Here is a 105,007-nt window from a genome sequence, read left to right on the forward strand (position 1 = left end):
ACGATCCGGATTCCATGCTGAACCACTACAAAGAGCTGTTGAGCTGGCGCAATGAGATCCGCGCGCTGAAAGACGGCGATGTGGCGGAATATGACACCGGCAATGATGGCGTAGCATCTTACATCCGTATGACGCAGGACGACAGCGTCCTGGTAGCAACGAACCTGACTGGAAACGAAATCACCGTGGAAGTAAAACCGGATGCAGAATTTGGTTCCTTCAGCAAGATCCTGAAGAAATTCAGCGTGGATACCGTTTCGAAGTTGGAAGATGGCATGTTGACGATTGCCCCGTATAGCACCGTGGTACTCTCCGGCGATGTAAAGCCTGGCCAGTACAGCGTGGCATACAGCAAAAATGTGAAGCTCTCTGTGGATGGAGAGGAGCAGAAACTCGCAAACCTGATCGGCCTGTATACGGCGGATGCAGAGGATGGAGTTGTGACGCTGGAATTTGTACCGGCAGTCGAAGGAAAAGAAATTGCCGGCGTCTTGGTCAATGGCGAAAGCGTTGATTTTGACGATAGCGCTGTGTTTACATATGAACTCAATCCCAGCGAACAGATGCATACAACCTTTGCCTTTACAGTTGTTGATAAGCGTGTTCTTCGTATGACCCTGGAGACGGCGCAGAAGGCACTGGATGAGGCGGATAAGGATGCAATGCTCCCTGCTGTACTCGAAGCAATGGAAAATGCAATTGCAGCAGCCCAGGAGATTATTGATAACCCGACCGCAACGCAGACGGAGATTGACCAGGCGTGGAGCGGACTGTTGGATGCGCTGCACTGCATCGACTTCGTCAAGGGAGACAAGACCTATCTGGAAGAATTGGTAGCAATTGCAGAGCAGATCGACCTCGATGAATTCACCTCGGCGTATAACGAGGAATTCAACACCGCTTTCGTAGACGCCCAGGATGTTTTGGCTGACGAAAATGCGATGGAAGACGAGATCAACGCGGCTGCGGATGCACTGGAGCAGGCACTTCTTGGCCTGGTCCGCAGAGCGGATACCTCCGAACTGGAAGCGGTGATTGCAAAGGCAAAGGGCCTGAATCTGGACGAATATATCGAAGCTGGAAAGGCTGAGATGGCTCAGGCGCTGGAAGCTGCAAATGTGATCGTAGAAGATCGGGACGCTACGCAGGAAGACGTGGATAACGCAGCGATTACCTTGACGGAAGCTTTGGCGGCCATGCGTAAGATCGCCGATAAAGATGCTCTGCGCGCACTGATTGCCTCTATGGAGACGGTCGACTTGAGTGGGTTTACAGCAAAGAGTGTAGCAGCATTCCAGCAAGTGCTCAACACGGCGAAGGCTATGGCAAATGACGCGGCCCTGAGCGAAGACGATCAGGACGAGGTTGACGCAATGAGCGATGCCTTGCAGGATGCATATAATAGCTTGGAGAAAAAGGAGACGACCACGCATAACAGTTCTTCTGGCAGCTCCAGCTCCTCCAGTAGCAACAAAACGGCGTTTACAACCGCTACAGCGGTGGCGATCACTGCGGGGCAGAGTGTGGGGACTTCCTCCGCTGTCCGTTCGGTGATCTCTGATACAACCCTTCCCTTTGCTTTGAAACGCGGCAGCGCCTATTGCTTCAAGATGACGGTGACCAATGGCAGTGCTGTGATGCCGAACTTTACAGTCGGCAATGGGGATGTGTTTAAGACCCAGTTTGTAGCGAAAATCGGCAATGACTATTACTTCCGCATTTGGGCGACTGGCGCGCCCGGACAGAGCGCTGGTATTTACACCCAGATGCCGGGTGAAGCGCCGCAGTGCCATTGTGTGGTAACGGTTGCGTGAGTATTGCCCGATTGGAAAGAAGCGGGAATGCTTCTTTCCGAACCCGATAAACAGACAACAAGTTTCATTTTCTCTTCATTTTCCTAATCTCTAAGGAAAACATACGATGTTTTTCTCCACCTGAGGAGAACCCCGCAGTTTACAGAGTCACTCCCTGTAAGCTGCGGGGGTTCTTTTTGTGATCGAAAACGATAAAAAAACAGCGCGATATTCCCAATTAGGATTTCGCGCTGTTATAGTCTATGAACCTACCCAATTAGGAACTCGGGCAGTATCAATCCTGAGAAAGGCTCGCGAGCTTTTTCAGACAGTTTTGACAGATGTTGTGTCCGCGGTAGGTTGTAATATTGACGAGGCTGTTGCAAAAGATACATGCCGGTTGATATTTCCGCAAAATGATGTCAGAGTCCTCAACAAAAATTTCCAGAGGGTCCTTTTCTTGAATATTTAAAGTACTGCGCAATTCCTTTGGCAGAACAATTCGTCCAAGCTCGTCAACTTTACGGACAATTCCTGTCGATTTCAAAATAGAATGTCCTCCTTTATGGATGATTTTGGAAGTTTTGTCACTTCCTGTAAAGATGGTAACATTATTTACCATTTTTGTCAATCTATTCAAGCTAAAAAATATACTATCCGTTATTGAAAATGAATACAGATTGGAATAGAACACAACAGGATGGAGGAACCCGAATGCTGAACAAGGTATGGGCGGCGATGATCGCAGTGAGTGTTTTTTGTGCTTTGGCGACCGGCCGCATGCAGCAGCTTTCGGAGGCTGTATTGGCGGGGGCCGGGAATGCGGTGCAATTAATTTTCGGGATGATGGGGATGATGTGCGCCTGGACAGGGCTGATGAAAATTGCAGACGCCGGAGGGCTCACCGCGATCCTTTCGCGCCTTCTGGCGCCGGTTTTGCGCCGTTTATTTCCCGCCTATCCGCCGGAAAGCCCTGCGGCAAAGGCCATCTGTATGAACATTACAGCGAATCTTTTGGGATTGGGGAATGCAGCGACCCCGATGGGGCTTGCCGCTATGAAAGAGATGGCCGCGCAGAATCGCGGTTCGCATGTGGCGGATAACTCCATGGTGATGTTCGTCGTGCTGAATACGGCATCGCTTCAACTGATTCCAACGTTTATGGGGACGCTCCGGGCGCAGTATGGATCCGCAGCGCCGTTCGACATTTTGCCCGCCGTGTGGATGGTTTCCGCCATCGCGCTGGTTGCCGGCCTTTTGGCGGCGAAATTATTGGAGGGCTGCTCCATTGGATAAACTGGGAATATATGTGGTTCCGGTTGCCGTGCTGTTGATGGTGGCATTTGGTGTGGTCCGGCGTGTGCCGGTGTTTGACACCTTTGTAGAAGGGGCAAAAGAGGGATTGCAGTCGTGCTTTTCCATCCTTCCCACATTGGTGGGGCTGATTATGGCTGTCACGATGCTGAACGCATCCGGCGCTTTGGATCTACTGGCTTCGTTCCTTGCTCCCGTGGCAACATTTTTGGGGATTCCAGCAGATGTACTGCCGCTTGCACTCATTAAACCGGTTTCAGGAAGCGGGGCGACTGCGCTGTTGACACAGATCTTTGCAAAGGACGGGCCGGACAGCTTTGCGGGCCGCGTCGCCTCCGTAATGGCTGGTTCGACCGAGACGACCTTTTATTGCATCGCCGTTTACTATGGGGCGGTACAGATCAAAAAAACGCGGCATACTATTCCTGCGGCGTTAATCGCAGATCTAACTGCATTTTTCGTCGCTGGGCTTGCAGTGCGGTTGTTTTTTGGAACTTAATCGGGGAGGAAGGACGCATGCAGGAAGGAGAAAAGAAACTCCGCGTTGTATTGGCAGGAAATCCAAATTGTGGAAAGACGACGTTGTTTAATCGGCTGACGGGGGATCACCAATATGTGGGGAACTGGCCTGGCGTGACCGTTGAGAAGAAGACAGGAGGACGACGGATTCATGGGGTACAACTCGAAATAACGGATTTGCCAGGGGTATATTCCTTAACGCCCAATTCTCCCGAGGAAATGATCGCGGACCGCCTTTTGCAGAGAGGGGAGATGGAGGTTGTCATCGATGTGGTTGACGCCACGAACCTGGAGCGGAACCTCTACCTCACCATGCAGCTTTTGGAGCGAAGGCTTCCAGTGGTGGTCGCCCTCAATCTGATAGATGAATTGCGGAGGCAGGGGGGGAGTATCAACCAGCCGGCTTTGGAAAAGGCATTGGGGGTTCCGATAATTCCCATTTCGGCAGCAACCGGGGAGGGGATGGAAGCGCTCCTTTTGGAGGTGGTACATAGAGGGGAAATGTCTTCCTCATGTGCGAGGCCATTGTATCCCATTCCAGCACCGGACATGCCTGACTATGAAGAACAATTAGCGAAACGGCGGTACGGTGCGGCGGAATATGCCGTGAAACAGGGACTTCTTTTTAAGAAGCATCCAGGAAAACGTTTGAGTGACCGGGTTGACGCGATTGTCATGCATCGGTTTTTTGCGATCCCCTTGTTCCTAGTGCTGATTTTCCTCGTCTTCTACCTTACCTTTGGCAGCGTAGGGGCCTTTTTCTCGGAAGGGCTGTCAGCCGGGTTTGTAGCGGTTTCGAAGCATGTGGAATGGCTGCTTACAATGGCAGGGGCATCGGAATGGGTGCGCAGTTTGGTCGTAGAGGGCATCCTCGCCGGACTGGGGGCGGTATCGGCGTTTTTTCCACAGATTGTCCTGCTGTTTTTCCTTCTCTCCCTGTTGGAAGACAGCGGCTATATGGCGCGGGCCGCCTTTATAATGGACGCGCCCATGCGAAAGCTCGGCTTATCCGGGAAAGCCTTTGTACCGCTGTTGATGGGGTTTGGATGCACGGTTCCAGCGGCAATGGGAACCCGAATTCTGGAAAACCAGAAGGATCGCCGCCTGACGCTCTTAACGCTTCCGTTTCTATCGTGCAGTGCGAAAATGCCCGTCTATTCGCTGTTTATCGCCACCTTTTTTTCCAGGTGGGGACCGGTTGTGATGTTTGGCGTTTATCTGCTGGGGATTCTGCTGGGAGCGCTGTCGGCATGGTTTTTCCAAAAGACCGTTTTAAAAGGGGAAGAGGCTCCCTTCGTGATGGAATTGCCTCCTTACCGGCTGCCCACCTGGAAGAGTTTGCGCATCCATGTTTGGGAGCGCGTCAAGGACTTTTTCAAAAGGGCAGGGACGGTTCTGCTGTGTGCAACCGTTTTCGTCTGGGTTCTGCGCTCGTTTTCTCCCCAACTGCAATATGTGACGGATAGCTCCCAGAGCATCCTCGCGGTAGTGGGTGGGTGGATTGCTCCCCTATTCCGACTGTGTGGGTTTGACGATTGGCGTGCCGCCGTGTCCCTGATGGCCGGATTGGTGGCGAAGGAGGGTGTCGTCAGCACAATGGGGGTGCTGTATGGCGGCGAGATGGGGCTTGCGGACGCCTTGTCCGGGGTGTTTACCCCGCTTTCGGCCGGTTCCTTTCTGCTGTTTGTACTGCTCTATACGCCGTGTGTAGCTGCCATTTCCGCGATTCATCGGGAGATGGGCAGCTTCAAATGGACGGCTGTATGCGTGGTTTGGCAGCTGTCCGTGGCGTGGTATGTTTCCGCGCTCTTTTACCAGACTGGTATGCTTCTCCTAAAACTATTTTCATAATAAACAAAGCAGCTTCGTGGAAAACTTCCGTGAAGCTGCTTTTTAATCGCTATTTTAGAATGCATAAGCGTTTTCCCTTGGGAAGGATTTGCGCACGTGCAAGACATAAGCGAGCGATAGGAGTCCCAAAAGGAGAAGCACGCCTTCACAAATCCATATGTTACTGTATTGTACCAAGAATGTAGCGGCCACATTGAACGCTGTATGGGCGAGCAAGGCGAACAGCCAGTAGCGGAACGAATGCCCGCGATTGACACCGTAGAAAATCAGCACAGAAGCAAAAACATGGAAGAGCACCGCAGAGATGCGCTCCACAATTCCCAAATAGATGCTAGCGGTGGACACGGAGGCCAATGCAGCTGTGATCTGCTGGAGCATCTCAGCGGAGCCTGATGCGGCCGCTCCCAAAGAGCCGCTGTTAATCATCACACAGTAGAGGAGGTTGCCGATGGAGCTAAGGCCCACCAGCAAAACCACCTCGCAGAGCCCATGCCCCAGGCCAAAAGAGACTGCGTCGCGGTAGCTGCGCCGCCCCTTGCAGAAACATTTTGCGCCCAACAGGCGGGCAGATTCTTCAAACAGCCCGGCGGAAGCACTGAGTAAAATGAGATACAAAAGCATCTGTTGTTGCGCAAAAGTAAGGAACCAGCCCTGTGTGGAGAGAATACTTAAAAGCGGGATACGCAGTAGAATCTGTGAAACAAAAAACGCGAGTACACCGATGAGCAAAGGGCGTAGCGAAATTGCCCGCCGGATCGCAAGGAGGACCAGAAGTAAAAGGGGGAATAGCACTGTAAAAAAAGAAGAAATTCCAAATGCAATAAGTATTTCTGTTGGAATCATGACGATTCATCTCCTTTGTGCCCCATTTTAGCATGGTTATTATAAAAATACTAGAGGGAATGCGATCGATTGGGCAATTTCCTTTTGATTAAGTTAGCAAACAATTCTCTACATGCGGCCAGCCGATGTAAATTTCCCAAAATCGGTTTCTGCAATCTGAAAAAATGGTGAACTTTTGTAAAAGAAGACAAGTTGGGCCTTGCGTTTTTGCGCAAAATACGATATAATATCCAGGTCAAGGGATGACCCTTGGAGAAGCAAGGCAGGAATTGCGTGTAACAGGATATGCAGGCGGGCGGGCTCTGTGCGACGGAGCGCCGTGAACCATGTCAGGCGGGGAACCGAGCAGCATTAAGCGGAAGAGCCCGTGCGATGCAGGTGGTCCGTTCGTCTGCATATCCCGGTACACGATACCGTCGCGAGGCGGCTGTCCTTGCTTTCCGTTTGTATACGGGCTGTCCGGAAGATACAGGAGGCGGTTGTGCGTCTTAGATTGGCGTATTCTTTTGTGACGAAGGTGTTTGTTTAAGAAGAGCACAGCGGGTTGATAGGCTTCTATTCGCGGAAATCTAGAGAGAGGTGCGCATATGTATAAGGTCTTGTACCGAAAGTGGCGGCCGCAGGTCTTTGCGGACGTAGTAGGGCAGCCACAGGTCACCGTAACGCTCAAAAATGAGCTGATGGCTGGCCGGATTGCGCACGCGTACCTCTTCACAGGATCGCGCGGAACAGGAAAGACCACCTGCGCGAAGATTCTGGCAAAGGCGGTCAACTGTCTCGAGCTGCACGGCGGCGACCCTTGTGGGTCGTGCGAAATCTGCCGCGGAATCGAAAATGGTTCCGTGATGGATATCGTGGAGATTGACGCTGCCAGCAACAACGGCGTGGATAACATCCGTATGTTGCGGGAAGAGGCGAATTTCACCCCGGCTGCCGCCAAATACCGTGTTTATATCATCGACGAAGTACACATGCTGTCCACAGGGGCGTTTAATGCGCTGTTGAAGACGCTGGAAGAGCCGCCAGAGCATGTGATTTTCATCCTTGCAACCACAGAGGTCCACAAGCTTCCCGCCACAATCCTGTCCCGATGCCAGCGGTTCGACTTCCGGCGGATTCCTCCGCAGGAAATCGCCGGGCGGTTGGCCTATGTAGCGGAGCAGGAAGGGGCTGTTTTGGAGGAGCAGGCAGGCTTGCTGCTTGCTCGATTGGCGGACGGCGCTCTTCGCGATGCGCTTTCCCTCTTAGATCAGTGCCTTGGGCGGAGCAAACAGGTTACGCTGGACGTTGTTCAGGAGACGGTTGGGCTTGTTGGGCGCGACCATCTATTTGCCTTATCCGAAGCCGTGCGCAAGCAGGATTCGTCTTCCGCATTGGAGACGATCGACCGCCTGCACAATGCGTCCAAGGACATGGCGCGCCTTTGTGAGGAGCTTTCCTCCCACTACCGCGGGTTGATGTTGATTAAAACGATGAAGGACGCGCGGGGTATTCTCGCTGTATCGGACGATGAATTTGAGCAGATGACCAAGCAGGCGCTTTCCACCCCTCTATCGGAGATCTTACACGGTCTCGATACGCTGCAAGGGGCTTTAGACAAGATGTATCGCGGCGGCGACCGCCGTGTCGAGCTGGAAATGGCGCTGATCAAGCTTTGCTCGCCGGAATTGGATGATTCGAATGCCGCTTTGATCCGGCGGATCGAGGCATTGGAGCGGGGCAATCCCCGCCTAGCGGCTTCGAAGGCAAAGCAGACGGAGCCTATTGTGCAAAGCCCTGAGGAACCAAAACAGGAAGGGCAGCCAAGCGTAGTTCCATTGCCGGACGAGCTTCCCCCAAAAAAAGAGGAAGCTGTTTTGCCTCCCCCTATAAGGCCATCGGTTGCGGCCAACCCCCAGAAGCCTCTTGAAGAAGGTGCAACCCGCTTGGCTGAATGGCCGGAGATTTTGCGTATCTTAAAAGAATATTCGGTTGCGATATCAGCGGCGTTCACCGGTTCTTCGGCATATGTCAACGGCGATTATGTGTTGATTGACGCCAAGGAAATGGCCTTTGAGCTGCTCCGCAAGTCTTCGCAGCGCGATAAGATGCGCGAGGCGATCCAGCAGGTCACCGGACGCGTCTATAAACTAGGCCCTTATCGTGCAAAGAAACAGGAAGAGGCCGAAGTTGACCCTCTATTGAAATTGGCTGGAGAAGCGGAAGAGGCGGGAATCCCTGTGACACGGACGTAACTGCGGCCGGACAAACGGGAAATGAAGATGTGTTCTCATCAATTTGATAAAATAGAACGCCCATTTGGGCAAAGAATCTTTTGAAAAGGAGTTTTGATTTATGAAGGCAAGATTACCCCAGGGATACGGCGGAGGCGGAGCAGCAAATATCCAGCAGCTCGCTCGTCAGGCCCAAAAAATTCAGGAGGAGATGGATGCGGCCAGCGCAGAGCTGGATCAGAAGTTATATACAGCGACTTCCGGCGGCGACGCTGTGAAGGCTACAGTCAGCGGCAGCTTGGAAGTACAGTCCATCGAGATTAAGCCTGAAGTGGTCGATCCCGAAGATGTAGAGATGCTGGCGGATCTGGTCCGTGCAGCTGTCAACGAGGCGCTGCGCGCGGCTTCCGAAGAGAAGGCGGAGAAGATGGAAAAGATCTCCGGCGGCTTCAACATGCCGGGCCTCCTGTAAAGAATGCCCTCATATAATGTTGCCCCGCTGTCGCGTCTGATTGAGCAATTTGAGAAATTGCCCGGTATTGGGCATAAAAGCGCTCAGCGGCTGGCCTACTATGTTTTGGGCCTATCCAAAGAAGGTGCAGAGGCATTTGCCAACGCCATTTTGGATGCGCATGAAAAAATCCATTATTGCAAAATTTGCTGCAACTTAACCGATCAGGAATTGTGCCCTGTGTGCCGCAACGAAGCGAGGGACAAGTCCATCATTTGTGTGGTGGAGGACCCGCGTGATGTGATTGCACTGGAGCGCACCAACGAATTCAATGCCACTTACCACGTCCTTCACGGCGTGATTTCCCCGCTCAGCGGGGTGGGGCCAGATCAGCTCTGCATCAAGGAGCTACTGGCGCGCGTTCATGCGGGTGGGGTCCAGGAGGTCATTATGGCCACCAATCCCACGGTGGAGGGGGAAGCGACCGCCATGTATATTTCCCGGCTGCTCAAGCCGCTGGGGGTAAAGGTGACACGCCTCGCATATGGGATCCCGGTGGGCGGCGATTTGGAATATGCGGATGAAGTAACCCTATCCCGCGCGATCGAAGGGCGCAGCGAGATTTGAACAGAATCACTAATCCCCGGCAGGGAAGGAGAAATCCTTCGTTGCCGGGGATTTTTCGATCATAGGACTGATTGCTCGAAACGAAATAATGATAAAGTATAGAAAAAATTGTAAGGGACTAACTTTTGCCAGTGTTCGCCGATCTAAAGAGTAGAAAAAGCAACAGGAAGGAGGGGCATTATGAAGGAGGAGTTACGCGAACAAATTGTTAGCTATTTGCTGGAAAATCAGGATAAATTTTACCGGCTTGCCTTTTCCTATGTCCATAATGCGGATGCAGCCCTCGATATTGTACAGAATGCGATTGTCAAGGCATTGGAGCATTATACCTCGATTCGCAACGCCGACTATGTGAAGACCTGGTTCTACCGGGTTTTGGTCAATGAATGCTTAACCGCGCTGCAGAAGGGAAAACGGGAATATTCCTATGAGCCAGGGGATTTGCAGCGCATTCAAGATACGCCGGTGGAGGAAGACCACCAGGCGATGGAAATTTATGAACAGGTGCAAAAGCTCCCGGAAAAGATGAAAACCGTAGTGGTCCTGCGTTTTTATGAGGATTTCTCCTTGGCAGAGATCGCCAAGGTAACGGGGGCGAAGCTTAGCACAGTGAAATACCGTCTCTATTCGGCGCTGAAACAAATCAAGATGACTTACGAGGAGGGATTGGCATGAACAAAGAAGATCGTATCCGTGATTCCAAAAAGATTTATGATGCGACAGAAATTCCCAGCGAACTTTCAGAGACGGTTCATCAAGCCATACAACAAACACAATTGAGAAAAGGAGGAAACGAAATGCATCTATTCAAACGGTATGGAAAACGAGTAGCGGCTACGGCAGCGTGTTTGGTGATCTGTTTCGTTGCAGCATTGAATGTCAGCGAACCCTTTGCAGCAGCAGTTGCCAAGGTTCCGGTGGTGGGAGGCATTGTCCAAGTCGTCACCTGGAGAAGCTACGTTCAGGAGGACGAGGATAAGACCATTCAGATGGAAGTCCCTCAGATTGAAGGAGAAGAAGACAGCGGCGTTGTAGCCGATGTAAATGCAGAAATCCAGAAGATTGTGGATGACTACAAAGCGCAGGCGGAACAGCAAATCGCGGAGTACAAAGAGGCGTTCATTGCAACAGGAGGCACGGAGGAAGAATTTGCACAGAAGGATATCAAGGTTGATGTTCAGTACGATGTGAAATACCAGTCGGATACGCGCCTTTCTCTGGAACTTACGGCAAACGAGAACTGGTGCAATGCGTATAACGTGCAATATTTCTACAACATCGACTTAAAAGACGACAAGGCGCTGACCTTGGAGGATATCCTGGGAGAGGATTATGTCTCTATTGCGAATGCGAGCATCCGAGAGCAGATGCAGCAGCGTATGGCAGAGGACGAGAATCTGGTTTACTGGGATGGCAGTGACGGAATCGAAGGATTTACCACGGTGGATGAAAATACCAAATTCTATTTGAATGAAAAAGGAAATCCGGTTGTGGTGTTCGCCGCTTATGAGATTGCCCCGGGCGCCTTCGGTGCACAGGAATTTGAAATTGTTCCGTAAAACAAAAATCTTCAGTAGGATTTCTTCCTACTGAAGATTTTTTGCACACTTCTTTCCCTTTCCTCTTTGGATTATGCTATACTGGGTATACAATGTTACGAGGAAAAGGGGAGTGCATATGGAACCGCTTGATCTGCGCTTTTTGGAAGAGACGTTCCCATTTTGGAAAGGGTTGACTCTGCGGGAACAGCAGAAACTTTTATCGCAAACGCGGTGCTATGTGTATCCAAAAGGCAGCCGAATTCACAGCGGTTTGGAGAGGTGTACAGGGGTGCTTGCTGTAAAACGCGGGCAGCTGCGGGCGTATCTGATGTCTGACGAAGGAAAAGAAATCACTTTATATCGCTTGCTCGATGGAGATGTCTGTTTCCTCTCTGCATCGTGCATCCTGAAAAATATTTCCTTTGACATCTATGTGGATACTGAAGAAGAGACGGAACTCTATCTCATCCAAGCTTCCGCCTACGATGCCCTTGGCAAGAGCAATCTGGCGGTGCAGACATTTTTGCAGGAGACCATTTCCGCACGCTTTTCAGACGTGATGTGGGTCGTCGAGCAGATTGTTTTTATGAAGTTCGACCGCCGGTTGGCGATTTTCCTATTGGAACAAGCCGCTCTGGAAGGGAACGACGCCGTCACGCTGACGCATGAACAGATCGCCCACCATATGGGCAGCGCACGGGAAGTGGTGTCGCGCATGTTGAAGTATTTTCAGAACGAAGGGTTGGTGGAGGTCTCCCGCAAGGGAATCCGGCTGTTGGACCGCAAAGCGTTGAATGCACTGGCGAGGGAATGACCATCAGACGGGGATCATCTGCTTGATTTGCTCTTTGGCTTTGAGGCCGACCGATTGGGCGACGATTTTTCCGTCCTGGATGACCAGGAGCGTGGGGATGCTCATGACGCCGAACGCGGAAGCCAGCTCGGGTTCCTCGTCTATATTGATTTTGCAGACCTTGGCAGTACCCTTCAATTCCTGCGCAAGTTGGTCGATCATGGGGGAGACCATGCGGCACGGGCCGCACCACGGGGCCCAGAAATCAATTAAGACCGGCAGGGAGGTATGCAGCACTTCATTGGCGAAGGTTTCTTTTGTAAGATGTAAAACAGACATGTGAATGTCTCCTTTCGTGTAGTTTGTGTTTTGTTGTTCTTAGTATATGGGAGATGCCCAAAAAGTTCTGTGACCAAATCACCGAAGCAAAACACCGCATACGTGCTCCGTATGCGGTGTTTTTGCGTTGACTCTATTCTTTTTTACGCCGGTTCCACCACTTGGAGCGTTTCCCATCGGCCAATCCCTTTTCATAGGCCTTTTGGGCAGCTTTTTCTGGATCGCGTACGGGACGGCTTTCCTCCAAATACTCTGCCAGCCATGCCTCGTCCTCCAAATCCAGGCCGTTTTCACCGGCCAAGGCTTCCACATGATGGCGGAATTCGTGCCGGAGGGTATCGCGCAGCTCACGGCGCAGTTCCAGCGGAGATAAATCTCCGAAGACGGGTTCAAAGGACCCGTAATAGATGACGATGCTTCTACCTAAATAGGGGTCCTGGCAGTATTCGCCCAAAATGTAGAGGTCCTCTCCGGGAAAGTCCGGGTCCGGCTTTGCATCGGGGAGCAGGCAGACGCCGCCGTTGAGCTCTTGGAAGAAGGCCTCCGGAAGTTCATCCAACAGCTCTGCCAACCATTCTTCTGCTTTTTCGATGGAGACCATACCATTTCTCCCCCCTTCTGTTTTACAGGTCTTTTACGATCAATAGGGAAAAGTATCCGGCGGTATCGCCCGCCTGGGAAAGCGTAGGATAGAGCGCTTCCCCAGGCATCCCACAGTTCTGTACGACGCTGGTATGTTCGGAGAGACCCTTTTCCGTTAAAAGCCGCTTCACATTTGCAAACTGCTTGCCGCTTTTCATCAGGATCTTGACGCCCGGGGCATCGAGCTCCGGTTCCGCACAAGGGTAAGAGGCGGGCAAGATCCGCAGGGGCTTATCCGCTTCGGTCAGGCTTTCGCCCAGCGCTGCCGCGGCCGCGCAGAAAGAGGGCACACCGGCGACCATTTGATAGGAAAAGCCCATTGCCTGTATTTGATTTTGTATGTATGTGCAGGTGGAGTAGATCGAAGGGTCGCCCAAGGTGAGCAGGGCGACGTCCTGGCCACTTTTCAGGGTTTCCGCCACCTGTTCCGCCGCAACCCGGTGGCTTTCCTTCAGAACCTGTTGGTCGCGCGTCATGGGAAGGTGCAGGGAAAGACAGGGCTTCTCCGCAATCTCTGGAATCGCCTGTACGGCAATGCGAAAGGACGTGCTGTCCCGGCCGCCAGGGGCCGCAAGGACCGGGCAACTGCGAATGAGACGTTCCGCCTTGCGTGTGAGAAGTTCCGGATCTCCGGGCCCAACGCCAATGCTATATAAAATTCCCGTCATGGTATGCATTCCTCCAATGTAGAACATTTGGAGTTTATGATACCATGACGGGCAAAAAATTGCAAAAGTTTAGGAATCCAGCGCTTTGCGCAGAGAAGCAGTGAAGTGCCCAACCGGTTCCACGCAGTCCTTGCCGGATTCGGCAACCAGTTTCACAATGGCACTGCCCACGATCACGCCGTCGCAGTAGGCGCTGATCGCTTTGGCCTGTTCCGGCCCGGAGAGGCCAAATCCCACAGCGCAGGGGATATGTGCAGATTGGCGGATGGTATGGAAAAATGCATCAAAATCCGTGGTAAACTCCTTGCGCATACCGGTGACGCCGGTGGAGGAAACACAGTACAGGAATCCCTTGGCGGCGCTGGCGATCATCGCAATGCGCTCTTGAGAGGTGGGGGCCACCATGCTGATGGAATACACACCCGCACGGTCCGCGGCCTCTTGGATTTCATCCTGTTCTTCATAGGGCAGATCGGGGACGATTACACCGTCCACGCCGCTCTCGGCGCATAGCTGGAAAAAACGCTCCGTACCGAAGCCGAAAATGCTGTTGATGTAAAGCATCAACAGAAGAGGAACCTGCGTCTTTTCCCGCAAGCGTTTGACCAAATCGAAAATATCAACCAGTTTCGTCCCATTCTCCAGGGAGCGGACGCTGGCTTCCTGGATGACCGGCCCTTCCGCGATGGGATCGGAAAAAGGGACGCCCAATTCGATGATATCCGCCCCGGAAGCCTCCAACTGCAAAACAAGCTGCTCTGTGGTGTCCAGGCCGGCGTCGCCCGCGGTCACAAACGGAATCAGCGCCTTGCGGCCCTGCTCTTGCAATTTCTGAAATGTCGCGTCAATCCTGTTCATTGAGCTTTACCCCCCTGTATCTTGCCACCTGATAAACGTCCTTGTCGCCGCGTCCGGACAGGCAGATGATCATGGTTTGATCCTTGCGCATGGTCGGAGCGATCTTGCAAGCCAGCGCAACAGCATGTGCGGATTCGATCGCCGGGATAATCCCCTCCATACGGGAGAGATATTCAAAGGCGCATACCGCCTCTTCGTCCGTGATGGCAAAGTATTCGCCGCGGCCGGTCTTGGCGAGCTGCGCGTGCTCCGGGCCAATTCCCGGATAGTCCAGCCCCGCGGAGAGCGAATAGACCGGCGCAATTTGGCCCTCTTCATTTTGCAGGAAGATGGACTTCATACCATGGAAGATCCCCGCGCGGCCCCTGGAAATCGTCGCTGCCGTCCGGTCGGTGTCCACACCTTCGCCCGCTGCCTCTGCGCCGAGCAGCCGGACCGATTCGTCGGGGATGAAGTCGTAGAACATCCCCATGGCGTTGGAGCCGCCGCCCACACAGGCACAGACGGCGTCGGGTAACCTGCCCTCGATTTCCATCAATTGGCGCTTGGCTTCCTGCCCAATGATTTTCTGAAAGTCACGCACCATCTGTGGATAGGGGTGGGGGCCCATCACGGAACCGATCAGATAATGGGTGGTTTCCACGTTGGTGGTCCAGTCGCGCATGGCCTCGTTGATGGCGTCCTTCAGCGTAGCGGTGCCGCTGTGGACCGGTATCACCTTTGCGCCCAACAGCTCCATGCGGTAGACGTTGAGCGATTGGCGTTCCACGTCTGTTGCCCCCATATAGACTTCGCATTCCATTCCGAACAGCGCAGCGGCGGTCGCTGTCGCCACGCCGTGCTGGCCAGCGCCAGTCTCCGCAATGATGCGCTTTTTGCCCATGCGTTTCGCCAACAAAATTTGGCCCAGGACATTGTTGATCTTGTGGGAGCCCGTGTGGTTGAGGTCCTCGCGCTTGATATAGATCTTTGCGCCGCCGAGATCCTTTGTCATTTTCTCCGCATAGTAGAGCATGGAGGGCCTTCCGGCATAGTTCTGATAGTACCAGGAGAGCTCCTTTTGAAAATCTGGGTCGTCTTTATATGTTGCGTAGGCGGCTTCCAGCTCGTGTACCGCGTTCATCACGGTTTCCGGCACATATTGGCCGCCGTATTCGCCGTATCTTCCGATTTTACTCATGTTGTCCTTCCTTCCTGCTTGATCCCCTAGGCGTCCTGCAACGCCTGAAATTGTGTAACCACTGCGCGAATTTTTTCCCTGTCCTTGCAGCCACCGGTTTCGATGCCTCCCGAAAGGTCCACCCCGGCGGGATGGACAGCTTCCACTGCTTCGAAAAGGTTTTCCGCCGTCAACCCGCCCGCGAGGAAAAAGGGCTTCTGCGGGTTTGCCTCCCGGATCGCAGGCCAATTGGCCACCTTGCCGCTTCCTCCATAGGCGGTGGGGGAAAAGCTGTCCAAGAGGAGAAGGTCTACGGGGAGCTGTTCCGACCGGCGGATGCTTTCTGCATCCGTGACGCGCACCGCCTTCCAAATGGGCCTTTTTGTACGCTGCCGGAGGGTTTCGATGTAAGCGGCGTCCTCATCCCCGTGAAGCTGCAACACATCCAGTCTAGCACGTTCTGCGATTTGTAGCAAGTGCTCAATTGGTTCATTGACAAATACACCGACGGTTTGAATCCCCGCGCGCAGTCCCTTGGAGAGCGCGGCCGCCTGCTCCGCCGATACCTGCCGTTTGCTTTTGGCAAAGACAAACCCGATGTAGTCCGGCGGGAAGGCGTTCACATAGGAAATATCCTCGGCACGCCGGATGCCGCAGAGCTTGAGCTTCATACGTCCCGCCTCAATTCTTGCAGGGAGCGCCCGATGTCGCCGCTTCGCATCAGCGTCTCCCCGATCAATACGGCGTCCGCGCCATGCTCTCGGACGGCTTTCATGTCGCCGTTATCCCGGATGCCGCTTTCCGAGACGAGTACATGCCCTTCCGGTACCAGAGGGGCCAGCCGTCCGGTGACGGTTAGGCTGACCACAAAGGTTTTCAAATTACGGTTGTTGATGCCAAGCAGGTCGCTGCCAGCGGCCAGGGCGGAGGCGAGTTCTTCCTCGTTGTGCACCTCTGTCAGGCAGGCGAGGCCCAGGCCGTGTGCAATTTCCGCAAACGCCCGGAGGGTTTTGGTATCCAATAGGGCGGCGATCAATAGAATGGCGTCCGCGCCCATGGCGCGCGCCTCATAGATTTGGTAGGGGTCGATGATAAAATCCTTGCGCAGAATGGGGAGTGAGACCGCCGCACGGATGGCGCGCAGATAATCGCTTTTTCCCTGGAAATAGTGTTCTTCCGTCAAAACCGAGAGCGCGTTTGCGCCGTTCTGCTCATAAGCCTTGGCGATCTCCACCGGATGAAAATCAGCGCGGATCAGCCCTTTGGAGGGGGAGGCCTTCTTTACCTCAGCGATCACGGCGAGCCGGTCCCCTTGCAAAGCCTTGGCAAAATCCCGCGTCGGTTCCCGCCGGTTCTGCGCCGCCTTCTGAACGGCTTCGAGCGGCACGGCGGCCATTTCCCGCGCAAGCTGTTCTTTTCGCTTACAAACAATATCGTCTAAAATCATGGAATGTTCTCCTTATTGGATGGAATGTGTGAAGGCTTTGAATTCGTTCAGCTTTTTCAATGCTTTTCCAGAATCGATGGAATCCTTGGCCAGGGCGATCCCCTCTTCGATGGACGCCGCTTTTTGGATGGTATACAGCGCACAGCCCGCGTTCAGGAGGACAATGTCCCGGCAAGGGCCGGGCTTTCCCTGGAGGATATCCATGGTGATCTGCGCATTTTCCTGTGCGGTGCCGCCGACCACAGAGGACAGCTCCGCCAATTCCATCCCATAGTCACGCGGGTCCAAATCGTATTTGATGAGCTTGCCATCGCGAATCTCACAGACGCGGGTGGTGTTGGAAATGGTGATCTCGTCCAGCCCGTCGTCCCCGTGGACAAGCATGGCGCCTTTGATGCCCAAATTCATCAGCACGCGCGCCATGGGCTCCATCAGGTCCTCGTCATAAACGCCGAGCAGGATATAATCCGCCTGTGCCGGATTTGCGAGCGGGCCGAGAATGTTGAACACAGAGCGCACGCCGATCTCCTTGCGGGGTGCGGCGGCAAAACGCATGGAACCGTGGAACGATTGGGCAAAAAGAAACGAAAGCCCGCAGGTGTTCAGACTTTGTGCAGCCTGGTCGGGCGTCATGGCAATCTTCATGCCGAGCGCTTCTAAAACGTCTGCGGCGCCGCTCCGGCTGGAAACGCTGCGGTTGCCGTGCTTGGCGACGCGCGCGCCAGCGCCCGCGGCGACAAATGCCGATGTGGTGGAGATGTTAAACGTGCCCACCATGTCGCCGCCTGTGCCGACGATGTCGATGGAATCCGAGCATCCCGGCATGGGCTGTGCCTTCTGGCGCATCACGCGGGCAAAGCCGGTGATCTCCGGGATGGTTTCTCCCTTCATGCGCAGCGCGGTTACAAAGGAACCGATCTGCGCGTTTGTCGCGCCGCCGGACATAATGCAGTCCATCGCCTCGACCGCTTCCGCTTCGGTCAAATCTTCGCCCTCGATGATTTTGAAGATATATGGCTTTAAGAGATTGCGCTGCGCCGGAGGGACGGCGGATTCCGTACGGCCGGTGATGGGCAGATGTGCGATGCGGTCACAGAAATTTTCCAGAATTTTCGGGCCACATTCGGTCAAAATCGATTCAGGGTGGAACTGCACGCCGTAGGTGGGGTGTTCTTTATGGGCGAACGCCATAATTTCGCCGTCTTCGTCCTCTGCAAGGATCTCTAAGCAGGCGGGAAGGGTGTCGCGGTCGGAAATCAGGGAGTGGTACCGGCCAACGGTTACCCTTTCCGGCAGGCCGGAGAAGAGCGGATTTTTGTTTTGGATGGTGATCTCACTGGCTTTGCCGTGCATCAGTGTTTTGGCATGCACCGTCTTGCCGCCGAACGCTTCTCCAATGGATTGGTGCCCTAGGCAAACGCCAAGAATCGGAATGGACCCGCTGAACTTCTGAATCGCAGCGACGGAAATACCGGCGCTTGCCGGATAACCGGGGCCGGGGGAGATAACGATCGCCTGCGGCGCAAGCATTTCGATTTCCTCCAATGTGATTTCATCGTTGCGTTTGACAAGGATGTCCTGGTAGAATTTGCCGATGTATTGATATAGGTTATACGTAAACGAATCGTAGTTATCGATGATTAAGATCATGGCTGTCTCCCTGCCTTTCTCAAAGGTTGCACGCCTGCTCGATGGCGTTGATGACTGCGCGTGCCTTGTTTTCGCTCTCTTCGAATTCCTTTTCCGGCACGGAATCGGCGACAATGCCGCCGCCCGCCTGTACATAAGCCCGGTTGTTTTTGAACAGCACGGTGCGGATGGCGATGCAGGTGTCAATGTTTCCGTCAAAGCCGAGATAACCGACCGTGCCGCCGTACAGTCCGCGTTTGGTGGGTTCCAGTTCGTCGATGATCTCCATTGCGCGCACTTTTGGCGCGCCGGAGAGCGTGCCCGCCGGGAGGACGGAAAGCAAGGCGTCCAACGCGGTCTTGTCGTCCCGCAGCATGCCCTTTACATCGCTGACAATGTGCATCACCTGGGAATAACGCTCCACCTTCATGAAGCTGGTCACTTCCACGGTGCCGAACTTGGAAACCTTTCCTACGTCATTGCGGCCCAGGTCCACCAGCATGGTATGTTCGGCCTTTTCCTTCGGGTCCTTGAGAAGGTCGCGTTCCAGCTCTTTGTCCTGCGCTTCGGTCAGGCCGCGTTTGGAGGTACCGGCAATCGGCTTGGTGGAGACGATGCCCTTTGTCACGTTGACGAGCATCTCCGGGGAGGCGCCGACGATTTCGTAATCTTTGAGCTTAAAATAATAGAGGTAGGGGGAGGGGTTGGCGGAACGCAGGCAACGGTACACGTCGAACGCATCCGGCGGGTTCGGGACCTCCAGCCGGCGGGAGAGGACCACTTGGAAAATATCGCCCTCTTTGATGTATTCCTGCGCCCTGCGGATGTTTTCCAGATGCTGCTCCTTGGTGATGTTCGTCTCTACGATGGGAGCTGGGTGGTTGTTCGGCACATGGGGGAGGGGCGTGAATTCTGTGAGATAGGCTCCCAGGCGCTCTGCTTCTGATTCGCAGGCGGCATACCGGTTTGTGAGGTCCTCATTTCGATGAATGTTTTGTATAATGACTGTCTTGTTAGAGAGGTGATCGAAGGCCACCAACTGGTCGTAAAGGAAGAGGTGGCAGTCCGGTAGGTCGAGGTCATCCTTGGGGGGATGGCTCAATTTTTTCTCCATGTAGCGGACAGTGTCATAACCAAAGTAGCCGACCAGCCCGCCGGTCAATTTGGGGCGGTTGGGAAAGCTGGGGGACTTATACCGGTTCAGGATCTCTGTCAGGAAGGAAATCGGGTTGTCGATCGGGGTGTGGGATTCCGAATTTCCTTCCGCAACGGTCGCCAAACCATTTTTGATGCGGATTTCCATCTTCGGATGGATGCCAATGAAGGAGTAGCGGCCCCACTGTGTGTTGTCGACACTTTCCAAAATGAAGCAGGTGTCGCTTTGCTCCTTGAGGGCATTGAAAATGTGGATCGGGGTCATGGAATCGGACAGGACCTCATAAAACACAGGGACAACGTCGTATTCTTCCAAAAGTTCCTGTACTTCCGTCAAAGTGGGGTACAACATATGCGCATCTCCTTTAGCAAGAATGTATTTTGGCAAACAAAAAGAGCCTACCGTCCGTATGGGACGATAGACTCGTGGTGCCACCCAAATTCCGGAACGAAACCGTTCCGCTTTTAACAGGTACATGGCAAAATCAACGAAGGTACGCAGCTTTTGCCTCAATACCCTTTCCCATAACGCGGGAACCACGGCGATGGTTACTCGGAAACCCTTTCTCCATGCTCCTCACAAACCCATTCGCCTGCATCGTATGCTCCGGCTTCCCACCAACCGCCGGTTCTCTGTGCCACCGTTTTACAGGGTACTCACTTTTGCTCGTTGGATTTCAAAATGTTTTATTTTGGTGCCATTATACGCCGGTCAACAGAAATCTGTCAAGTAGTTTTTAAAAATTAATTTTTGCGTGGTAAATCGTTACATCAGCGATTGGCCACATCGATGTGCAGGTTTTCCAGGATGTCGAATGCCTTTTCCTGCATGGCCGGGTCGTTGCTGGCCACGCACTGTGCGTCGACGATAATTTGTGCCTCCGGCTGTGCGGCCTTTGCCAAAATCGCATTGGAGATGACGCAGATATTGCTGACAACGCCGACCAGTTCGATCACATCGTAGCGTTTTTCCTCCAAATAGTGCAGAAGGTCGAGGCTACCGAAGGTGTTCTTTTCGAAGAAGGTGCAGTAAGCCAGCTGATAGCGTAGGCGACCGTGCAGCTGCCAGCCCTCGGAACCACACAGGCAATGCGGGATGGGAAGTTTTTTCCCCTCCTGCGTGTCGAGATAATTTTCCCCGTGGGTATCCATGGTGTAGACAACATCGTCCTTTGCGTCGAGATAGTCCTGCACTTTTTTGTGCAGCTTCGGTTCCAGTGCCTCCGCCTCTGGAAACCCGAGGGAACCGGACACAAAATCGTTCTGATAATCCACCACGATCAAAAGCTTTTTCATTTCTTGCCCTCCTTTTTTTCCGCAACAGGTGTTTCTTGTGCGTATTTACAGAATTCACGCATACAGCAAATTTCACATTTCGGCTTGCGTGCGTCGCAGACAGCGCGCCCATGAAGGACCAATCGGTGGCAGAAATCGTTTGCCTCGTCCATCGGCAGGACTGCGCGGAGCTGTTTCTCTACCTTCAAGGGCTCTTTCCCTTCGCTCAGTCCCAAACGCCCACAGATACGGATACAGTGGGTATCCGTTACAACCGCAGGTTTGTGATAAATGTCGCCCACCACGAGGTTGGCGGTTTTGCGGCCCACGCCGGGGAGTTTGGTCAATTCTTCCACCGTGTCCGGCACGACGCCGTTGTAATCGCTGCGCAGTTTGTTGCACATCGCATAAATATCGCGCGCCTTGGTCTTATACAATCCGCAGGAGCGGATGATCTCTTCAATGTCCTCCACAGGCCCGTCGCAAAAGGCATTTAGCGTGGGGAAGCGCTCAAAAAGCGCAGGGGTCACCATGTTGACACGTGCGTCCGTGCACTGCGCGGATAAGCGCGTGGCGATCAGCAATTGAAGCGGTTCTGTATAGGTCAACGAACAAATTGCATCGGGATATTCCTTCTTTAAAGCTTCCACCGCCAGGACCGCGCGTTGCTTTTCTGTCATTCTGCTGCATCTCCTTGTTCCAGATCCATTTCTACCGGTCGACGGAATTCGACTATGAGTTTATTGTATACGAAAACCGAAGAAAGCACAAGTTGACAAACCAAGGAAAAATCCCTATGATGAAGAAAATTTTGAAAATCGAGGAGGGTGGTTATGTCCGGGTTTTGGCTAAAAATTCTGGCAATGATTTCGATGTTGATCGATCACACCGGGATGGTCCTATTCCCTCAGATGCAGGGCTTGCGGGTGCTGGGGCGGCTGGCATTTCCTTTGTATTGCTTCCTTTTGGCGGAAGGGGCCGTCCACACCTCCAATAGCAAACGCTATTTGGGGAGGCTGTTGGGCTTTGCCCTGCTGTCGGAGATTCCGTTTGATCTGGCGTGTCACAATACCGCCCTCTGGATGCAATCCCAAAACGTCTTTTTTACATTATTTTTGGGATTGGCGGCCTGCGAACTTTTGAAGCGTTTCGCTCCAGAGAGGCCCTTTTGGAGCCTTGTGGGGGTGGCAGGGCTGGCGGGACTCGCAGAGATCTTGCAGACCGATTACGGGGCCTTTGGCGTGGGATTGGTGATTGTCTTTTATATTTGCCGGACGTCTCCCGCGAGGGGAACCATCCTCTTTACCATCCTCAATACCGGCTTTTCGCTGCTCAATCATATGACGCTCCAATTGGCGGCGCCGGTTGCTGTGCTTCCGATCCTGCTTTACAATGGGCAGCGGGGAAGAGCGCTCAACAAATACGTGTTCTATTGGGTGTATCCCATCCATTTGTTGCTTTTGTTTTTCCTGCGCCGGTTCCTGATGTAGTGGGCTTGGAAAGGGCGGCTGGGAAGTTTGTCCGTTTTCTGGATAAAATGGAAAGCTGCGGCGGAAGGTGTTGCGTTTTATCGGCAGAAAGGATATAATGGATAACAAGATACAGGCGGGAGTCGTGCCCAGGACCGGGACGGCTGGCGGCCAATACCAACCAAGGAGAGAGGAACGAAATGTACAAAGATATGATGGACACAATTGGATTTGTGTCTCAGGCGGACCCCGAAGTCGGCGCGGCCATGCAGGATGAACTCAAGCGCCAGCAGCGCAACCTGGAAATGATCGCTTCCGAGAACATGGTTTCCCCGGCGGTGCTTGCCGCAATGGGCAGCGTGCTCACCAATAAGTATGCAGAGGGCTACCCAGGCAAGCGCTACTACGGCGGCTGCGAGTATGTTGACGTTGTGGAAAACATCGCGCGCGACCGTGCTTGCAAGCTGTTCGGCGCCGAGCACGCCAATGTGCAGCCGCATGCGGGTGCACAGGCAAACCTGGGCGTTTATTTTGCCCTGCTCAAGCCCGGCGATACGGTCATGGGTATGAATCTGGCAGAGGGCGGCCATCTGACCCATGGTTCCCCGGTGAATATGTCCGGCAGCTATTTTAACTTTGTCGCCTATGGTGTCAGCCCGGAGACGGGCCGCATCGATTACAACCAGCTTTATGAGCAGGCCATGCAGGTCAAGCCGAAGCTGATTGTCGCGGGCGCCAGCGCTTATCCGCGCGTGATCGACTTTGCAAAGTTCCGTGAGATCTGCGACGCCTGTGGCGCTCTCTTTATGGTGGATATGGCGCACATTGCCGGCCTGGTGGCGGGCGGCGACCACCCCAACCCGGTGCCTTACGCAGACGTAGTGACTACCACCACGCATAAGACCCTGCGCGGTCCGCGCGGCGGCATGATCCTGTGCAAAGAGGAGTACGCCAAGGCGATCGACAAGGCGATCTTCCCCGGCACGCAGGGCGGCCCGCTGATGCACATCATCGCAGGCAAGGCGGTTTGCTTCGGTGAGGCATTGAAGCCGGAATTCAAGCAGTATTCGCACAACATCGTTGCCAACGCTTCCGCATTGGCGGATGGCCTTCTCAAGCGCGGCGTGAAGCTCGTCTCCGGCGGCACGGATAACCATCTGATGCTGGTGGATCTTACCGGCCAGGAATTGACCGGCAAGGAACTGGAGCACCGCCTGGATGAGGTGTACATCACCGCAAACAAGAATACGGTTCCGAACGAGCAGCGCAGCCCATTCACCACAAGCGGCCTGCGCCTTGGCACGGCGGCCATCACGACCCGCGGTTTGACCGTGGCCGATATGGACACCATTGCGGAGTGCATCGCATTGGCGATCAACGACTTCGACAACAGCAAGGAAAAGATTCGCGGCATGGTCACGGAGATTTGCACGCGTTATCCGCTCTATGCATAAGGAAGTCCAAACCTGAATTTATACATTGAAAAAGCCGCACTGTACGAATCAAGTACAGTGCGGCTTTCCGGTAAAGGAGGAACTTTTGATGCGCCCATTGGCGGACCGCATCCGTCCCCAAACGCTGGATGAGATGGTAGGCCAGCGCCATCTGCTGGGGGAAGGGAAACCCCTGCGCAGGATTCTTGCCTCTGGGGTGATCCCCAATCTGATCTTCTACGGCCCATCCGGCGTGGGAAAGACGACATTGGCTTCCATCATCGCAAAGCAGACCAACCGCAAACTCTGCAAATTGAACGGGACCACTGCTTCGACCGCGGACATCCGCGAAGTGGTTGCGGGCCTGGACCGTCTGGACGCAGTGAACGGCGTGCTGCTCTATTTGGACGAGATCCAGTACTTTAATAAAAAACAGCAACAGACGCTTTTGGAATTCATCGAAAACGGGCAGATTACTCTGATCGCTTCTACAACGGAGAATCCATATTTTTATGTCTATAATGCGATTTTGAGCCGGTCCACCGTGTTTGAATTTAAGGCGGTACAGCCGGAAGAAATCTGTCCTGCGGTGGAGCGGGCATTCCATGTGATGGAAGAGGACCTGCACAGCCCGCTGCGCTTGGAGGACGGCGTGGTGAAACACATCGCCACTGCCTGCGGCGGGGACGTGCGCAAAGCGATGAATGCAGTGGAACTCTGCGCCCTGTCCTCTCAGGAACAGGGCGATGTGCGGCTTGTTACGCTGGAAGGGGCAAGGGAGCTGACCCAGCGCAGCGCTATGAAATACGACCGGGAAGGGGACGAGCATTATGACATCCTGTCCGCCTATCAAAAGTCGATGCGCGGTTCCGATCCCGATGCGGCGATCCATTATCTGGCGCGCCTGTTGGAGGCGGGAGATCTGCCATCCGCCTGCCGCAGGCTGTTGGTGTGTGCCAGCGAGGATGTAGGGCTTGCTTATCCGCAGATCATCCCCATTGTCAAAGCTGCGGTGGATACAGCGCTCATGGTGGGCCTGCCGGAAGCGCAGTTTCCGCTGGCGGACGCGGTGCTTCTCGTATGCAATGCACCAAAGTCCAACAGCGGCCACAATGCGATTCTTGCAGCGAGGGAGGATGTGCGCGCGGGAAAAGCGGGGCCAATCCCACGGCAATTACAAAACAAGCATTTTGACGGCGCAGATAATCCTGTAAAAGGACAATTTTACAAATATCCTCATGATTATCCAAACCACTGGGTGGTGCAACAGTACCTGCCAGAGAATCTGCAAGGGACCCACTATTATGAATATGGGGAAAATAAAACGGAACAGGCTTATCGCGCCTATTGGGAACGTATTAAAAACTCTGGGAATCTTTAGTAGAATCCTGTCCAAAAAGTGGAGCAAATCGGATTTTCTGAAAATAATTTGTAGAAAACGGCAAATTTACCTTGTATCTGTCCGCTCTTCGTGGTAACATAGATAAGAATAGGGGCAATGAATGCCCATCGGAGGTGTTTGTTTTTCATGAAGGACGAGACACTTTTCAACCTGTCTTACGGGATGTATGCGATTGGTGTAAAAAATGACAAAAAGGTTTCTGCTTGTATCGTCAATACAGTTTTTCAAGTGACGAATACGCCGAATCAAATTGCCCTCAGCATGAACCGCGACAATTATAGCTATGAATGTATCAAAAAGGAAGGAATCTTCACGGTTTCTGTGCTCTCCGAGGATACCTCTGGTGCGGTGATTGGAGCGTTGGGCTTTAATTCCGGACGGGACACGGACAAGCTCAAGAATGTCCGCCATAAGATCTTGGTGGAAGGGCTGCCCGTTGTGAAGGAGAATATTTGTTGCTGGTTCCTTTGTAAGGTCGTAAACAGTGTAGATACGCCAACACATACGATTTTCATTGCAGAAGTGGTGGCGGGCAGCGACACGTCCAAGGGGAAACCGATGACCTACGATTATTACCACAAGGTCATCAAAGGGACGGCACCCAAAAATGCACCTACTTACCGCGCGACCGAGGCAGTGGACGACCACAACGATGGCGAGGAGTTTATTTGTACCATCTGCGGCTATGTGTATGACGATCCCGACCTTTCCTTTGAAGAGCTTCCGGATGATTGGGTCTGTCCGATTTGTGGTGCGCCAAAGAGCGCATTTAAGCGTCAATAGTTGTAATCTTTAGAGACCACCAGCGGCGTAGGGAAAACGGATAAAAAGTTGGATTTCCTAAGCTGGTTGCGGTTTCTAAGAGGCTCACTCCGAAGCGGATAAACTGCTTCGGGCGGGCCTTTTTTTTCGGTGAATGCGGTGGAGAAATGGCCTTTTAGGGACAGAAGTGCGCCGCAAAATGGGGGAAGAAGATTATAAAAGAAAGATCTATCTTCGGAGGAATTTTATACTAGAAGGACTTCCCATGTTTTTGAGTGCATTTTTTGAAAAGGGTTTCTCTGACCGATTCATAAATCATATGGTTTTTCCGTCGAAAAATGGTTTGTGCGGAGAAGCCGAAAGGAAATGAGGAGAGTACCATGTCAAGCAAAATTATCCAGGTCAACGAACGGCCGCCTCTCAGCCAGGCCATCCCCTTAAGTATCCAGCACATGTTTGCCATGTTCGGCGCTTCAGTGTTGGTGCCCTCGGTCTTTGGCATTGACCCGGCGATCGTTCTATTGATGAACGGCGTTGGAACCCTGTTGTTCATCCTGATTACCAAAGGCCGTGCGCCGGCATACCTCGGTTCCAGCTTCGCCTTCCTTGCGGCGGGAGGGGTTGTCATTCAGAAGTATGGCTTTGAATATGCCCAGGGCGGCTTTGTGGCCGTGGGCATTTGTGGCTGTATTTTGGCGCTGATTGTCTATAAGTTCGGAACCAATTGGATCGATTACGTATTGCCCCCAGCGGCTATGGGGCCGGTGGTGGCGTTGATTGGCCTGGAGTTGGCATCCAATGCTGCCAGCAATGCCGGCCTGCTGGACGAAACCATCGACATGAAAAACGTTGTCGTGTTCCTGATTACCCTCTGTGTAGCGGTATTCGGTTCAATCCTGTTCCGTAAATTCCTCGCCGTGATCCCGATTCTTATTGCGATCATTGCAGGATATGTTGCAGCATGCATCGCAGGGATTGTTGATTTTCAGACGGTTGCCGATGCGTCGTTCTTTTCGTTGCCGCATTTCCAACTGGCAAAGTTCAATATGGAGGCCATTGTCACGATGCTGCCAGTATTGTTGGTGATTGCCTCGGAGCATATTGGCCACCAGATTGTCACCAGCAAGGTGGTCGGTCGTGATTTGCTGAAAGATCCGGGCTTGCATCGCTCCCTGTTTGCAGATAACTTTTCTACGGCGCTTTCCGGCTTGATTGGCTCTGTCCCGACAACGACTTATGGCGAGAACATCGGCGTAATGGCGATGACCAAAGTGTATAGCGTTTGGGTTATCGGTGGGGCGGCTGTATTCTCTATGGTCTGCGCATTTATTGGCAAACTTTCTGCGCTTATCAGCAGCATCCCAGGGCCGGTTATCGGCGGCATTTCTTTCCTGCTGTATGGGATGATTGGTGCTTCTGGCCTACGTATCCTCGTAGACGCTAAGGTCGATTATGGTAAGGCGAGAAATCAGGCCCTGACTGCGGTTGTATTCGTTACCGGGCTTTCCGGTATTTCGCTGAATTTTGGCGGCGTCCAGCTTACGGGAATGGTTCTTGCCTGTGTCGTCGGCATGATTATGGGCCTGTTGTTCTATATTTTTGATAAGCTCCATTGGACCAATGACCGGGAAGAAGAAGAGGAAGTAGTCGAAGCTTCGGTGGCGTCCTCTCTCGAAAAGAAATAAGATTTTGCCTCTAGAGTAAAAAATGCCCATCGCTATAAAACGATGGGCATTTTTTAACGTCTGGATTTTAAGAAATTTTTTCGATTTTAGTTACCGTAACCCCTTCCGTATCGGTGCCATGAATGGTGCCATCGTAATAGACACGCAGCATGTCCCCAATAATTAGCCCGTCTGGCTCGTTGACTTCTGCACCTTCTTTATTAAAGAGAAGTTCTTTGCCATCTGCCGTTTGGATAGTGATGGTGTTCATCGTTCCATCCTGGAGGACTCCATCGACATAAGTGGGTTCTACACTGGAAGAGGAGGGATTAACAACGGTAAAACCTTCCTTTACTTCCTCCAAAGTAATGGCCATTTTGTCATAAAGCGCTGCTGTTTCCTCGTCGGTGACAGGATTTTCTGTTGGGATATCCGCAAGATAGACGGTGTTAGAAGTCTCTTGGAGCAGAGAAGGAAGCTCCGCGCCGATGGCACTCTGATCGTCCCACCATGCTTTGGGTGCAGCCCAAATAGAGAGCAAAGGCGTGTCGGCATTCCCTTTAAACAGAAAATCTACGTGGCTGTATTCGATATCCTGGGAACTCATCACATCGTCTTTGACTACCTTGACGGTGTAGTCATCCTTACTCCAGCGAGATGGTACAGTAAATGTAAAATCCATTCCATCAAAGCTAAGTGTTTGAGGGACGCTGGATTCGGAAGAGACGGGCGGTTCGCTAGAGGGCAGCATAGAAGATTCATTGCCACCATTGGTGCAGGCGCAGATGGAGATCGCCAAAAATGCGGCAAGGAATAGTACAAGTGTTTTTTTCATAGAAATACCTCCTTAAAAGAGGGGAAGCAGCAAATCTGTACACTTCCCAAGTGTATCGCTTGGCCTTATGACGCACCCATTTTACCGCGAAACGTTGGAAAAAGAAAGAAACAGTTTGTTAACTTTCATGACAATTCTGTTGGAACTTATTTGGCACAAAGGCGGTGCAGATCTTGGACGAATTCCCGAACCGCCTCCTCCGGAGTGGCCCAAGAGGTCACCAGACGGATCGCTTGATGTTCTGCGTCTACACGGCCCCAGGTTTCAAACGCATAATCTTGTGCGAGCGTTTCGATCAGGGAGTCGGAGAGAATGGGGAAAATCTGATTGGTGGGGGAATCGGAGAAGAAAGCGCAGTCTACAGCGCGCAGGCCTTCCCGTAACAGGTCTGCCATCCGATTGGCATGTTCAGCAAGTTTGTAATAGAGGCCGTCTTCAAAAAGCGCTTCAAACTGCGCGCCAAGCACCAGGCCTTTCGCCAGCATCCCACCGCGCTGCTTTAAAATATAGCGGAAGTCCGGCTTTAATGCGTCATTGCAGATGACCAGCGCCTCACCCAGAAGTGCGCCGTTTTTTGTGCCGCCCACATAGAATGCGTCGGTCAGGGCGCCGATGTCCTGCATAGTGAGATCGCTTGCGCACAGGGCGCTCCCCAGACGTGCGCCATCCATATAGAGATAGAGGCCGTTTTCCCGGCAGCAGCGGTTTAAGGCGGCCAGTTCTGCTTTCGAATAGACAGTTCCACACTCTGAAGAATTAGAGAGATAAGCCAGCTTGGGCTTCACCATATGTTCATCCGGATGTTCCGCCAATACGCGCAGGATTCCCTCCGGCGTAAGCTTGCCGTTTACTCCCGGGGTGGTGCAGACCTTATGGCCGGTAGCTTCGATGGAACCGCTCTCGTGCCCGGCAATATGGCCGGTTTCCGCTGCGATTGCCGCTTCATGCGGACGCAAAAAAGCGGTCAACGCTGTCAGGTTTACCTGTGTGCCGCCTTCCAGAAAATGGACATCCACATCCTCCCGGCCGATTTCTTTCCGGAGAAGATCAGCCGCATGCTTGCAGTGTACATCGTTTCCGTAGGCTGCGTTTTGTTTGCTTCCTGCTTGTTTGAGGGCCTCCAACAGTTTTGGATGGGCGCCTTCGCTATAATCGTTTTGAAAACTGTACTTCAATCGGATTCCCGCCTTTTCTATACAAATTATGTGCGGATATTCCCGCAGGACTTTTAGTATAACATATTTTGCACTGCAAGAGAATAGGCGAGCCGCTTTTCAAGTACTCCAGCTAGGTATATAATAGCGAGGAGTGAATAGTGCGGTGGAGGAGGCGCAAATGAAGATTTTAGTAGACGCGGACGCTTGTCCGGTAAAGGAGATCATTGTGCGGCAGGCGAAAAAGCGGGGCATTCCCGTTGTGATGCTGTTGGATACCAGCCATATTTTGAACGACGGGTATAGCAAGGTGATTACGGTGGATAAAGGGCGCGACAGTGTGGACATCCGTCTGGCGAACCTCCTGGAAGCGGGGGACATCGTCGTGACCCAGGATTTTGGCGTAGCAGCGCTGGCCCTGGGGAAGAGGGCAAAGGCGATGAACCAAAATGGGATGGTCTATGACGACCGCAATATGGATCAACTGTTGTTTGAACGCCATCTTGGACAGAAGATCCGGCGGGCTGGTGGAAGGACCGCTGGGGCGAAAAAGCGTACGCGCTCAGATGATGAATCCTTTGAAAGAGCTTTTATAGACATTTTGGAGAAAAACATCTGAAGCAGGACCAGAGACCTATGGATATAGGCTTGTTTTGATGGATTAGAAATAGCGTTAATTTAAAATGATACATGGCTGTTATGGATAATCTTCAAAATGCTTGACAGAATGAGAAAGACGTGCTTATAATGCCAATGTTTTGCCTATGCATAGACCAATCGGAATGAGGTTGATGATTTGATGTATGATTATGATTTATTGATTATCGGTGCCGGCCCTGCGGGGATTTTTACGGCATTGGAGATGAACCGGCTTGCACCCGAAAAGAAGGTGCTGGTGGTGGATTCTGGAAGCAGCATCGACCACCGGGCTTGCCCGGCCCGCACCAGTGGGCAATGCGCCCACTGCAAGACATGCAGCATCATGAATGGATGGGCAGGCGCCGGCGCGTTTTCCGATGGAAAGCTTTCCCTCTCGGAGGAAGTGGGCGGCAACCTGACCGACTATCTTCCGGTGGATACCGTCCGCCAGCTCATTCATTATGCGGATGAGATTTACCTGCAATTCGGTGCTCCAAAAAAGATTTACGGAAAGAGCGATAAGTTTGCGGAAGAACTCGCCTACGAAGCGCACAAGGAGAACATCCAGTTGATCCCTTGCCCAGTCCGTCATATGGGCACGGAATACTCGTTTGAAGTCCTGCGCGCGATGTATCAATATCTCGCCGCTTGCCCGAATTTTACCTTTTGGGAGCATACGACGGCGGAGACGCTGCTGGTCGAAGAGGGAACCGTGCAGGGAGCGTGGCTGACAAATTCCAAAGGGGAACGAAAGCTTGTGCGGGCGCCCTATGTGATTGCGGCCCCGGGACGCGGCGGTGCGGACTGGTTGCACGGCATCGCTCAGCAGAATGGACTTTCCACCAAAAACAATGCAGTAGACATCGGCGTGCGCGTGGAAGTGCCGAATGCGGTGATGGATCGCTTGACCACCCATTTATACGAGGCGAAGCTCGTTTATTACTCGGACACGTTTGAAAACAAAGTGCGCACCTTCTGCATGAATCCCGGCGGGATTGTCAGCGAGGAGCACTACGACGGAGAGGACGGCGGGATCGCGGTCGTCAATGGCCATTCCTATGCGGATGAGGATAAGCGGACGGAGAACACCAATTTTGCCATGTTGGTTTCCACCGAGTTTACCGAGCCGTTCCACCAGCCGATCGAATACGGCCGCTATATTGCCCAGCTTGGAAACATGCTGACGGGCGGGGGAATTATGGTGCAGCGTTTGGGAGACCTGCTGAAGGGCAGGCGGACGGACGTCTCGCGTTTGAAAAAATCCACGACCATACCCACCCTGAAAAATGCGGTGCCTGGCGACCTCTCCTTTGTCCTGCCGCACCGCCACCTGACCAGCATCGTGGAGGCGCTGCGTGCGTTTGATAAACTGGCGCCGGGATTGTATTCGAAAAACACGCTGCTTTATGGGGTGGAAGTCAAGTTTTATTCCTCCAAAATTGCAGTGCAGAGCAATTTTGAAACAGAAGTCAAGAACTTGTATGCGATTGGCGACGGGGCTGGAATCACCCGCGGCCTGATGCAGGCTTCTGTGACGGGAATAGTTGTGGCGCGCGACATCGCTGAAAAAGCCAAAGCGTAAAAGATGGATATTTCCTTTTTCCGGACCATACAATAGGAAGTGGGAAAGTTACCGTTGATGGAAGGAAAGGGGAATCTTTATGCAGAGGCAAGCAATCCACTATTTTGTGAATAGCAATAGTTCGCGCGGATATGTCAGTTTTTATGAATCCAATTTTGGCGCGCTGGAACGTGTGGTCCCGTTGCATGGCTATCCATTAAAACCCTTGGGAAATCTCTTGGAAGACATCTGCGATTGTGCGGCGGAACAGAAACGGCGAGTGGAATGGATTCACAATTGTCTGGACAATACGCCGGAGGGCATCATTTTGCCAGACCTCTCTGCGGGCGTCATCAATATCCCATTCTATGCAGAGCACAACGCTTTGAATTTGCTGGAGGATTACAATATCCGCCAGACACGAAAGGCGTTGGATGAGGCCCATGCATTGTTTGCAGCAGCGCTGCATATTCACGATGAATGGGAAAAGGTTTACATCGGGAAAATGGATTTTCGTGCGGCCGACGAACTGGCAAAGGAAACGGAAACCAGGTTGATCGGCGACCGCCATACAGAGAAAAAGGGGCGTGCCATTGACCGCTACTTTGGAGCGGCTACAGTCAACGGATCCTTTGATTATATCGCGAATATCACGCAGTGTTTAGGGAAACGGTATTTTATCAAGGGGCGGCCCGGAACAGGAAAATCCACCTTGCTCAAGAAGCTGGTAAAAAAAGCAGTGGACGCCGGATTCGAAGCGGAAGTGTACCACTGCGCGTTTGACCCACAGAGTTTGGATATGCTGGTTGTGCGGGAGTTGGATTTCTGCATCTTTGACAGCACATCCCCACACGAATATTTCCCCTCTTTGCCAACCGACGAGATCATCGATGTATACGAGGCGGCGGTCGAGCCAGGGACGGATGAAAAGAACGCCAAAAAATTGACGCAGTTCCAGCACGATTACAAAGAGCAGGTGGGAAAGGCGACGGAAAAGCTCCGTCTGGCAAAGGAGTCGTATGACCGGGCGCAGCAGACCCATCTTTCCCGATTGGATAAAGCCGCCTGCAAGGAATCCGCCGAGCAGATCAAATCGATTCTCTTTCGAACGTAATAGAGCGATACAGATGAAAAGCGGTATGTGCCGATCCAGTGGGCACATACCGCTTTTGCTTATTCAAGAATCGGAATGGAAATTTTGGTGAGATACTCTTGAGAATCCTGGTTTGTTATTTCGTCCAAGAGGTCGTCCTCATAGGAGTACGGGACTATCGATAACTGGTGATGCCGGATATACGCAGCCAAGCGCTCGTAAGCTTCCGTCATAGAATCATAATCCCCCTTGTGGTATGCAACCACGTACGTCCCAGCCGGCCGGCAATGGAGGAACGAAGGTGGCGTGTCCTCTGAGGCCTGTGAACAGAAATAGTAGGTACAATCTGTAACGTTGCCATCCAGAAGGGCTTTCCAACGAACCACCGTGCCTATGGAATAACTCTGCATCCGATTGTTTCGATTGCATATGCTGAGATATTCCGTCAGGATAGGAAGGTATTCCTGTTCCTCCCAGTTTTGCATCGGTCGGCTCAGGGCCAACCGTCTTTCCGGCTGCTTTTCCAAGAGAATTTTGGTTTCATCCACTTGTAAAGCGTCTTGTGTGGTGGCAATTTTGGATTCCATCATGCGGTGGATCCGTTCCATGTTTTGAAGCGTTTCTTCCAGCTCTCGCTTTTGCTGTGCAAAGAGGCGGATAAACTCCTCCGGGCTGCGGCGGTCGAGATAGGATTTGATTTCCTGGATAGGAGTTCCCATCTCGCGCAGAGTGGCAATCACATTGAATGTTTCAAACTGTAGGTAGGTATAGACACGGTAGCCGTTTTCCAGGACACGCTCCGGCTGAAAAATCCCCACCCGGTCGTAGTACAAAAGCGTTTGTTTGCTGACCCCACAAAGTTTTGCAAATTCTCCCGTTGTAAAGGTCCATTTCATATTTTTCTCAAGCATTGAAAAATCCTCTTGACTATATAGTTACTATATACTTTATCATGGATTTTATCGGGTTGCAATCTAAAAAGAGAGGAGAATTTTTTCGATGAATGCGTTGGCAAGGGAATTTCGCTTTTTCTCCTTGCTGCGGTTTGCAGTGCCTACGATTGTGATGATGCTGGTTTTATCCTTTTATACAGTTGTGGACGGTATCTTTGTATCGCGCTTTGTGGGTTCAAATGCACTGTCTGCGGTCAATATTGCGATGCCATTGGTGAATATTGTTTCTGGAATTGGTGTCATGTTTGCAACCGGCGGCAGTGCGATTGTGGCAAAGGAGATGGGGGAGAATCAAGAGGACCGCGCGAGGGGACATTTTACTTTGATTGTCATTTCGTCCATCGTGGTTGGAATTCTCTTTGCCTTGGTGGGCTTTTTGTTTACAGGGCCAATCGTGCGCGCACTGGGTGCTACGGAACTTTTATATGAGGATTGCTACATCTATTCCTATATCTGCCTGTTATTTGCACCGGCCAATATCGTCAAGTGCCTGTTTGACTACTTCATGGTGACTGCTGGAAAGCCGCAGATCGGCCTGGCGAACAGTGTGCTAGGGGGAGTCATCAACATCGTTTTGGACTATGTCTTTATTGTGCCGATGGGTATGGGTGTGGCAGGCGCGGCCATCGCGACCGGCTTGGGCCAGCTCCTTCCTGCCATTGTGGGAATCCTTTATTTTGTATTTGGCACAAATATCTTACATTTCCAAAAGCCAACCTTTGAGGGGAAGATGTTGGCGCATTGCTGCGTAAACGGCGCCTCGGAGATGGTGACAAACCTTTCGATGGGAATTACCACCTTTCTGTTTAACATGGCAATGCTGCACTACCTCGGCGAAAACGGCGTGGCTGCGATCACGATCGTCCTCTATGCGCAGTTCCTGATGGTTTCCATATTCTTGGGATTTACCTCGGGCGTGGCGCCGGTCATCAGCTTCCACTATGGGGCGCAAAACTGGGAGCAGGAGCGCCGGATCATCCGCTATTGTTACACCTTTCTCATCGCTTGTTCCATCATTACACTGGCGCTGTCCATTCTCTTTGCGCCATTCCTGATGGGCATCTTTTCACCGGAGGGCACGGAGGTATACGATTTGGCGCTGCATGGCTTCTATCTTTTCGTGGGAAGCTTTTTGCCGGTTGGGATCAACATCTTTGCCTCCGGCATGTTCACGGCGTTTTCCAACGGACTGATCTCCGGACTTTTATCCCTGCTGCGCACACTTGTGTTCGTTGTGTTGGGCATTGTACTCCTGCCCTCTTTCCTGGGGTTGGACGGTGTGTGGCTGACAATTCCCGCCGCGGAGCTTGGCGCGATCATTTTCTCCTTGTTTTTTACCTGGAAATACCGCAATCGGTATGGTTACGGGGCAGGGGCGGAACGCTTGAAGAAGGAAAAAGAGGATCTGCAATCGTTACAGGAGGCTTAACAGCCCATATAGGGCAACGAAACAAAGACAAAAAGCCGGATGGAACAACAGACATTCTGTTCTCCATCCGGCTTTTATCGCCGTCATTATTCCGCCAGCGCCCTGGTAAGCCATGCATCCGCAATGTCCATTGCGAGGTAGAGCCCTTCTTTTTCGCTGGTTTTTACAATTTGCTTGCGCGTGCGGATATTGGGGTCGGTATACATCAGCTGTACGGTCACGCGGTCGGCTACATCCATATCTTTGACTTTTTTCTTGCTCTTGATCTCAAGCTTGACTACGTATTTATCCTTCATGCTGCCGTAATAAATCACATCGCCGCACCGCACAAGCGGTTTTCCCTTATAGGTTGGAAATTTCGGCTGATCCTTCTTTTCACTCATAGCTGCAACCATCCTCTTCGATTCGTATTAATATCATTCGTACGGTGATTTATTCGCCCAGATAGGATTTCAGCAACACCTGAAGCAATTCGTCGCGGTCGATCCGGCGGATCAAGCTGCGTGCGTTGTTATGGGTTGTAATATACGTGGGATCCTCCGATAAGATATAGCCGACAAGCTGGCTGATCGGATTATATCCCTTCTCTTTAAGGGCGTCGTACACGATGGTGAGGATCTGTTTGATGTCGTCCTCCCGATTCTGGCCTAGAGAAAAGGTCATCGTCTTATCGTCAAACATGGAAACACCTCCAATGGTTCATACTTCATCCTTGCATAAAATGGGGATTTTATACAACGTGCACCGAAAACACAATGATATTTATAATATATAATACCGCATATAGACCATAATTTCAAGAAGAAATTTATGAACAATTGCCGAATCCAGGACGGACCGGTGTGAGGGGAAACATCCATATGCGTTTTCAGAAGAGGAAATAAAAAGCAAAGAGCCATGCAAAATTTGCATGGCCCTCTTCCAACGTATTTGCAACATTAGGAACGCAAAACCGCGCCGACCTTTTCCAACTCTTCCATGACTTTTTTCATCACACGGTTGGTCTGCTCGTCGGTCAGGGTGCTGTCGCTCGAACGCAGGACGATGTTAAACGCCACGCTCTTTTTGCCAGCTTCAATCTGCGCGCCCTTGTAGACATCGAACAGCTTGATCTTCTCCAGCAGGTTTCCTGCACCGCGCACGATGGCCTTTTCCAGATCCAATACCGGGATGGCGTCGTCGCACAGGAGGGCCAAGTCGCGTGTGACTGCCGGGAACTTCGGCAGGGGCGTGTAGGTTTTGTCCGTCTTGGCATTGGCAAACAGCATGTCCACATCCAGGGTGAAGCAATATACGCGCTCATCAATCCCATAGTTTTCCGCCACTTCGGGGTGGATTTCACCGATCACGCCCAGGCGCTGTCCGCCGATGGTGAGCACCGCGCAGCGGCCGGGATGGTAACTGTATTCCTCGGAAGAAGCGGCGATGTCATAATTCGTAACGGAGAGCTTTTCCAAAAGCTGTTCCGCCATGCCCTTGACGGTGAAGAAATCTGCGTTGTTGCCGTACATGCCAACCACCAGGGTCGCCTTTTCAACCGGCAATTTGTCCTCCGTTGTGGGGATGTATTCGCTGGCCAGCTCGAAGAGGCACGCGGCCTCGTTGCGGTTGTTGTAGTTGCGGGAGAGGACCTCCAACATGGACGGGAGCGCAACGGTGCGCATGATGCTGGTGTCTTCGCCGAGCGGGTTGGAAATCACAATGGATTTGCGCAGCGGGCTGTCCGCAGGCATCCGGATCTTATCGTAGTATTTGGGGCTGATGAACGAATACGTCATGATCTCGCTGGCACCCAAAGCAAACATGGTGTCGCTGATTTTGGAGAGGAACTTCTGACGCGGCGTATATTTACCCTGCGCACCGCCGTTCAGCGAGGTGCCGGGGACCTTATTATAGCCATAGAAGCGCACAATCTCTTCCGCAATATCCGCCTTGTGTTCCAAGTCGGGCCGGAAGGTGGGTACCAAAATGTCGTCGCCATCAAACTGGCAATCGAGCTTTGTCAATGTCGCCTTCATCTCGTCGGCGGAAAGGTTCGTGTCCAGGAAACGGTTGATCCAATCCACATCCAGATGGATTCTGTGGCGCTCTTTGGAGGAATGGTCATCGACGATCACGCCGTCCATGACGTCGCCGGCATCGAGCATCTCCACCAATTCGCAGGCGCGCTCCAATGCAGGCAGGCAGTTGTTGGGGTCCAGCCCCTTCTCGTAACGGGCGGATGCGTCTGTACGCATGCCCTGGTCGCGCGCCGTCGTGCGCACGGAAGAGCCGTTGAAGCAGGCGGATTCAAACACAATCGTAGTGGTGTCGTCCATGATGCCGCTGTATTCGCCGCCCATGACGCCCGCAATGGCAATCGGCTTATGCGCGTCTGCGATGACAAGCTGCTTCTCTGTGAGCTTGCGGTCCACGCCATCCAAGGTGGTGATCGTTTCGCCTGCTTTAGCGCGGCGTACGCGGATGGTCGCATCGTCTACATAGCGCAGGTCAAAGGCGTGCATCGGCTGGCCATATTCGAGCATCACATAGTTGGTGATGTCCACGATGTTGTTGATGGGACGGACACCCATGGCGCGCAGACGCTCGCGCATCCAGCGCGGCGAGGGCTTCACGCGCACATTTTTGACCACTTTCGCCGAATAGATATAGCACAGGTCCGGCTCTTCAATTTTGACGTCCAAAAGCGGCGTGCAATCGCCATGGCCGCCCTTGACAACGGGGGTGTGCAGGTGCAGCTCTTTATCAAAGGTGGCGGCAGCTTCGCGCGCCAGACCAATCACGGAGAAGCAGTCCGGGCGATTGGAGGTGATTTCGAATTCCACCTTGGTGTCGTCAAAGCCAATGGCCTCGCAGATCGGCTTGCCGAGCGTATGGTCGCAGTCATCGCCCAGCATAAAGATCCCGTCCTCGATGGCGTTGGGGAAGTCGTGCTGCGTCAGCCCCAGTTCGCCCAGGGAACAGAGCATTCCGTTGCTCTCCACGCCGCGCAGCTTGCCTTTTTTGATCTTCTTACCGCCCGGCAGCATGGAATTGTGCAGCGCCACCGGGACAAAGTCGTTCTCCTGCAAATTCTGTGCGCCGGTGACAATTTGCAGCGGTTCACCTGCGCCGACGTCGATCTGGCAGATCCAGAGGTGGTCGGAATCCGGATGCCTTTCCAGCTTGAGCACCTGCCCAACCACGACGTTTTCAATCTCGCTGCCTTCTTTTTCCCAGCCCTCTACTTTAGAGCCGCTCATGGTGATCGCTTCGGTGAATGCCCGCATCGGCATTTCATCGAGCGTTACAAATTCTTTCAGCCATCTCATTGAAAGATTCATCGTTCTTTACCACGCTTTCTATATCATCTCAAGTCATCAACCGAACTGTTTGAGGAACCGCACGTCGTTCTCATAGAACAGGCGCAGGTCGTCGATGTTGTAGCGCCGCATGACCACGCGCTCCAGGCCCATGCCGAGCGCGAAGCCGCTGTAGACTTCCGGATCGATGCCGCAGTTGGAGAGCACCTTCGGATGCACCATACCGCAGCCGAGGATCTCGATCCAGCCCTCGCCCTTGCACAGACGGCAGCCTTCGCCGTGGCAGTTGAAGCACTGCACGTCGACTTCGGCGCTCGGTTCCGTAAAGGGGAAGTGGTGCGGGCGGAAGCGGACGACGGAATCTTCGCCGTACAGACGCTTCACGAAGGTTTCCAGCGTGCCCTTCAGATCGGCAAAGGTGATCCCTTTGTCCACCACAAGGCCCTCGATCTGATGGAAGAGCGGGGAGTGGGTCGCGTCCACTGCATCGGAGCGGTAGACACGGCCGGGGGAGATGATGCGGATCGGCGGTTTCTGCTTTTCCATGACGCGCACCTGCACCGGGGAGGTCTGTGTGCGCAGGAGGATGTTTTCGTTGATATAGAAGGTATCCTGCGTATCGCGCGCCGGATGGTCCTTCGGGATATTCAATGCCTCAAAATTATAATAATCATATTCGACTTCCGGGCCTTCTACAATGTCAAAGCCCATGCCGACAAAGATTTCCTTGATCTCGTCCAAAACAATAGAGAGCGGATGCTTCACGCCCAGCTCGCGGTGTTTGCCCGGCAGGGTTACGTCGAGGCGCTCCTCTTCCAAACGTTTCTGGGTCGCCTGCGCCTTCAGCTCCGCGGCGCGCTTCGTCAGGTCGTCTTCGATAAACGCACGAACCTTGTTGGCCAGCTCGCCGATGACCGGGCGCTCTTCGGGAGAGAGCTTGCCCATCTGCTTGAGGATGGAGGTTACCTCACCTTTTTTCCCAAGATACTTGACGCGCAGGCTTTCCAGCGCTTGGGAGTCGCTTGCTTCCGCCAGCTCCCGCGCCGCATTCGCGCGGATTTCCTCCAGCTTCTGCTTCATTGCGTAATCATTCCTTTCAAAACGATAAAGTATTGGGACGATAAACAAAAAACGCCTTCGCCCCTTCTCAAACATAAGGGACGAAGGCGTAAAACGCTCCGCGGTACCACCCTGATTCACATCGTTTTGCGCGATGTGCAGCTTTCCGGCCGATAACGGCGCCACCCGTCGCAGCCTACCAGAACACCTTCAGCCGCGCCGCTCCAAAGGGAACTTCCCTTTTCCCATGCACAGGCCCGCTTACAGCCGGTGGCGCGCCCTCTCTGTCTGCTGGAAGAAAAGCTACTTTCCTTTTTCCTCGCGTTATTTTTTAATATAGCATCTTTTTTTTAAAAATACAAGCTTTTTTGCGGAATTTTCGGCGCTTCTTTCTCTGGGCACGGCCCGGTGGATTCCCGGATAATCAATTCGGGCCGCAAGAGCAATTTCCCAATGCTGACGCCGCCGATCAGCTCTTCCAGGAGCATAAAAGCGCTTTTGCCGAGTGAGACGCGGTCCTGCCGGACGGTGGTGAGGGCGGGGCACAGATGCTGGGCGATGGGGAGATCGTCAAACCCGATGACGCTGACGTCCTTCGGGACGCGCTTTCCCAGCCGCTTTAGCTCTGCGATCACGCCGGAGGCGATCAAGTCGCTGGCACAGACGATCGCGGTCGCACCGTGTTCGAGAAAGTGTGCAACGTGTTGTTTGGCGCAGTCCGCGACAAACCAGCCGTTTTGGACAAGGGCGGGGTCTACTGTGAGTTTATGGCGTTCCATCGATTCCAGGAAAGCGTCGTGCCGTTCCTTCGTGACCATGCTGTTCTTTGCGCCGTTTAAGAGCGCGATGCGCTTGTGGCCGCCGTCCGCCAGCAGGCGCACGGCCAGTTCAATCCCCTCGAAGCCGTCTGTGCCCACGCTTCCCACATGCCGGTTTTGGATGACATTGTCGAAGAGGACGGTTGGAACGCTTGTCTTATGGACTTGCGCTATGTAATCGTCATGCAAGGAAAATCCGAGCAAAAAAGCCCCGCAAAAGCCATTCTTGAGCATGAAGGAGTCATATTTTTCCTCCGCCTGCATATTGAGATTGGTGGGGAGCACTGTGACGTCAAAGTGACGGCGCGCGGCGGCCAACTTGAATCCAACGATGATTTCGTAGCCAAATTGGTCGATGCTGTTGTACTCCATATTTTCGATTAAAATGCAGACCTTGTGCGTCCCTTTGCGCTGGACACGTTTGACGGCATATCCCATCTCAACGGCAGTATCCAGAACAAGCTGGCGGGTTTCTTCGCTGATATCCTTGGCGCCGTTTAGCCCTTTGGAGACGGTGCTGGTCGCAATACCAAGTTTCTTTGCAATGTCTTTAATGGTTGCCACGACGGTACCTCCTGAAGAATGAAGCCAAATATCGGTTGCGCCGGCCTATGCAGCAGGAATTCCGAATAGGAGAGCGGCGCAATTATAAAAGATTCTGCAGCAAGGCAGATTGTGTGATGGAATCGGACACAAAAAACGCTTAGTTTTTAGTATATCCTGCCAAACGCCGGGTTGCAAGTGCTTTTTCCGGAGCACTATTTGACGGGTGAGGGGAACATTGTAAAATCGCTTCCGATGTTTCCAAGAGGAGTTGGTTCTGTTTCCGGTTGTTCCAGAACCGTAACGGAAGGCTTTTCAAATCACAAACATTCCGCAGCAAGTCCGAAAGAGAGAATCAAACAAAAACAGCCATAATTCACAACAAATTCTAACGAAATGCCTCTATGTTAGTTGACATTACCAAGAGGATTTGGTATCATATCATGCGGTGAGATTTCGAATATTTTCGTGATTTAGGTGATTTTATGCCAAATAAAAGGAAAGAATTGCCCCGCGGAGCGGGGATTTTGCTGCCGGTCAGCAGTTTGCCGTCCCCTTATGGGATCGGCGCATTGGGAAAGGCGGCCTTTGCGTTTATCGACTTCTTAAAGGAGGCCGGGCAGAAATACTGGCAGGTGCTCCCAGTGGGGCCGACCAGTTTTGGCGACAGCCCCTATCAGTCGTTTTCTGCGTTTGCGGGCAATCCCTATTTTATCGACTTAGACACCCTGCGGGAGGAAGGTCTGCTGGAACAGGCGGAGATCGACGCCTTTGACTGGGGGGACGCCCCGGACGATGTGGATTATGCGAAGCTTTATCAATCCCGGTTCCAGGTGCTGCGGTCGGCTTTTCAGAGAAGCCGCCACAGGGATACGCAGGAGTATCGGGCGTTTTGTGAAGCGCAAGCCCTATGGCTGGAGGATTATGCCCTATATATGGCGTTGAAGGATTCCTTTGAGGGCCATGAATGGCTCCGTTGGCCGGAGAAGATCCGTCTGCGCGATGCAGAAGAGGTGGAGATCTGGTCTGGATTGCTGGAAGAGGAGCGGGATTTCTGGAAATTCTGCCAGTATAAATTTTTTGAACAGTGGGACCGCGTCCGGGCATATGCTAAACAGAACGGCGTGCAGATCATCGGGGATATCCCGATCTACGTCGCGTTGGACAGCGCGGACGTGTGGGTCCACGGGGAGCTGTTCCAGTTGGATGAGCAGCACAGGCCCACCTGCGTGGCCGGCGTTCCGCCGGATGCGTTTTCCGAGACGGGCCAGCTGTGGGGCAATCCACTCTACGACTGGGAAGAGATGGAACGCACGGATTTTGCCTGGTGGAAAGCGCGCATGGCGCATTCCGCCCGCTTGTACGACGTGATCCGAATCGATCACTTCATCGGCACCGTGCGGTATTATGCCATCCCCTATGGAGCGACAACCGCTGCGGTGGGCGAGTGGCGGCAGGGGCCCGGCATGAAGCTTGTGAAGGCGATGGACTCCGCAGTCGGCAAGTCGAAGATCATTGCGGAAGACCTGGGGGCATTGGTCCCCGAGGTGCGCAAAGTGCTGAAACAGGCGGGATACCCCGGCATGAAGGTGATGCAGTTTGGATTCGATTCGGATGCGCAAAACGAACACCTTCCGCACAATTATTCGCAGAACTTGGCCATTTACGGCGGCACGCATGACAATGAGACGCTGGTGGGACATTATGTGGAGAACCCATCGAAGGATTCCCGCTATGCCATGCGCTATTTGCAGGTACATCGCCGCAAGGATATCCCCAAGGCGATGGTCGTGGCGGGCTATGCGAGCGTGGCCAATACGGTTCTCTATCAGATACAGGATCTTTTGTTCCTGCCGAACAGCGCGCGGATGAATTTCCCCTCCACGCTGGGGGGCAATTGGCGCTGGCGGTTGGTGGACGGCCAGTTGACCGTCGAGCTGGCGGACTGGCTGCGCGGGCTGACGGAGATTTATGGAAGATAACCAGGAGGATTTGAGGGATGAATACCTTTAAGTATGATATCTGTGAGGCGTTGGAGCTGGACTATGGAAAGACCATCCAAGAGGCCAGCACAGTGGAGCTGTACGACGCGGTTTCCAAAGCTATGATGAAGGCGGTCGCCGCCGATTGGAGGAAGCCTTATGAAGGCAAACAGGCGTGCTATTTTTCCGCAGAATTTCTGATTGGCCGCCTCATTTACAACAACCTGCTCAATTTGGGCTTGCTGGACCAGCTCGCGGAGCTGTTCAATGAGAATGGGATTGAGCTTTCAATCTTTGAGGACATCGAGGACCCGGCGTTGGGCAACGGTGGTTTGGGACGCTTGGCCGCCTGTTTCCTGGATTCAGCTGCCACACACAACATCCCGCTGAATGGCTACGGGATTCGCTACAAATACGGCCTGTTTAAGCAATATTTTAAGAACGGATTCCAGCGGGAGACGGCGGACGATTGGCAGCGGTTTGGCGACCCGTGGTCCATCCGGCGAGAGAGCGAAAAGGTGCTGGTCGAGTTTAAGAACCAGCAGGTATATGCGGTGCCGTACGATATGCCGGTCATTGGGTACGGCGGAAAGCGGATCAATACGCTGCGCCTCTGGCAGGCGGAACCCGTCAATGGATTCGATTTCCAGCTGTTTAACGAGCAGAAATACGACCGCGCGGTGCGGGATCGCGACGAGGCAGAAGCGATTTCCAGCGTGCTGTATCCAAACGACGACACGGACAAAGGGAAGCGCCTGCGTTTGAAACAGCAATATTTCTTCTCCAGCGCATCCCTCCAGGATATCCTGCGCCAATACAAACAGAAGCATGGGAATGATTTCGCAGCGTTCCCGGAGGAATATGCCATCCAGTTGAACGACACCCATCCGGTGGTCTCTATCGCAGAGCTGGTGCGGCTCTTGGCGGAGGAGGGCGTCCCGTTTGCCCGCGCTTTGAAGATTGCGCGGCAGACCTTTGCCTATACCAACCACACCATCATGGCGGAGGCCCTGGAGAAGTGGGATGTGCGCCTGTTTAAGTCGGTGATCCCGCAGGTGTACCGCTATGTGGTGATGATCGATAAAGCCCTGCAAAAGGAGCTCGACGGCAAGGGGATTCAAGGGGAAGCCCAGGCGCCCTATCGGATCATCGACGGAGGGATGATCCACATGGCGCGGATGGCGATCTTTGCCACGCATTCCACCAACGGTGTGGCGAAAATCCACACGGAGATCCTCAAGAACACGGCGCTCAACGAATGGTACCGCTTGTATCCGGAGCGCTTCAACAATAAGACCAACGGCATTACCCAGCGCCGTTGGCTGGCCCTGTGCAACCAGGAGCTTTCCGGGTTTATCACCGGCAAAATCGGCAGCGGCTGGATTACGGATCTCACAAAGCTGAAGGGACTGGAAGCGTTCCAGGAGGATGCGGAGTTCTTGCGGCAATTTGCAGAGATCAAACAGATGAAAAAACAGGAGCTGGCGGCGTATGTGGAGAAGCACGACGGCGTCCGCCTGGACCCCAATTTCCTCTTCGATATTCAGGCAAAGCGCCTGCACGAATATAAGCGCCAGCTTTTGAATGCGTTTTCCATCTTGGACATCTATTTTGGCCTGAAGGATGGACGGATCAAAGATTTTTATCCGACGGTCTTCCTCTTTGGAGCAAAGGCAGCGCCGGGGTATTTCCGCGCCAAGGGCGTGATCAAATACATCAATGAGATCGCCAAGCTGGTCAACCAGGATGAGGAGACCAAAGACCGCTTGCAGGTGCTGTTTGTGGCCAATTACAATGTTTCCTATGCGGAGAAATTGGTCCCTGCGGCGGATGTCTCCGAACAGATTTCCACTGCCGGGACCGAGGCTTCCGGTACGGGCAATATGAAATTTATGCTCAATGGCGCCGTGACGCTGGGGACGTATGACGGCGCGAATGTGGAGATCGTTGAACAGGCAGGCAAGGAGAACAACTATATCTTTGGCGCCAGGGTGGAGGAGCTCGGGCAGATAGAAGCGGTCTATGATCCGAAAATGGTCTATGAGGCCTATCCGCGGATCCGCAGGGTAGTGGACACCCTCGTGGACGGAACCTTCAGCGACGGCGGGACCGGCATGTTCCAGGAGCTTTACGATTCCCTGCTCAAGGGCGCAAGCTGGCATAAGCCGGACAATTACTATCTCCTGCTCGATTTCCTGCCGTATTGCGACGCAAAACTCCAGGCCAATGCCGACTATCGGGACGACCGCATGGGTTTTACCCGCAAATGTTTGATCAACACCGCAAATGCGGGGAAATTCTCCAGCGACCGTACCATCCTGGAATATGCCAAAGAGATTTGGCAGGTGGGCGAGTGACGTCTTTGGACAGCAAGGATGTTTTTCCGGCAAAATCGGACGAGATCAAAAACCAGGAATTGTAAAAAGCGCTGGAATATGGTACAATAATACAACTAGACTGTATTACCGGTGCAACCCCTGTGTTGCACCGGCTGTACGAAGATAGGCAGGGTACCGCGCATGCTCATGGTGGGAATCGATCTGATTGAGATCAAGCGAATCAAAAAATCGATGCAAAATCCGCGTTTTTGTAAAAGGGTATTTGGACCCAGCGAATGGGCCTTTTTGCAGGAGCGCGGATTTTCCGCGCAAAGTGCGGCGGCCTCTTTCTGCGCAAAAGAGGCGTTTGCAAAGGCGCTGGGAACGGGAGTGCGCGGCTTTTCCCTTGCGGAAGTGGAGTTGCTGCGCGGAAGCTTGGGGGAACCGAGCCTGCATTTAAGCGGGGCAGCACGGCGCATTGCACAAGAACGCGGCCTTACGTTTTCGGTGAGCGTGACGCACACCAAGGAGTATGCGGCGGCCGTCGTGATTGGCCAGCGCCAAGAGGATTCCTGCTGTTCATAGAGCAAAAATGCTTCTATTGTGCCCGGAGCAGTCCGGATAAAAAGGAGAGGTACATAGATGAAGGTATTGAATGCGGAACAGACCCGCAATCTGGAAAAGAACGCCGTCCGGTCGGGGATCGGCTATTTGCAGCTGATGGAAAACGCAGGCGCGGCCGCCGCGCGCTTTATCAAGAAGCGTTTCCCGGTTGACCAGAAGCACATTGTGGTGCTTTGCGGAAAGGGGAACAACGGCGGGGATGGCTTTGTCGCTGCGCGCCATCTTGCGGAACTGGGGGCAAAGGTGATTGTAGTCCTCACCGAGGGACAGCCCGGCACCGAGATCGCGCGGGAGATGTTTGAAAAGCTCTCCGGCACGACGGTCAAAACGGTCGATTATCTGGAAACCCCGGAGATCATTGCGCCGATGCTTTCTTCTGCGGACTATATTGTGGATGCGATCTATGGGATTGGCTTCCACGGTTCGGTTCCGGAATATTTGCATCCGCTGTTTATCGTGGTAAAGAGCTGCACGGCGACCGTGATCTCCCTGGATATTCCCAGCGGCGTGATCTGCGACACTGGCGGGATTGAGGGAAAATGCATCCGTGCAAATTACACGGTTTCGTTTACCACCTTGAAGAACGCGCACCTCTTACAGCCCGGAAAGACATACTGCGGGCAAGTGGCCGTGGTCCCGGTGGGCATCACGGCTGCGATGGTCAACCGCCAGCCGACCACCTTAGAGGTGACGGAGCAGAATGTGGCGCGCGCCATGGTGAAGCCGCGCAAGCCGGAGAGCAACAAGGGCAGTTATGGCCGCCTGCTTTGTGTATGCGGCAGCGTGGGCATGGCCGGCGCAGCGGTTTTGAGCGCGAAGGCAGCCATCCGCTGTGGAGCTGGGTTGGTAAACGTCGCATTGCCGTCGGCGATTTATCCCATTGTGGCGTCCCAGGTGGTCGAGCCGGTCTACACGCTCCTGAACCACTTGCCGAACGGTTCGCTCTCTGGGGAGAGTGAGCGCAACTTGCTGTCCTTCCTCTCGCGTTCGACGGCCTGCTTAATTGGCTGTGGGCTGGGGAAATCCGCTGCTTCGGTGGCGTTGGTGACCAAGCTGCTGGCGACGGCGAAATGCCCCTTGGTGATCGATGCGGATGGCATAAATATCATCGCGGAGCATATAGATATCTTGAAAACAGCAAAGGGGCCGGTCATCATGACGCCGCATCCCGGCGAGATGGCGCGCCTTCTCAAGACCAATGTCGCGGATGTGCAAGCGCACCGCTTGGAATATGCGCGGAGCTTTGCGGCGGAACACAATGTAACCATGGTGCTCAAAGGCGCCGGGACCATTGCGGTTTCTCCGGAGGGAAAGGCGTTCCTCAATATCACAGGAAACCCCGGCATGGCAAAGGCGGGCAGCGGCGATGTGCTGGCTGGCATGATCGCTTCGTTTGTCGCCCAGGGGGTGCAGCCGCTGACAGCAGCTGCTGGCTGCGTATACCTGCATGGCATGGCCGGAGACCGCTGTGCGCAGCGGCTTTCCAAGTGCGCGATGCTCCCGTCGGACATGATTGAAAAGCTTCCGGAGCTGTTTTTAGAAATCGAACGATAGACCGGAGGGATGCCCATGCGCAGGGCAGCGCTGTTCCTACTCCCATTGCTCGCTTGTTTGCTGTCCGCTTGTACGGCTGCGGCCCAGCCGCTGGAACCCGCGGACTTGGTGTTCCATTTTTCGTGTAAGGCGGAGATCACTTCGGGGGAAACGCAGGTTTCCTGTGAGGTGGACCGCACCGGGCCGGGAATCCTGCGCGTGTCCATTGTGAAACCGGACGATCTATCCGGCATGGATTACTATTGGAGCGGCGAGGGATTTAGCGTCGCCTATGCTGGGTTGGAAGCGCAGAGCGATGCTTGTACGCTTCCGCAGAACAATTTCGCTTTGATTTTGCAGCAGACCTTGGATTATGCTTGCCGCCCGGATGTGCTGACCGCAGGGCAGGACGGCGTATTCAGCGGGAGCTTTGATGGGTGTGACTTTTCTCTGACGGCAAACGCGGAGACGGGGCAGATCGAGTCGCTCTCCATCCCACAGAAGGAGTTTACAGCGCAGTTCCTTTACGACCCGCCAGCAGAACGGACGTTGCTTGTAAAATGAACATAGAAACATATGACCCGCTGTTCGGAGAAATCCGGGCAGCGGTTTTTGCTTTCGGCCGGCAGCTATTTTCTGCGTAAATCCCAAATTTGTTTTTGTGTCCATGGCCTTCCTCTCCTAATATTATGATAACGAGCTTGACAAGTTTTTTGGCAGAGATTTTTTGAATGCGAATAAACGTGGAACCCACGGTCAAAAATACGAATAAGCTCATGAGTGGTAATGATCCTTATATTTGGAGAGTGAAAAGCGTGAACATTAGAAGAGGCGATATTTATTATGCCGATTTGAGCCCTGTTGTCGGTTCGGAACAGGGTGGGGTGCGCCCGGTCCTAATTGTTCAAAACGATGTTGGAAACCGGTTTAGTCCGACCGTCATCGCGGCGGCCATCACCAGCCAGCGGGCAAAAGCAAACCTCCCCACGCATATTATGCTGCATTCGGAGGACACCGGGCTGGCGAAGGATTCGGTGGTCCTATTGGAGCAAGTGCGCACCATTGATAAGCATCGTTTGAAGGAGCGCATGGGACGCATCGACCGCCGTTCCATGGAACAGGTCGATCAGGCACTCAGCATCAGTTTTGGGCTGGGCGGCACCGAAACAGTTCGACGGGCTACATAGAATCTTGCGCATGGACGGCGCAAGGTAGCCCGATTAGAAAAATTTGAATCCATTCGATCGCGTATAATACCGGTACAAATATGGGAAAATAAAGGACACGCTACCGCTATTGCGAGTGGCGCCAAAAGAAGCAAGGTTCGGAAAAGAGCCGCAGAGATCGCGCTGCCAAATACTCGGCAACGCCATAAGAGAAGGGATGTGTTCCAAATGGCATTGACAGAAAAAGAACTTTCTGCCATTGAAGATCAGCTGAGTTGCGAGAAGCTGCTGATTGCGAAGTGCAAAGCCTATGCACAGCAGTGCACAGACCCGGAACTCAAGCAAAAGTGCAATGCAATTGCAGGAAAGCACCAGACCCATTATGAAAAGCTCTTGAGCTTTTTGAACTAGGGAGGGATCGACGATGGCCATGCAGGAAAAAGAAGTGTTCGACGATGTTTTGACATCGCAGAAGTTTATTACAGAAACGTACAACACGTACGCCAACGAATGTGCAACGCCGGATATCCGCGATGAATTCATGAACATCCTGAACGAAGAACACCAGATTCAGGCGGATGTGTTTGATGAGATGAAGAAGCGCGGTTGGTATCCGACGCCGCAGGCACAGCAGCAGAAAATTCAGCAGGCAAAGCAAAAATTTCGAAATGCAAATCCGCAGTCCTAAAAGATTGCAGCGGCAGGGCCGGTTCGAAGGGAGAACTTCGAGCCGGCCCTGCCCACGTTTCCGCCAAAGGAAATGGAAAAGCTCCCTCTGTTTTTGACAGAAATAGCAAAAACAAACCGCTATAATGAAAGAGCGCTGGAAATGACCGCCTTGGAAAGAAAAAAGGGGGGATGGGACACACGCAAACCGTTTATCTGGATGTATTGATTGGAGTAAACCTATTCATCAATTATTTTTTGCTGCTTGCGGTTGCACGCTTCTTACATATCCCGGCAAAGCGCGGACGGATGGTTGCAGGGGCTGCCTTGGGTGCCTTTTACGCTTTGAGCATCTTTCTGCCGGAGTTGCATCCGATTCTATCCCTCCTCGTCAAACTGCTGATGTCCGCGACCATCGTTTGGCTGGCTTTCCCCATACAGAGCTGGAAAATGTTCCTGCGGGCATTGGCGGGATTTTATCTGACGAGCTTTGCATTCGCTGGTTTTATGCTCTGCCTCTGGTATTTTGTGGCGCCGCAAGGCCTTCTGATCAAAAATTCCGTTGTTTACTTTGATGTTTCTCCACTGTTTTTGCTCTGTGCAACCGTGGCCTGCTATTTCGCCATCCGGCTAGTCCAGCGGATCACTGGAAGGCAGCGCCCAGAGGCGCTGTTTTGCCCGATCACGATCCAACGAGGCGGGCAGGAAAGCCGCTGCACCGCAAAAGTGGACACGGGAAATACCCTGACCGAACCGTTTTCCGGCTTTCCGGTGGTCGTGGTGCAGGAAGAGGCGGTCCAGGCGGTGGTTCCTCAGCAGCAGGAACAGACAGCTTTCCGCCTGGTGCCCTATGGAGCGGTCGGGGGTGGGGGCGTCCTTTCCGCATTCCGGCCGGAAAAGCTGGTGATCTCCGCAGGCAAACGGGTTATAGAGACGAGAGACGTCTATATCGCGGTGAGCCAAGAGCCGCTTTCCAATGGGGAGTTCCAGGCGTTGCTTCATCCGGACCTATTGTCCTGAATCCTCCTTTTGTCTAAATTTGGCCGTGGACAAAAGGATGCAGTGTTCTATGCCGAACGGCAGCGGCAAAAGGGGAGTATGTGTTTCTAAAAAAAGCAGGCAGCCTGATCCAATGGTTGCGCGAAAAAGGGTCGTTCTGGTTGCTCCGATTCCGCGTGCGGGGGGAAATCCACTATATCAACGGGCCGGAGACTTTACCGCCGCCCCTCACGGCGGAGCAGGAAGCGGCCGTGATGGAAAACATCCTTGCAGGGAAGAAAAATGCCCGTGAACCGCTGATTACCCACAACCTGCGCCTGGTGGTATATATTGCAAAGAAGTTCGAATCCAGCACGGCAAATGTGGAGGATCTGATTTCCATCGGGACCATCGGCCTCATCAAAGCGGTGAATACCTTTTGCCCGGAGCGCAAGATCAAGCTGGCGACGTATGCATCCCGTTGCATTGAAAATGAGATTTTGATGTATCTGCGCAAGAGTTCCCAGCAGAAAAATGAGATTTCGATCGACGATCCGCTGAATGTGGACTGGGATGGCAATGAATTGCTTCTCTCCGATATTTTGGGCAGCGAACAGGATACCGTGAACCATGGGCTGGAGCAGGAGGTGGAGCGCGATCTGCTGCTGAATGCGGTGGATCATCTGGCGCCGCGCGAAAAAAAGATCATGCAGCTCCGGTTCGGGCTAAACCACACCAAGGAGCACACCCAGAAAGAGGTAGCCGATAGCTTGGGAATCTCACAGTCCTACATCTCGCGGTTGGAAAAACGCATCATCGAACGGCTGCGCAAAGACCTGGAACGGGTCAGCTGACAAAAAATAGGTACATAAAAAACCACTCGCACCACATGAAAAATGGGTGCGAGTGGTTTTTATTTCATACCATCAATAGATTTCCCAGTATGCAGCGCTGTAGGGAGGAAGCTTGCTGCCGCCGCCGAAGTCGTGTGTTTGGCCGGTCAGCAGATCGCGGGCCCGGCCTGCGTTGGCATTGAAGTGTGCATCATAGGCCTCTCCGTCCGCATTGACCGCCACCAGCACACGCTGTCCCTCAAAGGAACGCTCAAAGATGAACTGCTTATTGGTCAGCATCAGAGATTTGAAATCGCCATAGCAAAGCGCTTTGCTTTCCTTATGCGCTTTTGCGCATGTGGCGATCCATTCGGTTAGTGCATTGCACTGCGGCGCTTCAAAGCAGGGGCGGAGGGAGTCGTCGCTGCCATGCTCTTTTTTTCCTTCAGCGCCCCATTCGCTGCCGTAGTAGATGCAGGGGATACCGGGCATGCCGAAGAGCAGCGCGTAAATGAGGGGAAGATGCTTTTCGTTGTTCAGGTTGCTTGCGATGCGGACGACGTCGTGGTTATCCACAAAGTTGAGCAAATGCTTTCCCTTGTAGAGCGTCCAGTTCTCCGGGCCGAATTGGCGCAGAAGGGAATGGCCGATCTCGAACAGGTTCATGGAATTTAAGCTCGAATAGAGCCCTTTATAGCATTCATAGTTTGTTGCGCTATGCAACATCTGGTCGTTCATAATCTGGTTGTAATCCCCGCCGAGAATTTCGCCGACCAGGAAGAAATCTGGCTTTAAGGTGTCGCAGAAGCTGCGCAGGCGGCGGAGAAAGTCGCGGTCCACGCAGTAGGCCACGTCCAACCGCAGGCCGTCGATGTCGAATTCTTCGACCCAGCTGCGAATACAGGAGAAGAGATGCTCAATCACCGCTTCATTGCGCAGATTCAATTTCACTAGCTCATAGTGGCCTTCCCAGCCCTCATACCAGAGGCCATCGTTATAACCGTCGTTCCCACCAAAGTTGATATGGAACCAATCCTTATAGGGGGAGTTTTCCCGATTCTTTAATACATCTTGGAAAGCCCAGAAACCACGCCCCACATGGTTGAATACACCGTCGATGACCACCTTGATTCCGTTTTGGTGGAGCGCCTTGCACACGGACGCAAAATCCTCGTTGGTACCGAGGCGGCAGTCGATTTTGCGGTAATCACGCGTATCATAGCCGTGCGCATCGGATTCAAAAATCGGAGAGAAATATATGGCATTTGCACCGCAGTCCAAAATATGAGGAATCCAGTCCTGCACTTTTTGAATGCGCGGTGTGAGGATCCCGTCGTTTTGTTTTGGCGCCCCGCAGAAACCAAGGGGATAGATTTGATAGAAAACACTTTCGTAAGCCCACATCTGAAAAAACTCCAATCTCCGCTGAGTAAGAATAAAATAAATAAGAAAAGGAAGAAGAGAGCCCGTTTTCAGCGGCAAACAAAGCTCATATTGCACAATAAAGTAGAAAATATTTTGAATTGAACTGTCATTATTATACAATAAAATGAAACAAATGTCACGCAAAATTTCGAAAATTTTTGTAGCAAAACGAATGAACCCCCTTCCGTTTCAAACCTGGAAGGGGGTTTATTCAATCCTTTGTTTCGGAACATAGACCCGGCAAAATGGAGTATGCCTCAACAAGCCGCGCGTATGTATAGTGGCGGCAATTCGCCGGGCTGGTGGATGGAAGCGAGACAGAGGGAAGCCTGGTAGAAGGCAGGCACAGACGTTTATAGAGAGCGGCGGCCTTTGTCCCCGTTGTACAGATGGTGTGGATATGGGTCTCCTGTAGGAGTGAGGATAAGTCGTTCGCAACCGGCTCCCGGATGCTTCCGTCGTCCGCTCCTTCTATGGCACAGCTCCGCAGAACATCCCACAGAGCAATGTGGTTGCGCAAGCAGAATGCTACTTTCTCTTCCTTAGAGACGGGGAGAGCTTGCTGAAATACATCGGCGAGCACGCGCCAAAAGCGATTTTGCGGGTGGGAATAGTAGAAGCCAATGGCGCGGCTTTTTGGGGAGGGCATGGTGCCAAGGATTAGCACACGCGACTCCCCGTCATACAAGGGCTCCAATGTATGTGTAACGTATTCGGCCACGGCGTTTATCCCTCCGTTCCCTTCCGAGAGAATGCCAGCTGTTTTGCCAAAGGAAGAAGGGATTCCAACCGGTTTTCGCAGCGGTTTTCCAAGACCGAATCCAGTAATTCCTGCAACAAGCGGCCCACCTCCGGTCCCTCTGGAACGCCTATTTGGAGCAAGTCCTTTCCGTGGATTGCAAGGTCCTTCAATTGAAAACAGGATTGCTCTGCGAGAATGTGATCGAGAACGGCAGCTTCCCGGTCGATCATATCCATGCGGAGGGCTGCGGCGGGGGAGTGTGCAGCTGTATCCGCGCGGTTGACCGCGAGCAGCATACGAAACAGCGGTTCACCAAGCCGGTTTAGCCAGCGTTTGACGCGGACCTCCTCGTCGGTGATCGATACATCGTGGTACTTGACCAGGGTTGCTACGGTGCGGATGGTTTCTTTGCTGAATCGCAGACGCGTCAATACGTTTTTTGCGATTTCTGCCCCGAGGTTCTGGTGCCCATAAAAATGGCCGATGCCTTTGGCATCCATGGAAAAACATCGCGGCTTTCCGATATCATGAAACAGGATGGCGAGGCGCAGCTCCAGCCTTGGCGCAATAGCGGAGATTGCATGAAGCGTATGTTCCCATACATCATATATGTGATACGGGCTGTGTTGTTCCAATCCGACCATGGGGGTAATTTCCGGAAGAAAGACGGCAATGACACTTTGGTACTTCCGCAAAATGCGCTCTGCGTCCTTGCCGCACAGCAGCTTGCCAAATTCAACTTGAATCCGTTCTTCGGAGATCTGATGCAGCAAGTTTTTTTGCTGGAACATTGCATAGGCCGTCTTCTTTTCGATGGTGAATCCCAAGGTAGAAGCAAAACGAAGCCCGCGGAGAATCCGCAGGGCGTCCTCCTGAAAACGCTGTTCCGGGATTCCGACACAGCGCAGAGTGCGGCTGTGCAAGTCGTGTAATCCGTTGTAGGGGTCCACGAGCCCTTTGTTGGGATGGTAGGCGATTGCGTTTACTGTAAAGTCACGGCGTGCCAAATCGTCCACCAAATTGCGGGAGAAGGTGACGGAGTCCGGATGCCGTCCATCGGAGTAGGTGCCGTCCACACGGTAGGTGGTGATCTCTACGGGCATACCGTCCGCGACTACGGTGACGGTCCCGTGCTGTAGGCCGGTGGCAAGGACCTGGTAGCCGGGCAGAGCTCGTATGGTTTCCTCCGGAAGGGCAGAGCAAGTGAGATCCCAGTCGTTTGGGGAAAGCCCCAGAAGGCTATCCCGTATACATCCGCCAACGGCATAGGCCTCATATCCTTGCCTTTGCAGCAATTCCATCAGGCGCAGCACCTGCTTCGGTGGATGGATGGGAGGGGAATCGTTCTTTTTTCGGGATGCGCAGCGCCTGGACGATGGCATATGGTTCACCTCTTTTCGTATTTTATTATAACTGAAAATTTACCAAAGGGATAGCCCTTCGCGGCACAAGGACAAAATTTTGTCGGTCTCTTAGGGAGAAAGATCCCTTTGGACGCGGTTATGTGATGCCTCCTGCCGTTACATTCCTAGCGCAATAGATGAAGAGGGAAATCGGCCAAGCTGCAATGAACGAAAATCAGCAAATGGAAACACAAGAGAAACAAAAAACAGCGCGGAGAAGCTTCCGCGCTGTTTATCTGCTGTTGGGAAAAGCTTATTTAATCATGTTGGCAACTTCGTCTGCAAAATTGTCCTCGCGCTTCTCAAGGCCTTCGCCCTTCTCAAAGCGGACAAATGCAACGATCTTGATGTCGCCGCCAAGCTCTTTTGCCGTGTTTGCAGTATACTGCTGAACGGACAGATCGCCGTCCTTCACATATGCCTGGTCGACCAAGCAAACTTCCTTGAAGAATTTGCCGAGTCTGCCAACAACGATCTTCTCAGCGATATTGGCCGGCTTGCCGGACTCAATCACCTGCTCGGTGAGAATTTTCTTTTCATGCTCCACAACGTCAGCCGGGACGGAAGCCTCGTCCAAATAGGACGGGTTGATTGCAGCAACCTGCATAGCGATGTTCTTTGCATACTCCTCGAAGCCCTCTTTTGCAGCAACTTCCGGAGAAGTCTCAAACTTCACCAAAACACCGATTCTGCCGCCGCCATGGATATAGGAAACAACCGTACCCTCATAGCGCTGGAAACGGCGGATCTTGATATTCTCGCCGATGGTCAGGATCTTTTCCTTCAGCAATGCATCGACGGTCATGTCGGTGCCTGCCGCCTTGCAAGCCAGAAGTGCTTCCACATCTGCCGGATTCTCGGAGATAACCGTATCCGCACAGGTCTTTACAAAGTTCTGGAAATCCGCATTCTTCGCAACAAAGTCGGTTTCCGCGTTTACTTCGATGGCAACGCCAACATTCTTCGCCTCATTGGTGCATGCAAACGCAACGCCCTCTGCGGCAATACGGCCAGCCTTCTTTGTAGCAGCGGCAAGGCCCTTTTCTCTCAGGAAATCGATAGCGGCGTCCATATCGCCGTTTGCTTCAGTCAGTGCCTTCTTGCAGTCCATCATTCCGCAGCCGGTCTTCTCACGAAGTGCTGCAACGTCTTTTGCTGTAAAAGCAGCCATTGATTGATCCCTCCGTTTTTTAAGTGCGCCGGAAAGTGGTCTCCCCGGCGCTATTTGATCAAAATTCTTTTCAAATAGATAGGGAACCCCCCATCCAATTAGCCTGCGACCTCGTCCGTCTCATTTTCCTTTTCCTGCGCTTCAGCAGAACCCATCTGGCCTTCTCTGCCTTCGATGATCGCGTTGGCCATTGTTGCGGAGATCAGCTTAACCGCACGGATTGCGTCGTCGTTGCCCGGAATGACATAGTCGATTTCGTCCGGATCGCAGTTGGTATCAACAATTGCAACAATCGGAATGCCGAGCTTCTTTGCCTCTGCAACCGCAATTCTCTCCTTGCGCGGGTCCACAATGAACAATGCGCCGGGGAGCTGCTTCATATCTTTAATGCCGCCCATGAATTTTTCCAGCTTTTGAATTTCGAGCTGGAGCTTCGTGACTTCCTTCTTCGGGAGCAGATCAAACGTGCCGTCCGCTTCCATCGCCTTGAGCTGGTTCAAACGGTCAATTCTGCGGCGAATAGTGCGGAAGTTGGTGAGCATACCGCCCAGCCATCTTGCATTTACAAAGTAAGCGCCAGCGCGTTCGGCTTCATCACGGACCGATTCCTGCGCCTGCTTCTTGGTGCCGACGAACAGGACGGACTTGCCTTCCATCGAAAGATCACGGACGAAATTGTACGCTTCTTCAAGCTTCTTAACGGTCTTCTGCAGGTCGATGATGTAGATGCCGTTGCGCTCGGTGAAGATGTAGGGAGCCATTTTCGGGTTCCATCTTCTGGTCTGGTGGCCGAAATGTACACCGGCCTCCAAAAGCTGTTTCATAGATACGACTGCCATAATAAAATCCTCCTTGGTTTTTCCGCCGCCGCGCTCTGTTTTGGACGCAGAACTTCAAGGAATCCCTTTCGAAGCACCGGTTCGTCCAGCGCTGGCGTGTGTTTTGCGCGCATTATTATACCACAATCCAACAGGGATTGCAATATTTTTTCGGAAGATCACAGATTCGCTCAGCTTCCGAAGAGATGCGGCTTCTTTTTTACGCGGTAAAAATCATTATAACATACCAGAATCGTTTCGTCACCAATTACTTCAATATCCTGCCATTTGATAATAATATCATCCTCACGGCCGAGCAGGCCAAAAAAGCGCAGCCGGCCATAGATGACCAAAGAGAGGACCCGCGCGGTAACGGTGTCGATCTCCACATCGCACACATACCCAATACGTGTGCCGTCTTTGGTGTTGATAACCTCTTTGTGCCGCATGTCCGCGATTCTGCAATTCATGGAACACTCCTCCTGCTCTACTGATCGTAGTATATCTATGCGGAGAGAATGCCGAACATGCGAGAGGTGTATGCAAACTTCTGGGAAGGTTGCTTTTTATGGATTTGTATAAAATTCCCTGGAAATACATTGATTCTTTTTATGCGCAATGATACAATATAAATAAACGGCGGCAGAATTTATAGACAGCCAAAAAAAGGAGGAATTTGGATGAATATCTGGCATGACATTTCCCCAAAACGAATCAAGACGGACGATTTTTGTGCAGTTATTGAAATAACTAAGGGAAGCAAAGCAAAATATGAGCTGGATAAGGAGACCGGTTTGCTGTTTTTGGACCGCATTTTGTATACATCCACGCACTATCCGGCCAATTACGGTTTTATCCCGCGCACCTATGCGGAAGATCACGATCCGCTCGACGTCCTCGTGCTTTGTTCCGAGAATATCCATCCGCTTTCCCTGGTGCGGTGTTACCCAATTGGTGTCATCAGCATGGAGGACAACGGTAGTAAAGATGAAAAAATTATTGCCATCCCATTCAATGACCCAACCTACAACGGTTATAAGGACATCAGCGAATTGCCTGCGCATATTTTCGACGAGATGTCCCACTTTTTCTCAGTCTATAAGGCGTTGGAGGGAAAGACGACCGCGATTGACAATGTTTTCGGCGTAGAGCGTGCGAAGGAGATCATACAAGAAAGCATTGAAAGTTATCTGGAGAACTATTGCCGTTGAGCATCAAACGGTGGGCAAGCGCTCGTTGAAAAATTTTTTCATTTGGATTTAAGCAAGGGAAAGCCGCGCCCCGCGCGGCTTTCCCTTGCTATTGGGCGGTGGAAACATGCTGTTCCACCGCCTTTTTCCTTTTTTACTGGTGCATGTTCCTATCCGATCATGGCAATAATGAATGCGAAAGCCGGATGGGAGGAATGCGCTGTGTACAATAAGGTGGATATCTGCGGGGTGAATACCGCAAAGCTCAAAGTTTTGACCGAAAAAGAAAAGACGGAATTGCTGCGCCGTGTCAGGGAAGGGGACAAGCAGGCGCGCGAAGAGCTAATCAATGGAAATTTGCGCTTGGTGCTCAGTGTCATCCAGCGTTTTACAAACCGCGGGGAGAATTTGGACGACCTCTTCCAGGTGGGCTGTATCGGACTCATCAAGGCGATCGATCACTTTGATATGAACCAGGGCGTACGGTTTTCTACTTACGGCGTTCCGATGATCATCGGGGAGATCCGCAGATACCTGCGGGACAACAACAGCATTCGTGTCAGCCGGTCCCTACGCGACACGGCGTATAAGGCGATGCAGGTCAAAGAAAAAATGACCGCGAAAAACAACAAGGAGCCGACCATCGAGGAAATCGCCGAGGAGCTGGATCTCCCAAGGGAGGATGTGGTCCTTGCGCTGGAGTCCATCGTGGAGCCGGTTTCCCTGTACGAGCCGGTTTTTTCCGATGGAGGGGACACCATCTATGTGATGGATCAGGTGGGGGACAACAACGACGACAATAACTGGCTGGATGAAATTGCCCTGAAAGAGGCGATCAGCGACCTGAGCGACCGGGAAAAACGCATTTTATCCATGCGGTTTTTCCAGGGGAAGACCCAGATGGAGGTCGCTTCGGAGATCGGCATCAGCCAGGCGCAGGTATCGCGTCTGGAAAAAGGAGCGCTCGGAAAAATCAAACGGGATATTTGACCGGAAAACAAAAGAGGTTCCGCAGTCCGAACCAAAAGGATCGTCCTGCGGAACCCCAAAGATGAAACATTATAGAAATAGAATGGAAAAATCGAGCACTTTTCAGCCCATCTGCTTTTCGATCGACTCCAGCGTCTGTTCAAAGTCGGCGGCTGTCACCAACATGGAGATTTCCACATCGGAAGTGCTGATGAGGCGAATGTCGGTATTTACCTCTGCGGCCGCTTGTAACACCTTTGCAGCTACGCCGGGCGTGTTCTTCATGCGTTCATCGTGTACTGCGATTTTATAATTGCCGCTGCTGACGATGGTTTTGATATCGTGGTTGTCATACAGGGCGGAGGTGAACTTTAAGATTTTGCCGAGATCCTCGTCGTCGATGGTGAAGGAAATGGTCGTATACGCTCCATGGGAGGGGGCGAGGGAGATCATATCCACATTCACACCCAGGTCGGAAATCTTCTGAAAGATCTTGGCGATGGAATTGAGCGCCACAGGGCAATTTTGCAGGTTGACCAGTGTGATGTCACCGAGGGTTGTAATAACCGTTTGTTCCATGATCGTATCCCCCTTTACTTTAATAGGTCGGACATATCATACAGTCCGGCAGGTTGCTTTGCCAGAAATACCGCTGCGTTGATCGAGCCGTTGGCAAAAATCTCTTTTGACTGTGCGGAATGGGAAAGGGTGATGACCTCATGCGGCCCGGCGAAAATCACTTCGTGCTCGCCGACGATGGTACCGCCGCGCACGGAATGCATCCCGATTTCATTCTTATCGCGCTTTTTGCGCTGGGAATGGCGGTCGTACATATACGTCATCTGGCGGTCTTCGACGGAAGAAATCGCGTCTGCGATCATGAGCGCGGTCCCGCTGGGGGCGTCAATTTTCTGGTTGTGATGCTTTTCGATAATCTCAATGTCAAAATCTTCGCCCAAAACCTGTGCCGCTTTCTTGGAGAGTCCAATCAGCAGGTTGATCCCCAAGCTCATATTGCCGGAATAAAACACCGGAATCTTGTGCGAGGCCTGCTTTAGCGCATTGACCTGATCGTGGTTATATCCCGTGGTACAGAGCACCAGGGGAAGCTTATGTTCTAAACCAAACTGCAATAGGGGAGAGAGCAGCGCCGGATGGGAGAAATCAATCACAACGTCCGCTTCCTCTTGCACCTCGGAAGGGGAGGCATGGACGGGAAAATCCCCAAAGGGATCGGTGTGAATGTCAATTCCAGCGACAATTTTGCAGTCTTCCCGTTCTTTCACACATGCGGCGATGACACGGCCCATTTTGCCGTTGCATCCGCAGAGAAGAATCCTTGTCATTTTACGTCCTCCGAATGGTAATGGTTTCTTAGATCAACTGATACTTTTTGAGAACTTCACGGAGCTGATTGAGCGCCGCCTCGCTCATGGTGGTCAGAGGCAAACGGCAGTCGCCCACATCAAAGCCCATCTCGTTCATAGCGGCTTTGACCGGGATCGGGTTGACGTCCATGAAGAGCGCGTTCATCAATTCCACATATTTGAGCGTCAGCTCGCGGCTCTTCGCCGCATCTCCGGAAAGGAACGATGCACAGAGGTCGTGCATCTCCTGCGGCAAAACATTGGCAAACACGGAGATCACACCTTTACCGCCCAATGCGAGCATCGGGAGGGTCTGATCATCGTTGCCGGAATAGACATAGAAATCGTCCCCGCAGAGCGCGATCGTCTTGGCCACCGAAGAAATGTCCCCGTTGGCCTCTTTGACCGCATTCAGATTTGGATGCTTGGAGAGTTCCAAATACGTCTCCGGTTTGATATTGCATCCGGTGCGGGAGGGCACGTTGTACACGATGATCGGCAGGTTCACACGGTCTGCGATGTATGTATAATGGCGAACGAGACCCGCCTGGGAAGTCTTGTTGTAATAGGGGGTTACCGAGAGAAGAGCGTCCGCGCCCATACGCTCCGCCTCCTGGGAGAGCTGTACGGCATAGGCGGTATCGTTGCTGCCCGTGCTGGCGATGACTGGGACGCGCTTATTTACCTTTTGGATCACGTATTCCAGCGCTTTGCAGTGTTCCTCGTGGTTCAGGACAGGGGATTCGCCGGTCGTTGCGCAGGCGATGATGGCGTCGGTGCCGTGGCTAATCTGGAATTCGATCAGCTCCCCAAATTTTTCATAATTGATGGAGCCGTCCTTGTGCATGGGCGTGACCAGCGCCACGCCGGAACCGGTATAGACGAGTTTCTTCATAATAGGGCCTCCAATTCATGATTCAGAAATGGGAATTGCATGTATCGGTGTTCCTTTGGATCAGTCCAAATATCCCTTTGCGCAGAGCAGCTCCGCCATCAGGACCGCGCCGCCCGCCGCGCCGCGCAGGGTATTGTGGGAGAGGCAGACAAACTTGATGTCATACTGCGTATCCGGACGCAGACGGCCGATGGAGACCGCCATGCCGTTCTCCAGGTTGCGGTCCAGGCGGGACTGCGGGCGGTCGTCCTCGCGGAAGTAGTGCAGGAACTGCTTGGGTGCGCTCGGCAGCTGGAGCTCCTGGGGAACGCCCTTGTACGTTTCCCAACGATGGATGATTTCCTCGAGTTCGATCTTCTTCTCATAGGAGACAAACACCGCTGCGGTGTGGCCGTCGGAGACCGGTACGCGCAGGCACTGCGAGGTGATGCACGGGGAGGTGGCGTTTACGATCTTGCCGTCCTCCACATGGCCCCAGATCTTGAGGGGTTCCTGCTCGGACTTTTCCTCTTCGCCGCCGATGTAGGGGATGACATTGTCGAGGCTTTCCGGCCAGGTCTTGAAGGTTTTTCCAGCGCCGGAGATGGCCTGGTAGGTGCAGGCGAGCACATTTGTAACGTTGAGGTCCATCAGCGGATGGATTGCCGGGACGTAGCTCTGCAGCGAGCAGTTGGATTTGACGGAAATAAAGCCGCGCTTTGTTCCAAGGCGCTTGCGCTGTGCGTCGATCACAGCGGCGTGGTCCGCATTGATTTCCGGGATGATCATCGGGACATCCGGCGTCCCGCGATGCGCGCTGTTGTTGGACATGACCGGGCATTCCGCCTTTGCATAGGCCTCTTCCAGCGCTTTAATTTCATCTTTCTTCATGTTGACCGCGCAGAAGACAAAGTCTACCATCGAAGCGATCTTTTCCACGTCGGCGGTGGCGTCGAGGATGACCATGTTTTTCATGGATTCCGGCATGGGCGTGCTCATGGCCCAGCGGTCTCCCACAGCCTCCTCATAGGTTTTGCCGGCGGACCGGCCGCTCGCAGCGAGCGCTTTGACGTGAAACCAGGGATGATTTTCCAAGAGCGTTGCAAACCGTTGGCCTACCATGCCGGTTGCTCCGATGATTCCAACCTGATATGTTTTCATGACACATTTCCTCCTATATGATGATATGGGAATAACGAAAGAGAAAGAACCTGACAGGGAGAAAAGACAAAATGGAGAGAATCGGAATGAAACAGATTTCTGTCTTCATAAGCCTGAAACAAGAATCTTTCTTTCCAAAACCGGCTTGGATATGCATCCAAACCTGTGGAAAGTTCTACATTTTTCAGAAGATGCTCCAAAGAGAGGCGGCTCCTGCAAAATACAATAAAAAAACCGGTTGAAAACCGGTCATCAAATCAATATAATAGAACTTGCTCGGTATTCCCAATGGGACATACTGCCGATAGCGCTCCACCATAAATCTTATGATGACAGTTGCAGCGTTTTTCACTGCTGCCCCCAGAAGAACGCCGGCCAAACGCCGTTCTCCTTCGGCGGTTTTCCCTTTCGCAGGCGTTCCCGGGTTTTGGCCCCCTCCCGCGTGCTACTCTTTAAAACCGCACCTCTATCTTCCTTACTATTCAAGTTATCACCATCATACCATGCACGTTCAGGGTTGTCAATTTATTCTTTGTTAAAGTTTTTCCCTCTTCTTTGTACGATTTACAGGAAAGAGAATTTATAAATTTTAGGAGCATTCAAAAATGGAAGAGACAAAACGCAATTGGAGTACCCACGATTTTTATTACGACCTGCCCAAGGAACTGATCGCCCAGACCCCGCTGGAGCCGAGGGATTCTTCGCGGCTACTTGTCTTACATAAAGAGACGGGAGAGATGGAGCACCGGCATTTTTACGATGTAATCGATTATTTGAACCCTGGGGATTGCCTGGTTTTGAACGACTCCCGCGTCCTTCCGGCACGGCTTTATGGGATCAAAGATGGGACAGGTGCCAAGGTGGAATTCCTTCTGCTGACCCATCGGGAAGGGGATACCTGGGAGGTACTCACCGGGCCCGGAAAGCGCGCAAAGCCGGGCACGCATTTTACATTCGGCGACGGTCTCCTACGCGCGGACGTCCTGGACGTCGTGGAGGACGGCAACCGGATTGTAGAATTCCACTATGAGGGGAATTTCTATGCGATTCTGGATCAAATTGGACAGATGCCGCTGCCGCATTACATCACAGAAGACCTCAAGGATAAGGAACGCTACCAGAATGTTTATTCAAAGGAAGTGGGTTCGGCCGCCGCGCCGACGGCAGGGCTTCACTTTACGCCCGAGCTTTTGGAGCGCATCCGGCAAAAGGGGATTAAAACCGCTTTTGTAACCCTCCATGTGGGGTTAGGAACGTTCCGCCCGGTGACGGTCGAGAATGTTTCCGACCACAAGATGCATTCCGAACACTATGCGATGAACAAAGAGACGGCGGACCTCATCAATGAGACAAAGCGCAACGGTGGACGTGTCATTGCAGTTGGGACAACCAGCTGCCGCACGCTGGAATCCATTGCCTTGAAGGAGGGCGGCATCCGGGAGAGCGCCGGATGGACCGATATCTTCATCTATCCCGGCTTCCAATTCCGGGTGCTGGACGGGCTGATTACCAATTTCCATTTGCCGGAGAGCACGCTGATCATGCTGGTTTCCGCTTTGGCCGGATACGACAATATCATGCGCGCCTATCGCACAGCGGTACAGGAGAAATACCGGTTTTTCAGCTTTGGAGATGCGATGTTTATTGGAAGCATGAAAGAACTGGACGATAAGAAGTAGCTGAAAAGCCCTGAAACCAAGCGGTTTCGGGGCTTTTTTCTCATTCTGTGGATTTGTAGGAAAATTGTATTTCGAGGCCGTTTTTGAAGAGAATTGAGGTGGTAAGTCCATCTTTTATACAAATGCTCCCAAGTGGGTTGTTACCGCAACTGAAGAGCCGCCTGAGCCAAAAGCATTTTACACAACCGGCAGCAAGCCCCATGAGCGAGTACGAAGAGGAAACGCTTGGTACAAAAGGAACACGCTTGGAGAAAACGACCCAAGAGGTATTCTCTGTAAGCCTTGTCCGGTCTGCGGTTATGAATACGGGAGCGGTTGGCAGAAGGTGGAGGTTCCACAGGAAGTCATTGATTGGCTCATGGCTCTGCCGGACACGGAAAATACACCCGCTTGGGTGTGAGGAGGCGGTCTGATGGACAAGGTTGTGGTGACGGCCGCAGACATAGAGCTGCTGCTGAAATGGAGAGATCAGCACCCTGATGAGGTAAGGAACCACCCGGCTCCGCTGAAGGCGGTAGAGATTGTTGTTGAAACCAACGGGTGGCATATCAAAACCTGCTCGACCTGAAAAAAGACGAAATCATCCTTGCTGGGATTTTGACGAGGGCAGAGGCCGCAGTCCCAGCTACGATATGGGAGTACCGTGTGGTCATCGTGGAACACCTGAAGAAGACAGTTCCCGTTGTGGCCGCAAGCTGGGCCGAGGCAACGATGAAGGTGCAGGAGGCTTGGGAGAACGGAGATCATGTCCTCGGAGCAGAGCACTTTGCAGGAGTGACCTTTACGCTTGGCAGCTGAGATGGAAACGGAGGAGCAGCATGGGGAAGAACGGCTACCTTGACCGGAGAAAAGTCCGGGATGATGTGATGCAGGACGCCATCAAGCAGACCTATATGCAGTACATGACCGATATGCTCATCCTGACCCTGAATGACCCAGAGGTTATGGGGAAAGATGTTTTCGGCTACAAGCGGCTGAAGAAGGTGTTGGATGCGTGGGGACGGTACTACGATCAGTTCTTTGACGCTCTGACCAAGAACCCGGAGGCCGACTACGCAAGAGAAAAGATGGACGCTGCGATGAAGCACATCGTTGGAACCAACGGCGACTTCATCCCGTTTGAACAGCGGTATGAATGGCTACCGCAAATCACATACGGAAAGAAACGGTAAACTTCTTATCGTTTCGCACCAAAAACTGATTGCAAAAAAGGAAGTAATCTGGTAGAATGATTATGGGGAATGATACATTCCTCGGAAGGATGTGCCGAATGGTAATCAGATACGCAAAAGAGGCCGTGAAATTTCTAAACAAGCTCGAAAAGAAATCGGTTGAGCGCATAAAGAAAGCCATAGAGGGATTAACCCAAACCCCTCCAGCGGGTGATATTAAGCCCATGCAGGGGAGCAAAGATGGCCGAATGAGGTTACGAGTCGGAGATTGGCGCATAATATACAAGTACGGTGCCGAGCAAGAGATTGAGATACTGTTCGTTCTCGAAATCGGAAACCGTGGCGACATCTATAAATAGGGAGGTAGCGATATGTCTAACATGGCTATGGAAGCTGCTCGCTTGATGGATATGCTACCTGAGAGCGACCAGAACTTTGCTTATGAGTTCATCAAGAAACTGGTTCGAGCGTGGGACCCGGACTTCACCAAGCTCACGCCGGAAGAGGCCCGTCGAGTAGACGAAGCTGAGAAAGGCGAGTTCATTGACGCAAGAGATATTGACTGGTCAAAGATCGGTCGGTAATCATCCAAGACAAAAGCCCCTATCCGGGGCTTTTTTGCTGATAGAATATAAAACCTCACAGTAGTCCCCATGGAGTAATCCAGAGGCTACCAGAGGGTTCTGGAGGAAGAATTTTGTTACATATTCAAGGTAATTACCGGTCTGGTATCATGACTCCCGTAAGCATCGGAGACGCCATGTTGATCGACTGAACAGCTCCTGCGCAGAAGAAACTCTGTGAAGCAGGAACCCCAAAATAGCATTCCATAGATCTTGCATTTAAATAGGCGGATACAAATAAAGCAGGGAGTGGCCCCCTTTCTTCGATAGGGGACGCTCCCTGCTTTTTGCGTTATTGTGAAGTTATCTGGCGGTATTGGTTGCGCGTTTATGGGCGTCTCTGCGGCGATGGATCCACTGAATCAGCGCGGTTGCGCCGCGTTCTATCAAGAAGCTGAGCAGAGCAAAACCAGCAAATAGGAGTAAGGTCTCTGTGGTGGGGAGGGAGACCTGGAGAAGCTTGTGGAACAGGAGAACCGCTGCATAAAATCCAACCGTCATAGTGGAGCAAAGGAACACCCGCAGCTTGTTCAAAGGCCAACTCGCCTTGAATACCGCCTGGATTCCAACGGTTCCGACTAGCAAATAAAGGAGTATACTGGACTGTTCCACAGAAATTTGCAACAGCGGCGATACTCCGAGAAAAACAAGGAAACAAACCAAAATTGAGATCGCATTTGGCAAGGCGCGCGCCATGACGGAGGGCAGGAACCGTCCGGATACTTTCCTGCTGTCCGGTTCAAAGGACATAAAGAAGGACGGATAGCCTTCAATAACCAAGTCGATCAGCGTGATTTGGATCGGGACAAAGGGGAACGGGATGTTTAGCAGGAGGCACACGATGGAGAGCAAAACGGAATAGATCGTTTTGACAAAGAATATCCCCGCCACCCGCGTGATGTTGTTGACCACCCGCCTGCCTTCGCTCAAAACAGAGGGGAGGGAGGAAAAATCGGAATTCAACAAAACCACTTGCGATACCTGCCGGGCGGCGTCGCTGCCCTCCGCAATGGCAATGCTGCAATCGGCCTCCCGCAGGGCGAGAAGGTCGTTTACCCCATCGCCGGTCATGGCTACCGAATGCCCGTGCTTTTGTAGGGACTGTACGATTTGCTTCTTTTGCAAGGGGGATACGCGCCCAAAGATCGAATACTCCTGGACCGCTTTTTCCAGATCAGCCTCTTCTGTCACACTGCTCATGTCGATAAAACGGCCGGCGTCGGGAAACCCTGCCTTCGCCGCTAAAGCGGATACGGTTACCGGGTTATCTCCCGAGATAAGCTTTAAGTCTACACCCTCCTGTTGGAAGTAAGCCAAGGTTTCCGCGGCATTGGGGCGGATAGGGTCAGAGATCACGATGGATGCAAGCACGTGTATTTCTGGCAGCGGCTTGTCCGGCGAAACGGGTTCCGACGTAATCCCGGCTAAGAGGATACGTTTCCCCGCGTTGAGTTCCTTTTCGAAATGGTCCCCCAGCTCAGGACCAGCTAGGCGTTCCGGAGCGCCGACAACAAAGGTGAACTCCTCGAATGCAATCGCGCTCCATTTCCGATCGGAAGAGAATGGAATCTTTTGTACGGGCGGAAAGCTTTCCTTTTGTGCGAAATGCGCTTGCAGGGCCTGGAACGTCGCGTTGTTGTCATCTGTATAGTGGAGAAAGGAGCCGATGATTTCATCAAACGGCATCGAACGCCCAATATCGGTCAGACGCACCTCTTCTACCTGCATTTTGCCCTCGGTCAGCGTACCGGTTTTGTCCAGGCATAAAGTGTCCACATGCGCCAACGTCTCCAGGGCAAACAGCTCCTGCACCAACACTTTCTTCTTGGAAAGCGCAATGATCCCTACGGCAAGGCTGATGCTGATGAGCAGCACCAGGCCCTTTGGCAGCATACCGAGAAGCCCAGCGGCAGTCGACACAACCGCATGGTTGATCGGGTCACCGCGCAAATAGAATGCCTCGAGGAACAGGAGAATCCCCAAAGGAGGAATCAAGTAGCCTGTAAATCGGGTGACTTTACGCATGGAAGAAAGCAGTTCGGAATGTACGCCACGCAGCTTTTTGGCCTCATGAGCGATCTTGGAAGCGTAATTTTCCATCCCCACATGTTCCACGCAGGCACGGCATTTTCCGCTGATAATGAAACTTCCGGATAAAAGATGGTCTCCGGCAGCTTTCCGTATGGGATCGGATTCGCCGGTTAAGAGGGATTCATTCACTTCGACCGCCCCGGACAGGATTACAGAATCGGAGCAAACCTGGTTCCCTCCGCTCAATTCCATGACGTCTTCCTCGACCAGCTCATACACCGGGATTTCCGAAAGCTTCCCATCCCGGACCACCTTTGCCATCGGCATGGATAAGAGGGAGAGTTTGTCCACAAGCCTTTTTGCGTGGATTTCCTGGGCAATGCCGATCAGCGTATTGAGGGCAATGATCAGAATAAAGAGCATGTTGGACCACGCGCCGACAAGCGCCAAGGCCACGGCGATCAGCACGTTAAACAAATTAAACAATGTGCAGATATTGTCCTTCAAAATTTGCCCGGTTGTTTTGGTTACTTTTTCCGGTTCGGTGTTCTGTCGTCCGTCGCGTCGTTTTTCTTCGACCTGTTCGGAAGTTAGTCCTAAGTTGCTGTCAGGAGAAAAATGTGTCATAGAGCGGCCTCATTTCCATTTATTTTGCACGGTTTACTCGAGCTATCATAACAGGGATTTTTAACGAAAGTATAAACAAAGTAGATATGCTCCAAATTTAATCCTTATAAAAGTCTAGTATTTCACGTATTGTGACGAAAGTCCTATTACAAGCCCATATACTTATAAACTTCATCCATGAAGCTTCTTATTGCCTTTTCTGCAAAGTGCTGCCGATCCATCATTGCGCTGGCAGAAGGGGATAAAACGCTTTTTCGTTTCATCTGAACCAAAGTGGTCCACCTGTCGGTTGTCATTTGACTGGAAACGAAAAGAACCTTTCTCTCTCTTTGTTTCATGGACGAGCCTATCATTATTGTTATATGGGGAAGGTTTGTATCGTGTAGATAACCATAAATCTTATATGGCCATTCCATTGGCTCTCAGCGCTTATTATAGTATAGGCATATACAGAAATCAACAGAGCAGAAATAGCTGCTAAAAATGAACCATTTGACGGAGTGTTTGGCTGAATGGAACGGGATGCAGAAAGAAAATTTGCAGTTCTCCTCAAAAAGGACTTGAAAATACCCTATGGGGGTATTATAATAGAGACAAATCCAAAATACCCTAAGGGGGTATTTGAAAGGAGATATTCGGATGAACCAGCAGCAAGAATCTTTACAACCGTCCAATGAAACCACTGCATGCGGTTGCCATTATAAAGCGACACCCCGCGGGGACCAGGAATTGCGCCAATTGCAAAACCGTTTGAAGCGGATGATTGGGCAGCTCAACGGCATTGGGAAGATGTTGGAAGACAACCGCTATTGCGGGGATATCCTGGTGCAGGTTGCTGCTGTGGAAAGCGCGCTGCAGGCATTTGGTTACCTGGTCCTTCAGGACCATCTGGAAACCTGCGTCGTGGAGCAGATTCGGCAGGGCAACACACAGGTGGTCGATGAAGCATTGGAACTGATTAAGAAATTGAAGTGATAGAGGAGGGAAGAGATTATGAAAACAGAAAAATACAATGTCACCGGCATGACCTGTGCGGCCTGTCAAGCGAATGTCACGCGGTGCGTGCAAAAGCTGGAGGGGGTCGAGGACGTCAATGTCAGCCTTTTGGCGAACCAGATGACAGTTTCCTACGATGAGGCGCAGGTCCACCCGGAGGAGATCATCGCAGCGGTCCAGAAGATCGGCTATGGCGCGGCCTTGCCGCAGCAAACGGAGACCAAGGAGAGCGGATTCCGCAGCGAATGGCAGGCGCGAAAAGACCGGGCGGAAGAAAGCCGGAAAAGTATGAAGCACCGGCTGGTAACGTCGGTCGTTTTATTGATCCCACTGATGTATGTCGCCATGGGGCCGATGATGGGGCTGCCAGCTCCAAGTTTTTTGGTCGGGACAGAAAATGCCTTGATTTCTGCTCTGACGCAGCTCTTGATTACGATTCCCATTCTGTTTATCAACCGGCACTTTTTCCAGAATGGGTTCAAGTCTCTATTTCATCGGGCGCCCAATATGGATTCCCTGGTTGCGATTGGATCGGGCGCTTCGCTCGTCTACGGGATTTTTGCCATGTTCCGAATGGCCTACGGGTTCGGCCATGGGGATATGGCGTTGGTGCATGAATACGCACATGCCCTCTATTTTGAATCCGCCGCAATGATCTTGACCCTGGTGACCGTCGGCAAGTATTTGGAGGCAAAGTCCAAATCCAAGACCTCGGATGCGCTGGGGAAACTGGTGGATCTGGCGCCGAAAAATGCGGTGGTTATCCGCGGCGGCGTGGAACAGACCATCCCGGCGGAGCAGGTCATCGCCGGGGATATAGTCGTCATCCGCCCAGGCGAAGGCATCCCGGTGGACGGTGTGGTCATAGAGGGTCACGGCTATGTGGATCAAGCGGCCATTACCGGGGAGAGCATCCCGGTAGAGAAAAATCCCGGCGATCCGGTGATCTCCGCCACCATCAATAAAAATGGAACATTTCGGTTCCAAGCATCCAAGGTTGGCGAGGATACAACGCTTTCCCAGATCATCCGGCTGGTGGACGAAGCGGGCAATTCCAAAGCGCCGATCGCGCGGCTGGCGGATAAGGTCAGCGGCGTATTCGTACCAACGGTGATCGGGATCGCCATTGTCACCGCCATTGTCTGGCTATTGGTGGGGCAAAGCTTTGAATTTGCCCTGTCGAACGCCATCTCCGTGCTGGTGATCTCCTGCCCGTGCGCACTGGGACTGGCCACGCCGGTGGCCATCATGGTCGGAACGGGGAAGGCCGCCGAGATGGGCATTTTGATCAAATCCGCTGAAAGCCTGGAGAATCTTCATGCGGTAGATACCATCGTGTTGGATAAAACCGGAACCATTACCTCCGGCCATCCGTCCGTGACCGACATTGTCGTGCTGGATGCTGCCATGACGGAGCAGACCTTCCTGGAAGAGGCTGCGGCGGTTGAGACCGGCAGCGAGCATCCCCTGGCGCAGGCCGTGGTAGAACGCGCCCAGCAATCCGGTATCTCGATTCCCAAAGCGGAGGCGTTTGAGGCGCAAGCAGGCCGCGGCGTCCGTGCAACGGTCCGCGGGCATGCATACCTGGCTGGCAATGTGGCGTTCATGGAGGAAAATAACCTTCTGGTAAAGGATGCCGCGGCGCAAAAAGCCCGCGATGCCGTTACCAAGTTGGCAGAGGAAGGAAAGACTCCGCTTCTGTTCGCGCGGGACGGCAAGATTGTCGGAATGATTGCCGTGGCCGATACGGTGCGTGCATCCAGCCGGGCGGCGATCCAGCAGTTTTCCAAGATGGGCCTGCACGTCGTGATGCTGACAGGCGATAACCGGGTGACCGCGGAGGCCATCCGCAAGGAGCTCGGCATCGAGAAGGCCATATCGGATGTACTGCCGACCGAAAAGGAGGCCAACATCCGGGCCTTGCAGGAACAGGGGCATAAGGTCGCCATGGTGGGCGACGGAATCAACGATGCACCCGCGTTGACCCGCGCGGATATCGGCATCGCGATCGGCGCTGGTACGGATATTGCCATCGAGTCGGCGGACGTAGTTTTGATGAAGGATTCCCTGGAGGATGTGGCGACAGCGATCGACTTGAGCCGCGCTGTAGTGCGAAACATCCACATGAACCTGTTTTGGGCCTTTTTCTATAACATCCTGGGTATCCCGGTTGCAGCGGGCGTCCTGTTCCCTGCATTTGGCCTGCGCTTGAGCCCGATGATCGGTTCAGCGGCCATGAGCTTGAGCTCGGTCTGTGTTGTAACCAACGCCCTGCGCCTCCGCTTCTTCAAACGGAAGGGGATGGAGCCACAGGTCGCAGAACCCCCGGCAGCCTCTCTGCCGGAGATAAACCATCCTTCAGTTCCTGTTGTGCAGGAATTGAACCAACAGAAAGGAACGATTGAAATGAAAAAAGTATTGGTTGTAGAAGGCATGATGTGTGCGCACTGCCAGATGCATGTACAAAAGGCGCTGGAGGGCGTGGACGGTGTGCAGGAAGCGGTGGTGGACCTGGAGAAGAAAACAGCCACGGTTTCCCTTGCGAAAGAGGTATCCGATCAGGTTCTGATGGATGCGGTAAAAGACGCGGGATACACCCCGGTCAGCTGTACAGAGGAATAAGAAACAATCAAGCAACGGAACCCCGAAGGACAGCCTCCGGGGTTCCGTTGTTTCAAGGAATGCAGAAAAACTTCTGAAATATACGGTGTTGTTTAATTATTATGTTTAAGGCGATAAACAGCTGCCAACCCAGACAAGAGGAAGGAAAACGGGTAGATAGGCGTTGCATTGCAGACACGACTACAGTATAATAAAAGTTCAAGATTGCCAAAAAGCTTCAAATGCGATAGAACGGGAGAAAAAAGAATGAAGCCTGAGCTTGAAAAGATATTGATGAAGGTGCAGAAGCCGGGGCGGTATACCGGCGGGGAATGGAACAGCGTGGTAAAGGATAAACATGCAGTCGATGTGCGGTTTGCCTTCTGCTTTCCAGATACGTATGAGGTCGGGATGTCCCATCTGGGCATGAAGATTTTATATAGCCTTTTCAATGAAAAGGACTATATCTGGTGTGAGCGTGTATTCGCCCCCTGGGTGGATATGGAAGAGCAGATGCGCAGGAATGGAATGGAACTCTTTGGGTTGGAGAGCGGGGATAGCATCCACGATTTCGATATACTGGGATTTACGCTGCAATATGAACTGAGCTACAGCAATGTCCTGAATATGCTGGATCTGGCGCATATCCCGCTGCGCAGTGCAGACCGGAAAGGGCTTTCGCCGCTGGTCGTGGCGGGCGGTCCCTGCACCTGCAATCCGGAGCCGCTGGCCGATTTTGTCGATCTCTTTTTCCTTGGAGAGGGGGAGGAGGTCGATCTGGAAGTGATCGACCTATACCGCGCTTATAAAAAGGAAGGGCGCTCCAAGGAGGAATTCCTGCGGGCCGCGGCGCAGATCGAGGGAGTCTATGTACCGTCCCTCTACACGGTTACGTACAACGAAGACCATACCATTGCTGCGGTAACGCCGGAGCCGGGAGTGCCCGCGACAGTCAAGAAGCGCCTGATGCTCGATATGGACCGCTCGTATTTCCCGGAGAAATTTGTTGTGCCGTACATTGAAATCGTACACGACCGGACGGTCGGAGAGGTGTTCCGCGGCTGCATCCGTGGCTGCCGCTTCTGCCAGGCCGGGTTTATTTACCGCCCAGTGCGGGAGAAGTCGGTGGAGGTGGTGGACCGTCAGTGCCACGCCCTCTGCGACAGCACGGGATACAACGAGATTTCGCTCTCGTCTTTGAGCACCAGCGACTATACCAAGATCGACGAGCTCCTCGATCAGCTCCTGAGCTGGGCACGCGACGAAAAGACCAGCGTGTCCCTGCCCTCCCTGCGGGTGGATGGGTTTTCCAATGAATTGATGACGAAGATTAAATCCGTGCGAAAGAGCGGCCTGACGTTTGCGCCGGAGGCCGGCACCCAGCGCCTGCGCGACGTGATCAACAAAAATGTCCAAGAGGACGAGCTGATGAAGACGGTGAATATGGCGTTTTCCGGCGGTTGGAACACCATCAAGCTCTACTTTATGATCGGACTGCCGACCGAAACCATGGACGACGTGGCGGGGATTGCGGAATTGGGCCAGAAGGTGGTCAATGCCTTTTATTCCAATCCCAATAAGCCGAAGGGACGCGGTGTGTCGGTCACGCTGAGCGCGTCCTCCTTTGTGCCGAAGCCCTTTACCCCGTTTCAGTGGGAGCCGCAGGACCCCATCCCGCTGCTGCACGAAAAGCAGCGCCATCTGGTGCAGTCGGTCAAGACGCGGAAAATCACCTGCAACTACCACGATGCGGACACCAGCTTTTTGGAGGCTGTGTTTGCACGCGGCGACCGCCGCCTTTGCGCTGTGTTGGAAGAAGCGCATCGGATGGGATGCAAGTTTGACGGGTGGAACGATTATTTTTCGCTTCCACGCTGGATGGAGGCGTTTGAAGCCTGCGGGGTGGACCCGGCGTTTTATGCCAACCGCCGCCGGAGTTTTGATGAGGTGCTTCCCTGGGACCATTTGGATTACGGCATCCGAAAGGAGTTCCTAATCCGGGAATGCCAGCGGGCCTATGCGGACACCACAACTCCGAATTGCCGCGAGGCGTGTTCCGCCTGCGGCGCAGCTTGCTTTAAGGGAGGGATCTGCTATGAGGACCGTTAGAATCTGGTTCCGGAAGATTGGGACCACGCGGTTTATCTCCCATTTGGACCTGACCCGCTGTATGTCGCGGGCGATTCATCGTGCGAAAATCCCGCTGTGGTATACGCAGGGCTTTAACCCGCGCGCGCTTTTGACCTTTGCGCTGCCGTTGTCCCTGGGCGTGGCGGGCGAGCGTGAAAGCGTGGACATCAAGTTGGAGGACGACAACTTGTCCAACGAAGAGCTGCTGGAGCGCTTAAACGCGGCGATGCCGGACGACTTGCCGGTGTTTGCTGTGACGGACCCCGTGATGAAACCGGGAAAGATCGCGTATGCCTCGTTTGTGATGACCGTGGACCCCGAGGGCCGGGACGCTGGCACATTGGCCCAGCAGTTGACAGAGCTGTTTCACCGGGATTCGCTTGTCGTCCCCAAGCACACCAAAAGTGGGTTTATCGACTTCGACATCCGCCCGTATCTGGACCGTGTGGAGGTGTGCCCTGTGGAGGGAAAGGTGGAGATTCGCGCCATGCTTCCCGCTGGAAGCGAGATGAATGTCAACCCCAGCCTGCTGTTGGAGGCGGTTCAAAAAGAATTGGGGCTGGATCTGTATACGCAGATCCGGCGGACGAACCTCTACGACGAACAGTTCCATGCGTTTCAATGAGGCAGCCATTCTGTTTTTTAGCGGCCTAATGGCCGCGCTGTGAGACGGGAGGATTTTTAAAGAAGATAGGAGGCAACCGCGATGCCGAACTTGCGAAAGATGCTTGGAAACGTTCAATCGGAAGAGTGCCGCTCCCTGATGCGGCTGATGGAGACGCAGAGTAAGAAGACGCTGGCGGATTGGGCGGTCGCCTATGCGAAAGCCCATTATCTGCCGGTTTTTGAAGCGGCGTGCCCGGGGGAACGGCGCTTGGCGGAAACGGTGGCTGCTTGTGAAGCATATGGGAAGGGGCAAACGTCACTGAATGAACTCAAGCCGCTGCTCCGGGAGGCGGCGCAGGTCGCCCGCGCTTTAGCGGACCATCCGGTCGCGCAGGCAGCGGCCCGCGCGGTTTCTGTGGCCTGTTCCACCGTTCAAACGCCGACCAATGCGCTGGGCTATCTGTTTTATGGGGCCGCGGCCGTCGCATACAGCCAGGCCGGTTTGGATAGGACCGCGAGGGAGTACGAAGAGCTGGCCGCTGTAGAGTTCCAAAGGGCCTACGCCTCTTTGCAAAAGGCCTGCATACCGGACGAACCCCATCCGGCGAAACTGCACTGGAACTGCTGATAGGGACGCTTTGGCCGCCGGTTAATTTTCGCATTTCTGCATCCCGAAAAAAGAATTTTGGGGATGGGACGAGAAAGATGCGAAAAAGCGGAAAAAATCCTTGCACGTTTTGGCGGATTGTGGTATGATATATAGGCATTTGGAAACCGCCGCACTCTTTCGGTGGGGTTCAGTGCCCGGATGATTCCGCGACATTGAAGCGGACAGTCCTCTGCCGGATCACACCGGTATGAATGTCTGAAAAATTTAGGAGGATACACATGGACGCATTGAAATTGATTGCTCAGGATTCCGTAAAGACGGAAATTCCCCAGTTCGAGGTTGGCGACACCATCCGCATTGATGTTAACATCCGCGAAGGTGATCGCGAGAGAATTCAGGTGTTTGAGGGCACTGTGATCGCCCGCAAGGGTTCCGGCATCTCCGAAACGTTTACGGTTCGCCGCGTTTCCTATGGCGTCGGCGTGGAGAGAGTGTTCCCGCTGCATTCCCCGAACGTCAAGGGTATTAAGATCGTTCGTAAGGGCCGTGTACGCCGTGCAAAGCTGTACTTCCTGCGCGACAGAGTCGGCAAGGCCGCGAAGGTCAAGGAACAAATCAGATAAGCATTCGATGGAAAAAGGGACATGTGATGTCCCTTTTTTGTTTATCGCACGGGGAGGAATGTCTTCCGTGCAGTTGAGAAAGCAGGTGGATTTGGCTATGGAGCAACAGAATCTTTCCCCCAGAGAGGATGACGCTGCGGTTGCACAAGACCCGCAAAAAGGCGTTGTCAAAAGCTGTTATGAGTGGATGGAGGCGATTATCCCTGCGCTCATCCTCATTATGGTGTTTTTCACATTTGTAATCCGTAGCATTACGGTCTCTGGGCCGTCGATGGAGCCGACCTTGATGGACCAATATAAGGTATGGGTATCCTGCATCGGCTATACCCCCCAGGCGGGCGACGTTGTCGTTGTGGATGGTTCTGGTACGCAGTTAGACGAGGTGATCGTCAAGCGCATCATCGCCACAGAGGGCCAGACCGTGGACATCGATTTCGACAACGGCTATGTCTATGTGGATGGCCAACAGCTCGATGAGAGCGCATACATCGAGAACGGCATCACACGGGATCAGTATGACGTGGAGTTTCCCCAGACCGTTCCGGAAGGCCATGTCTTTGTGTTGGGGGACAACCGCACGGTCTCCAAAGACAGCCGCGATTCCGAGGTCGGGATGATCGACCAGCGCTGTATCATCGGAAAGGTACAGATGATCTATCAGCCGTTCTCCGAATTCGGATGGGTTTCGTGATGAAAAAAGGAGCTCTGGTCCCTGTTGAATGAGAGGGAAAAGATGGAATATACCGGCGGGCCGCGCCATGCAGTCCAGCCGGTGAAACGTTTTGTGGCGCACTGCTATGAATGGCTGGAGGCGTTGATCTCTTCGCTGATCGTAGTGGTGCTTCTGTTCACCCTGCTGTTTCGCATCGTCAATGTGAGCGGGCCTTCCATGCTGCCGACCTTGCAGAGCAACGACCGCGTCTTGTTGACGAGCTATTTCTACCAGCCAAAGCAGGGGGATGTGGTGGTAATCACCCATACGGCAAAGCTCCAGGGACCGATCATCAAGCGTGTGATCGCCTTGGAAAACCAGACGGTGGACATCGACTTTGAAACCGGAACGGTCTATGTGGATGGACAAGCTCTGGATGAAAGCGCATATATTGAGAACGGCATCACCACGCAGCCGTCCGACTATACCTATCCGCTGACGGTCCCGCCGGGGCATCTCTTTGTGCTGGGGGATAACCGGGCGGTGTCCAACGACAGCCGCAGCAGTGCGGTGGGGATGATCGACGAGCGGTATGTGCTGGGCAAGGCGGAATTCGTGGTATTTCCCTTTAGCCGTTTTGGAAAGATTCTATAGAAACACGACAGGAGGGATCGTATGAGCGAAGCACAGTCCATTCAATGGTTTCCGGGCCATATGACGCGGACCAAGCGGCAGATTGAAAAGAGCCTAAAGCTGGTGGACGCGGTGGCCGAGATCATCGATGCGCGTATTCCGGTCAGCAGCCGGAACCCGGTCCTCGACAAGCTGATTCAATCGAAGCCGCGCGTCATTTTGATGAACAAGTGCGACATGGCGGACCCGGCGCAGACCGCCCGCTGGATCGCGTATTATAAGGCGCAGGGGATCCCCGCGATCGCCATCGACTGCAAAACCAACAAAGGATTGAACGGATTCATCCCGCTGGTGAAAGAGGTCTTGAAGGACCGCATCGCCGCATGGCAAGCAAAGGGCATGGTGTGCCGCCAGATCCGCGTGATGGTGGTGGGCATCCCGAACGTGGGGAAGAGCTCGTTGATCAACCGCCTTTCCAAGGGCGGCAAGGCGAACGTCGAGGACCGCCCGGGCGTTACACGCTCCAATCAGTGGTTCTCGATTGCAAAGGGCTTTGAGCTCTTGGACACCCCCGGCGTACTCTGGCCGAAATTCGAGGACAAGGAGGTCGGGGAACACCTGGCTTTTACCGGCGCCGTCAAGGACGAGGTGGTCGACACCGAGCATTTGGCTTCGCGGCTGTTGGAGGTCCTGCGGGACCGCTATGCGGATGCGGTCAAGCAGCGGTATAAGCTCGGGGACATTGACCTTTCCGAATTAAAAGGATATGAGATTTTGGAATGGATCGGAAAAAAGCGCGGAATGCTGATTTCCGGCGGCGAGATTGACACAGAGCGCGCCTCCATTGCGGTGTTGGATGAATTCCGCGGCGCAAAGATGGGGCGTATTACGCTGGAGGCAGCCCCTGCCCCGGCGGGAAAATGAGGTGCGTATGGAACAGATCGACTGGTTTGCACACGAGTCGGCGGCGCGCCAACGGGGATTTGTACAGGTATGCGGCATCGACGAAGCGGGACGCGGCCCTTTGGCTGGCCCGGTGTTCGCTGCCGCTGTTCTTTTGCCCGTGGGCGTGCAGATCGAAGGACTCAACGATTCCAAAAAATTGAGCGAGAAAAAGAGGGAGCAGCTCTTTGACGTCATCCAGGAAACGGCGATCAGCACCTCCATCGCATTTGCCACAGAGCAGGAGATCGATGAGATCAACATCCTCCAAGCGACCTTTTTGGCAATGCGCCGTGCCTGCGAGGGGCTTTCTGTCCGCCCGGATTATGCTTTGATCGATGGCAACCGCATGCCGCCCCTGGATATCCCGGGGGAGACGATCGTGAAAGGGGATGCCTGTTCCGCCAACATTGCGGCCGCATCCATCTTGGCGAAAGTGAGCAGGGACCGTCTGATGCTGGAGCTGGACAAACTCTATCCGGAGTATCAATTTGCCAAACACAAAGGGTATGGGACGAAGCTTCACCGGGAGCTCTTACAGCAATATGGGCCGTGCCCCATCCACCGGCGTTCCTTTTTGAAAAAGATTCTGGGGGAATCCCTTTGAACAGTGGTGCGTTTGGCGAAGAATGGGTCGCCAGGTATCTGCAAAAGAAGGGCTGGGAGATCCTGGAGCGGAACTACCACAGCCGGTATGGGGAAATAGACATGATTGCCGTGGACGGTCCGTATATTGTCTTTGTAGAGGTCAAAACCCGCTCGGCGGATTCGATCGCCGGCCCGCTGGAAGCCGTGACACCGGGCAAGAGGAAACGGCTCATACGCACGGCGCTGGATTATTTGCAGGCGCATGAACTGGATCTGCAACCGCGCTTCGATGTGGCGGCGGTTGTTGTCGGGCAGGGGGAACCGTCCGTGGAATACCTCGAAGATGCATTTGATGGAGGCGGCTATGAACTATTTTGACCTGCACTGCGACACCATTGCGGAGTGTTGGAAACAGAAAAAGGACCTCTGGGACAACGACCTGCACCTTTGCTTAAAGCGCGGTGCAGCATACCACCCTTGGCTTCAGTGTTTTGCCGCATGGATTCCCGACGAGCTGCGCGGGGAGGCGGCTTACCGCTACTTTGAAGCGGTGTATGGGGAACTCTTGCGCCAAGAGACTCTGCACGGCGATAAGCTCAAGATCTGCCGGGATGAGGAGGATTTCCAGGAGGCGGCGCGGACGGAAAAGTGCGGCGCAATTTTTACCGTGGAGGGCGGCGCGGCGCTCGGCGGCCGGCTCGAGCGTGTGGACCGGCTCAAGGAGTGCGGCGTCAAAGCGGTCACGCTCACCTGGAACGCCTCCTGCGAGATCGGGGACGGCGCGGAAGTGGCCCATCCCAAGGGGCTGACGCCGTTCGGCCGGGAGGTTGTGCGGGAGCTGGAACGGAACCGCATCGCGGTGGATGTATCCCATGCGGGCGAACCGCTCTTTTGGGAGGTGGCAGAAAGGGCCCAAAGGCCGTTCCTGGCCACGCATTCCAATGCCCGCGCGCTCTGTAACAATCCGCGCAACCTGACGGACAGCCAATTTTGCGCGGTCCGGGACCGGGGCGGCGTGGTCGGTGTGACCTTTGTGCGCCGCTTTCTGGACGACTCTTGGGAAGCCGGTGTGGACGACCTCTTGCGGCACATCGAGCACTTTCTTTCTTTGGGCGGCGAAAAGACGGTTGCTCTCGGAGGGGATTTTGATGGAACGGACCTTCCGGACGGCATGACGGGGGTCGAGTCCGTGGAGGCACTGGGGGACTGTATGTTGCGGCATAATTACCCGGAATCGCTCGTCCAGGCAATTTTTTTTGACAATGCATACCGTTTTTTCACTTCTCTTTGACAACTGTACATTTCTATTATAAAATAGAACGGCGACAAAAGCGCGGCTGAAAATCTTCAAGCGTTCCCGCATCCGCTGGGGGCTTTCAAACGCGCTTTGGGACGGCGGAAAACAGAAGGAGGAAACAACATGAACTATCAATGCACAAGGAATAGCGCCGAGCATGTCTCCGCGGCGCAGGCCATTGCGCAGGGAATCAGCGAGGATGGGGGCCTTTTTGTGCCAGAAAGCCTGCCGCAGTACGATTCCTCCGTGCTGGAGGGGATGAAGGACGGCACATACCTCGACCGTGCAGAGCGGATTCTCGGAGATTTCCTGACGGATTTTACCCCGGAGGAAATTCGCGAATGTGTGAAGAAGGCCTATGGTGGAGAGAAATTTTCCGGAGGGCATCCTGCGCCCCTGGTGGAGCTGCCGAATTGTCCGGCCCCCGTGCATCTCTTGGAGCTTTGGCACGGGCCGACTTGTGCGTTTAAGGACATGGCGCTCCAACTTCTGCCGCACCTGTTGACGAAATCCCTGCAAAAAATCCACTCGGATAAGACAGCGGTGATCCTGGTGGCGACCTCCGGCGATACCGGCAAGGCGGCTTTGGAGGGCTTCCGCGATGTGGCGGGGACAAAGATCATGGTGTTCTACCCGCAGAACGGTGTGAGCGCGATGCAGAAGACCCAGATGACCACCCAGGAGGGCGAAAACGTCGCTGTGTGCGCCATCGAGGGCAATTTCGACGATGCACAGACCGGCGTGAAGCGCATCTTTACCGATCCGGCGATGAAGGAAACCCTAGCGGAAAATGGCATGATGTTTTCCAGTGCGAATTCCATCAACTGGGGACGCCTTCTTCCGCAGATTGTCTACTATTTCTCCGCGTACAGCGATCTCCTGAAAGTGGGAAAGGTGCAGCTGGGGCAGGAAATCAATATTGTCGTGCCGACGGGCAACTTTGGCAATATTTTGGCCGCATATTATGCGAAGAAGATGGGACTGCCGGTCCATAAGTTGATCTGTGCCTCCAACGCGAACAATGTGCTGACGGAGTTCCTGCGCACCGGCGTGTATGACCGCAACCGCCAGTTCTTCACGACGATTTCGCCGTCCATGGATATCCTGGTATCCAGCAATCTGGAGCGCCTGCTGTATGACCTCACGGGGCGCGACAGCGAGCGCGTGGCGGGCTGGATGCAGCAGCTCTCCGAGACTGGACGGTATGAAGTAGAGCCGGAGATTCTGAAACAGTTGCAGGAGATCTTTTACGCGGGCTTCTGCGACGATGCACAGACATGCGGGGCCATTCATGAAATCTACAATATGTCCCACTATGTTTGCGACACGCATACAGCGGTGGCGATACAGGTGTACCGGCATTATCTGGCGGAAACCCAGGATACGAAAACGCCTACGGTTGTTGCTTCTACCGCAAATCCCTATAAATTCGCGACCAGCGTCCTGCTGTCGGTTGACCAAACGAAAGCAAGTGGCGACGACCTTGCCAATGTGCGCGCTTTGGAGGCGCTCACCGGAGCGCCCATCCCGCAGCCCATCGCCGCGCTGGAAGGAAAGCCGGTTCGCTTCACCCAATGCTGTACGCCGGACGGCATGAGCGATATGGTGCTCAGCGGGCTGGGCATCGCAAAGGAATAAAAGCTTCCGGCCTTCCATTTTTAGAAAGGACGATTACAATAGCCGTATTTGCAATTGCGGACCTGCATCTTTCCTTGGGCACGGATAAACCGATGGACGTCTTTGAAGGATGGCAGGACTACGTACAAAAACTGGAAAAGAATTGGCGCGCTGTCGTTTCTGAAGAGGACACCGTGGTGATCGCCGGGGACATCTCCTGGGCGATGCGCCTGGAAGAGACGGAGAAGGATTTTGCGTTTATCCACTCGCTGCCGGGAAAGAAATGGCTTTTGAAGGGGAACCACGATTATTGGTGGTCCACCCGGAAAAAGATCGATGCTTTCCTTGCGGAGAAGGGGTTTGACAGTATCGGCGTGATCCATAATTCAGCGGTGCTCGCGGACGGGATGGCGCTCTGCGGTACGCGCGGATGGCTTTATAACGCAGAGAGCGACGAGGACGTCAAGATCGTCAATCGCGAGGTTGGGCGGCTAAACGCCTCCATCGACGATGGGATCCGGCAGGGCGGCGACCCGGTGGTGTTCCTGCATTACCCTCCCGTATACGATGGGGCGGAATGCCGGGAGATTCTCGACGTCCTGGTCAAGCGGGGGATTAAGACCTGCTATTTTGGGCATATCCACGGAAGCCAAGCGGCGCGGCGTGCCATCACCGGCGAATATGCCGGGATTAAGATGGTGCTGATTTCCTGCGACCATCTGAAGTTTTTGCCTCTGCTGGTCCGAGGAGAATAAAAATTTTACACGGCAGGCCGAGAGAAAAGCGGAGAGGGGGAAGGAAAGCCCTTCCGCTCCGCGCAAGCGAGGCTTTTCCTTGCAAAAACCCGGAGCGATGGCCATCTCAGAGGCTGTTCGCAGGCTGGTGTTCGAGTGAAAAGGCAGGAGCGGTACTGGAAGAAAGGCTCTTCCGTCTCGCTGCGCGGCTTCTCTTTTCAGAAGGCCTTCGGGCGGTCCAGTGGCTGCCTTCGGCGTAGCCGTGAACATTTTTTGAATATTTTTACAATGGGTAGAATATCCTGAACTGTTGTGCTATAATAACTAAGATAATTTGCAATTTTGCAGGAGGAATAAAAATGGCTCTGAAATCAAGCAATAAGGTTGACACCAATCGCTATCAGCTGGAAGTTGAAATCGACGGCGAAACTTTTGAAAAAGCGGTGGATCAGGCATACCATAAGCAGAACAAGAAAATTGTGATCCCTGGCTTCCGCAAGGGAAAGGCTCCGCGCGCTTTTGTCGAGAAATATTATGGCCAAGAGGTTTTCTATGAGGATGCGATCAATGCGCTCTATCCGGACGCATTGGAAGAGGCTGTCAACGAAGCGAAGCTTGACATGATTGAAGATAAAATTGATTTTGACCTCGTTTCCGCCGGCAAGGACGGTCTTGTTTTCAAAGCGACCATCACCACCAAGCCGGAAGTGCAGATCGAGGGATATAAGGGCATTGAAGCGAAGAAGGCGAAAGTTGCCGTGACCGACGAAGCGGTTGACGCAGAAATCGCCAAGGTGCAGGACCGCAACTCCCGCATGGTGACGGTGGAAGACCGCGCTGCGCAGAACGGCGACATCGCTGTGATCGACTTTGAAGGATTTGTCGACGATGTCGCTTTCGAAGGCGGCAAGGCGGAAAACTTCAGCTTGACGCTCGGTTCCGGCCAGTTTATTCCGGGCTTTGAGGAGCAGATCGTTGACCATAAGACGGGCGAAGAGTTTGACATCAAGGTGACCTTCCCGGAGGATTACCAGGCCAAGGAACTCGCAGGAAAAGAAGCGGTGTTCAAGATCAAGCTGCATGAGATCAAGATGAAGGAACTGCCGGAAGTGGACGACGACTTTGTAAAAGACGTCAGCGATTTCGATACGCTCGACGAGTACAAGGCCGATGTGCGCAAGAAGTTGGAAGACGCAGCGGAAGCCCAGGCCAAGGACGGCGTGGAGAACCAGCTGATCGACAAGCTCGTGGAATTGGTCCAGGCGGAGATCCCGGAGGCAATGTATACGAACCGTATGAACGACGACGTCCGCGATTTCGCTTATCGTTTGCAGTCCCAGGGCCTGAACTTGAATACATACCTGCAGTACACGGGTATGAATATGGACGGACTGCGCCAGTCCTTCCGCCCGCAGGCAGAGCGCCAGGTCAAGGTTCGCCTTGCACTTGAAAAGATTGCACAGCTTGAGAACATCCAGCCGACCGACGAGGAGATCGAGGCGGAGTATGAGAAGCTGGCGAAGAACTATGAGCTCGACGTGGAGAAGGTCAAGTCCTTTATTCCGAAGGAGGAGCTTGTCAAGGACATCGCCGTGGAAAAGGCCATCCAGGTTGTGCGCGACAATGCAGTTGTGACCGAGGCCGACGAGGCGGAGGACGCCAAGGCAGAAGACGCGAAGGACGCGGAATAAGTTTGTTGTATAATCAGCGGAAAAGCGGCCAAAGCTCTGTACGTGTTTGTCACCGAGGGGGCGCAGGTCTCCGCTGCTGAAGCCGCCGTGCTTCCCACGCGGAACACGGCGGCAAGCCCTTTATAGATTTTCGCGTGGAGAATCGAGGATTCTACGATGATTTTTGGAAATAGCTATACCGATATGAGCTTGGTCCCCTACGTGGTGGAACAGACGAGCCGCGGAGAGCGCTCTTATGACATTTTCTCCCGCCTGCTCAACGACCGCATCATTATGCTGACGGAAGAAGTGAACGACACGACTTCCAGTTTGGTAGTTGCGCAGCTGCTCTACCTGGAAGGACAGGACCCAAGTAAGGATATTTCCCTCTATATCAACAGCCCCGGCGGTTCCGTGACTGCGGGCCTGGCCATCTATGACACCATGCAGTATATCAAATGCGATGTATCCACGATTTGCATGGGGATGGCGGCCAGCATGGGTGCATTTTTGCTGGCGGCGGGCGCCAAAGGCAAGCGCCTTGCGCTGCCCAACAGCGATATTATGATCCATCAGCCGAGCGGTGGCGCCCAGGGGCAAGCGACCGATATTCAGATTCATACGAACCATATCCTACAGACCAAAAAGCGCCTGAACCGCATCCTTTCTGAGCGCACTGGCCAGCCGCTGGAGGTAATCGAGCGCGATACGGAGCGCGATAATTTCATGACCGCGGAGCAGGCGATGGAATACGGCCTCATTGATAAGGTGATTGAACATCGTTGAGGGAAAGCGCTTCCTGTAGGAAACCTTTTGTGATTGAGATAGGTTGGTGATACGAATGCCCAATAACGACGACATCAAAGAGAGAGGCATTTGCTGCTCCTTTTGTGGAAAGCCGCAGAGCGAGGCGCGCCGGCTGATCGCCGGCCCCGGCGTTTATATCTGCGACGAATGCATCGAGCTGTGTATGTCCATCTTGGAGGACGAAAACAGTCTGAACACCCGTAAGAGCAGCTACAGCGAGACCTCTGCCGTGCTGCCAAAGCCGCAGGAAGTCAAAAAACAGCTTGACGAATATGTGATTGGGCAGGACGAGGCCAAGATTGCGCTGTCCGTGGCAGTCTATAACCACTATAAGCGCATTTACTACGGAAAAGACGATGTGGAGCTCACAAAGAGCAATGTGCTTTTGCTGGGACCCACGGGCGTTGGAAAGACACTTCTTGCACAGACACTGGCCAAGATTCTGGATGTGCCGTTTGCCATCGCGGATGCCACCACACTGACAGAGGCCGGTTACGTGGGCGAGGACGTGGAAAATATTCTGCTGCGTTTAATTCAGGCGGCGGACTACGACATTGAGCGCGCCGAACGCGGGATCATCTATATCGACGAGATCGATAAGATTGCCCGCAAGTCGGAGAACCCGTCGATCACCCGCGACGTGAGCGGCGAGGGTGTGCAGCAGGCTTTGCTGAAGATTTTGGAGGGAACGATCTCGAACGTGCCTCCGCAGGGCGGGCGCAAACATCCCCAGCAGGAGTTTTTGCAGATCGATACTTCCAACATCCTGTTTATCTGCGGCGGAGCCTTTGACGGATTGGAGAAGGTCGTGGAAAAGCGCACGGCTTCCTCTTCGATGGGATTTGGTGCGGATGTCCGCAGCAAGAAGGATTTGGATACCACAGCTTGGATGCAGGATGTCATTCCGCACGATCTGGTCAAATTTGGTTTGATCCCGGAGCTGGTGGGCCGTTTGCCGGTCATCGCTGCGCTGAATGGGCTGGATGAGGATTCGTTGGTGCGCATCCTCACAGAACCGCGGAATAGCCTGCTGAACCAGTATAAGAAGCTGTTCCAGCTCGACAAGGTGGAATTGGTATTCCAGCCGGAAGCACTGCGGGCAGTTGCACGCAAGACCATAGAGCGCAAGACCGGCGCACGCGGTCTGCGGAGCATTATGGAAGAGATCTTGACGCCGCTGATGTACGAGGTACCCACAGACTACACGGTGGAACAGGTAACCATTACGCCGGAAACGGTGGAGAAGGGCGAACCGCCTTTGCTCACCTATAATCCGGATCGCAAGCCTGTTAAGATCAAGATTACAACGTCGAGAAAACGCGGGAGAAAAGATACCGCGTGATGCGTATCCGCGAACGGCGGGGCGCAATCGATTTGAAGAACGATGGCTGTTGCAGCGGGGCGGCTGAAAAGCCCTCCGCCTTGCGGCAGCCATTTCTACTAGGAGCGTCCCCACTTGGATTTCAGGATTTTTGAAGCAAAAGGAGGGCGCCGCAGAAGAGCCAAAGGATCCCCGGATGCTTTTCCGGATGTCTTTGGGCACTTGGAGGGATTCACATGAGTACGATTGAATTGGCCAATAGGCGAGATGAGAATATGGTACTGCCCGTGTTGGCCCTGCGTGGACTGGTGGTCTTCCCAGGGATGATGCTGCAATTCGACGTAGGCAGAAAGAAGTCGATTCTGGCGCTATCCAAGGCCATGGACGAGAATCAATTGATTTTTCTCGTGGCGCAGAAGGATCTCGGAGAAAATGAGCCGAAGTTCCAGGACTTGTACCGCATCGGTGTGGTGGCGAAGATCAAACAGGTGGTGCGCCATCCGGAAGAGGGCGTGCGGGTCTTTGTAGAGGGCCTGTACCGGGCGGAATTGGAGAGCCTCCAGGAGAGCGAACCGTTCCTGCTGGGAGAGGTCCTGCCGGTTCGAACCCGTGCTTACCGCCGGACCCAGCGCAGTGAGGCGTTAATCCGCTTTACACAGACCCTTTTTGAGCAGTACCTGCAAAACTACAGCCGCGTCCCGCCGGATATTGTCGTCGGTGTGGTGCAAAAGAAGGATTGTGGGGAGCTTGCGGACTTTATCGCTGCCAATATCATGTTCGATTATGAACAGAAACAGCGCATTTTGGAGGAGCTCTCCCCGGTCAAACGCTTGAACAAGCTCGTGGAGATCTTGCAGCGTGAAGTGCAGGTCCTTGAGATCGAAAGCCAGATCAGCGAGAAGGCCAAGGAGCAGATCGATCAGAATCAGCGGGAATATTTCCTGCGCGAGCAGATGAAGGCGATTTCCTATGAGTTGGGAGAGGACGACAATCCGCAGGAGGAGGCTGACGAATTCCGCGACCGCATCGCAAAGCTCCAGCTTCCGGAATTGCAGGAGAAAAAGCTCCTGAAGGAGTGCGACCGCTTGGCAAAACTGCCGTATGGCTCGCATGAGGCAGGGGTGATCGTGGGCTATTTGGAGAATTGCCTGGAACTGCCTTGGAACACCACCAGCAAGGAGCACATTGACTTAGAAAAGGCGCGTAAAATTCTCGATCGCGACCATTATGGTTTGAAGAAAGTCAAGGAGCGCATCCTGGAGGTCTTAGCGGTTAAAAAGCTATCGCCGGATATCAGGGGGCAAATCATCTGCTTGGTTGGGCCTCCGGGCGTTGGCAAGACCTCCATTGCGCGTTCGATTGCAGAGGCTATTGGGCGCAAATATGTGCGCGTCTCCCTCGGCGGCGTGCGGGATGAATCCGACATCGTGGGCCACCGTAAGACGTATGTGGGCGCCATGCCGGGACGTATCATTTCGGCCATCAAGCAGGCGGGGACAAAGAACCCGCTGCTTTTGCTGGACGAGATTGACAAGCTCAGCCACGATTTCCGCGGTGACCCGGCCTCCGCGCTTTTGGAGGTTCTGGATTCCGAGCAAAACGCCACCTTTTACGATCATTATATCGATATGCCGTTTGATTTGAGCGATGTCATGTTTATCACAACGGCAAACGATTATAGCGCAATCCCAGAACCGCTGGCGGACCGTATGGACGTGATCACATTGGGAAGCTATATCCATGAGGAGAAATTCCAGATCGCGACTAAGCACTTGATTCCCAAGCAGTTTAAAAAGCACGGCATTTCCTCTAAGCAGGTTCGCATTCAGCCAGCCGCTGTACATGCGCTGATCGACGGTTATACCCGCGAAGCAGGCGTGCGCAATCTGGAAAGGCAGGTCGCCGCGCTGTGCCGCAAATGTGCGGTCAAGCTGGTGGAGGACGGCGAGGCGAAAATCACCATCGCTGCGAAGGATTTGGAGGGCCTTCTGGGACCTGCGAAGTTTAAGAACGACGATTTACACAAGACGGATGAAGTGGGCCTTGTCAACGGATTGGCCTGGACAAGCGTTGGCGGCGAGCTTTTGCCGATCGAGGTGGCGGTGATGGAGGGCACTGGGAAAATCGAATTGACGGGTTCCCTCGGCGATGTCATGAAAGAATCTGCGCGTACGGCCATCAGTTGCATCCGTACGCGTGCCTCCATGCTGGGAATCGACCACAATTTCCATGCAAAGTATGATATTCATATTCATGCGCCGGAGGGAGCGATCCCGAAGGATGGACCTTCCGCAGGCACCGCGATGGCGACGGCGATCACTTCGGCGCTATGCAATATTCCGATCCGCCACGATGTGGCGATGACAGGGGAGATTACCCTATTGGGCCGCGTATTGCCGATTGGAGGCCTCAAAGAGAAGACCATGGCGGCGTACCGCGCGGGTATTAAGACGGTCATCATTCCGTCGGACAACGTGCCGGACCTTGCTGAGGTGGACGACGTGGTCAAAAACAGCGTGCACTTCCTGCCGGTGCAGAAGGTGGACCAGGTTTTGGAGGCCGCGCTGGTGCGTATGCCGGAGCCGAAGCCGGAATCTGCACACACGCCCTCCGGCATCCTGCCCACTGCGGCGGGCCAAGCGGCGGCGACGGCGCCGCAGCTCCCGCAATAGGCGGGGGCGCCCTGGGAAACAGACCAGTAGAAAGGGGAAATCCCAATGAATTTCCAAAATGCCGCGTTTGAGTCCGCATCGGGCCGCGTGGAACAGCTCCCCCCCTCCAGCGTGCCGGAGATTGTGTTCTCCGGCCGCTCCAATGTGGGGAAAAGCTCGTTGATCAATAAATTGCTGAACCGCAAATCGCTGGCACGTGTCAGCGCGAAGCCGGGGAAGACAGGGACGGTCAATTTTTACCGCCTTCCAGAGTGCCGCCTGGTGGATCTGCCGGGTTACGGGTATGCGAAGGTTTCCGCCTCGGAAAAGCTGCGTTGGGCGGAGCTGGTGGAAGGATACCTAAATGCGGGCCGGAATATCCGGCTGGTGGTGCAGATTGTGGATTTTCGCCACATGCCGACCCAGGACGACCTGCATATGATCGACTTTTTGGTGCAGGCAGGCTTGCCGTTTTTGATCGCTGCAACAAAAAGTGACAAGCTCAACAAGACGCAGCGTACACAGCAGCTTGACGCCTATTGCACGCTGTTTGAAGAGTTGCCGGACACGCTCCTCATCCCCTTTTCCGCGGTAAACGGGGAGGGTGTTGAGGAGATGCGCAGGCAAATCGAGTTGGCCTGCATGGATTCTGTGCAGAATTCCTAAAAAATAGATTATTTTAATTGCTTCTCTAGGAAATATGTCGTTTGCCCCTTTACTTTTTTACTTTTATGTGCTAAAATTTTATCTTACTATAGTAGTTTCATAAATCGGAATTTACATCGCTTTTGTGAAAATGGGAGCGGCTTATTTTCGATGGGGTCCCTTGTCCGTGGGATTGCTATAAATATAATAGGGAAGTGATCTTTTTGAACTCCAAGATCAAAGATGAGAGTGTTGATTTCCTGTTTCAGGCGATTCTTTCCTTGAAAACAGTGGATGAATGCTACAATTTTTTTGAGGACCTTTGCACAGTGCCGGAGATCAAGGCAATGTCCCAGCGCCTGTTGGTGGCTCATATGTTGAGCACCAAGCGCGTCTACAGCGATATAGTGGCGGAAACGGGCGCTTCGACAGCGACCATCAGCCGCGTCAACCGCTCCCTCAACTACGGTTGCGACGGCTATGCCTTAGTCTTTGGACGTTTGGACGTAAAAGATGGGGAACATAAGGAAGAGGACAAATGAGTTACGCTTCCTTTGCACAGTACTACGACAGTTTGACACATAATGTGGAGTATGCGCGGCGGGCAGATTATCTCTGTACATTGCTTGCGCATCTGGGCCATGCGCCCGGTTTAACGCTCGACCTCGCTTGCGGGACCGGCAGTCTGACGGTGGAATTGGCAAAGCGGGGGATGGACATTTATGGAATCGACGGGTCTGCGGATATGCTCTCGGTTGCACGCCAAAAGGCGGCGGAGAGCGGCCTGGACCTGTTGTTTCTATGTCAAAAAATGCAAAAGCTCGATCTTTACGGCACAGTGGACACGGTGATCTGCGCCTTGGACAGCATCAACCATTTGACGCTGGAAAAGGATGTACAGACCGCCTTTGACCGTGTGTCCCTGTTTATGAATCCCGGCGGCTGGTTTCTCTTCGACGTCAATACGGTGTATAAGCACCGTCATGTATTGGCCGATAACATCTTTTTGTATGATACCGACGAGGTTTACTGTATTTGGCAAAACCATTACGAGGAAAAGAACGATCGGGTCAGCATCCAGCTGGATTTCTTCGGCCGGGAGGGGAACCTGTACCATAGAAGTGGGGAACACTTCTATGAGCGCGCCTATCCGCAGGAACAGCTTCTTCACATGCTGAATCAAGCGGGGTTTGACGTGGTGTACCGCTTTGCGGATCTCAGCTTGGAAGAGCCGGGCGAACAGGAAGAGCGTGTGGTGTTTGCCGCGCGCAAAAAGAAATAGGATGGTTTCGATTGTATGGATAGACTGATCAGATGTATCACATCGAATGGGGCAATTATGGCCTCGGCGGTGGACTCCACCGTTTTAGTTGCAACGGCACAGCAGGTGCATAACACCAGCCCTGTGGCGACTGCCGCACTTGGCCGCCTGTTGACGGGCGCATCCATCATGGGGGCGATGCTCAAAAAGGAGGACGCCTCCCTGACCTTAAAGATCAATGGTGGCGGCCCGCTGGGGTCGGTTGTGGCAATTGCGGATAGCCACGGAAATTGCCGTGGATGGGTGGAGCATCCTGAGGTGGACCTTCCACTCAAGCCGAATGGAAAGCTGGATGTGGGCGCTGCTGTGGGGCAGGATGGACTGCTGGGCGTGCTGCGCGATTTTGGTTCCGGGCAGCCTTATATCGGCCAGGTGGAGATCGTCTCCGGCGAGATTGCGGAGGATATTACGAACTACTATGCGACCAGCGAACAGATCCCGACTGTGTGTGCTCTGGGGGTGCTGGTGGACAAGGCCGATCACAAGCTATTGCTGGCGGGCGGTATGCTGGTGCAGGTGCTCCCGGGTGCGACGGATGCGGATATCACCCAATTGGAGCAGAATGTGGCGGTGTTGGAACCGGTGACCACCATGCTCGCGAAGGGGATGACCATCGAAGACATGTGCAGGGCGGTCCTCCAGGGCTTTGAGATGGAGATCCTTGACGAATCTCCCGTGGCCTATGCCTGTAATTGCAGCAAGGAACGCGTGGAGAACGCGCTGGCGACGCTCCGCCCAGAGGAGATCCGCACCTTGGCCTTGGAAGACGGATTTATGGAGGCCAAGTGCCAATACTGCAACCGCGCCTATCGCTTTTCTCAAGAGGAATTGGATAAACTTGCGGACAGTGTGGCGAAGAAATAAGGGATTCTGTAATTGCGTTTTATGGGAAAATAGCCGCCTTGCGGAGGCTTATAGCGGCATGGCGGCATCCCGAAAAAAACTAGAAAAAATTTGAAAAAAGGTATTGACTTTTGCAGGCTCTTATAGTATTATATAACACGTCGCTGATGAACAGCAGCGAACGAGAAGGGGGTATAGCTCAGCTGGTTAGAGCACCTGCCTTACAAGCAGGGGGTCATAGGTTCGAGTCCTATTGTCCCCACCAATATCCGGCTCGGTAGTTCAGCTGGTTAGAACGCTAGCCTGTCACGCTAGAGGTCGACGGTTCGATCCCGTTCCGAGTCGCCATATTTGCCTCTGTAGCTCAGTTGGTAGAGCAGGGGACTGAAAATCCCCGTGTCGATGGTTCGATTCCGTCCGGAGGCACCATTTATGCGAACGTAGCTCATCTGGTAGAGCGCCACCTTGCCAAGGTGGAGGTAGCGAGTTCGAGCCTCGTCGTTCGCTCCAACTTTTTGGCGTCATAGCCAAGTGGTAAGGCATGGGTCTGCAAAACCCTGATTCCCCAGTTCAAATCTGGGTGACGCCTCCAAAAATTTTATCCCTGCACCAGATCGGTTGCAGGGATTTTTTTGTTTATTTTTAATTGTTTCTATGTCATGCAATACAGAAGAACTATCGCTATTTTACAAAAAAATTAAAAATAATTGCGGAAAATGATTGACAAAGCGGTTGAAATACAGTATAATAATTTTCGTTGCAAACGAGACTCGGAGAGGTGTCCGAGTGGTTTAAGGAGCTGGTCTTGAAAACCAGTGACCTCGCAAGGGGCCAAGAGTTCGAATCTCTTCCTCTCCGCCACATTTCTCTCAAGTCACATATTTTTTGAAATTCACCAACATGGAGAAGTACCCAAGTGGTGAAGGGGCTCCCCTGCTAAGGGAGTAGGTCGGGTAACCGGCGCGAGGGTTCAAATCCCTCCTTCTCCGCCAGACTGAGTCTGGACGCAATTCGCGTTCCGGACTCAGTTTTTTTGTTAAGCTTTCTTCTCGCGCTTTGGGTGGGAATCTATTTTGTAACAGACAGCCAGACCTACGGTCAGAATTCGCGACCGCGTTTTTTTAAACTTTAAAGCTTTATGCCCGTGCTTGTAGCGGATATCTATTTCGTAATGGTCAGATAGAATCGATTACCGCATGAATGCTGAAAATCCAGTGTCCATGCGGTTTTTCTTTGTTTTGCGGTGTTGAAATTAGGCAATTAAGTTTGTTATCCATAGGTAAAGAACATGAGATTTCAAATAAAATGGAACACGGAATTTACTTTTTAAGAAGGCGATCAAAATCGTTGTTGGCCTCTTTTTTCGCTTTTGAGGATGACGGCCTTAATTTGTTGCAGTTTGCTACAGCTTCAGGATATAGATTGGGACATATGGTTCTTAGAAAATCAGAAGGGCTATTTCCCTTATCTACTCATTTATGCTATAATAAAACTCAATCCAGCCCTGTCTATTCCATACCGGCTAATAACAATGAGGTTTGTATGACCAACCTGCATAAATATGGCTCTAGCAAGTGCCTGAGCTACGATAGGCAAGGACTACAGAATTGCGAGACCACAGCCGTAAGGGTGTGCTACTTTTTTGCGGCCTTTTTCTAGCCCTGCGTCTCTCCGTCATAAAGACAGACAGGCGCAGGGTGCTTTTTTGTCCGGAGGTAACGCCATGTCACAGAATGATATTTCCCTGAGCTCCGGGAGATGTTGGAGACAGGTTCGTGGAGAACCGGTTGGATACGAATGATCCAAGCGGGGCCAGTCATTGGCTATGCAGGGAGATGATAAGGTTCTGGAACCCCCTGCTGACGTTAGAGAGAAATCCCGACAGTGATGGAAAACTATATGTGAACCGGTCGGTTTATTCCCAATCGGTTGGAACGTTGATAAAGAAGGTCGCTGCATACAACATTTAGAAGGCTACAGTGATAGACGGCATGGAAGGTACCCTTATAGACGATAAGGTTCTAGGGGACGAATGCTAAACCAGACGGTGAGCCTCTTCTATGGAAAATGGATAGGACGAGAGATGGAGGCCGTAGATATTGAGAATAAGAGCACCAGGACCCGTGCCCAGAATGTGGCCAAAGAACGGTTGCCGACTGCGAGACCTAGGAAGAGATAATGCGGAAATTTGCGGCGAAGGAACTCACTGGTCAGGAAGAGGATCGCGCACAGCTGCTGGGCTGGCTGATGGTTCAGGGTAGCATGTTCGGTGAATGCGACCTGGTGACCCAGAGCTATTATTGGCGCAGCGGTTGGGCCAAGATCCGGAAAAGTCCGCCCGCGGACCAAAGTGGAACTTGTGAAGCGCAGGCGTTGAAACTGGAAGGGCTGTGCAGAAGAAGCGTGTAGGATCTCATAGATAAACTTGGAGGATTAACCATGAAAAAACCTGTATTGGATCTCACTAGGATCAGCAAATATATGAGTTTAATTTTACGGCATAAACCGGAGGCCATCGGGATTGAATTGGATGCACACGGCTGGGCAAATGTAGACGCACTTCTAGCGGGCATCGGCAGGAAGTACGCCATTGACCGGGGCGTTCTAGAGGAAATCGTGAGGACGGATGGAAAGCAGCGGTATTCCTTTAATGCAGACAGGACAATGATCCGTGCGAATCAGGGCCATTCTATCCCGGTGGATGTGGAGCTTCCCACAGCCGAACCGCCGGAAACACTGTTCCACGGGACTGCTGAACGGTTTGCTGCTTCCATCGAGGCACAGGGGCTGCGCCCAAAGAGCCGCTTGTATGTGCATCTCTCCAGCAATGCGGAAACAGCGGAAGCGGTGGGCCGCCGGCATGGGGAGCCGGTCATCTACCAGGTGGAGGCCGGAAAAATGCACCGGGATGGGTATATCTTTTACTTGTCTGCCAATGGCGTGTGGCTGACGAAAACGGTTCCAGTTCCATATCTGAGAAGATTAGAGAGGTGAACACCCTATGCATAGCTTATGGCAATGGGATGCAACCGTTGGAATGCACGCCCTTTTTTCGCCAGATTTTCCGCATCGCTATGATGATATGGCTCGCAACAGGGTGATAAATCACGCCTACAATTTGGCCTCCTATATTCTGGAGAATAACAACCCCATCCAGGACAGGGCAAAACGGGAGATGGTGTAATAAACGGACGGATGGGCCGAGACATTCAATGGAAATGCCCGTACGAAAACGCCTTGGTCTAGTTGCCCCGTGAGGTGCTGGATGTTTGCATGGGCGAATATGCGTCCGGGGAAAGATCTTAAAATCATGTTAAGGATGTAGATATCGCGAAAGACGGGGATAGTCCAGTATCCCAGTAGGCGGATCATTCCATTGTACAATAACCGGCGCCACGGTTTCCTGGTGGAGGCAGGTGCCCACCTTTCTTTTATTGTTCAAAAAAGGCTGCAAGGGACGGAACCTGGTGAACAAGGCGTAATGGAAAAGAGGCGAGAGTTTGGATTTCCTATCCATCTATCTGGACATATGAGGATCAGCGTAGAGGAGAAAATGGCCATCGTCCGGTGGCAGCGATTACTGTGCCACAAAGGCGCTGGTTTATTTGATGGATTCCCTAGGCAAAAAGTTGCTGGATGGCGTTCCGGCGAAGTCTAGACGATCGCGTACGATTGTGAGGAAGAATGGAGCGCTAGACGCGCGCCTTGACATGCCCCGGAGAAGGAATGCTTTTGGCCATATCCTGTTGGGCGGGAAGATAGCGGCAGAACTGTGGACAGCTTTTCAGGAAAAGGCCCTTTCGCCCCTGGATCTAGGCAGGGGAGCGGCCCACGAAGATGGTAGGGAGAAGTTTGGCGGCTGTTCTCTTCCATTTGAAATAAATGCAGAGTGATATAAATTGCTGTATGAGAATATGATGAGTTATTGACCCAGAGGAAAACAATAGAGAGGAAATTATGATTCAAATTAAAGGGAAATACAACGAGGCAAAAATTTTTACAGATATAGTGGACAGCACATCTATCGCTCAAGTGCAAGAGTTGTGCAACCAGGAATTCACAGCGGGCAGCCGTATCCGTCTGATGCCAGATATTCACGCAGGGGCAGGCTGTACGATTGGCACCACGATGACTATTGCCGACAAGGTCGTTCCAAATCTGGTGGGAGTGGACATCGGATGCGGTATGGAGACCACCCGGATTCGGGAGGATCACATCGAGCTACAAAAGCTGGACAAGTTGATCTATGAGAAAATCCCCTCCGGCTTCTCCATCCGAGACAAGGCGCACCGCTACCTTAGCCAGATCGATTTGGGTGAGTTATACTGTATCCAGCATGTGGACCGCCTTCGGGCAGAAAAAAGCATCGGTACTTTAGGGGGCGGCAACCATTTTATTGAGGTGGATAAGGATGATGCAGGGAACCTCTATCTGGTGGTTCATTCTGGTAGCCGCCACTTGGGGGTGGAGGTGGCTAGTTACTATCAGGAAGCGGGCTACAAGATCCTCAACCGCACCGACGACGCCTCCATCGAGGCTCTCATCGCGCAGATGAAGGCGGAAGGCCGGGGAAAAGAGATCCAAAAAGAGCTGAAGAAGCGAAAAAATCTTAAACAGACCAATATCCCCAAAGCACTGGCGTATGTATCGGGAGAACTCTTTGACCAGTATATCCATGACATGAAGATCGTCCAACAGTTCGCCATGCTCAACCGACAGGCTATGGTGGACGAGATTGTAAAAGGCATGAAGCTCCATGTGGAGGAACAATTCACCACCATCCACAATTACATCGACACCGAGAACATGATTCTGCGGAAAGGGGCTGTTTCCGCCAAAGCGGGCGAACAGCTGCTAATCCCTATCAACATGCGGGACGGGAGCCTCCTTTGCGTGGGAAAGGGGAACGAGGACTGGAACTGCTCGGCCCCCCACGGTGCAGGACGGCTCATGAGCCGGGCGATGGCCAAGCAGTCTTTTACCGTGTCTGCATTCAAAAAGCAGATGGCAGAGATCTATACCACCTCGGTGAGTAAAGCCACTTTAGATGAATGCCCTATGGCCTATAAGGGAATGGAGGATATTCTGGGAAACATCGGCCCCACAGCGGAGGTGACGAAAATCATCCGGCCTATTTATAACTTTAAGGCCGGGGATGAGGATTAATGGATAAAGCAGGAGGAAGGGAAGATATCATAGGACTTGACATCTGTGCGGGTACCCTAACTCGGTGTTACGCACACAACTGGAAAACCGTTACTAAGCAGTGGGCAGAGGGAAATGGATATACCTTTCACAAGATCACACCAAATGGGGAATAGATTGACAATAAAGAAAAGGCGTCTCTGGCAGAGATTCAGAAAGGAGTGACGGACTGGAGCAAACAGCTCCTGGTTGCCCTTGCGCAACCGGTGCAAGCGCCCTACGTCCACTGGAAAGAGAGGCAATCAACCACCCGACTATACCGACAAACCGGGCTGGACGCCTCTGGCGCTATGTTAGAAGAGCACCAAGTCCCATCCTGTTGAACGATTCGTTGTTTCCCTGTGTTTTAAGCAGACCGCTATTTTGTGTGATAGCCTGGGGGAAATGCTGTTTTTTGCCTAACAAAAAGGAACAGGCGCCCCAGCCTTCTAACTGGGGTGCCTGTTTTGTCAGTTGTGAATAAATTTTATGAAGTTAGGGATTCCACCCACGCTTTGCCGTTCTCTGTGCCTATTTTGCCTTGTTCCAAAAACAGCATATCGCAAAGAAAGATGTTCATTGACCACTTTGCCCGCTATAGAGTGACAGCTTATACATCAACAGCTAAGTCGAGCTTGCTGAGTTTTTCCAATAGGATATCTTCTTCGGTCGGTGCGTCTGCTATCTCTTCAATCTGATGCCGGATATCCAACATTTTTTCATCTGTAGCATTGATTATTTCAGCGCACTCCTTGAGCTGCGATATGATTTCTGGTTGGTTCGGGATTTCTTGTTTGTATTTCAGCTGATGTTCTAGGCTGGCCCAAAAATCCATAGCAATGGTCCGGATCTGGACCTCTACTTTCATGTCTTTCTTTCGATCTGCAAAAAAGACGGGGATGCTAATAATAAGATGTAAGCTGCGGTAACCGTTGGGTTTTGGATGGGCAATATAATCCTTTTGGGCAATGAGCGTTACATCATCCTGGCGTAAAAATGCCTCTGCAATGGTATAAATATCATCGATATACGAACAGATCACCCGAATACCAGCGACATCGTTTACATTCTTTTCGATGCTCTCTAAAGAAAACGGGAAATTTTGCCGCTCCAACTTGTCCGTAATACTGGCGGTCCTCTTCAAGCGGGTGCTGATGGAGCTGATGGGGTTGCGTTGGTAACGGATTTTAAATTCTGTGTTTAGAACATCGAATTTTGTCCGTACCTCCTTGATGGCACAGGCATACATCATCATCAACTCTTTGTATTCCACAACGGTACCCATAAGCATTTTGGTTTGGGCCATCATTTGGCTGACGGTTGCATCCGCCCATGGTACCAAATCGGTGGATAGTACACCGCCCATTGCATCCTGTAGCAGGTGGTCCAAATCCTCGGGATGAAAAGTGGATACATCCTTCTTTTCCATGGATTTCACTCCTCACGTGCGAATTTCATGTATATAAAGATTATAATACAATTCCCCGCTGTATTTATAAATTCTTTGTGAAATATGGGACGCTTTTTAGAAAGGCATGTCGGGGAACAACTTATAACGGTCTATTTCCTGTATGTGTTGTCTGGCCACTGAGTCTCCAGAGAGTGGTTCAAAAGCGATTGTCCGTATCCTTTTGAGGATGGAAGCGGTGCTGGGGCCGGGAAAGTGCCCATATGAAAAGAGGCTGGACGGAGGGAACATCTCTCATCCAGCCTGTTTTTAGGATTCCAGAGTTGAAAGCTCTTCTACCAGCTTAAGAACCTGCGGGGCAAGCTTTTCCCGCTCTTTTTTGGTAACATGGATATACAGCGGATAGGCAAACGCAATAGCCGCAATTCCTAGAATTCCGATCAGGATGCCTGGGAAAAATAAGATATCCATCCAGACCATGCTACAACACATCCCTAATCCCAGAAACAGGCAGCCTACGATACCAAGGATGATGGAGAGCACTGTGCCTTTTTTTGTGGCACTTTGGTCTAGCCGGCGAAGCTGTGCCATTTTGTCCTCCCCTTGTTCCGGAGGAAGATATTTTTTTCGGATATTCTGGATTTCCTCCTGTTGTTTTGCCGAGTAGGTATAGTGAAAAGTATCTCTTTGATTTTCCATGTCAAACCGTCCTTTCAATTTGCAGAATGATACGCTCCTATCCGTTAAAAAGGAGCGGTAATGTATTTTTATTATGGGAGGAACCTATGAAAGGACCCGATTAGAAGGTTCCTGTTTCTTTTTCAGCTTCACTGTGAATATACTGCCTTTTCCTACCTCGCTGCTGACGGAAATATCCCCGCCGATGATCTCTATGACGCGCTTTACCAATGCAAGCCCCAAGCCGTTTCCTTGGGTTGCATGGGAAGTGTCCCCCTGATAGAATTTCTCGAAGATATGTTTTCCAATTTCCGGGGGAATACCACAGCCGGTGTCTGATACCTGGACAACCGCATAGCCATCTTCGGCTTTCAAAGAAAGGGATACCTTGCCATGAGGTTCTGTAAATTTAATCGCATTGGAAAATAGGTTATTCCAAACCAGGGCAAGCAACTCAGCGTCATTGTCCACCAGAATGTCTTCTTCTACATCCGCATGGATTTCTAAATCCTTTGCTTCCCACGCGCCCTCAAAAGAAAGCAGGCATTCACAAAGTTGTTCCCCTAGATCATACGTCTTTACGGATGGATAAATCTGTTGGTTTTCTAACTTGTTCAGTTTCAGAATATTCGTAATCAGGTTGGCAAGGCGGCGGGATGCATCGGTGATGGCCCTGGCGTATTCCATCCGCTTTTCTTCCGTCAGATTTGGCTGTTGGAGCATGGTACCATAGTTCTGTATGACAGCTAAGGGGGTCTTCAGCTCATGGGATACGTTGGCGATAAAATCGGTTCGCAAGGTTTCTGTTCCAGACAATTCCTTTGCCATTTGATTTAAGTAATCTGCAACAACGTCAAAACCATTTGTATAGCCAAACGTGTGAAAGGGTGGAATTCGTACAGAAAAGTCCCCTTTCATAATCTGTTCAGCTGCTTTCACAATTTTCTGTACCGGTTGGTCTACCATGAATTTTCGCCGGATGCCGTCGATCACCGTGCAGAGCAGGCTCAATCCAATCACATTTAGAAATGTTACTTTGGCAGCCTGTTCAATATGTTCCTTTGTAAAGGATAGACCAGTTGATCTTGTCATCATATTCAGGAACAGGGTCATGCAGCAGCTGATGACAAAAGCCATCAAGAGGAAGAACGTGATATAACGCCGGATAGCAAATAGCCAGCGGACGTTCCTGTTTTGCTTTCCTTTTTCGTTCATTTTAATACCGCCTTATATCCCAGCCCGTGGACTGTCACAATCTCAAAGTCGTTGCAGGCAGAAAATTTATCCCGCAGCTTAGTCATATACACATCCACTGTACGGGGACCGGAGGAAGAAGAACGATCCCAAAATTCGTCCATAAGCTGGGAGCGCGTAAAAGTCTTTTTGGGGTAGGATAACAGCTTATAAATAAGGTTGAATTCCCGGACTGTCAATGGAACCTCTTCGTCGTTCAGATAGGCGGTATGCTCCTCCGCATCTAAGGTAAGGTTGCCCACAATTAACTTTTTGCTGGTAGCGATTTTAGCCCGGCGTAAAAGGGCTTCTATCCGTAGGAGCAGCTCGTCTAGATCGATGGGTTTGACCATATAGTCGTCGATCCCCGCCTTGAAGCCCCGCTGCTTGGATGCAAAGTCATCCCTTGCTGTCATAAATAAGATCGGGATTTCCTGGTCAATCTCCCGTACGGTTTTGGCAAATTCAAACCCGTCTACTTCCGGCATCATGATGTCCGAGATAATCAGATCAAATAAAGTACCTCCATACATGGCGTCATAAGCTTCGTTGGCGCTCAAGCAACCCTCCGCTTTATAGCCATTTTGATTCAAATAAGAACAGACAGCCTTATTCAATTCCCGGTCGTCTTCCACAACCAATAGTTTAAACATCCATCAGACCTCCCCATGTTTTTTATGATAACATAGAGATGTTAAAGTTTTGTTTGCGTTTTGGGCTTTTTATAAAAATACAAAAAATTAAGGCCTGAACGCAGGGTGCGCTCAGGCCCGGAGTTTGGGGCGTCCTGTTTTAATGATGGGCAGACAAGGGGCTGTCAGAGAGCGCCCATCCTTCTACCACGCGGACGCCGATGGGGTCTGGATTGTCTTTAAAATGGACAAACTCCATGGTGTTCTGTAGGATTTCTTCTCCGGAGTCCAAATTCTTGACTTTGACCGTATAGCGGATAGCCGCCCAGTCATCGCGGATAATCATATTATCGAAGGCCCCAAGCTCCATGGTGTAGTGCTGGAAAAGTTGCCCCATCATGTCCTTGTATTGCTGCAGGGGCATGCGGTGGCCATATACATTGTAATGGGCGTCCGGCTCGTACAGGGTGTCGCACCATTGCAGCCACCCGCCATAGCCGCCATTCCAGGTTTTAAAGCCGTTTTCAAGACGGTCACGGATTGCATCTTCCATATTTCTGGATGGAGTGGATTGCTTCTTCACTTTTGGAGAGTGTTCCCTGGCTTCCTGTTCCTGGGCAAGGCGCTTTTTGGCATCTTCCACGGACTCTCCGTCTTTCGTAAGGAACTCATCGACAAATTTATCCGTGATCTTATTGAATCCGTTTACGACTCCCTCTTCCATCTTCATAAAACCGCCCACAACGCCGTTTTCAATTTTTTTGTATCCGCCGACTACGCCTTCGGCAATTTTTTCGTTAGCCTGAACCAGCTTGGATTTTGCCATAATGAATGCCTCCTTAATAGAATTATTTGTTATGTTTGCGAACAAAATACTTCCCTGCGATTGCTAGTCCTGCCAATGCTGTGACGCCAGCTGTGATCGAAAAAATCCATCTTGTCATAAGACTTCCTCCTTATTTCAAGCCCTTGACCACGGGAATGAGGCAGAGCAGTGCTATGATGCCGATTATACCAACGATGATACCGGGAATCATCATGCTCCAAACCATGGTCATGCACATGCCCACGCCAAGGACAATGGCCCCGAACACACCCAACAGGGTGGTGCCAATAGCCTTCCCATTGAAAACAATGGCGGGTTTGCCATCCATCTTCCGGCGGACAAGAATCATGACCAGCAGGATTACAGCGCCGATGATGCCGATGACAACGCCCGGTACCATTGCGCCCCATTCGGGTAATAGCGCCATACACATTCCCAGAGCAAATAGGATACCGCCTACCGTACTCATGATCAGGGTAATAAAATCTTTTTTCTTCATTTCAAACAGCCTCCACGAATCTTTATTTTGTGCTCCCGCACTTGATGTCTTTATAATAAAAGCGCTATGTTTGGGAATTGATTACGAATTGTTTTTGAGTTATTAAAAACTTTTTCTTCTAAAAGAAAAGGAGGCTTTTTCATAAAAAATGCGCCATATGATGGGCCGCGGGACCAAACTAAAGTAGCGATTGGTTTGCCCCAGGGTAACTGTAGCCCAGCACGGCAAGCGGAAGCAGCTGGCGCCGTAAGAATTAAAGAAAGCGGTGGAGGTCTACAGAAACGGCACGGTCCCAAAAAGAGATGGCTGGATCAACGGCCTCTGCCATTTTCCACCTGTTTACACGGGATTGGGTTCATATAAACAACGGGGCTTCAAACTGAAGCCCCGTTGTTCGTTCGGTACACGCCCGAAGGTTATATGCAGTTCTCATAAATCTTTGATTGCCTCTTAAAGGATAAGATATTTTTCGACTGGTCAAACGCCACGAACGCCGGGGGCTATTTCGGCAATTTTAGGATCTGCCCCGGATAGATCGTGGCGCTTGTCAGACCGTTCAGTTCCATAATTTCGGGATACCGGCTTCCAGAACCGAGCTGTGCCCGTGCGATCTTCCACAATGAGTCCCCTCGCTTCACCGTATAATTTACATAGGAGTCCCCTGGTTGGCTTCCTTCGGAACTTCCTGGGATTTGCAATTGCATCCCTTGAAAGATGGTGGTAGAGGTCAGACCGTTCAGTTCCATGATTTCCGGATACCGGCTCCCGTCCCCCAGATACCGTTCCGCAAGTTTCCAGAGCGAATCGCCAGCTTTTACTTCATAGAGAAACGTTTCCGAGGAGGGAACGGATGGGGTGGAAGAATCTGGAATTTGTTCTGGTGTAGGTTCTTGTTTTTCAAATGTGACATAGGACGAAGAGATATAACCAACTTGATCGTCAGAAAGCTGCACTTGATAAGCCCCATTGCCGGCCTCTTTCAGAACGGTAACCGCAGTACCACCGGAGAGCGTTGCGACGATTTTTCCCTTCAAGTTTTCATTTTTATAAATTGGCACGTTGATTTGATCTGCTTTGATCCAAGCATTTGAGTACGTCTCTTCCGAAGGAGAATCTGTAGAATCGCCAGTTGGCGGCGCAGGTAGCTCCACTATTGGAGGATCGGCCCCCAGCTCTTCGTCTGCCACATCTCCGTTTACCCAGTCTTCATAATGATCCCAAATGGAGATGTCTTCCTGTCCCAACGACCAAGCCCCGGCGCCCTTGAGGTTATATTTTTCAATCAGGTTTAACTTTTCCTGATAGGATTGGTCGGTTTCAAACCAAGCGACGTACCGGCCGGGCTGTAGCACAAAATCCCCGCCAACGGTATATTGGCCGCTGGATTCCGTAATGGTGAATTCTACTTTAGCTGATTGGCTGGCCTCATCGTAGGTTACGGTTGCATCGCAATTTTGAATGATCTCCTGGATGGTTTTTGTGCTGGCTCCTTTGCCGACAATCCGGTTGTCATCCAAACTCCAAACGCGGCCATAAAAGGGGACGCCCACAACAATTTTGTCTGGGGCCGTTTTACTGAGCGCATATTTGATAGAATTTTCCACAAAGTTAATGCTTGCAACGGGTCCTGCCTCACTGCCTTCATAGTGTTCGTCATAAGCCATAATCAAAAGATGGTCAGCATATTCAGCAAGTGCAGAATAATCGTAGGACCCATGCCAACCAACCTGCCAGTTGTTAGGATTGGCTGCAACTGCGACGGAAATCTCCTTATGGGCAGGGACTTTTTCCCGCAAAAGCCGGACAAATTCCGTGTATTGATCCCGTTGTTCGTGGGTGACATTTTCAATATCCACATTTACGCCATCTAGATTGTACTCTTCGATGTAATCCGCGATTTGCGTGGAAAGCGATTCTACGTTCTGTAGGGCGTTGATTCCTGCGGTACGGTTCCAGTGGTTGCTCAGAAATGGCACTACCTTGATCCCGCGATCGTGCATACTTTTAATGAAATAGGAACTCAAATAATTTAACTTTAAGCTTCCGTCCTCACGAATATTGAAGTAACTTGGAGAAACCGTGTCCAGTGCATTGTTAGTTTGATTAACATATTCAATCTGCTGGATGTCATTTCCTCGGTATAGATACCCCATGATATACCGGTCCGTTGTTGCAAGGGCCGATAAAAAAGAGGAAAAAGCTACTGTAGCTACCAGTACGCCGGAAACCAATACCTTTACACTTTTGATTTTTACCTTTTTGGCCTGTGATAAGATGGATTTTGTAATGGTTTTGGAATGGGATTTAATGCTCTTCTGTACATCTAATTCTTCTGCGAATTCGACATCGATTCCATTGTATTCAAGAATCAGGTCGTATGTCTCATCACTATTGGGTACGAGCTTGATACTTGGAGTCAACACAGCATTCACCTTGCCTTCCTGCTGGAAAATCGTTTCTACTAGTATGGATACATTCCTCAGAAATATCCAGGAAGCGCCACAGCATCGGCTGGAATTTTAGAGTTTTTACGTGGATCGGAGGCGGGCGTTGTTCCTATTTGAAGTACCTAAGAAAAAACCGGGGCTTCCAATTTTTTGAAGTGACCCCGAAAAGTTAGACAATATTTTTGAAGAAATTGCTCAAGCAACCGAAAGGGCTTGTTGTCTGTGAAG

At 52.5% G+C, this 105,007-nt stretch carries 103 protein-coding genes, 7 tRNA genes, 1 other RNA gene, 1 pseudogene, 1 riboswitch and 2 other annotated features; of the genes and pseudogenes, 73 read left to right on the plus strand and 39 right to left on the minus strand.

Features of this window, described 5'->3' with window-relative positions; all coding sequences use genetic code 11:
- Window positions 1-1,814: pseudogene (locus tag I2E77_RS05670) on the plus strand (FIVAR domain-containing protein); the annotation flags it as partial.
- Window positions 1,815-2,088: 274 nt separating this feature from the next.
- Here the strand turns inward: I2E77_RS05670 and I2E77_RS05675 are convergent.
- On the minus strand, window positions 2,089-2,340 hold the full coding sequence (locus I2E77_RS05675) for an AbrB/MazE/SpoVT family DNA-binding domain-containing protein (protein ID WP_054323025.1): 252 nt from the start codon (window positions 2,338-2,340) through the stop codon (window positions 2,089-2,091).
- A 167-nt stretch (window positions 2,341-2,507) separates the two neighbouring features.
- Between I2E77_RS05675 and I2E77_RS05680 the strand changes: the two genes are divergently transcribed.
- The 3 genes from I2E77_RS05680 to feoB are packed head-to-tail and all read left to right on the plus strand — an operon-like array spanning window position 2,508 to window position 5,477.
- Complete coding sequence (locus tag I2E77_RS05680) at window positions 2,508-3,089, plus strand: nucleoside recognition domain-containing protein (RefSeq protein ID WP_087233172.1); 582 nt, start codon at window positions 2,508-2,510, stop codon at window positions 3,087-3,089.
- Entirely contained in the window at window positions 3,082-3,606 is a 525-nt protein-coding gene (locus tag I2E77_RS05685) for a spore maturation protein (protein ID WP_195450791.1), read from the plus strand. Before I2E77_RS05680 ends, I2E77_RS05685 begins: the two co-directional genes overlap by 8 nt.
- A gap of 17 nt (window positions 3,607-3,623) precedes the next feature.
- On the plus strand, window positions 3,624-5,477 hold the full coding sequence (gene feoB, locus I2E77_RS05690; RefSeq protein WP_195450792.1) for a ferrous iron transport protein B: 1,854 nt from the start codon (window positions 3,624-3,626) through the stop codon (window positions 5,475-5,477).
- 54 nt (window positions 5,478-5,531) lie between these two features.
- On the opposite strand, the gene I2E77_RS05695 is transcribed toward feoB, so the two are convergent.
- Window positions 5,532-6,320, minus strand: coding sequence for a YhfC family intramembrane metalloprotease (locus I2E77_RS05695; RefSeq protein WP_195450793.1), 789 nt, complete (start codon window positions 6,318-6,320; stop codon window positions 5,532-5,534).
- A gap of 293 nt (window positions 6,321-6,613) precedes the next feature.
- On the opposite strand from I2E77_RS05695, the gene ffs reads away from it, so the two are divergent.
- The 7 genes from ffs (at window position 6,614) to I2E77_RS05730 (ending at window position 11,966) form a co-directional block, all read left to right on the plus strand.
- Window positions 6,614-6,712, plus strand: an RNA gene (gene ffs / locus I2E77_RS05700) — signal recognition particle sRNA small type.
- 195 nt (window positions 6,713-6,907) lie between these two features.
- Window positions 6,908-8,554, plus strand: coding sequence for a DNA polymerase III subunit gamma/tau (gene dnaX / locus I2E77_RS05705; protein WP_087233181.1), 1,647 nt, complete (start codon window positions 6,908-6,910; stop codon window positions 8,552-8,554).
- A gap of 100 nt (window positions 8,555-8,654) precedes the next feature.
- The gene (locus I2E77_RS05710) at window positions 8,655-9,005 is read left to right on the plus strand and encodes a YbaB/EbfC family nucleoid-associated protein (RefSeq protein ID WP_087233184.1); all 351 of its coding nucleotides are present in this window, start codon (window positions 8,655-8,657) and stop codon (window positions 9,003-9,005) included.
- A 3-nt stretch (window positions 9,006-9,008) separates the two neighbouring features.
- Entirely contained in the window at window positions 9,009-9,611 is a 603-nt protein-coding gene (recR, locus tag I2E77_RS05715; RefSeq protein WP_087233187.1) for a recombination mediator RecR, read from the plus strand.
- A 180-nt stretch (window positions 9,612-9,791) separates the two neighbouring features.
- Window positions 9,792-10,286: an RNA polymerase sigma factor gene (locus I2E77_RS05720; protein ID WP_191362775.1), complete on the plus strand. Its 495-nt coding sequence runs from the start codon at window positions 9,792-9,794 to the stop codon at window positions 10,284-10,286.
- Window positions 10,283-11,170: an RsiV family protein gene (locus I2E77_RS05725; RefSeq protein WP_191362776.1), complete on the plus strand. Its 888-nt coding sequence runs from the start codon at window positions 10,283-10,285 to the stop codon at window positions 11,168-11,170. The genes I2E77_RS05720 and I2E77_RS05725 overlap by 4 nt, the downstream gene beginning before the upstream one ends.
- Before the next feature lie 118 nt (window positions 11,171-11,288).
- Window positions 11,289-11,966, plus strand: coding sequence for a Crp/Fnr family transcriptional regulator (locus tag I2E77_RS05730; protein WP_191395489.1), 678 nt, complete (start codon window positions 11,289-11,291; stop codon window positions 11,964-11,966).
- A gap of 3 nt (window positions 11,967-11,969) precedes the next feature.
- Here the strand turns inward: I2E77_RS05730 and trxA are convergent, their stop codons facing one another.
- From trxA to nth, 11 genes are all read right to left on the minus strand, one after another.
- Window positions 11,970-12,284, minus strand: coding sequence for a thioredoxin (gene trxA, locus I2E77_RS05735; RefSeq protein WP_087233198.1), 315 nt, complete (start codon window positions 12,282-12,284; stop codon window positions 11,970-11,972).
- Window positions 12,285-12,417: 133 nt separating this feature from the next.
- Complete coding sequence (locus I2E77_RS05740) at window positions 12,418-12,885, minus strand: metallopeptidase family protein (RefSeq protein WP_195450794.1); 468 nt, start codon at window positions 12,883-12,885, stop codon at window positions 12,418-12,420.
- A 22-nt stretch (window positions 12,886-12,907) separates the two neighbouring features.
- On the minus strand, window positions 12,908-13,594 hold the full coding sequence (gene cobI / locus I2E77_RS05745; protein ID WP_195450795.1) for a precorrin-2 C(20)-methyltransferase: 687 nt from the start codon (window positions 13,592-13,594) through the stop codon (window positions 12,908-12,910).
- A gap of 69 nt (window positions 13,595-13,663) precedes the next feature.
- Complete coding sequence (gene trpA / locus I2E77_RS05750; protein WP_195450796.1) at window positions 13,664-14,452, minus strand: tryptophan synthase subunit alpha; 789 nt, start codon at window positions 14,450-14,452, stop codon at window positions 13,664-13,666.
- Entirely contained in the window at window positions 14,439-15,632 is a 1,194-nt protein-coding gene (gene trpB / locus I2E77_RS05755) for a tryptophan synthase subunit beta (protein WP_087233207.1), read from the minus strand. The genes trpA and trpB overlap by 14 nt, the downstream gene beginning before the upstream one ends.
- 26 nt (window positions 15,633-15,658) lie before the next feature.
- Entirely contained in the window at window positions 15,659-16,282 is a 624-nt protein-coding gene (locus tag I2E77_RS05760; protein WP_195450797.1) for a phosphoribosylanthranilate isomerase, read from the minus strand.
- Window positions 16,279-17,058, minus strand: a complete 780-nt coding sequence (gene trpC / locus I2E77_RS05765; RefSeq protein ID WP_087233213.1) for an indole-3-glycerol phosphate synthase TrpC — start codon at window positions 17,056-17,058, stop codon at window positions 16,279-16,281. Before trpC ends, I2E77_RS05760 begins: the two co-directional genes overlap by 4 nt.
- 12 nt (window positions 17,059-17,070) lie before the next feature.
- On the minus strand, window positions 17,071-18,843 hold the full coding sequence (locus I2E77_RS05770) for a bifunctional anthranilate synthase component II/anthranilate phosphoribosyltransferase (protein ID WP_330608913.1): 1,773 nt from the start codon (window positions 18,841-18,843) through the stop codon (window positions 17,071-17,073).
- Window positions 18,728-20,194, minus strand: a complete 1,467-nt coding sequence (gene trpE / locus I2E77_RS05775) for an anthranilate synthase component I (RefSeq protein WP_195450799.1) — start codon at window positions 20,192-20,194, stop codon at window positions 18,728-18,730. Before trpE ends, I2E77_RS05770 begins: the two co-directional genes overlap by 116 nt.
- Before the next feature lie 56 nt (window positions 20,195-20,250).
- Window positions 20,251-20,522 (minus strand) — a binding site (T-box leader).
- A 91-nt stretch (window positions 20,523-20,613) separates the two neighbouring features.
- The gene (locus I2E77_RS05780) at window positions 20,614-21,138 is read right to left on the minus strand and encodes a cysteine hydrolase family protein (protein ID WP_195450800.1); all 525 of its coding nucleotides are present in this window, start codon (window positions 21,136-21,138) and stop codon (window positions 20,614-20,616) included.
- Window positions 21,135-21,797 (minus strand): endonuclease III, encoded by a 663-nt coding sequence (gene nth, locus I2E77_RS05785; RefSeq protein WP_191362784.1) that lies wholly within the window; start codon window positions 21,795-21,797, stop codon window positions 21,135-21,137. Before nth ends, I2E77_RS05780 begins: the two co-directional genes overlap by 4 nt.
- A 153-nt stretch (window positions 21,798-21,950) precedes the next feature.
- Between nth and I2E77_RS05790 the strand changes: the two genes are divergently transcribed.
- The 5 genes from I2E77_RS05790 (at window position 21,951) to uraA (ending at window position 27,868) form a co-directional block, all read left to right on the plus strand.
- A complete protein-coding gene (locus I2E77_RS05790) occupies window positions 21,951-22,607 on the plus strand; it encodes a TraX family protein (RefSeq protein ID WP_191362785.1) in 657 nt (218 codons plus the stop codon).
- Window positions 22,608-22,786: 179 nt separating this feature from the next.
- The gene (gene glyA / locus I2E77_RS05795; RefSeq protein WP_087233230.1) at window positions 22,787-24,040 is read left to right on the plus strand and encodes a serine hydroxymethyltransferase; all 1,254 of its coding nucleotides are present in this window, start codon (window positions 22,787-22,789) and stop codon (window positions 24,038-24,040) included.
- 88 nt (window positions 24,041-24,128) lie between these two features.
- Entirely contained in the window at window positions 24,129-25,400 is a 1,272-nt protein-coding gene (locus tag I2E77_RS05800; protein ID WP_087233233.1) for a replication-associated recombination protein A, read from the plus strand.
- Between the two features lie 147 nt (window positions 25,401-25,547).
- The gene (locus I2E77_RS05805; RefSeq protein WP_087233236.1) at window positions 25,548-26,204 is read left to right on the plus strand and encodes a flavin reductase; all 657 of its coding nucleotides are present in this window, start codon (window positions 25,548-25,550) and stop codon (window positions 26,202-26,204) included.
- 359 nt (window positions 26,205-26,563) lie between these two features.
- The gene (gene uraA, locus I2E77_RS05810; RefSeq protein ID WP_191405596.1) at window positions 26,564-27,868 is read left to right on the plus strand and encodes a uracil permease; all 1,305 of its coding nucleotides are present in this window, start codon (window positions 26,564-26,566) and stop codon (window positions 27,866-27,868) included.
- Between the two features lie 67 nt (window positions 27,869-27,935).
- Here uraA and I2E77_RS05815 read toward each other — a convergent pair whose 3' ends face one another.
- Together I2E77_RS05815 and I2E77_RS05820 are read right to left on the minus strand one after the other, a co-directional pair.
- A complete protein-coding gene (locus I2E77_RS05815; protein ID WP_087233242.1) occupies window positions 27,936-28,682 on the minus strand; it encodes a hypothetical protein in 747 nt (248 codons plus the stop codon).
- Window positions 28,683-28,828: 146 nt separating this feature from the next.
- Window positions 28,829-29,857 carry a threonine aldolase family protein gene (locus tag I2E77_RS05820; protein ID WP_195450801.1) on the minus strand — a complete coding sequence of 343 codons (1,029 nt, stop codon included), beginning with the start codon at window positions 29,855-29,857 and terminating at the stop codon, window positions 28,829-28,831.
- A gap of 160 nt (window positions 29,858-30,017) precedes the next feature.
- Between I2E77_RS05820 and I2E77_RS05825 the strand changes: the two genes are divergently transcribed.
- The 3 genes from I2E77_RS05825 (at window position 30,018) to I2E77_RS05835 (ending at window position 33,150) form a co-directional block, all read left to right on the plus strand.
- The gene (locus tag I2E77_RS05825) at window positions 30,018-30,455 is read left to right on the plus strand and encodes a YaiI/YqxD family protein (RefSeq protein ID WP_191362788.1); all 438 of its coding nucleotides are present in this window, start codon (window positions 30,018-30,020) and stop codon (window positions 30,453-30,455) included.
- 180 nt (window positions 30,456-30,635) lie between these two features.
- A complete protein-coding gene (locus I2E77_RS05830; protein ID WP_087233251.1) occupies window positions 30,636-32,057 on the plus strand; it encodes an NAD(P)/FAD-dependent oxidoreductase in 1,422 nt (473 codons plus the stop codon).
- Window positions 32,058-32,136: 79 nt separating this feature from the next.
- Window positions 32,137-33,150, plus strand: a complete 1,014-nt coding sequence (locus I2E77_RS05835; protein ID WP_195450802.1) for a hypothetical protein — start codon at window positions 32,137-32,139, stop codon at window positions 33,148-33,150.
- A 59-nt stretch (window positions 33,151-33,209) separates the two neighbouring features.
- On the opposite strand, the gene I2E77_RS05840 is transcribed toward I2E77_RS05835, so the two are convergent.
- Window positions 33,210-34,040 (minus strand): MerR family transcriptional regulator, encoded by an 831-nt coding sequence (locus I2E77_RS05840; RefSeq protein ID WP_087233256.1) that lies wholly within the window; start codon window positions 34,038-34,040, stop codon window positions 33,210-33,212.
- An 88-nt stretch (window positions 34,041-34,128) separates the two neighbouring features.
- Here I2E77_RS05840 and I2E77_RS05845 point away from each other — a divergent pair, with 88 nt between their 5' ends.
- On the plus strand, window positions 34,129-35,511 hold the full coding sequence (locus I2E77_RS05845) for an MATE family efflux transporter (RefSeq protein ID WP_191405600.1): 1,383 nt from the start codon (window positions 34,129-34,131) through the stop codon (window positions 35,509-35,511).
- Between the two features lie 86 nt (window positions 35,512-35,597).
- On the opposite strand, the gene I2E77_RS05850 is transcribed toward I2E77_RS05845, so the two are convergent.
- The 5 genes from I2E77_RS05850 to I2E77_RS05870 all read right to left on the minus strand — a co-directional run bounded on the left by I2E77_RS05850 (window position 35,598) and on the right by I2E77_RS05870 (window position 41,254).
- Window positions 35,598-35,894 carry a hypothetical protein gene (locus tag I2E77_RS05850; protein ID WP_191362792.1) on the minus strand — a complete coding sequence of 99 codons (297 nt, stop codon included), beginning with the start codon at window positions 35,892-35,894 and terminating at the stop codon, window positions 35,598-35,600.
- A gap of 49 nt (window positions 35,895-35,943) precedes the next feature.
- Window positions 35,944-36,192 carry an IreB family regulatory phosphoprotein gene (locus I2E77_RS05855; protein WP_054322992.1) on the minus strand — a complete coding sequence of 83 codons (249 nt, stop codon included), beginning with the start codon at window positions 36,190-36,192 and terminating at the stop codon, window positions 35,944-35,946.
- Window positions 36,193-36,449: 257 nt separating this feature from the next.
- Window positions 36,450-38,834: a phenylalanine--tRNA ligase subunit beta gene (pheT, locus tag I2E77_RS05860; RefSeq protein ID WP_195450803.1), complete on the minus strand. Its 2,385-nt coding sequence runs from the start codon at window positions 38,832-38,834 to the stop codon at window positions 36,450-36,452.
- 36 nt (window positions 38,835-38,870) lie between these two features.
- Window positions 38,871-39,893 (minus strand): phenylalanine--tRNA ligase subunit alpha, encoded by a 1,023-nt coding sequence (gene pheS / locus I2E77_RS05865; protein WP_087233264.1) that lies wholly within the window; start codon window positions 39,891-39,893, stop codon window positions 38,871-38,873.
- Between the two features lie 73 nt (window positions 39,894-39,966).
- Window positions 39,967-40,201, minus strand: a binding site (T-box leader).
- Between the two features lie 21 nt (window positions 40,202-40,222).
- Window positions 40,223-41,254 (minus strand): LacI family DNA-binding transcriptional regulator, encoded by a 1,032-nt coding sequence (locus tag I2E77_RS05870; RefSeq protein WP_195450804.1) that lies wholly within the window; start codon window positions 41,252-41,254, stop codon window positions 40,223-40,225.
- Between the two features lie 464 nt (window positions 41,255-41,718).
- On the opposite strand from I2E77_RS05870, the gene malQ reads away from it, so the two are divergent.
- The 10 genes from malQ to sigE all read left to right on the plus strand — a co-directional run bounded on the left by malQ (window position 41,719) and on the right by sigE (window position 51,354).
- A complete protein-coding gene (gene malQ / locus I2E77_RS05875; protein ID WP_195450805.1) occupies window positions 41,719-43,215 on the plus strand; it encodes a 4-alpha-glucanotransferase in 1,497 nt (498 codons plus the stop codon).
- A gap of 17 nt (window positions 43,216-43,232) precedes the next feature.
- Window positions 43,233-45,572 carry a glycogen/starch/alpha-glucan phosphorylase gene (locus tag I2E77_RS05880; protein ID WP_195450806.1) on the plus strand — a complete coding sequence of 780 codons (2,340 nt, stop codon included), beginning with the start codon at window positions 43,233-43,235 and terminating at the stop codon, window positions 45,570-45,572.
- 162 nt (window positions 45,573-45,734) lie between these two features.
- Entirely contained in the window at window positions 45,735-46,118 is a 384-nt protein-coding gene (gene acpS, locus I2E77_RS05885) for a holo-ACP synthase (RefSeq protein ID WP_087233276.1), read from the plus strand.
- Between the two features lie 57 nt (window positions 46,119-46,175).
- Window positions 46,176-47,711 (plus strand): NAD(P)H-hydrate dehydratase, encoded by a 1,536-nt coding sequence (locus tag I2E77_RS05890; RefSeq protein ID WP_195450807.1) that lies wholly within the window; start codon window positions 46,176-46,178, stop codon window positions 47,709-47,711.
- A 15-nt stretch (window positions 47,712-47,726) separates the two neighbouring features.
- The gene (locus I2E77_RS05895) at window positions 47,727-48,254 is read left to right on the plus strand and encodes a hypothetical protein (RefSeq protein ID WP_191362797.1); all 528 of its coding nucleotides are present in this window, start codon (window positions 47,727-47,729) and stop codon (window positions 48,252-48,254) included.
- A gap of 212 nt (window positions 48,255-48,466) precedes the next feature.
- A complete protein-coding gene (locus I2E77_RS05900; protein WP_207738202.1) occupies window positions 48,467-48,877 on the plus strand; it encodes a type II toxin-antitoxin system PemK/MazF family toxin in 411 nt (136 codons plus the stop codon).
- 207 nt (window positions 48,878-49,084) lie between these two features.
- Complete coding sequence (locus I2E77_RS05905) at window positions 49,085-49,267, plus strand: spore coat protein (protein WP_191395473.1); 183 nt, start codon at window positions 49,085-49,087, stop codon at window positions 49,265-49,267.
- Between the two features lie 13 nt (window positions 49,268-49,280).
- Complete coding sequence (locus I2E77_RS05910) at window positions 49,281-49,544, plus strand: spore coat protein (RefSeq protein ID WP_191362799.1); 264 nt, start codon at window positions 49,281-49,283, stop codon at window positions 49,542-49,544.
- 170 nt (window positions 49,545-49,714) lie between these two features.
- Window positions 49,715-50,542 (plus strand): sigma-E processing peptidase SpoIIGA, encoded by an 828-nt coding sequence (locus I2E77_RS05915; RefSeq protein ID WP_195450808.1) that lies wholly within the window; start codon window positions 49,715-49,717, stop codon window positions 50,540-50,542.
- 107 nt (window positions 50,543-50,649) lie between these two features.
- Window positions 50,650-51,354, plus strand: a complete 705-nt coding sequence (sigE, locus tag I2E77_RS05920) for an RNA polymerase sporulation sigma factor SigE (RefSeq protein WP_442856116.1) — start codon at window positions 50,650-50,652, stop codon at window positions 51,352-51,354.
- A 72-nt stretch (window positions 51,355-51,426) separates the two neighbouring features.
- Here sigE and I2E77_RS05925 read toward each other — a convergent pair whose 3' ends face one another.
- The 6 genes from I2E77_RS05925 to I2E77_RS05950 all read right to left on the minus strand — a co-directional run bounded on the left by I2E77_RS05925 (window position 51,427) and on the right by I2E77_RS05950 (window position 57,362).
- Entirely contained in the window at window positions 51,427-52,737 is a 1,311-nt protein-coding gene (locus I2E77_RS05925; RefSeq protein ID WP_191448225.1) for an alpha-amylase family glycosyl hydrolase, read from the minus strand.
- A gap of 232 nt (window positions 52,738-52,969) precedes the next feature.
- Window positions 52,970-53,479, minus strand: coding sequence for a DNA-deoxyinosine glycosylase (locus I2E77_RS05930; RefSeq protein ID WP_195450809.1), 510 nt, complete (start codon window positions 53,477-53,479; stop codon window positions 52,970-52,972).
- A 5-nt stretch (window positions 53,480-53,484) separates the two neighbouring features.
- Window positions 53,485-54,882: a CCA tRNA nucleotidyltransferase gene (locus tag I2E77_RS05935; RefSeq protein ID WP_195450810.1), complete on the minus strand. Its 1,398-nt coding sequence runs from the start codon at window positions 54,880-54,882 to the stop codon at window positions 53,485-53,487.
- A gap of 274 nt (window positions 54,883-55,156) precedes the next feature.
- Entirely contained in the window at window positions 55,157-56,074 is a 918-nt protein-coding gene (gene tsf, locus I2E77_RS05940) for a translation elongation factor Ts (protein WP_087233343.1), read from the minus strand.
- Between the two features lie 98 nt (window positions 56,075-56,172).
- A complete protein-coding gene (gene rpsB / locus I2E77_RS05945) occupies window positions 56,173-56,913 on the minus strand; it encodes a 30S ribosomal protein S2 (protein WP_087233346.1) in 741 nt (246 codons plus the stop codon).
- Window positions 56,914-57,083: 170 nt separating this feature from the next.
- Window positions 57,084-57,362, minus strand: a complete 279-nt coding sequence (locus I2E77_RS05950) for a YlmC/YmxH family sporulation protein (RefSeq protein WP_087233349.1) — start codon at window positions 57,360-57,362, stop codon at window positions 57,084-57,086.
- 210 nt (window positions 57,363-57,572) lie between these two features.
- Here I2E77_RS05950 and I2E77_RS05955 point away from each other — a divergent pair, with 210 nt between their 5' ends.
- A complete protein-coding gene (locus I2E77_RS05955; protein WP_087233351.1) occupies window positions 57,573-58,103 on the plus strand; it encodes an inorganic diphosphatase in 531 nt (176 codons plus the stop codon).
- Between the two features lie 201 nt (window positions 58,104-58,304).
- Window positions 58,305-59,072: an RNA polymerase sporulation sigma factor SigG gene (sigG, locus tag I2E77_RS05960; protein WP_172749656.1), complete on the plus strand. Its 768-nt coding sequence runs from the start codon at window positions 58,305-58,307 to the stop codon at window positions 59,070-59,072.
- A 102-nt stretch (window positions 59,073-59,174) separates the two neighbouring features.
- Here the strand turns inward: sigG and I2E77_RS05965 are convergent, their stop codons facing one another.
- From I2E77_RS05965 to asd, 4 genes are read right to left on the minus strand one after another with little or no spacing between them, the layout of a single operon-like run.
- On the minus strand, window positions 59,175-59,630 hold the full coding sequence (locus I2E77_RS05965; protein WP_195450811.1) for an ACT domain-containing protein: 456 nt from the start codon (window positions 59,628-59,630) through the stop codon (window positions 59,175-59,177).
- A 14-nt stretch (window positions 59,631-59,644) separates the two neighbouring features.
- Entirely contained in the window at window positions 59,645-60,397 is a 753-nt protein-coding gene (gene dapB / locus I2E77_RS05970) for a 4-hydroxy-tetrahydrodipicolinate reductase (RefSeq protein WP_195450812.1), read from the minus strand.
- 28 nt (window positions 60,398-60,425) lie between these two features.
- A complete protein-coding gene (gene dapA / locus I2E77_RS05975) occupies window positions 60,426-61,313 on the minus strand; it encodes a 4-hydroxy-tetrahydrodipicolinate synthase (protein WP_087233360.1) in 888 nt (295 codons plus the stop codon).
- A 60-nt stretch (window positions 61,314-61,373) separates the two neighbouring features.
- Window positions 61,374-62,453, minus strand: coding sequence for an aspartate-semialdehyde dehydrogenase (gene asd, locus I2E77_RS05980; protein ID WP_191362805.1), 1,080 nt, complete (start codon window positions 62,451-62,453; stop codon window positions 61,374-61,376).
- An 86-nt stretch (window positions 62,454-62,539) separates the two neighbouring features.
- On the opposite strand from asd, the gene I2E77_RS13900 reads away from it, so the two are divergent.
- From I2E77_RS13900 to I2E77_RS06015, 7 genes are all read left to right on the plus strand, one after another.
- Window positions 62,540-62,695 carry a hypothetical protein gene (locus I2E77_RS13900; protein WP_237966552.1) on the plus strand — a complete coding sequence of 52 codons (156 nt, stop codon included), beginning with the start codon at window positions 62,540-62,542 and terminating at the stop codon, window positions 62,693-62,695.
- A gap of 55 nt (window positions 62,696-62,750) precedes the next feature.
- Window positions 62,751-62,930, minus strand: a riboswitch (Lysine riboswitch).
- A 128-nt stretch (window positions 62,931-63,058) separates the two neighbouring features.
- On the plus strand, window positions 63,059-64,132 hold the full coding sequence (gene queA / locus I2E77_RS05990) for a tRNA preQ1(34) S-adenosylmethionine ribosyltransferase-isomerase QueA (protein ID WP_195450813.1): 1,074 nt from the start codon (window positions 63,059-63,061) through the stop codon (window positions 64,130-64,132).
- 412 nt (window positions 64,133-64,544) lie between these two features.
- Window positions 64,545-64,700: a hypothetical protein gene (locus I2E77_RS05995; RefSeq protein WP_195450814.1), complete on the plus strand. Its 156-nt coding sequence runs from the start codon at window positions 64,545-64,547 to the stop codon at window positions 64,698-64,700.
- Window positions 64,673-64,930 carry a DpnD/PcfM family protein gene (locus tag I2E77_RS06000; RefSeq protein ID WP_195450815.1) on the plus strand — a complete coding sequence of 86 codons (258 nt, stop codon included), beginning with the start codon at window positions 64,673-64,675 and terminating at the stop codon, window positions 64,928-64,930. Before I2E77_RS05995 ends, I2E77_RS06000 begins: the two co-directional genes overlap by 28 nt.
- Window positions 64,931-64,950: 20 nt before the next feature.
- A complete protein-coding gene (locus I2E77_RS06005) occupies window positions 64,951-65,304 on the plus strand; it encodes a hypothetical protein (RefSeq protein WP_191395466.1) in 354 nt (117 codons plus the stop codon).
- Between the two features lie 98 nt (window positions 65,305-65,402).
- On the plus strand, window positions 65,403-65,663 hold the full coding sequence (locus tag I2E77_RS06010) for a type II toxin-antitoxin system RelE family toxin (protein ID WP_191395465.1): 261 nt from the start codon (window positions 65,403-65,405) through the stop codon (window positions 65,661-65,663).
- A 45-nt stretch (window positions 65,664-65,708) separates the two neighbouring features.
- The gene (locus I2E77_RS06015) at window positions 65,709-65,888 is read left to right on the plus strand and encodes a hypothetical protein (RefSeq protein ID WP_330396773.1); all 180 of its coding nucleotides are present in this window, start codon (window positions 65,709-65,711) and stop codon (window positions 65,886-65,888) included.
- A 342-nt stretch (window positions 65,889-66,230) separates the two neighbouring features.
- On the opposite strand, the gene I2E77_RS06020 is transcribed toward I2E77_RS06015, so the two are convergent.
- Window positions 66,231-68,585 (minus strand): cation-translocating P-type ATPase, encoded by a 2,355-nt coding sequence (locus I2E77_RS06020; RefSeq protein WP_195450816.1) that lies wholly within the window; start codon window positions 68,583-68,585, stop codon window positions 66,231-66,233.
- 512 nt (window positions 68,586-69,097) lie between these two features.
- On the opposite strand from I2E77_RS06020, the gene I2E77_RS06025 reads away from it, so the two are divergent.
- From I2E77_RS06025 to I2E77_RS06190, 34 genes are all read left to right on the plus strand, one after another.
- Complete coding sequence (locus tag I2E77_RS06025) at window positions 69,098-69,262, plus strand: hypothetical protein (protein WP_195450817.1); 165 nt, start codon at window positions 69,098-69,100, stop codon at window positions 69,260-69,262.
- Entirely contained in the window at window positions 69,225-69,560 is a 336-nt protein-coding gene (locus I2E77_RS06030) for a metal-sensing transcriptional repressor (RefSeq protein ID WP_191448219.1), read from the plus strand. Before I2E77_RS06025 ends, I2E77_RS06030 begins: the two co-directional genes overlap by 38 nt.
- An 18-nt stretch (window positions 69,561-69,578) precedes the next feature.
- Window positions 69,579-72,203, plus strand: a complete 2,625-nt coding sequence (locus tag I2E77_RS06035; RefSeq protein WP_191395957.1) for a heavy metal translocating P-type ATPase — start codon at window positions 69,579-69,581, stop codon at window positions 72,201-72,203.
- A gap of 246 nt (window positions 72,204-72,449) precedes the next feature.
- Entirely contained in the window at window positions 72,450-74,291 is a 1,842-nt protein-coding gene (locus I2E77_RS06040) for a TIGR03960 family B12-binding radical SAM protein (RefSeq protein WP_191441856.1), read from the plus strand.
- Window positions 74,278-74,937, plus strand: a complete 660-nt coding sequence (locus I2E77_RS06045; RefSeq protein ID WP_191405466.1) for a TIGR03936 family radical SAM-associated protein — start codon at window positions 74,278-74,280, stop codon at window positions 74,935-74,937. Before I2E77_RS06040 ends, I2E77_RS06045 begins: the two co-directional genes overlap by 14 nt.
- A gap of 81 nt (window positions 74,938-75,018) precedes the next feature.
- On the plus strand, window positions 75,019-75,546 hold the full coding sequence (locus I2E77_RS06050; RefSeq protein WP_195450818.1) for a putative immunity protein: 528 nt from the start codon (window positions 75,019-75,021) through the stop codon (window positions 75,544-75,546).
- A 260-nt stretch (window positions 75,547-75,806) separates the two neighbouring features.
- Window positions 75,807-76,151, plus strand: coding sequence for a 50S ribosomal protein L19 (rplS, locus tag I2E77_RS06055; protein WP_087233396.1), 345 nt, complete (start codon window positions 75,807-75,809; stop codon window positions 76,149-76,151).
- A 67-nt stretch (window positions 76,152-76,218) separates the two neighbouring features.
- Window positions 76,219-76,842: a signal peptidase I gene (gene lepB / locus I2E77_RS06060; RefSeq protein WP_330608914.1), complete on the plus strand. Its 624-nt coding sequence runs from the start codon at window positions 76,219-76,221 to the stop codon at window positions 76,840-76,842.
- 24 nt (window positions 76,843-76,866) lie between these two features.
- Window positions 76,867-77,457 (plus strand): signal peptidase I, encoded by a 591-nt coding sequence (gene lepB, locus I2E77_RS06065; RefSeq protein WP_243252540.1) that lies wholly within the window; start codon window positions 76,867-76,869, stop codon window positions 77,455-77,457.
- A 21-nt stretch (window positions 77,458-77,478) separates the two neighbouring features.
- A complete protein-coding gene (gene ylqF / locus I2E77_RS06070; RefSeq protein WP_087233399.1) occupies window positions 77,479-78,360 on the plus strand; it encodes a ribosome biogenesis GTPase YlqF in 882 nt (293 codons plus the stop codon).
- A 7-nt stretch (window positions 78,361-78,367) separates the two neighbouring features.
- Entirely contained in the window at window positions 78,368-78,985 is a 618-nt protein-coding gene (locus tag I2E77_RS06075) for a ribonuclease HII (protein WP_191362813.1), read from the plus strand.
- Entirely contained in the window at window positions 78,982-79,344 is a 363-nt protein-coding gene (locus tag I2E77_RS06080; protein WP_207738200.1) for a YraN family protein, read from the plus strand. Before I2E77_RS06075 ends, I2E77_RS06080 begins: the two co-directional genes overlap by 4 nt.
- The gene (locus I2E77_RS06085) at window positions 79,331-80,257 is read left to right on the plus strand and encodes a dipeptidase (RefSeq protein ID WP_195450819.1); all 927 of its coding nucleotides are present in this window, start codon (window positions 79,331-79,333) and stop codon (window positions 80,255-80,257) included. Before I2E77_RS06080 ends, I2E77_RS06085 begins: the two co-directional genes overlap by 14 nt.
- 129 nt (window positions 80,258-80,386) lie before the next feature.
- Window positions 80,387-81,901 carry a threonine synthase gene (thrC, locus tag I2E77_RS06090; RefSeq protein ID WP_087233408.1) on the plus strand — a complete coding sequence of 505 codons (1,515 nt, stop codon included), beginning with the start codon at window positions 80,387-80,389 and terminating at the stop codon, window positions 81,899-81,901.
- A 38-nt stretch (window positions 81,902-81,939) separates the two neighbouring features.
- Window positions 81,940-82,635 (plus strand): metallophosphoesterase, encoded by a 696-nt coding sequence (locus tag I2E77_RS06095; protein ID WP_087233496.1) that lies wholly within the window; start codon window positions 81,940-81,942, stop codon window positions 82,633-82,635.
- A gap of 338 nt (window positions 82,636-82,973) precedes the next feature.
- Window positions 82,974-84,305, plus strand: a complete 1,332-nt coding sequence (gene tig, locus I2E77_RS06100; RefSeq protein WP_087233411.1) for a trigger factor — start codon at window positions 82,974-82,976, stop codon at window positions 84,303-84,305.
- A gap of 183 nt (window positions 84,306-84,488) precedes the next feature.
- On the plus strand, window positions 84,489-85,070 hold the full coding sequence (gene clpP, locus I2E77_RS06105) for an ATP-dependent Clp endopeptidase proteolytic subunit ClpP (RefSeq protein WP_087233499.1): 582 nt from the start codon (window positions 84,489-84,491) through the stop codon (window positions 85,068-85,070).
- 55 nt (window positions 85,071-85,125) lie between these two features.
- A complete protein-coding gene (gene clpX / locus I2E77_RS06110; RefSeq protein ID WP_087233414.1) occupies window positions 85,126-86,433 on the plus strand; it encodes an ATP-dependent Clp protease ATP-binding subunit ClpX in 1,308 nt (435 codons plus the stop codon).
- 215 nt (window positions 86,434-86,648) lie between these two features.
- Window positions 86,649-89,084: an endopeptidase La gene (lon, locus tag I2E77_RS06115; RefSeq protein WP_195450820.1), complete on the plus strand. Its 2,436-nt coding sequence runs from the start codon at window positions 86,649-86,651 to the stop codon at window positions 89,082-89,084.
- Between the two features lie 45 nt (window positions 89,085-89,129).
- Complete coding sequence (yihA, locus tag I2E77_RS06120) at window positions 89,130-89,729, plus strand: ribosome biogenesis GTP-binding protein YihA/YsxC (RefSeq protein ID WP_191362817.1); 600 nt, start codon at window positions 89,130-89,132, stop codon at window positions 89,727-89,729.
- 203 nt (window positions 89,730-89,932) lie between these two features.
- A complete protein-coding gene (locus tag I2E77_RS06125) occupies window positions 89,933-90,250 on the plus strand; it encodes a YerC/YecD family TrpR-related protein (RefSeq protein ID WP_191362818.1) in 318 nt (105 codons plus the stop codon).
- Entirely contained in the window at window positions 90,247-90,990 is a 744-nt protein-coding gene (locus I2E77_RS06130; protein WP_191395963.1) for a class I SAM-dependent DNA methyltransferase, read from the plus strand. The genes I2E77_RS06125 and I2E77_RS06130 overlap by 4 nt, the downstream gene beginning before the upstream one ends.
- Window positions 90,991-91,005: 15 nt before the next feature.
- The gene (hslO, locus tag I2E77_RS06135) at window positions 91,006-91,893 is read left to right on the plus strand and encodes an Hsp33 family molecular chaperone HslO (RefSeq protein WP_087233429.1); all 888 of its coding nucleotides are present in this window, start codon (window positions 91,006-91,008) and stop codon (window positions 91,891-91,893) included.
- A 167-nt stretch (window positions 91,894-92,060) separates the two neighbouring features.
- Window positions 92,061-92,137, plus strand: a tRNA-Val gene (locus tag I2E77_RS06140).
- Window positions 92,138-92,143: 6 nt separating this feature from the next.
- Window positions 92,144-92,220: transfer RNA gene (locus I2E77_RS06145), tRNA-Asp, on the plus strand.
- Between the two features lie 5 nt (window positions 92,221-92,225).
- Window positions 92,226-92,301, plus strand: a tRNA-Phe gene (locus I2E77_RS06150).
- Between the two features lie 5 nt (window positions 92,302-92,306).
- Window positions 92,307-92,382, plus strand: a tRNA-Gly gene (locus I2E77_RS06155).
- 7 nt (window positions 92,383-92,389) lie between these two features.
- Window positions 92,390-92,464, plus strand: a tRNA-Cys gene (locus I2E77_RS06160).
- A 180-nt stretch (window positions 92,465-92,644) separates the two neighbouring features.
- Window positions 92,645-92,733 (plus strand) — tRNA-Ser (locus tag I2E77_RS06165).
- A gap of 41 nt (window positions 92,734-92,774) precedes the next feature.
- Window positions 92,775-92,864: transfer RNA gene (locus I2E77_RS06170), tRNA-Ser, on the plus strand.
- Window positions 92,865-94,050: 1,186 nt separating this feature from the next.
- Window positions 94,051-94,281, plus strand: a complete 231-nt coding sequence (locus I2E77_RS06175; RefSeq protein ID WP_087233432.1) for a hypothetical protein — start codon at window positions 94,051-94,053, stop codon at window positions 94,279-94,281.
- Window positions 94,282-94,311: 30 nt separating this feature from the next.
- Entirely contained in the window at window positions 94,312-94,866 is a 555-nt protein-coding gene (locus tag I2E77_RS06180) for an RNA 2'-phosphotransferase (RefSeq protein ID WP_191448210.1), read from the plus strand.
- Between the two features lie 88 nt (window positions 94,867-94,954).
- Complete coding sequence (locus I2E77_RS14260; RefSeq protein WP_242969676.1) at window positions 94,955-95,056, plus strand: hypothetical protein; 102 nt, start codon at window positions 94,955-94,957, stop codon at window positions 95,054-95,056.
- 773 nt (window positions 95,057-95,829) lie between these two features.
- Window positions 95,830-97,038 carry an RtcB family protein gene (locus I2E77_RS06190; protein ID WP_087233441.1) on the plus strand — a complete coding sequence of 403 codons (1,209 nt, stop codon included), beginning with the start codon at window positions 95,830-95,832 and terminating at the stop codon, window positions 97,036-97,038.
- Window positions 97,039-97,666: 628 nt separating this feature from the next.
- Here the strand turns inward: I2E77_RS06190 and I2E77_RS06195 are convergent.
- The 7 genes from I2E77_RS06195 to I2E77_RS06225 form a co-directional block, all read right to left on the minus strand.
- The gene (locus I2E77_RS06195) at window positions 97,667-98,365 is read right to left on the minus strand and encodes a GTP pyrophosphokinase (RefSeq protein ID WP_237966572.1); all 699 of its coding nucleotides are present in this window, start codon (window positions 98,363-98,365) and stop codon (window positions 97,667-97,669) included.
- Window positions 98,366-98,773: 408 nt separating this feature from the next.
- The gene (locus tag I2E77_RS06200) at window positions 98,774-99,163 is read right to left on the minus strand and encodes a hypothetical protein (RefSeq protein WP_087233444.1); all 390 of its coding nucleotides are present in this window, start codon (window positions 99,161-99,163) and stop codon (window positions 98,774-98,776) included.
- Window positions 99,164-99,247: 84 nt separating this feature from the next.
- Window positions 99,248-100,357, minus strand: coding sequence for a HAMP domain-containing sensor histidine kinase (locus I2E77_RS06205; protein WP_191362821.1), 1,110 nt, complete (start codon window positions 100,355-100,357; stop codon window positions 99,248-99,250).
- A complete protein-coding gene (locus I2E77_RS06210) occupies window positions 100,354-101,028 on the minus strand; it encodes a response regulator transcription factor (protein ID WP_087233450.1) in 675 nt (224 codons plus the stop codon). Before I2E77_RS06210 ends, I2E77_RS06205 begins: the two co-directional genes overlap by 4 nt.
- Window positions 101,029-101,167: 139 nt before the next feature.
- Window positions 101,168-101,833: a hypothetical protein gene (locus I2E77_RS14165; protein WP_330396787.1), complete on the minus strand. Its 666-nt coding sequence runs from the start codon at window positions 101,831-101,833 to the stop codon at window positions 101,168-101,170.
- Between the two features lie 130 nt (window positions 101,834-101,963).
- Window positions 101,964-102,332 carry a hypothetical protein gene (locus I2E77_RS06220; protein WP_195450821.1) on the minus strand — a complete coding sequence of 123 codons (369 nt, stop codon included), beginning with the start codon at window positions 102,330-102,332 and terminating at the stop codon, window positions 101,964-101,966.
- A 500-nt stretch (window positions 102,333-102,832) separates the two neighbouring features.
- Window positions 102,833-104,764 (minus strand): glycosyl hydrolase family 18 protein, encoded by a 1,932-nt coding sequence (locus I2E77_RS06225; RefSeq protein WP_087235230.1) that lies wholly within the window; start codon window positions 104,762-104,764, stop codon window positions 102,833-102,835.
- Between the last annotated feature and the right edge of the window lie 243 nt (window positions 104,765-105,007).

The organism is Anaeromassilibacillus sp. 1001302B_160321_C8 (genome assembly GCF_015554745.1).
Lineage (GTDB): Bacteria > Bacillota > Clostridia > Oscillospirales > Acutalibacteraceae > Anaeromassilibacillus > Anaeromassilibacillus stercoravium.

Excerpts from the sequence above, each read along its gene's own strand:
- I2E77_RS05680 (WP_087233172.1), top strand. The coding sequence starts at position 2,508 with ATGCTGAACAAGGTATGGGCGGCGATGATCGCAGTGAGTGTTTTTTGT.
- feoB (WP_195450792.1), top strand. The coding sequence starts at position 3,624 with ATGCAGGAAGGAGAAAAGAAACTCCGCGTTGTATTGGCAGGAAATCCA.
- I2E77_RS05695 (WP_195450793.1), bottom strand. The coding sequence starts at position 6,320 with ATGATTCCAACAGAAATACTTATTGCATTTGGAATTTCTTCTTTTTTT.
- dnaX (WP_087233181.1), top strand. The coding sequence starts at position 6,908 with ATGTATAAGGTCTTGTACCGAAAGTGGCGGCCGCAGGTCTTTGCGGAC.
- I2E77_RS05710 (WP_087233184.1), top strand. The coding sequence starts at position 8,655 with ATGAAGGCAAGATTACCCCAGGGATACGGCGGAGGCGGAGCAGCAAAT.
- recR (WP_087233187.1), top strand. The coding sequence starts at position 9,009 with ATGCCCTCATATAATGTTGCCCCGCTGTCGCGTCTGATTGAGCAATTT.
- I2E77_RS05720 (WP_191362775.1), top strand. The coding sequence starts at position 9,792 with ATGAAGGAGGAGTTACGCGAACAAATTGTTAGCTATTTGCTGGAAAAT.
- I2E77_RS05725 (WP_191362776.1), top strand. The coding sequence starts at position 10,283 with ATGAACAAAGAAGATCGTATCCGTGATTCCAAAAAGATTTATGATGCG.
- I2E77_RS05730 (WP_191395489.1), top strand. The coding sequence starts at position 11,289 with ATGGAACCGCTTGATCTGCGCTTTTTGGAAGAGACGTTCCCATTTTGG.
- trxA (WP_087233198.1), bottom strand. The coding sequence starts at position 12,284 with ATGTCTGTTTTACATCTTACAAAAGAAACCTTCGCCAATGAAGTGCTG.
- I2E77_RS05740 (WP_195450794.1), bottom strand. The coding sequence starts at position 12,885 with ATGGTCTCCATCGAAAAAGCAGAAGAATGGTTGGCAGAGCTGTTGGAT.
- cobI (WP_195450795.1), bottom strand. The coding sequence starts at position 13,594 with ATGACGGGAATTTTATATAGCATTGGCGTTGGGCCCGGAGATCCGGAA.
- trpA (WP_195450796.1), bottom strand. The coding sequence starts at position 14,452 with ATGAACAGGATTGACGCGACATTTCAGAAATTGCAAGAGCAGGGCCGC.
- trpB (WP_087233207.1), bottom strand. The coding sequence starts at position 15,632 with ATGAGTAAAATCGGAAGATACGGCGAATACGGCGGCCAATATGTGCCG.
- I2E77_RS05760 (WP_195450797.1), bottom strand. The coding sequence starts at position 16,282 with ATGAAGCTCAAGCTCTGCGGCATCCGGCGTGCCGAGGATATTTCCTAT.
- trpC (WP_087233213.1), bottom strand. The coding sequence starts at position 17,058 with ATGATTTTAGACGATATTGTTTGTAAGCGAAAAGAACAGCTTGCGCGG.
- I2E77_RS05770 (WP_330608913.1), bottom strand. The coding sequence starts at position 18,843 with ATGTACAGGCGGGCGGCGGCATTGTCGCCGATTCCGTGCCGGAAAAGG.
- trpE (WP_195450799.1), bottom strand. The coding sequence starts at position 20,194 with ATGTTGTACCCCACTTTGACGGAAGTACAGGAACTTTTGGAAGAATAC.
- I2E77_RS05780 (WP_195450800.1), bottom strand. The coding sequence starts at position 21,138 with ATGAAAAAGCTTTTGATCGTGGTGGATTATCAGAACGATTTTGTGTCC.
- nth (WP_191362784.1), bottom strand. The coding sequence starts at position 21,797 with ATGACAGAAAAGCAACGCGCGGTCCTGGCGGTGGAAGCTTTAAAGAAG.
- I2E77_RS05790 (WP_191362785.1), top strand. The coding sequence starts at position 21,951 with ATGTCCGGGTTTTGGCTAAAAATTCTGGCAATGATTTCGATGTTGATC.
- glyA (WP_087233230.1), top strand. The coding sequence starts at position 22,787 with ATGTACAAAGATATGATGGACACAATTGGATTTGTGTCTCAGGCGGAC.
- I2E77_RS05800 (WP_087233233.1), top strand. The coding sequence starts at position 24,129 with ATGCGCCCATTGGCGGACCGCATCCGTCCCCAAACGCTGGATGAGATG.
- I2E77_RS05805 (WP_087233236.1), top strand. The coding sequence starts at position 25,548 with ATGAAGGACGAGACACTTTTCAACCTGTCTTACGGGATGTATGCGATT.
- uraA (WP_191405596.1), top strand. The coding sequence starts at position 26,564 with ATGTCAAGCAAAATTATCCAGGTCAACGAACGGCCGCCTCTCAGCCAG.
- I2E77_RS05815 (WP_087233242.1), bottom strand. The coding sequence starts at position 28,682 with ATGAAAAAAACACTTGTACTATTCCTTGCCGCATTTTTGGCGATCTCC.
- I2E77_RS05825 (WP_191362788.1), top strand. The coding sequence starts at position 30,018 with ATGAAGATTTTAGTAGACGCGGACGCTTGTCCGGTAAAGGAGATCATT.
- I2E77_RS05830 (WP_087233251.1), top strand. The coding sequence starts at position 30,636 with ATGTATGATTATGATTTATTGATTATCGGTGCCGGCCCTGCGGGGATT.
- I2E77_RS05835 (WP_195450802.1), top strand. The coding sequence starts at position 32,137 with ATGCAGAGGCAAGCAATCCACTATTTTGTGAATAGCAATAGTTCGCGC.
- I2E77_RS05840 (WP_087233256.1), bottom strand. The coding sequence starts at position 34,040 with ATGCTTGAGAAAAATATGAAATGGACCTTTACAACGGGAGAATTTGCA.
- I2E77_RS05845 (WP_191405600.1), top strand. The coding sequence starts at position 34,129 with ATGAATGCGTTGGCAAGGGAATTTCGCTTTTTCTCCTTGCTGCGGTTT.
- I2E77_RS05850 (WP_191362792.1), bottom strand. The coding sequence starts at position 35,894 with ATGAGTGAAAAGAAGGATCAGCCGAAATTTCCAACCTATAAGGGAAAA.
- I2E77_RS05855 (WP_054322992.1), bottom strand. The coding sequence starts at position 36,192 with ATGTTTGACGATAAGACGATGACCTTTTCTCTAGGCCAGAATCGGGAG.
- pheT (WP_195450803.1), bottom strand. The coding sequence starts at position 38,834 with ATGAATCTTTCAATGAGATGGCTGAAAGAATTTGTAACGCTCGATGAA.
- pheS (WP_087233264.1), bottom strand. The coding sequence starts at position 39,893 with ATGAAGCAGAAGCTGGAGGAAATCCGCGCGAATGCGGCGCGGGAGCTG.
- malQ (WP_195450805.1), top strand. The coding sequence starts at position 41,719 with ATGCCAAATAAAAGGAAAGAATTGCCCCGCGGAGCGGGGATTTTGCTG.
- I2E77_RS05880 (WP_195450806.1), top strand. The coding sequence starts at position 43,233 with ATGAATACCTTTAAGTATGATATCTGTGAGGCGTTGGAGCTGGACTAT.
- acpS (WP_087233276.1), top strand. The coding sequence starts at position 45,735 with ATGCTCATGGTGGGAATCGATCTGATTGAGATCAAGCGAATCAAAAAA.
- I2E77_RS05890 (WP_195450807.1), top strand. The coding sequence starts at position 46,176 with ATGAAGGTATTGAATGCGGAACAGACCCGCAATCTGGAAAAGAACGCC.
- I2E77_RS05895 (WP_191362797.1), top strand. The coding sequence starts at position 47,727 with ATGCGCAGGGCAGCGCTGTTCCTACTCCCATTGCTCGCTTGTTTGCTG.
- I2E77_RS05900 (WP_207738202.1), top strand. The coding sequence starts at position 48,467 with ATGAGTGGTAATGATCCTTATATTTGGAGAGTGAAAAGCGTGAACATT.
- I2E77_RS05905 (WP_191395473.1), top strand. The coding sequence starts at position 49,085 with ATGGCATTGACAGAAAAAGAACTTTCTGCCATTGAAGATCAGCTGAGT.
- I2E77_RS05910 (WP_191362799.1), top strand. The coding sequence starts at position 49,281 with ATGGCCATGCAGGAAAAAGAAGTGTTCGACGATGTTTTGACATCGCAG.
- I2E77_RS05915 (WP_195450808.1), top strand. The coding sequence starts at position 49,715 with ATGGGACACACGCAAACCGTTTATCTGGATGTATTGATTGGAGTAAAC.
- I2E77_RS05925 (WP_191448225.1), bottom strand. The coding sequence starts at position 52,737 with ATGTGGGCTTACGAAAGTGTTTTCTATCAAATCTATCCCCTTGGTTTC.
- I2E77_RS05935 (WP_195450810.1), bottom strand. The coding sequence starts at position 54,882 with ATGCCATCGTCCAGGCGCTGCGCATCCCGAAAAAAGAACGATTCCCCT.
- tsf (WP_087233343.1), bottom strand. The coding sequence starts at position 56,074 with ATGGCTGCTTTTACAGCAAAAGACGTTGCAGCACTTCGTGAGAAGACC.
- rpsB (WP_087233346.1), bottom strand. The coding sequence starts at position 56,913 with ATGGCAGTCGTATCTATGAAACAGCTTTTGGAGGCCGGTGTACATTTC.
- I2E77_RS05950 (WP_087233349.1), bottom strand. The coding sequence starts at position 57,362 with ATGAATTGCAGAATCGCGGACATGCGGCACAAAGAGGTTATCAACACC.
- I2E77_RS05955 (WP_087233351.1), top strand. The coding sequence starts at position 57,573 with ATGAATATCTGGCATGACATTTCCCCAAAACGAATCAAGACGGACGAT.
- I2E77_RS05965 (WP_195450811.1), bottom strand. The coding sequence starts at position 59,630 with ATGGAACAAACGGTTATTACAACCCTCGGTGACATCACACTGGTCAAC.
- dapB (WP_195450812.1), bottom strand. The coding sequence starts at position 60,397 with ATGACAAGGATTCTTCTCTGCGGATGCAACGGCAAAATGGGCCGTGTC.
- dapA (WP_087233360.1), bottom strand. The coding sequence starts at position 61,313 with ATGAAGAAACTCGTCTATACCGGTTCCGGCGTGGCGCTGGTCACGCCC.
- asd (WP_191362805.1), bottom strand. The coding sequence starts at position 62,453 with ATGAAAACATATCAGGTTGGAATCATCGGAGCAACCGGCATGGTAGGC.
- I2E77_RS13900 (WP_237966552.1), top strand. The coding sequence starts at position 62,540 with ATGAAACAGATTTCTGTCTTCATAAGCCTGAAACAAGAATCTTTCTTT.
- queA (WP_195450813.1), top strand. The coding sequence starts at position 63,059 with ATGGAAGAGACAAAACGCAATTGGAGTACCCACGATTTTTATTACGAC.
- I2E77_RS05995 (WP_195450814.1), top strand. The coding sequence starts at position 64,545 with ATGGACAAGGTTGTGGTGACGGCCGCAGACATAGAGCTGCTGCTGAAA.
- I2E77_RS06005 (WP_191395466.1), top strand. The coding sequence starts at position 64,951 with ATGGGGAAGAACGGCTACCTTGACCGGAGAAAAGTCCGGGATGATGTG.
- I2E77_RS06010 (WP_191395465.1), top strand. The coding sequence starts at position 65,403 with ATGGTAATCAGATACGCAAAAGAGGCCGTGAAATTTCTAAACAAGCTC.
- I2E77_RS06015 (WP_330396773.1), top strand. The coding sequence starts at position 65,709 with ATGGATATGCTACCTGAGAGCGACCAGAACTTTGCTTATGAGTTCATC.
- I2E77_RS06020 (WP_195450816.1), bottom strand. The coding sequence starts at position 68,585 with ATGACACATTTTTCTCCTGACAGCAACTTAGGACTAACTTCCGAACAG.
- I2E77_RS06025 (WP_195450817.1), top strand. The coding sequence starts at position 69,098 with ATGGAACGGGATGCAGAAAGAAAATTTGCAGTTCTCCTCAAAAAGGAC.
- I2E77_RS06030 (WP_191448219.1), top strand. The coding sequence starts at position 69,225 with ATGAACCAGCAGCAAGAATCTTTACAACCGTCCAATGAAACCACTGCA.
- I2E77_RS06035 (WP_191395957.1), top strand. The coding sequence starts at position 69,579 with ATGAAAACAGAAAAATACAATGTCACCGGCATGACCTGTGCGGCCTGT.
- I2E77_RS06040 (WP_191441856.1), top strand. The coding sequence starts at position 72,450 with ATGAAGCCTGAGCTTGAAAAGATATTGATGAAGGTGCAGAAGCCGGGG.
- I2E77_RS06045 (WP_191405466.1), top strand. The coding sequence starts at position 74,278 with ATGAGGACCGTTAGAATCTGGTTCCGGAAGATTGGGACCACGCGGTTT.
- I2E77_RS06050 (WP_195450818.1), top strand. The coding sequence starts at position 75,019 with ATGCCGAACTTGCGAAAGATGCTTGGAAACGTTCAATCGGAAGAGTGC.
- rplS (WP_087233396.1), top strand. The coding sequence starts at position 75,807 with ATGGACGCATTGAAATTGATTGCTCAGGATTCCGTAAAGACGGAAATT.
- ylqF (WP_087233399.1), top strand. The coding sequence starts at position 77,479 with ATGAGCGAAGCACAGTCCATTCAATGGTTTCCGGGCCATATGACGCGG.
- I2E77_RS06075 (WP_191362813.1), top strand. The coding sequence starts at position 78,368 with ATGGAACAGATCGACTGGTTTGCACACGAGTCGGCGGCGCGCCAACGG.
- I2E77_RS06085 (WP_195450819.1), top strand. The coding sequence starts at position 79,331 with ATGAACTATTTTGACCTGCACTGCGACACCATTGCGGAGTGTTGGAAA.
- thrC (WP_087233408.1), top strand. The coding sequence starts at position 80,387 with ATGAACTATCAATGCACAAGGAATAGCGCCGAGCATGTCTCCGCGGCG.
- tig (WP_087233411.1), top strand. The coding sequence starts at position 82,974 with ATGGCTCTGAAATCAAGCAATAAGGTTGACACCAATCGCTATCAGCTG.
- clpP (WP_087233499.1), top strand. The coding sequence starts at position 84,489 with ATGAGCTTGGTCCCCTACGTGGTGGAACAGACGAGCCGCGGAGAGCGC.
- clpX (WP_087233414.1), top strand. The coding sequence starts at position 85,126 with ATGCCCAATAACGACGACATCAAAGAGAGAGGCATTTGCTGCTCCTTT.
- lon (WP_195450820.1), top strand. The coding sequence starts at position 86,649 with ATGAGTACGATTGAATTGGCCAATAGGCGAGATGAGAATATGGTACTG.
- yihA (WP_191362817.1), top strand. The coding sequence starts at position 89,130 with ATGAATTTCCAAAATGCCGCGTTTGAGTCCGCATCGGGCCGCGTGGAA.
- I2E77_RS06130 (WP_191395963.1), top strand. The coding sequence starts at position 90,247 with ATGAGTTACGCTTCCTTTGCACAGTACTACGACAGTTTGACACATAAT.
- hslO (WP_087233429.1), top strand. The coding sequence starts at position 91,006 with ATGGATAGACTGATCAGATGTATCACATCGAATGGGGCAATTATGGCC.
- I2E77_RS06175 (WP_087233432.1), top strand. The coding sequence starts at position 94,051 with ATGCGGAAATTTGCGGCGAAGGAACTCACTGGTCAGGAAGAGGATCGC.
- I2E77_RS06180 (WP_191448210.1), top strand. The coding sequence starts at position 94,312 with ATGAAAAAACCTGTATTGGATCTCACTAGGATCAGCAAATATATGAGT.
- I2E77_RS14260 (WP_242969676.1), top strand. The coding sequence starts at position 94,955 with ATGGCTCGCAACAGGGTGATAAATCACGCCTACAATTTGGCCTCCTAT.
- I2E77_RS06190 (WP_087233441.1), top strand. The coding sequence starts at position 95,830 with ATGATTCAAATTAAAGGGAAATACAACGAGGCAAAAATTTTTACAGAT.
- I2E77_RS06195 (WP_237966572.1), bottom strand. The coding sequence starts at position 98,365 with ATGATGGCCCAAACCAAAATGCTTATGGGTACCGTTGTGGAATACAAA.
- I2E77_RS06200 (WP_087233444.1), bottom strand. The coding sequence starts at position 99,163 with ATGGAAAATCAAAGAGATACTTTTCACTATACCTACTCGGCAAAACAA.
- I2E77_RS06205 (WP_191362821.1), bottom strand. The coding sequence starts at position 100,357 with ATGAACGAAAAAGGAAAGCAAAACAGGAACGTCCGCTGGCTATTTGCT.
- I2E77_RS06210 (WP_087233450.1), bottom strand. The coding sequence starts at position 101,028 with ATGTTTAAACTATTGGTTGTGGAAGACGACCGGGAATTGAATAAGGCT.
- I2E77_RS14165 (WP_330396787.1), bottom strand. The coding sequence starts at position 101,833 with ATGGCAAAATCCAAGCTGGTTCAGGCTAACGAAAAAATTGCCGAAGGC.
- I2E77_RS06220 (WP_195450821.1), bottom strand. The coding sequence starts at position 102,332 with ATGAAGAAAAAAGATTTTATTACCCTGATCATGAGTACGGTAGGCGGT.